Annotated in this window: 101 protein-coding genes (2 of these 101 running past the window's edge); 35 read left to right on the plus strand and 66 right to left on the minus strand. The window is 69.7% G+C overall.

Annotated features, from left to right (window positions below; translation table 11 throughout):
- The 4 genes from ABD893_RS00755 to arfA all read right to left on the minus strand — a co-directional run.
- Nucleotides 1-335, minus strand: partial view of an SRPBCC family protein gene (locus ABD893_RS00755; protein WP_345075570.1) — the 5' portion only. Its footprint begins 175 nt before the window's first position; the window shows 335 of its 510 coding nt (coding positions 1-335); the start codon lies at nt 333-335; its stop codon lies off the left edge, out of view.
- A gap of 32 nt (nt 336-367) precedes the next feature.
- Entirely contained in the window at nt 368-712 is a 345-nt protein-coding gene (locus ABD893_RS00760; protein ID WP_345075572.1) for an ArsR/SmtB family transcription factor, read from the minus strand.
- A 284-nt stretch (nt 713-996) separates the two neighbouring features.
- Nucleotides 997-2,631: an alpha-N-arabinofuranosidase gene (locus ABD893_RS00765; protein WP_345075574.1), complete on the minus strand. Its 1,635-nt coding sequence runs from the start codon at nt 2,629-2,631 to the stop codon at nt 997-999.
- A 129-nt stretch (nt 2,632-2,760) separates the two neighbouring features.
- Nucleotides 2,761-4,281 carry an arabinosylfuranosidase ArfA gene (gene arfA / locus ABD893_RS00770; RefSeq protein ID WP_345075575.1) on the minus strand — a complete coding sequence of 507 codons (1,521 nt, stop codon included), beginning with the start codon at nt 4,279-4,281 and terminating at the stop codon, nt 2,761-2,763.
- Nucleotides 4,282-4,491: 210 nt separating this feature from the next.
- Here arfA and ABD893_RS00775 point away from each other — a divergent pair, with 210 nt between their 5' ends.
- Genes ABD893_RS00775 through ABD893_RS00785 form a run of 3 tightly spaced genes read left to right on the plus strand, consistent with a single transcriptional unit; the run spans nt 4,492 to nt 7,089 of the window.
- On the plus strand, nt 4,492-5,655 hold the full coding sequence (locus ABD893_RS00775; RefSeq protein WP_345075576.1) for a LacI family DNA-binding transcriptional regulator: 1,164 nt from the start codon (nt 4,492-4,494) through the stop codon (nt 5,653-5,655).
- A gap of 4 nt (nt 5,656-5,659) precedes the next feature.
- Entirely contained in the window at nt 5,660-6,463 is an 804-nt protein-coding gene (locus ABD893_RS00780; protein ID WP_345075577.1) for a thymidylate synthase, read from the plus strand.
- Nucleotides 6,460-7,089 (plus strand): dihydrofolate reductase, encoded by a 630-nt coding sequence (locus ABD893_RS00785; RefSeq protein WP_345075578.1) that lies wholly within the window; start codon nt 6,460-6,462, stop codon nt 7,087-7,089. Before ABD893_RS00780 ends, ABD893_RS00785 begins: the two co-directional genes overlap by 4 nt.
- 70 nt (nt 7,090-7,159) lie before the next feature.
- Here the strand turns inward: ABD893_RS00785 and ABD893_RS00790 are convergent, their stop codons facing one another.
- The 6 genes from ABD893_RS00790 to chvE all read right to left on the minus strand — a co-directional run bounded on the left by ABD893_RS00790 (nt 7,160) and on the right by chvE (nt 14,835).
- Nucleotides 7,160-8,077 carry a carbohydrate ABC transporter permease gene (locus ABD893_RS00790; RefSeq protein ID WP_345075579.1) on the minus strand — a complete coding sequence of 306 codons (918 nt, stop codon included), beginning with the start codon at nt 8,075-8,077 and terminating at the stop codon, nt 7,160-7,162.
- Nucleotide 8,078: 1 nt separating this feature from the next.
- Entirely contained in the window at nt 8,079-9,032 is a 954-nt protein-coding gene (locus tag ABD893_RS00795) for a carbohydrate ABC transporter permease (protein WP_345075580.1), read from the minus strand.
- A gap of 17 nt (nt 9,033-9,049) precedes the next feature.
- A complete protein-coding gene (locus tag ABD893_RS00800) occupies nt 9,050-10,420 on the minus strand; it encodes an extracellular solute-binding protein (protein WP_345075581.1) in 1,371 nt (456 codons plus the stop codon).
- A 442-nt stretch (nt 10,421-10,862) separates the two neighbouring features.
- The gene (gene mmsB, locus ABD893_RS00805; protein WP_345075582.1) at nt 10,863-12,044 is read right to left on the minus strand and encodes a multiple monosaccharide ABC transporter permease; all 1,182 of its coding nucleotides are present in this window, start codon (nt 12,042-12,044) and stop codon (nt 10,863-10,865) included.
- Between the two features lie 9 nt (nt 12,045-12,053).
- Nucleotides 12,054-13,640 carry a multiple monosaccharide ABC transporter ATP-binding protein gene (gene mmsA / locus ABD893_RS00810; RefSeq protein ID WP_425548324.1) on the minus strand — a complete coding sequence of 529 codons (1,587 nt, stop codon included), beginning with the start codon at nt 13,638-13,640 and terminating at the stop codon, nt 12,054-12,056.
- 37 nt (nt 13,641-13,677) lie between these two features.
- Nucleotides 13,678-14,835 carry a multiple monosaccharide ABC transporter substrate-binding protein gene (chvE, locus tag ABD893_RS00815; protein WP_345075584.1) on the minus strand — a complete coding sequence of 386 codons (1,158 nt, stop codon included), beginning with the start codon at nt 14,833-14,835 and terminating at the stop codon, nt 13,678-13,680.
- A 281-nt stretch (nt 14,836-15,116) separates the two neighbouring features.
- On the opposite strand from chvE, the gene ABD893_RS00820 reads away from it, so the two are divergent.
- From ABD893_RS00820 to ABD893_RS00845, 6 genes are all read left to right on the plus strand, one after another.
- Nucleotides 15,117-16,139 carry a LacI family DNA-binding transcriptional regulator gene (locus tag ABD893_RS00820; protein WP_345075585.1) on the plus strand — a complete coding sequence of 341 codons (1,023 nt, stop codon included), beginning with the start codon at nt 15,117-15,119 and terminating at the stop codon, nt 16,137-16,139.
- Between the two features lie 72 nt (nt 16,140-16,211).
- Nucleotides 16,212-17,855: a xylulokinase gene (locus ABD893_RS00825; protein WP_345075586.1), complete on the plus strand. Its 1,644-nt coding sequence runs from the start codon at nt 16,212-16,214 to the stop codon at nt 17,853-17,855.
- A 132-nt stretch (nt 17,856-17,987) separates the two neighbouring features.
- A complete protein-coding gene (locus ABD893_RS00830; protein ID WP_345075587.1) occupies nt 17,988-18,707 on the plus strand; it encodes an L-ribulose-5-phosphate 4-epimerase in 720 nt (239 codons plus the stop codon).
- Between the two features lie 79 nt (nt 18,708-18,786).
- Complete coding sequence (araA, locus tag ABD893_RS00835; protein WP_345075588.1) at nt 18,787-20,295, plus strand: L-arabinose isomerase; 1,509 nt, start codon at nt 18,787-18,789, stop codon at nt 20,293-20,295.
- Nucleotides 20,296-20,434: 139 nt separating this feature from the next.
- Entirely contained in the window at nt 20,435-21,739 is a 1,305-nt protein-coding gene (locus tag ABD893_RS00840) for a D-arabinono-1,4-lactone oxidase (RefSeq protein ID WP_345075590.1), read from the plus strand.
- 4 nt (nt 21,740-21,743) lie between these two features.
- Complete coding sequence (locus ABD893_RS00845; protein WP_345075591.1) at nt 21,744-23,096, plus strand: glycoside hydrolase family 27 protein; 1,353 nt, start codon at nt 21,744-21,746, stop codon at nt 23,094-23,096.
- A 48-nt stretch (nt 23,097-23,144) separates the two neighbouring features.
- Here the strand turns inward: ABD893_RS00845 and ABD893_RS00850 are convergent, their stop codons facing one another.
- Both ABD893_RS00850 and ABD893_RS00855 read right to left on the minus strand, forming a co-directional pair.
- The gene (locus ABD893_RS00850; RefSeq protein ID WP_345075592.1) at nt 23,145-23,825 is read right to left on the minus strand and encodes a response regulator; all 681 of its coding nucleotides are present in this window, start codon (nt 23,823-23,825) and stop codon (nt 23,145-23,147) included.
- 433 nt (nt 23,826-24,258) lie between these two features.
- Nucleotides 24,259-24,492 (minus strand): hypothetical protein, encoded by a 234-nt coding sequence (locus tag ABD893_RS00855; RefSeq protein WP_345075594.1) that lies wholly within the window; start codon nt 24,490-24,492, stop codon nt 24,259-24,261.
- 479 nt (nt 24,493-24,971) lie between these two features.
- Between ABD893_RS00855 and ABD893_RS00860 the strand changes: the two genes are divergently transcribed.
- Nucleotides 24,972-26,156 carry a sensor histidine kinase gene (locus ABD893_RS00860; RefSeq protein ID WP_345075596.1) on the plus strand — a complete coding sequence of 395 codons (1,185 nt, stop codon included), beginning with the start codon at nt 24,972-24,974 and terminating at the stop codon, nt 26,154-26,156.
- A 155-nt stretch (nt 26,157-26,311) separates the two neighbouring features.
- On the opposite strand, the gene ABD893_RS00865 is transcribed toward ABD893_RS00860, so the two are convergent.
- The 7 genes from ABD893_RS00865 to ABD893_RS00895 all read right to left on the minus strand — a co-directional run bounded on the left by ABD893_RS00865 (nt 26,312) and on the right by ABD893_RS00895 (nt 32,984).
- Nucleotides 26,312-26,539 (minus strand): hypothetical protein, encoded by a 228-nt coding sequence (locus ABD893_RS00865; RefSeq protein ID WP_345075597.1) that lies wholly within the window; start codon nt 26,537-26,539, stop codon nt 26,312-26,314.
- Between the two features lie 43 nt (nt 26,540-26,582).
- Nucleotides 26,583-27,146, minus strand: a complete 564-nt coding sequence (locus ABD893_RS00870; RefSeq protein ID WP_345075598.1) for a hypothetical protein — start codon at nt 27,144-27,146, stop codon at nt 26,583-26,585.
- Between the two features lie 197 nt (nt 27,147-27,343).
- Nucleotides 27,344-28,186: a DUF1206 domain-containing protein gene (locus tag ABD893_RS00875; protein WP_345075599.1), complete on the minus strand. Its 843-nt coding sequence runs from the start codon at nt 28,184-28,186 to the stop codon at nt 27,344-27,346.
- A 50-nt stretch (nt 28,187-28,236) separates the two neighbouring features.
- Nucleotides 28,237-29,958 (minus strand): ROK family protein, encoded by a 1,722-nt coding sequence (locus tag ABD893_RS00880; RefSeq protein WP_345075600.1) that lies wholly within the window; start codon nt 29,956-29,958, stop codon nt 28,237-28,239.
- Between the two features lie 79 nt (nt 29,959-30,037).
- The gene (locus tag ABD893_RS00885; protein ID WP_345075601.1) at nt 30,038-31,090 is read right to left on the minus strand and encodes an alpha/beta hydrolase; all 1,053 of its coding nucleotides are present in this window, start codon (nt 31,088-31,090) and stop codon (nt 30,038-30,040) included.
- A 51-nt stretch (nt 31,091-31,141) separates the two neighbouring features.
- Nucleotides 31,142-32,476 carry a BNR-4 repeat-containing protein gene (locus tag ABD893_RS00890; protein WP_345075602.1) on the minus strand — a complete coding sequence of 445 codons (1,335 nt, stop codon included), beginning with the start codon at nt 32,474-32,476 and terminating at the stop codon, nt 31,142-31,144.
- 148 nt (nt 32,477-32,624) lie between these two features.
- Nucleotides 32,625-32,984, minus strand: coding sequence for an L-rhamnose mutarotase (locus ABD893_RS00895; RefSeq protein ID WP_345075604.1), 360 nt, complete (start codon nt 32,982-32,984; stop codon nt 32,625-32,627).
- A gap of 283 nt (nt 32,985-33,267) precedes the next feature.
- Between ABD893_RS00895 and rhaI the strand changes: the two genes are divergently transcribed.
- The 4 genes from rhaI to ABD893_RS00915 all read left to right on the plus strand — a co-directional run bounded on the left by rhaI (nt 33,268) and on the right by ABD893_RS00915 (nt 38,716).
- Nucleotides 33,268-34,446: an L-rhamnose isomerase gene (gene rhaI, locus ABD893_RS00900; protein ID WP_345075605.1), complete on the plus strand. Its 1,179-nt coding sequence runs from the start codon at nt 33,268-33,270 to the stop codon at nt 34,444-34,446.
- Between the two features lie 2 nt (nt 34,447-34,448).
- A complete protein-coding gene (locus ABD893_RS00905; RefSeq protein ID WP_345075607.1) occupies nt 34,449-36,488 on the plus strand; it encodes a bifunctional aldolase/short-chain dehydrogenase in 2,040 nt (679 codons plus the stop codon).
- Complete coding sequence (locus ABD893_RS00910) at nt 36,485-38,056, plus strand: rhamnulokinase (RefSeq protein ID WP_345075608.1); 1,572 nt, start codon at nt 36,485-36,487, stop codon at nt 38,054-38,056. Before ABD893_RS00905 ends, ABD893_RS00910 begins: the two co-directional genes overlap by 4 nt.
- 216 nt (nt 38,057-38,272) lie before the next feature.
- Complete coding sequence (locus ABD893_RS00915) at nt 38,273-38,716, plus strand: amidohydrolase family protein (RefSeq protein ID WP_345075609.1); 444 nt, start codon at nt 38,273-38,275, stop codon at nt 38,714-38,716.
- A 19-nt stretch (nt 38,717-38,735) separates the two neighbouring features.
- Here the strand turns inward: ABD893_RS00915 and ABD893_RS00920 are convergent, their stop codons facing one another.
- Nucleotides 38,736-39,752 (minus strand): LacI family DNA-binding transcriptional regulator, encoded by a 1,017-nt coding sequence (locus ABD893_RS00920; RefSeq protein WP_345075611.1) that lies wholly within the window; start codon nt 39,750-39,752, stop codon nt 38,736-38,738.
- 253 nt (nt 39,753-40,005) lie between these two features.
- Here ABD893_RS00920 and ABD893_RS00925 point away from each other — a divergent pair, with 253 nt between their 5' ends.
- Nucleotides 40,006-41,001, plus strand: a complete 996-nt coding sequence (locus tag ABD893_RS00925; protein ID WP_345075612.1) for a hypothetical protein — start codon at nt 40,006-40,008, stop codon at nt 40,999-41,001.
- Nucleotides 41,002-41,027: 26 nt separating this feature from the next.
- Here ABD893_RS00925 and ABD893_RS00930 read toward each other — a convergent pair whose 3' ends face one another.
- From ABD893_RS00930 to ABD893_RS00950, 5 genes are all read right to left on the minus strand, one after another.
- On the minus strand, nt 41,028-42,341 hold the full coding sequence (locus ABD893_RS00930) for a Gfo/Idh/MocA family protein (RefSeq protein ID WP_345075613.1): 1,314 nt from the start codon (nt 42,339-42,341) through the stop codon (nt 41,028-41,030).
- The gene (locus tag ABD893_RS00935) at nt 42,338-43,693 is read right to left on the minus strand and encodes a Gfo/Idh/MocA family protein (RefSeq protein ID WP_345075614.1); all 1,356 of its coding nucleotides are present in this window, start codon (nt 43,691-43,693) and stop codon (nt 42,338-42,340) included. The genes ABD893_RS00930 and ABD893_RS00935 overlap by 4 nt, the downstream gene beginning before the upstream one ends.
- A 293-nt stretch (nt 43,694-43,986) precedes the next feature.
- Nucleotides 43,987-44,892 carry a carbohydrate ABC transporter permease gene (locus tag ABD893_RS00940; protein WP_345075615.1) on the minus strand — a complete coding sequence of 302 codons (906 nt, stop codon included), beginning with the start codon at nt 44,890-44,892 and terminating at the stop codon, nt 43,987-43,989.
- On the minus strand, nt 44,885-45,823 hold the full coding sequence (locus ABD893_RS00945; protein ID WP_345075616.1) for a carbohydrate ABC transporter permease: 939 nt from the start codon (nt 45,821-45,823) through the stop codon (nt 44,885-44,887). The genes ABD893_RS00940 and ABD893_RS00945 overlap by 8 nt, the downstream gene beginning before the upstream one ends.
- 81 nt (nt 45,824-45,904) lie before the next feature.
- Nucleotides 45,905-47,215: an ABC transporter substrate-binding protein gene (locus ABD893_RS00950; RefSeq protein ID WP_345075617.1), complete on the minus strand. Its 1,311-nt coding sequence runs from the start codon at nt 47,213-47,215 to the stop codon at nt 45,905-45,907.
- Between the two features lie 461 nt (nt 47,216-47,676).
- Here ABD893_RS00950 and ABD893_RS00955 point away from each other — a divergent pair, with 461 nt between their 5' ends.
- The 3 genes from ABD893_RS00955 to ABD893_RS00965 all read left to right on the plus strand — a co-directional run bounded on the left by ABD893_RS00955 (nt 47,677) and on the right by ABD893_RS00965 (nt 50,805).
- Nucleotides 47,677-48,999 (plus strand): ABC transporter substrate-binding protein, encoded by a 1,323-nt coding sequence (locus tag ABD893_RS00955; protein ID WP_345075618.1) that lies wholly within the window; start codon nt 47,677-47,679, stop codon nt 48,997-48,999.
- A 142-nt stretch (nt 49,000-49,141) separates the two neighbouring features.
- A complete protein-coding gene (locus ABD893_RS00960; protein WP_345075619.1) occupies nt 49,142-49,774 on the plus strand; it encodes a DedA family protein in 633 nt (210 codons plus the stop codon).
- On the plus strand, nt 49,771-50,805 hold the full coding sequence (locus ABD893_RS00965; protein ID WP_345075621.1) for an NAD-dependent protein deacetylase: 1,035 nt from the start codon (nt 49,771-49,773) through the stop codon (nt 50,803-50,805). The genes ABD893_RS00960 and ABD893_RS00965 overlap by 4 nt, the downstream gene beginning before the upstream one ends.
- 117 nt (nt 50,806-50,922) lie before the next feature.
- Here ABD893_RS00965 and ABD893_RS00970 read toward each other — a convergent pair whose 3' ends face one another.
- The gene (locus ABD893_RS00970; RefSeq protein ID WP_345075623.1) at nt 50,923-51,837 is read right to left on the minus strand and encodes a hypothetical protein; all 915 of its coding nucleotides are present in this window, start codon (nt 51,835-51,837) and stop codon (nt 50,923-50,925) included.
- Nucleotides 51,838-52,218: 381 nt separating this feature from the next.
- Between ABD893_RS00970 and ABD893_RS00975 the strand changes: the two genes are divergently transcribed.
- The 4 genes from ABD893_RS00975 (at nt 52,219) to ABD893_RS00990 (ending at nt 56,992) form a co-directional block, all read left to right on the plus strand.
- Nucleotides 52,219-52,989, plus strand: a complete 771-nt coding sequence (locus ABD893_RS00975) for a LamB/YcsF family protein (RefSeq protein WP_345075624.1) — start codon at nt 52,219-52,221, stop codon at nt 52,987-52,989.
- The gene (locus ABD893_RS00980) at nt 52,986-54,815 is read left to right on the plus strand and encodes a 5-oxoprolinase subunit B/C family protein (protein WP_345075625.1); all 1,830 of its coding nucleotides are present in this window, start codon (nt 52,986-52,988) and stop codon (nt 54,813-54,815) included. The genes ABD893_RS00975 and ABD893_RS00980 overlap by 4 nt, the downstream gene beginning before the upstream one ends.
- 12 nt (nt 54,816-54,827) lie before the next feature.
- A complete protein-coding gene (locus tag ABD893_RS00985; RefSeq protein WP_345075626.1) occupies nt 54,828-55,319 on the plus strand; it encodes an NUDIX domain-containing protein in 492 nt (163 codons plus the stop codon).
- Nucleotides 55,320-55,516: 197 nt separating this feature from the next.
- A complete protein-coding gene (locus tag ABD893_RS00990) occupies nt 55,517-56,992 on the plus strand; it encodes an MFS transporter (RefSeq protein WP_345075627.1) in 1,476 nt (491 codons plus the stop codon).
- Between the two features lie 144 nt (nt 56,993-57,136).
- Here ABD893_RS00990 and ABD893_RS00995 read toward each other — a convergent pair whose 3' ends face one another.
- The 6 genes from ABD893_RS00995 to ABD893_RS01020 form a co-directional block, all read right to left on the minus strand.
- Complete coding sequence (locus tag ABD893_RS00995) at nt 57,137-57,607, minus strand: ribose-5-phosphate isomerase (RefSeq protein ID WP_345075628.1); 471 nt, start codon at nt 57,605-57,607, stop codon at nt 57,137-57,139.
- Between the two features lie 143 nt (nt 57,608-57,750).
- A complete protein-coding gene (locus ABD893_RS01000) occupies nt 57,751-59,487 on the minus strand; it encodes a dihydroxyacetone kinase family protein (RefSeq protein ID WP_345075629.1) in 1,737 nt (578 codons plus the stop codon).
- A 150-nt stretch (nt 59,488-59,637) separates the two neighbouring features.
- Nucleotides 59,638-60,423, minus strand: a complete 786-nt coding sequence (locus ABD893_RS01005; RefSeq protein ID WP_345075630.1) for a glucose 1-dehydrogenase — start codon at nt 60,421-60,423, stop codon at nt 59,638-59,640.
- Between the two features lie 90 nt (nt 60,424-60,513).
- Complete coding sequence (locus tag ABD893_RS01010) at nt 60,514-61,869, minus strand: RbtT/DalT/CsbX family MFS transporter (RefSeq protein ID WP_345075631.1); 1,356 nt, start codon at nt 61,867-61,869, stop codon at nt 60,514-60,516.
- Nucleotides 61,870-62,014: 145 nt separating this feature from the next.
- The gene (locus ABD893_RS01015) at nt 62,015-63,103 is read right to left on the minus strand and encodes a zinc-binding dehydrogenase (RefSeq protein WP_345075632.1); all 1,089 of its coding nucleotides are present in this window, start codon (nt 63,101-63,103) and stop codon (nt 62,015-62,017) included.
- Nucleotides 63,104-63,517: 414 nt separating this feature from the next.
- Entirely contained in the window at nt 63,518-64,471 is a 954-nt protein-coding gene (locus ABD893_RS01020; RefSeq protein ID WP_345075633.1) for a sugar-binding transcriptional regulator, read from the minus strand.
- Between the two features lie 280 nt (nt 64,472-64,751).
- Here ABD893_RS01020 and ABD893_RS01025 point away from each other — a divergent pair, with 280 nt between their 5' ends.
- Nucleotides 64,752-66,383 carry an FGGY-family carbohydrate kinase gene (locus ABD893_RS01025; RefSeq protein WP_345075635.1) on the plus strand — a complete coding sequence of 544 codons (1,632 nt, stop codon included), beginning with the start codon at nt 64,752-64,754 and terminating at the stop codon, nt 66,381-66,383.
- Between the two features lie 55 nt (nt 66,384-66,438).
- Here ABD893_RS01025 and ABD893_RS01030 read toward each other — a convergent pair whose 3' ends face one another.
- Genes ABD893_RS01030 through ABD893_RS01040 form a run of 3 tightly spaced genes read right to left on the minus strand, consistent with a single transcriptional unit; the run spans nt 66,439 to nt 69,749 of the window.
- Nucleotides 66,439-67,800: an ABC transporter substrate-binding protein gene (locus ABD893_RS01030; protein ID WP_345075636.1), complete on the minus strand. Its 1,362-nt coding sequence runs from the start codon at nt 67,798-67,800 to the stop codon at nt 66,439-66,441.
- 42 nt (nt 67,801-67,842) lie between these two features.
- The gene (locus ABD893_RS01035; protein ID WP_345075637.1) at nt 67,843-68,760 is read right to left on the minus strand and encodes a carbohydrate ABC transporter permease; all 918 of its coding nucleotides are present in this window, start codon (nt 68,758-68,760) and stop codon (nt 67,843-67,845) included.
- Complete coding sequence (locus ABD893_RS01040) at nt 68,757-69,749, minus strand: carbohydrate ABC transporter permease (protein ID WP_345075638.1); 993 nt, start codon at nt 69,747-69,749, stop codon at nt 68,757-68,759. Before ABD893_RS01040 ends, ABD893_RS01035 begins: the two co-directional genes overlap by 4 nt.
- A gap of 242 nt (nt 69,750-69,991) precedes the next feature.
- Here ABD893_RS01040 and ABD893_RS01045 point away from each other — a divergent pair, with 242 nt between their 5' ends.
- Nucleotides 69,992-70,891 carry an SMP-30/gluconolactonase/LRE family protein gene (locus tag ABD893_RS01045; RefSeq protein WP_345075639.1) on the plus strand — a complete coding sequence of 300 codons (900 nt, stop codon included), beginning with the start codon at nt 69,992-69,994 and terminating at the stop codon, nt 70,889-70,891.
- Between the two features lie 151 nt (nt 70,892-71,042).
- Here the strand turns inward: ABD893_RS01045 and putP are convergent, their stop codons facing one another.
- The 4 genes from putP to ABD893_RS01065 all read right to left on the minus strand — a co-directional run bounded on the left by putP (nt 71,043) and on the right by ABD893_RS01065 (nt 77,561).
- Nucleotides 71,043-72,590 carry a sodium/proline symporter PutP gene (gene putP / locus ABD893_RS01050; RefSeq protein ID WP_345075640.1) on the minus strand — a complete coding sequence of 516 codons (1,548 nt, stop codon included), beginning with the start codon at nt 72,588-72,590 and terminating at the stop codon, nt 71,043-71,045.
- Nucleotides 72,591-73,183: 593 nt separating this feature from the next.
- Entirely contained in the window at nt 73,184-74,728 is a 1,545-nt protein-coding gene (gene glpK / locus ABD893_RS01055) for a glycerol kinase GlpK (RefSeq protein WP_345075642.1), read from the minus strand.
- 110 nt (nt 74,729-74,838) lie between these two features.
- Complete coding sequence (locus ABD893_RS01060) at nt 74,839-75,570, minus strand: MIP/aquaporin family protein (protein WP_345075643.1); 732 nt, start codon at nt 75,568-75,570, stop codon at nt 74,839-74,841.
- A gap of 248 nt (nt 75,571-75,818) precedes the next feature.
- The gene (locus ABD893_RS01065) at nt 75,819-77,561 is read right to left on the minus strand and encodes a glycerol-3-phosphate dehydrogenase/oxidase (protein WP_345075644.1); all 1,743 of its coding nucleotides are present in this window, start codon (nt 77,559-77,561) and stop codon (nt 75,819-75,821) included.
- A 161-nt stretch (nt 77,562-77,722) separates the two neighbouring features.
- On the opposite strand from ABD893_RS01065, the gene ABD893_RS01070 reads away from it, so the two are divergent.
- Complete coding sequence (locus ABD893_RS01070; RefSeq protein ID WP_345075645.1) at nt 77,723-78,682, plus strand: sugar-binding transcriptional regulator; 960 nt, start codon at nt 77,723-77,725, stop codon at nt 78,680-78,682.
- A 233-nt stretch (nt 78,683-78,915) separates the two neighbouring features.
- On the opposite strand, the gene ABD893_RS01075 is transcribed toward ABD893_RS01070, so the two are convergent.
- The 3 genes from ABD893_RS01075 to ABD893_RS01085 all read right to left on the minus strand — a co-directional run bounded on the left by ABD893_RS01075 (nt 78,916) and on the right by ABD893_RS01085 (nt 81,848).
- Entirely contained in the window at nt 78,916-79,998 is a 1,083-nt protein-coding gene (locus ABD893_RS01075; protein WP_345075646.1) for a hypothetical protein, read from the minus strand.
- 355 nt (nt 79,999-80,353) lie between these two features.
- Nucleotides 80,354-81,226, minus strand: a complete 873-nt coding sequence (gene fdhD / locus ABD893_RS01080) for a formate dehydrogenase accessory sulfurtransferase FdhD (RefSeq protein ID WP_345075647.1) — start codon at nt 81,224-81,226, stop codon at nt 80,354-80,356.
- A 118-nt stretch (nt 81,227-81,344) separates the two neighbouring features.
- Complete coding sequence (locus ABD893_RS01085; RefSeq protein ID WP_345075648.1) at nt 81,345-81,848, minus strand: SRPBCC family protein; 504 nt, start codon at nt 81,846-81,848, stop codon at nt 81,345-81,347.
- 113 nt (nt 81,849-81,961) lie between these two features.
- Between ABD893_RS01085 and ABD893_RS01090 the strand changes: the two genes are divergently transcribed.
- A complete protein-coding gene (locus ABD893_RS01090; RefSeq protein ID WP_345075649.1) occupies nt 81,962-82,567 on the plus strand; it encodes a dihydrofolate reductase family protein in 606 nt (201 codons plus the stop codon).
- Between the two features lie 103 nt (nt 82,568-82,670).
- Here ABD893_RS01090 and ABD893_RS01095 read toward each other — a convergent pair whose 3' ends face one another.
- The 12 genes from ABD893_RS01095 to ABD893_RS01150 all read right to left on the minus strand — a co-directional run bounded on the left by ABD893_RS01095 (nt 82,671) and on the right by ABD893_RS01150 (nt 93,279).
- Entirely contained in the window at nt 82,671-83,159 is a 489-nt protein-coding gene (locus ABD893_RS01095) for an SRPBCC family protein (RefSeq protein ID WP_345075650.1), read from the minus strand.
- Nucleotides 83,160-83,259: 100 nt separating this feature from the next.
- Nucleotides 83,260-84,099 (minus strand): SDR family oxidoreductase, encoded by an 840-nt coding sequence (locus tag ABD893_RS01100; RefSeq protein ID WP_345075651.1) that lies wholly within the window; start codon nt 84,097-84,099, stop codon nt 83,260-83,262.
- Entirely contained in the window at nt 84,099-85,067 is a 969-nt protein-coding gene (locus ABD893_RS01105) for an ABC transporter substrate-binding protein (RefSeq protein WP_345075652.1), read from the minus strand. Before ABD893_RS01105 ends, ABD893_RS01100 begins: the two co-directional genes overlap by 1 nt.
- Nucleotides 85,068-85,155: 88 nt before the next feature.
- Entirely contained in the window at nt 85,156-85,827 is a 672-nt protein-coding gene (locus tag ABD893_RS01110; RefSeq protein ID WP_345075653.1) for an ABC transporter permease, read from the minus strand.
- Nucleotides 85,824-86,474, minus strand: coding sequence for an ABC transporter permease (locus ABD893_RS01115; RefSeq protein ID WP_345075654.1), 651 nt, complete (start codon nt 86,472-86,474; stop codon nt 85,824-85,826). Before ABD893_RS01115 ends, ABD893_RS01110 begins: the two co-directional genes overlap by 4 nt.
- Nucleotides 86,471-87,316 (minus strand): ABC transporter ATP-binding protein, encoded by an 846-nt coding sequence (locus ABD893_RS01120; RefSeq protein ID WP_345075655.1) that lies wholly within the window; start codon nt 87,314-87,316, stop codon nt 86,471-86,473. The genes ABD893_RS01115 and ABD893_RS01120 overlap by 4 nt, the downstream gene beginning before the upstream one ends.
- 236 nt (nt 87,317-87,552) lie before the next feature.
- Nucleotides 87,553-88,464 (minus strand): class II glutamine amidotransferase, encoded by a 912-nt coding sequence (locus ABD893_RS01125; protein ID WP_345075656.1) that lies wholly within the window; start codon nt 88,462-88,464, stop codon nt 87,553-87,555.
- A gap of 68 nt (nt 88,465-88,532) precedes the next feature.
- Entirely contained in the window at nt 88,533-89,363 is an 831-nt protein-coding gene (locus ABD893_RS01130; RefSeq protein ID WP_345075657.1) for an amino acid ABC transporter permease, read from the minus strand.
- Between the two features lie 46 nt (nt 89,364-89,409).
- Complete coding sequence (locus tag ABD893_RS01135) at nt 89,410-90,153, minus strand: amino acid ABC transporter permease (RefSeq protein WP_345075658.1); 744 nt, start codon at nt 90,151-90,153, stop codon at nt 89,410-89,412.
- Nucleotides 90,154-90,265: 112 nt separating this feature from the next.
- Nucleotides 90,266-91,255: a glutamate ABC transporter substrate-binding protein gene (locus ABD893_RS01140; protein ID WP_345075659.1), complete on the minus strand. Its 990-nt coding sequence runs from the start codon at nt 91,253-91,255 to the stop codon at nt 90,266-90,268.
- A gap of 175 nt (nt 91,256-91,430) precedes the next feature.
- Nucleotides 91,431-92,234, minus strand: coding sequence for an amino acid ABC transporter ATP-binding protein (locus ABD893_RS01145; RefSeq protein WP_345075660.1), 804 nt, complete (start codon nt 92,232-92,234; stop codon nt 91,431-91,433).
- 244 nt (nt 92,235-92,478) lie between these two features.
- Nucleotides 92,479-93,279 (minus strand): hydroxymethylpyrimidine/phosphomethylpyrimidine kinase, encoded by an 801-nt coding sequence (locus ABD893_RS01150; protein WP_345075661.1) that lies wholly within the window; start codon nt 93,277-93,279, stop codon nt 92,479-92,481.
- A 240-nt stretch (nt 93,280-93,519) separates the two neighbouring features.
- On the opposite strand from ABD893_RS01150, the gene ABD893_RS01155 reads away from it, so the two are divergent.
- From ABD893_RS01155 to ABD893_RS01165, 3 genes are all read left to right on the plus strand, one after another.
- Nucleotides 93,520-94,056 carry a GtrA family protein gene (locus tag ABD893_RS01155; protein ID WP_345075662.1) on the plus strand — a complete coding sequence of 179 codons (537 nt, stop codon included), beginning with the start codon at nt 93,520-93,522 and terminating at the stop codon, nt 94,054-94,056.
- A gap of 33 nt (nt 94,057-94,089) precedes the next feature.
- Complete coding sequence (locus ABD893_RS01160) at nt 94,090-94,791, plus strand: hypothetical protein (protein ID WP_345075664.1); 702 nt, start codon at nt 94,090-94,092, stop codon at nt 94,789-94,791.
- Nucleotides 94,792-94,908: 117 nt separating this feature from the next.
- Nucleotides 94,909-96,207 carry an aminotransferase class I/II-fold pyridoxal phosphate-dependent enzyme gene (locus ABD893_RS01165; RefSeq protein WP_345075666.1) on the plus strand — a complete coding sequence of 433 codons (1,299 nt, stop codon included), beginning with the start codon at nt 94,909-94,911 and terminating at the stop codon, nt 96,205-96,207.
- A gap of 170 nt (nt 96,208-96,377) precedes the next feature.
- On the opposite strand, the gene ABD893_RS01170 is transcribed toward ABD893_RS01165, so the two are convergent.
- From ABD893_RS01170 to ABD893_RS01190, 5 genes are all read right to left on the minus strand, one after another.
- Nucleotides 96,378-97,406 carry a flagellar basal body-associated FliL family protein gene (locus ABD893_RS01170; protein ID WP_345075667.1) on the minus strand — a complete coding sequence of 343 codons (1,029 nt, stop codon included), beginning with the start codon at nt 97,404-97,406 and terminating at the stop codon, nt 96,378-96,380.
- Nucleotides 97,407-97,586: 180 nt separating this feature from the next.
- Nucleotides 97,587-98,186 (minus strand): hypothetical protein, encoded by a 600-nt coding sequence (locus tag ABD893_RS01175; protein ID WP_345075668.1) that lies wholly within the window; start codon nt 98,184-98,186, stop codon nt 97,587-97,589.
- Nucleotides 98,187-98,363: 177 nt separating this feature from the next.
- Nucleotides 98,364-100,610, minus strand: coding sequence for a 3-hydroxyacyl-CoA dehydrogenase NAD-binding domain-containing protein (locus ABD893_RS01180; protein ID WP_345075669.1), 2,247 nt, complete (start codon nt 100,608-100,610; stop codon nt 98,364-98,366).
- Between the two features lie 141 nt (nt 100,611-100,751).
- Nucleotides 100,752-101,435, minus strand: coding sequence for a hypothetical protein (locus tag ABD893_RS01185; protein WP_345075670.1), 684 nt, complete (start codon nt 101,433-101,435; stop codon nt 100,752-100,754).
- Between the two features lie 218 nt (nt 101,436-101,653).
- Nucleotides 101,654-102,613 (minus strand): hypothetical protein, encoded by a 960-nt coding sequence (locus ABD893_RS01190; RefSeq protein WP_345075671.1) that lies wholly within the window; start codon nt 102,611-102,613, stop codon nt 101,654-101,656.
- Nucleotides 102,614-102,756: 143 nt separating this feature from the next.
- On the opposite strand from ABD893_RS01190, the gene ABD893_RS01195 reads away from it, so the two are divergent.
- Entirely contained in the window at nt 102,757-103,125 is a 369-nt protein-coding gene (locus tag ABD893_RS01195) for an ArsR/SmtB family transcription factor (RefSeq protein ID WP_345075672.1), read from the plus strand.
- An 8-nt stretch (nt 103,126-103,133) separates the two neighbouring features.
- A complete protein-coding gene (locus ABD893_RS01200) occupies nt 103,134-103,616 on the plus strand; it encodes an SRPBCC family protein (protein WP_345075673.1) in 483 nt (160 codons plus the stop codon).
- 116 nt (nt 103,617-103,732) lie between these two features.
- Here the strand turns inward: ABD893_RS01200 and ABD893_RS01205 are convergent, their stop codons facing one another.
- Nucleotides 103,733-103,888, minus strand: a complete 156-nt coding sequence (locus ABD893_RS01205; protein ID WP_345075675.1) for a hypothetical protein — start codon at nt 103,886-103,888, stop codon at nt 103,733-103,735.
- Between the two features lie 91 nt (nt 103,889-103,979).
- A complete protein-coding gene (locus ABD893_RS01210; protein ID WP_345075676.1) occupies nt 103,980-104,396 on the minus strand; it encodes a hypothetical protein in 417 nt (138 codons plus the stop codon).
- A gap of 284 nt (nt 104,397-104,680) precedes the next feature.
- On the opposite strand from ABD893_RS01210, the gene ABD893_RS01215 reads away from it, so the two are divergent.
- The 3 genes from ABD893_RS01215 (at nt 104,681) to ABD893_RS01225 (ending at nt 107,104) form a co-directional block, all read left to right on the plus strand.
- Complete coding sequence (locus ABD893_RS01215) at nt 104,681-105,457, plus strand: GNAT family N-acetyltransferase (protein ID WP_345075677.1); 777 nt, start codon at nt 104,681-104,683, stop codon at nt 105,455-105,457.
- A 115-nt stretch (nt 105,458-105,572) separates the two neighbouring features.
- Nucleotides 105,573-105,962, plus strand: coding sequence for a hypothetical protein (locus ABD893_RS01220; protein ID WP_345075678.1), 390 nt, complete (start codon nt 105,573-105,575; stop codon nt 105,960-105,962).
- 26 nt (nt 105,963-105,988) lie between these two features.
- Entirely contained in the window at nt 105,989-107,104 is a 1,116-nt protein-coding gene (locus ABD893_RS01225; protein WP_345075679.1) for a PLP-dependent cysteine synthase family protein, read from the plus strand.
- Between the two features lie 36 nt (nt 107,105-107,140).
- Here the strand turns inward: ABD893_RS01225 and ABD893_RS01230 are convergent, their stop codons facing one another.
- From ABD893_RS01230 to ABD893_RS01240, 3 genes are all read right to left on the minus strand, one after another.
- Nucleotides 107,141-108,262 carry a hypothetical protein gene (locus ABD893_RS01230; protein WP_345075682.1) on the minus strand — a complete coding sequence of 374 codons (1,122 nt, stop codon included), beginning with the start codon at nt 108,260-108,262 and terminating at the stop codon, nt 107,141-107,143.
- Entirely contained in the window at nt 108,262-109,413 is a 1,152-nt protein-coding gene (locus ABD893_RS01235; RefSeq protein ID WP_345075683.1) for a hypothetical protein, read from the minus strand. The genes ABD893_RS01230 and ABD893_RS01235 overlap by 1 nt, the downstream gene beginning before the upstream one ends.
- A 224-nt stretch (nt 109,414-109,637) precedes the next feature.
- Entirely contained in the window at nt 109,638-110,549 is a 912-nt protein-coding gene (locus ABD893_RS01240) for a hypothetical protein (protein ID WP_345075685.1), read from the minus strand.
- Nucleotides 110,550-110,829: 280 nt separating this feature from the next.
- Here ABD893_RS01240 and ABD893_RS01245 point away from each other — a divergent pair, with 280 nt between their 5' ends.
- On the plus strand, nt 110,830-111,810 hold the full coding sequence (locus ABD893_RS01245) for a hypothetical protein (RefSeq protein ID WP_345075686.1): 981 nt from the start codon (nt 110,830-110,832) through the stop codon (nt 111,808-111,810).
- An 82-nt stretch (nt 111,811-111,892) separates the two neighbouring features.
- Here ABD893_RS01245 and ABD893_RS01250 read toward each other — a convergent pair whose 3' ends face one another.
- Together ABD893_RS01250 and ABD893_RS01255 are read right to left on the minus strand one after the other, a co-directional pair.
- Nucleotides 111,893-112,363, minus strand: a complete 471-nt coding sequence (locus ABD893_RS01250; RefSeq protein ID WP_345075687.1) for a hypothetical protein — start codon at nt 112,361-112,363, stop codon at nt 111,893-111,895.
- A protein-coding gene (locus ABD893_RS01255; RefSeq protein WP_345075688.1) for a DUF6973 domain-containing protein crosses the window boundary here: on the minus strand, nt 112,363-113,171 show its 3' portion. It continues 325 nt past the right edge of the window; 809 of the gene's 1,134 nt are visible here — the last part of the coding sequence; its start codon lies beyond the right edge, outside the window; it ends in the stop codon at nt 112,363-112,365. The genes ABD893_RS01250 and ABD893_RS01255 overlap by 1 nt, the downstream gene beginning before the upstream one ends.

A 113,171-nucleotide genomic window follows, 5' to 3' on the forward strand; every position in this document is an offset into this window, starting at 1 on the left:
ATGGTCTCCAGGGAGACCCCCTCGGGCCAGCCATCGAAGGTGAAGGTCTGGACGATGCGGTCCTCGGTGACGTCGTGGAAGCTGCCATGGAAGGCGTACTCCTCGCCGTCCGGACCGATGTTGACGAAGGCCCAGGCGCCGCCGGTACGGGCATCCCAGTGCTCGATGCGGGTCGAGAGCTCCTTAGGGCCCACCCACTGCGCATAGAGCTCAGGATCGGTATGCGCGCCCAGGACCCGCGCGGGAGAGGCGTGGAAGTCCCGGACGATGTGGATCACGGGGACCTCGGGGTCAGCCGCGATGGTGGCAGTGGCGAGACGGTCGGAGGTGGTCATGGCTGGTGCTCCTGATGCTCTGTGCTGACGGGTCATTCGATGGTGTCGGCGCGCTCCGCGTCGGCGGCATGCAGGACGACATCGAGGCGGGACAGCCGGGCCTCGGCGGCACGGCGGTGGCGGTCGATCCAGTGGGTCAGCTCCCCCAGCACCTCAGCATCGAGGTGCACGGGGCGCCGCTGTGCGTCGCGCCGGCGGGTGACGAGCCCGGCCGATTCGAGGACCGCGATGTGCTTGCTCACGGCCTGCAGGGACATCTCGTACGGAGCGGCCAGCTCACCGACGGTGGCGTCGCCGAGGGTGAGGCGGGAGACGAGGTCTCGCCGGGTGGGGTCCGCGAGAGCGGCGAACGCCCTGGACAGGAGGTCGTCGTCCATTCCTCCCTTTCACTCACCTGTGTTCAACCTGTTGGTTGATGACCAGACTCTACGCCGTGGAGCAGCCTTATTCAACCCTTTGATTGATAACGGTCCGACGGAACCTGGCGCCCGCACCCCGCACCCCGCACCCCGCACCCCGCACCCCGCACCAGAACGCAGCATCCCCTCTGAACTGTCGGCACGCGAGGTGCTGGGCGACAGTTCAGAGGGGATACCGGTCAGTCACTTCTCTCGCAGCGGCTCAGCGGTCCACGAGCCCACGAGCCCACGAGCCCCCACCCTCACTCCCCCAGCTGCAGCTCCACGGTCGCGAAGGAGTGCGGCGGCAGGGTGATCTCGAGGCCGCGCTCGTGCTCGCGCACGTCGGTGAGCGGGGCGGGCGCGACCGCGTCGGGCTGCTCGGGGGTGTTGTGCGCGGCGGAGCTCGCCCCGGTCAGCACCTTCGCGGTGTGCCCGGTGACAGAGCGTCCCCGCAGGTCGAGCACGAGGGTGCGCTCCTCTGCGTGGTCCAGGTTGGACAGCGAGAGGAGCGCGGTGCTTCCCGTGGTCGAGGCGGAGGCGGAGATCATCGGCAGCTTGCGTCCGTCGACCTCGGCGGTCTCCTCCGGCAGCAGCACGTGGGCGGCGAGCGCGGAGGCGTCCTGATGCCCGGCATTCATCGCGAACACGTGGTAGGTCGGGGTGAGCACGAGCGCGCCGGTGTCCGGATCGGTGAGGATCATCGCCTGCAGCACGTTCACGGTCTGGGCGATGTTGGCCATGATCAGTCGATCCGCGTGGCGGTGGAAGCCGTCGAAGTGGATCGAGGCCACGAGCGCGTCGCGCACGGTGTTCTGCTGGTACAGGAAGCCGGGGTTGGTGCCGGGCTCGACGTTCCACCAGGTGCCCCACTCGTCGAACACCAGGCCCACCTTCTTGTGCGGGTCGTAGTGGTCCATGACGGTGGCGTGGCGGGCCACCAGCTCCTCGGCGTGGGCGGCGCGGGAGAGGGTCAGGTACCACTCCTCCTCGGTGAACTCGGTGGCCGAGCCCTTGTCGGACCAGGGGCCGGACATCGTGTAGTAGTGCATCGAGATGGCCTGGTAGGGACCGGCATTGCCCTCGCGCTTGTCGAGGTTGGTGGCCGCGCGCATGAGCGCCTCGGTCCAGGCGTAGTCGTGGTCGCTGGCGCCGGCGGCGATGCGGGTGACCTCGTTGCCGGCGTGGTCGCGCACGTAGGTGGAGTACTGGCGGGCGAGCGCCGCATAGTCCTCAGCGCGCATGTTGCCGCCGCAGCCCCAGGCCTCGTTGCCGATGCCGAAGTAGGGCACCTTCCAGGGCTCCTCGCGGCCGTTCTCACGGCGCAGGGCCGCCATCGGCGAGTCGTCGGCGCGGGTGAGGTACTCGATCCACTCGCTCATCTCGCGCACGGTGCCGGAGCCGACGTTGCCGTTGACGTACGCCTCGGTGCCGAGCAGCTCGACGAGGTCCATGAACTCGTGGGTGCCGAAGGAGTTGTCCTCGACGATGTCGCCCCAGTGGGAGTTCACCATCTGGGGGCGGTCCTCGCGCGGGCCGATGCCGTCCTTCCAGTGGTAGTCGTCGGCGAAGCAGCCGCCGGGCCAGCGGAGGTTCGGGATCTGCAGGGCGCGGAGCGCGGCGACCACGTCGTCGCGGATGCCGCGGGTGTTGGGGAGCTCGGAGTCCTCGCCCACGTAGAAGCCCTCGTAGATGCAGCGGCCGAGGTGCTCGGCGAAGTGGCCGTAGAGGTGGCGGCTGATGGTCGCGCCGGGCAGGTCGAGGTCGACGACCACGCGGGCGGGGCCGTCGGTGGGGGCGGCCGACGGGCCGGTGGAGCCGCTCGCGCGGGAGCCGGGGGTGGTCGCGGTGAGCGCGGAGGTGAGGTCGGAGGCGAGAGTGGGGACCGAGTCGGTCATGGGTGCTCCTGGGGCAGTGGGGCTGACATGGAAGGGCTGGCAGAGGGTGAGAAGGCGGCCGACGGGCCGGCCGGTCCGTGAGGATCCGGCAGGCCCGTCGGCCCTGGTCAGATCGGGCCGAGGGCCGGGTCAGGCCGTCCGGCGGGCGAGACGCACGAGCGACCAGGAGATCGCGGGCAGCGCGCCGACCAGGCGGCCGTCCTCGAGGCGCACGGAGTCGTTGGCCTGCGGGGCGACGGTGTCCGGGGCGTCCTTGGTGTTGGCCGCGTAGGGGTCCTCGTGGTGGAGGGTGACGGCTTCGACGACCTCGAGGTCACCGAAGGCGGAGAGGTCCGCATCCAGCGCGAGTTCGTCGGTGGTGCCGCGGTTGACGACGAACACGCAGAGCGCGCCGTCCTCCTCGTCCCAGGTCGCCACGGCATCGGCCGCGGAGCTGGTGCCGAAGCGGGCGTTCTCGAAGGTCGGCGCGGCAAGGCGCACATCGAGCACTTCGCCGCGGGCGTGCTGGGAGGTGAGCGCGAAGGGGTGGAAGGTGGTCTGCTTCCAGGCCGCGCCGCCGGGCTCGGTCATGATCGGGGCGATCACGTTGACCAGCTGGGCCAGGGAGGCGGAGGCGACGCGGTCGCTGTGGCGCAGCAGGGAGATCAGCAGGTTGCCGAAGACCACCGCGTCCATCGCGTTGTAGGTGTCCTCGAGCAGCACCGGCGCGACCGGCCAGTCGTCACCGCTCGGCGGGCGGGACTCGGCGCGGTGCTGGTACCAGACGTTCCACTCGTCGAAGCTGACCATGATGTGCTTCTCGCGCTTGAGCTTCGCGCGCACGTGGTCCGCGGTCGCGACGACGGCGTCGATGAAGTGGTCCATGTCGTCCGCCGAGGCGAGGAAGGAGGCCTGGTCCCCGTCCTTCTCCGCGTAGTAGGCGTGGGCGGAGATCATGTCGACGTGGTCGTAAGCCTCGGTGAGGACCGTGTTCTCCCAGGCCGCGAAGGTCTCCATCGACGAGCTCGAGGAGCCGCAGGCGATGAGCTCGAGGTTCGGGTCCTCCTGGCGCATGGCGCGGGCGGCCTCGGTGGCGAGGCGCGCATACTCCTCGGCGGTCTTATGGCCCGTCTGCCAGGGGCCGTCCATCTCGTTGCCCAGGCACCACATGCGGATGCCGTGGGACTCGGGGTGGCCGTTCGCGGCGCGCTGGTCCGAGAGGGCGATGCCCTGGGGGGCGTTCGCGTACTGGAGCACGTCGAGCGCCTCCTCGACGCCGCGGGTGCCGAGGTTGATCGCGTACATCGGCTCGACCTCCGCCTTCTTCGCCCAGGCCATGAACTCGTCCAGGCCCACGGTGTTGGGGTCGGTGGAGTGCCAGGCGAGGTCGTGACGGGAGGGGCGGTCCTCGACCGGTCCCACGCCGTCCTCCCAGCGGTAGCCGGAGACGAAGTTGCCGCCGGGATAGCGCACGGAGCTCACGCCGAGCTCGCGGGTGAGGGCGAGGACGTCGGTGCGGAAGCCGTCTTCGTCGGCCTCGGGGTGGTCCGGCTCGAAGATGCCGGTGTAGACGCAGCGGCCGAGGTGCTCGACGAAGGCGCCGAAGGTGCGGCGGCGCACGGGAGCGACCCGGAAGGCGGGGTCGATGGTGAGGGTGACCTGCGATGACATCAGTGTCTGCGTCCTTCATGAGGGAGGGGCACGGGTGCGCGCTCGGGGCGCGGCGGCCAGATCTACAACGTTGGAAGTAGCTTTCCACAGCAGGGTCGCGGCGTCAACGCGTATCCGTGCGGGGCGAGTCGGACGCAGACGAGCGACGCCCCATGTGCCGTCTCTCCCAGGAGGCTCCGCAGACGACCAGCTGAATGCGAGAATCAGTGCATGCCTCCCCGCTCGCCCTCCGGTCAGCGGCGTCCGCCTGCGCTGCGCGACGTCGCCGAGCTCGCGGGCGTCTCGATCAAGACCGTCTCCAACGTGGTCAACGACTACCCTCACGTGCGGGAATCCACCCGCGAGAAGGTGCGCGAGGCGATCCTGCAGGTCGGCTACCGGCCCCAACTGGCCGCCCGGCAGCTGCGCACCGGCGCCTCCCAGATGATCACCCTCGCGGTGCCCTCCCTGGCCTTCTCCTACTTCTCGGACCTCGCCCAGCACTTCATCGATGAGGCGCAGGACCGCGGGCAGACCGTCGTGCTGCACTCGACCTCCGCAGGTCGCGAGGCGGAACGCACCGTGCTCGAAGGGTTCAAGCAGGTGTTCGGCGATGGGGTGATCTTCAATCCGCTGCTGCTGGAGGAGGAGCACTTCGCGCAGATGGAGCGCACCACCCAGCCCACCGTGTTCATCGGGGAGCATCTGCCCGAGCAGCTCCCCGAGGGCTGCGACTATGTGCGCATCGACAATCAGAGCGCCGCCTTCGACGCGACCTCGCACCTGATCGAGGCCGGACGCCGGCACCTCGCCTTCATCGGCAAGATCAACACCGCCCAGGGCCTGCAGCCCCACAGCTCCGGCTCCCTGCGCCGCGACGGCTTCCTCGCCGCCCTGCGCGAGCACGGTCTGCCGGCCGACAGCTCCGTGGTGCAGGCCGTGGACGCCTGGCACCGGCCCGACGGGTTCGCCGGCGCGAGCGCGCTGCTGGAGCGGATGCCGGAGGTGGACGGGATCGTCTGCGGCAATGACGAGCTGGCGATCGGGGCGCTCGCCGCCCTGCGCCGCCAGGGGCGCCGCGTGCCCGAAGATGTCGCCGTGACCGGCTACGACGACACCCCCGACGCGCCATTCGCGTCCCCGCCGCTCACCACGATCTCGCCGGACAAAGCCGCCCTGGTCCGCACCGTCCTGGACCTGCTCGGGGAGCGGATCCAGGGCTACGACGGCCCGCCGCGCGTGGTCGACACCCCGTACTCGCTGGTGGTGCGCGGCTCCACGCTCGCCGCCGCCGAGCCCACCGCCGCTGAGCTGTCCCCCGCTGCCGCCGCCCCGGCAGGCGCCGAACTGCCCCTCGCCGCGGCTGTGGCCACCGACCATTCTGAGAAGGAGTGACGCGATGACCGTCCCCACCCCGTACGAGGACCTGCTGCGCGAGGTCATGGAGACCGGCCACGCCAAGAGCGACCGCACCGGCACCGGCACCCGCAGCCTGTTCGGCAAGCAGATCCGCTTCGACCTCTCCGAGGGCTTCCCGCTGATCACCACCAAGCGGGTGCACACCCGCTCGATCATCCTCGAGCTGCTGTGGTTCCTGCGCGGCGACACCAATGTGCGCTGGCTGCAGGAGCGCGGGGTGACCATCTGGGATGAATGGGCCGACGAGAACGGCGACCTCGGCCCGGTCTACGGCGCGCAGTGGCGCTCCTGGCCCAGCCCGGACGGCGGGGTGATCGACCAGATCAGCGACGTCATCGAACAGATCCGCACCAATCCCGACTCGCGGCGGCTGATCGTCTCGGCCTGGAACCCGGCGGAGATCCCGAAGATGGCGCTCGCCCCCTGCCACGCGCTGTTCCAGTTCGAGGTGCACGACGGGAAGCTGTCCTGCCAGCTGTACCAGCGCAGCGCCGACCTGTTCCTCGGGGTGCCCTTCAACATCGCGAGCTATGCGCTGCTGACGCACATGATCGCCCAGCAGACCGACCTCGAGGTCGGGGACTTCATCTGGACCGGCGGGGACTGCCACATCTACGACAACCACCACGAGCAGGTCACCCGGCAGCTCGGGCGCGATGCGTTCCCGTCCCCGACGCTGCGGATCGCGCGCCGGCCGGAGTCGATCTTCGACTACGAGCTCGAGGACTTCGAGATCCTCGACTACCAGCACCACAAGGGCATCAAGGCCCCGGTGGCGGTGTGAGCACAGCGGGCGAGAGCACGAAGGCCGACGGTGCGGCGCCGCCGCGAGTCGTCGCTCCGCAGATCGGTCTGATCTGGGCGCAGGCTCGGGACGGCGTGATCGGCGCCGGCGGCACCATGCCCTGGCACCTGCCGGAAGACCTGAAGCACTTCTCCCGCACCACGAAGGGCTCCCCGGTGGTGATGGGCCGGCGCACCTGGCAGTCGTTCCCTGAGAAGTTCCGGCCGCTGCCGGGCCGCACCAATGTCGTCATCACCCGTGATGATGCCTTCGCGGAGGCCGGTGCGGTGCGGGCACGTAGCCTGCCCGATGCCCTCCGGATCGCGCGCGAGGTGCTCGCCGACGAGGCGGGCACGCCTCCCGCCCCGCACGCTGCCCGCCCGGACGCCGCCAGCCCGATGATCTGGGTGATCGGCGGCGGCGCGGTCTACCGGGAGGCGATCGCGGAGGCCGACCTGCTGGTGGTCACCGAGATCGACCTCGAGGTCGACGGGGACACCACTGCCCCGGAGATCCCGTCGGCCTTCCACCTTGCCGCCACCGATGCTGCAGTGTCCGATCCCGCCGGCGGCTGGCACGAGGCGGCCAGCGGCACCCGCTACCGGGTCCTCAGCTACCGGCGCTGAGGGCTCCGCCGCACAGGTCCGCTGAGCCCCACCGGCCGGAGAGCCAGCGAGCCCTCCACCCCGTCGACCCTCACCCCTTCAGGCCGGACCCCGTCACGCCCTCGACGATCTGGCGCTGGAAGAACATGTACAGCACCACCAGCGGGAGGGCGGCCAGGATCGCGCCGGCCTGGATGTCCGCATAGCGGAGGCCGAAGCTGCCCTGCACGGTCGCCAGGCCCACCGGGATCGTCATCAGGCTGGGGTTGGACATCACGAACAGCGGCAGCAGCAGGTTGTTCCAGGTCCACACGAAGGTGAGGATGGCGACCGCGGCGACCACCGGACGCGACAGCGGCATCACGACGGACCAGTAGATGCGCCAGGATCCGGCACCATCCACCCGTGCCGCCTCCTCGAGCTCCCGAGGGATCGCATCGAAGAACTGCTTGAAGATGAACACCGCGATCACCGAGGGCACCTGCGGCAGGATCACCGCCCAGTAGGTGTTCAGCAGCTGCAGGATCCGCAGCTCCTCGAAGATCGGCACGATCAGCACCTGACTGGGGATCATCAGTCCGATGATGATCGCCATATAGATGATCGCCCGGCCGCGGAACTCCAGGCGCGAGAGGGCGAACGCCGCCATCGAGGCGAACAGCAGGGTCAGCACCGCGGTGACCACGGAGGTCACGGCGCTCGCGAGGTACCAGTTCCAGATGTCTCCCTGCCTCATGAGGCCGAGATAGGAGTCCAGCGTGGGGCTCCAGCTGCTCAGGATCTCCTGAGCGCCGAGGGCTGCGGTTCCGTTGGGGGTCAGGGAGGTCTTGATCGCGAACAGGCTCGGGATCAGCCAGATGATCGCGAAGCCCACGAGGATGACGGTGGAGACCACGGCGAAGGTGCGGCCGCTGCCACCGGCGTGCGCAGTGGCGCGGGCGGGAGCCGCGCCGGAGACGACGGAGCGGCGCTTGCGAGCCCGGGTGGGGCGAGAGTCGGTGAGTGTCATGTCAGGAGGCCTCCTCGCGCTTCGCCCCGGCGCGGCTGATGAGCTGCTGGACGATGGCGATCACGATGATGATGAGGAACAGCAGGACCGATGCGGCGGACGCCGCCCCGATGCGGTTGTCGGTGAATGCCGTATCGGTGATGAGCCCGAGCGCGACCTGGGTCGAGTTGCCCGGCCCTCCCGAGGTCATCAGATAAACCTGGTCGAAGATCTTCAGGCTCGCGATGATCTGCAACAGGATCACCAGCGCCGTCGTGCGCGCCAGCAGCGGGATCGTCACCGAGCGGATCTGCTGCCAGGCGCTCGCGCCGTCGACGGCCGCCGCCTCGTACAGCTGGCGGGGGATCTCCTGCAGTCCCGCCAGGTAGAGCACGAAGTTGAACCCGATGGTCCACCAGATGGTGGCGATGGCGATGCCGATCATCGCGGTGCGCGGATCCGAGAGGACTCCATTGCCGGGTTCGAGCCCGAGCAGTCTGCCAGGCAGCGACCAGAGTCCGTTCAAGGGGGTGAACACGAAGACCCAGATCAGGGAGATCGTGGCCGAGGGCAGGATGAACGGCAGGAAGAATGCCAGGCGGAAGAACCACTGCCCGCGGGCAGCCCGGTTCGTCAGCACCGCGAGCACGAAGGAGAGCACCACCAGCGGCGGCACCGTGTACAGGGTGAACTGGAGGGTGTGCCAGAGGGAGGACCAGAAGTCATCCCGGGAGAACATCTCGAGGTAGTTGTCCAGCCCGGCGAAGGAGCCCAGACCCGAGCGGACCGTCGAGGTGTTGAAGAAGCTCGCGATCACCATCCAGATCGTGGGGCCGATCATGAAGGCTGCGTAGAAGAGGACGAAGGGGGCCAGGAAGAGCCAGGCCTGCGGCGTTCGGCGGCGCATCGAGGTGGTGCGGCGCGGAGGTGCGGCCGGAGGGGCGGACCGGCGGGCGGTCGGGGACGTCGTCGTCATGTCTGAGGCCTTCCGGATCAGAGGGGGCTCGGAGTGGAGGTGTAGATCTCGAGCTGGCTCCGGATCGCAGCGAGCGCCCGCTCTGGTGTGAGCACCCCCTGCTGGACCAGTCCGAGCTGGGCGCCGACGGTGTCCTCGAAGGTCGATCCCGAGCCCCCGTACCAGGCGGGATCGTCATAGACCGCGTGGTCCGCGGACTCGGCGTAATAGCGCTGCGGCTCGAGCGCCTGGAACTCGGAACTCTCGAAGGTGGGCATGTACGCGGGGATGTGCCCACCCTCCGCCCAGACCATGCTCTGCTCGAGCATGGCCTTGATGAACTGCATCGCGAGCTTCCGCTGCTCGGGCGAACGATCCTTGCGCGGCAGGATGAAGGTGTGGGAGTCCGCCTGCACGGCCGGCTTGTCGAAGAGCTGCGGGATCGGCGCCATGCCGAAGTCCAGCCCCTCGATCGACTGGGCGGTCGCGATCTCCCACTCGCCCTGCAGGTAGAAGCCGGCCTTTCCGGTGAACATCTCCGTCTGCGAGGTGGCGTAGTCGAGGTTCGAGTTCAGCCATCCCTTCTCGACCCACTCCTGAATCGTGGTCATCACCGTCAGGAAGGAGTCATCGTCCACGCTCAGCACGGCGCCGTCCTCCGAGAGGAACGGAGTGGCACCCTCCAGCTGGTTGTAGAGGGTCCAGAAGAAGCGCCACGGGGTCGAGGTCTCCGAGACGTTGGCGACCGTCATCGCGATCCCACCGGTGACGGCACTGATCTCGGTGAGGGCCGCCTCGAAGGCCTCCTTGCCGGTGAGGTCGACGAGGAGTCCATCACCGTCGAGCAGTCCGGCCTGCTCGCAGACCTCCTTGTTGTAGAAGAGGGTGAAGGGGTGCGTATCCAGCGGGATCGCGATGTTCTGCCCGTCGGTCTGCTGCGTCGTCCAGGCCTGCTGGTTGAAGTCCGCCGAGGAGAGGCCGACGCTGGCCAGGTCCTCCTCGGTGATCGGGTCCAGGAGCCCGCCGGCCCAGAGGGGCTTGGCGCGGGTGAGGTGGGCGACGGCGACATCCGGCGGCTGGTTGCCGACCGTGGACAGCGTCAGCTTCGAGTAGTACGGGTTGCCCCAGGCCAGCGTGGTCGCCTGCAGCGAATCCCTGCCGTACTGCTCCTGATAGCCCGCCTGCATGTCCTGCATGCGCACGCCGTCGCCGCCGCCGAACAGATTCCAGTAGATCACCGTCTCGGGATCGAGCTGCGAGCCCAGCAGTCCCGCCGCGAGCGGTGTCGAGCAGCCGCTGAGCGAGAGCGCGGAGGCCGCCAGCGCGCCGGCGCCGAGGAGCCCTCGACGGCTGAGGGCTGGGATCGCAGGAGGCCCTGCGGCACGGGTGCGGGGTGGACGGTTCCTCATCTGAACACTCCATCGGGGTCGAAGGACCGCCGGGCCGGATGGCCGGGCGGCGTCGCTGCTGAGGTTCGAGTGGGCCGGGGCCCGGGTCGGAGGGGAAGCACTCCACGGGGTTCTCGCCGCGCATCATCGCGCTGAACCGGCACCCTCATGAGGAGGCCGCGGAGTCCTGGGTCATGGAGGTGATGCAGCGCCTCCGCATCGGGTGCCCTGCGTCACATATCCGTCTGAGCCGGACTTTACATCGTTGCACAGGTGGGCGCAATGGGTCCGCGACGATCGCGGCTCGGCTCCTGCCGGAGCAGAATCCTCCCAGTTCAGGAGCCAGACAGCACGAGACCCCGGGCCCTCCTGGGAGGGCCCGGGTGGCCGGGCGGACACGGCGCTCACCGTGCACAGCCCGCGAGCCGCGGACCGCATGCGGCGACCGCGCCCCGTGGTGCGCTCAGGCCCCGCTCTGGGACCGCTTCTTGTTCCAGACGTCGAAGGCCACGGCCACCAGCAGCACCACGCCGCGGACGACCGACTGGGTGGACTGGTCGATGCCCATGATCGACATGCCGTTGGACATCACCGCCATGATCAGGCCGCCGATGATCGCGCCGTGGACCTTGCCCACGCCACCGGTCACCGCCGCGCCTCCGATGAACGCGGCGGCGATCGCGTCGAGCTCGAACATATTGCCGGCACCCGGCTGGGCGCTGTTGGAGCGGGCCGAATAGACGATGCCGGCGACCGCGGAGAGCAGGCCCATGTTCACGAACAGGAGCATGTTGACGCGGCGGGTCTTCACGCCGGAGAGCTGGGCGGCCTGGAGATTGCCGCCCATCGCGTAGATATGCCTGCCGAAGATCGTGCGCTGGCTGATGAAGCCGTAGATCAGCACGAGCGCGGCCAGCAGGATCAGCACCACCGGGAGGCCGCGCGAGTGCGCGAGCTGCCAGGCGAAGGCCATCACGACCGCGGCGATGGCCGCGTTCTTCAGCCAGAACAGGAACTGCGCCTCGACCTGCTGCTTGTACTTCAGCTTCGCCAGGCGTCCGCGGTACTGCTGGATCGCGAACACGACCACCAGCGCTCCTGCGAGGATCAGCGTGAAGGCGTCATAGCCGTTGCCGCCGAGGAGTCCGTTGAGGAACCCACCGGAGATGTACTGGTACTCCTGAGGGAAGGGCGAGAGCGAGACGTTGTTCAGCACCTGCATGGTCAACCCGCGGAAGATGAGCATCCCCGCGAGGGTGACGATGAAGGCGGGGATGCCCACATAGGCGACCCAGAAGCCCTGCCAGAGCCCCACCAGCGCGCCGGTGCCGAGCGCGGCGAGCACGCCGACCCACCAGGGCATGCCGTTGCCGATGATCACCACAGCCGCGACAGCGCCGGTGAGCGCGACCACCGACCCCACCGAGAGGTCGATATGCCCGGCCACGATGATCAGCACCATGCCGATCGCGAGGATCAGGATGTAGGAGTACTGCAGCACGAGGTTGGTGAGGTTGCCGGGGCTCAGCAGCTGGCCTCCGGTGAGGATCGTGAACAGCACGATGATGAACACGAAGGCGATGTAGATGCCGCTGGAGCGCATGTTCCGCGTCAGCAGCTCTTTGATGTCAGAAGTTCCCGCCATGAGGCGCACTCACTCCCTTTCCATGGTCATGAGCTCCATGAGGTGCTCCTGCGTGGCGTCCTGGGCGGCGACCTCGCCGGTGATGCGGCCGGTGGACAGTGTGTAGATGCGATCGGACAGGCCCATGACCTCGGGCAGCTCCGAGGAGATGACGATGATCGCCTTGCCGGCCTCGGCGAGCTCGTTGATGATCGTGTAGATCTCGAACTTCGCGCCGACGTCAACGCCGCGGGTGGGCTCGTCCAGGATCAGCAGCTCGGGTTCGGTGTACAGCCACTTGCTGAGCACCACCTTCTGCTGGTTGCCGCCCGAGAGCTTCCCGACCTGCGCCATCACCGTCGGGGTCTTGATGTTGAGCGAGGAGCGGTAGCGCTCGGCCACCGCGATCTCCTCATTGCCGTTGATCCATCCGCCGTGGGTGACCTTTTTGAGCGATGCCGCCGTGATGTTGGTGCGGATGTCCTGGATCAGGTTCAGGCCGTACTGCTTGCGGTCCTCGGAGACGTAGGCGATGCCGGCCTTGATCGCCTGGGAGACCGTGCGCAGCTGCACCGGGCGGCCGTGCATGTAGGCGGTCCCGGAGATGTCCCGTCCGTACGAGCGGCCGAACAGGCTCATCGCGAGCTCGGTGCGCCCGGCGCCCATCAGGCCCGCGATGCCGACCACCTCGCCGGCGCGGACGTTCAGCGCCGCACCGTCGACGACGGTGCGACCTGCCTGGGTGGGGTGGCCGACGTGCCAGTCCTCGAGGCGGAAGATCTCCTCGCCGATCTCGGCGCGCCGCTCCGGGTAGAGGCTGTCGATGTCGCGCCCCACCATGCCCTTGATGATGCGGGGCACCAGCGTGTGCCGCTGCTCGGCGGGCACCTGCATGTCGATGGTCTCGATGGTCGAACCGTCACGGATGACGGTGGTGGCATCGGCGACCGCCGCGATCTCTCCGAGCTTGTGAGAGATGATGATGCTGGTGACGCCCTCCTCGCGCAGCCCGCGGATGAGCCCGAGCAGGTGCTCGGAGTCATCATCGTTCAGCGCTGCGGTGGGTTCGTCCAGGATCAGCAGGGTCACGTTCTTCGTGAGCGCCTTGGCGATCTCGACCAGCTGCTGCTTGCCCACGCCCAGCTGGCCGACGGGCGTGACCGGCTTCTCCTTCAGGCCCACGCGCTCGAGCAGCTCGGCGGCGCGGGCGTTGGTCTCGTGCCAGCTGATCACTCCGCCGCGGGTCTGCTCGTTGCCGAGAAAGATGTTCTCGGCGATCGACAGGTGGGGCACCAGGGCGAGCTCCTGGTGGATGATCACGATGCCTTCCGCCTCGGAGTCGTTGATGCTCGCGAAGCTGACCGGGCGACCGCGGAAGTGGATCTCGCCCTCATAGGTCCCGGCCGGCTCGACGCCGGAGAGCACCTTCATGAGCGTGGACTTGCCGGCGCCGTTCTCGCCGCAGATCGCGTGGATCTCGCCCTCGCCGACCGTCAGGGACACGTCCTTGAGGGCGACGACTCCGGGATATCTCTTGGTGATGGACCGCATCTCGAGGATGTTCTCGGTCAAAGAGCCCTCCTTCGGGCAGGGGGCCCCGGCGCTGCGTCGATGCATGCCGAGGCCCCACCGGGTGTTCTGCGAAGCCCTGCGCTCAGAGCTGGCCGGCCTCGACCTGCTCCGGCGTGTAGTAACCCGAGTCGACCATGATCTCCTCGTAGTTGCTCTGCAGCACCATCTGCACCTCGAGCAGGTACGAGGGCACGACCTTCACGCCGTTGTTGTAGGTCTCGGTGTCGTTGGCCTCCGGCTCCTCGCCGTTCAGGATCGATTCCGCGGAGAGGATCGCCTGGTCGGCGAGGTCCCGCGTGTCCTTGAAGATCGTCGAGGACTGCACGCCGTCGGCGATGAGCTTGATCGAGGCGATCTCGGCGTCCTGCCCGGTGACCACCGGCAGGCCCTCCTCGATGGTGGGCCCCAGGCCCGAGTTCTGCAGCGCGTTGATGATGCCGCGGGACAGCGGATCGGCGGGTGCCAGCACTCCGGCGAGCTCTTCGCCGCTGCCGTAGTGGGTGGTCAGCAGGGTCTCCATGCGCTTCTGCGCCGTCTCCTGCTCCCAGCGCTGGGTGGCGGCCTGCTCGATGTCCATCTGCTCCGAGAGCACCACGAGCGTGCCATCGTCGAAGTAGGGCTGCAGCGTGTCGATGGCGCCCTGCCAGAAGAGGTGGGCGTTGTTGTCATCGAGCGAACCGGCGAAGAGCTCGACGTTCAGCGGCCCCTCGGGGGCATCGCCGGCCGGCTCGAAGCTCTCATCCAGCAGGCCCAGGCCGAACATCAGGGCATTGGCCTGGTTCACGCCCACCTTGTAGTTGTCGAAGGTGACGTAGAAGTCGACGTTCTCGCTGTCGGTGAGCAGGCGGTCGTAGGCGATGACCGGGATCCCTGCGGCGGCCGCCGCTTCGAGCTGCGCCGAGAGGGAGGCGCCGTCGATCGAGGCGATCAGCAGGGCGTTCACCCCGGAGTTGACCATCTGATCGATCTGCTGCTGCTGGGTGGGGATGTCATCGTCGGCGTACTGCATGTCGACGGTGAACCCCTTCTCCTCGAGGCCCGCCTTGATGTTGTCGCCGTCCGCGACCCAGCGCTCGTAGGTCTGGGTCGGCATCGCGACGCCGACGGTCAGCTCGCTCGGCTCCGCATCGGGATCGGGGCCGCCGGAGCCAGCTCCCTCACCGCCGCAGGCGGCCAGTCCGAGCGCCGCCGCTGTGGCCGATGCGCCGAGCAGGAAGTTTCTGCGATTGTGCTTGTGCATGGGTATTTCCTCCTTGAAATCTCCGTCTGCGCCCTGCAGCAGGGGTCCTCCAGGCTGGCTGGGGTCCGCGGTTCGCACGCCGACGATGGTGTGGAACGCCTCGAATGCTAACGTTCACATGCCCGTGTGTCACCCCTCCGAGGCCGCCGCGGGTCACGAATCAGCAACGGACATATCGCCGGACCGGGGCGCGACGGCACGTTGCTCTGATGTGAATCGATCTTGCAGGCCACCGCCTCACCTGCAGCCCATATACCCCGTCCTGGAAAGGAGATATCCCCGTGGCTCCCACCCTGCGCCGCCCCTCCATGGCGGATGTCGCCGGCCGCGCCGGGGTCTCCTACCAGACCGTCTCGCGAGTGCTCAACGAACCGCAGATCGTGCGCCCGGACACCCGTGCCCGCGTGCTCGCAGCGATCACCGAGCTGGGCTACACCCGCAACCGCGCGGCCAGAGCGCTGAAGACCACGCGCTCCTCCCTGATCGGGCTGCTCAACGACGGCTCCTCCCTGTTCGGGCCGACGGAGACGACCACCGCCATCGAGGCCGCTGCACGTCGAGCCGGCTACTCGATGCTGCTGACCACCGTCGGTCCCGACGCAGACAGCAGCCCCCAGATCGGAGCCGAGCTGCTGGGCACCGGTGTGGACGGCATCCTGGTGGTCGCCGCCCATGAGGGCATGGTTCCGGCGGTCGCCTCGCTGTCACGCTCGACCCCCGTCGTCGCCGTCACCGCGGTGCCGGCCCGGAACCCGGAGGTCCAGGTCGTGGGGGTGGACCAGCACCTTGGAGCACACCAGGTCATCGAGCACCTGGCTCGCACCGGAGTGCGCTCAGTGGCGCATATCGCGGGCCCCCAGGACTGGTTCGACGCCTGCGCCCGGCGCGAGGGGTTCGAGCAGGCCCTCGCCCTGCATGGCCTGGACGGAACGGTCGTGGGCCCCGGGGATTGGACCCCGCGCTCCGGCTACGAGCTCGCCAGCGAGCTGGTGCGCAGCGGACTGCCGGACGCGATCTTCGCGGCGAACGACATGATGGCGATCGGCGTGCTCCACGCCCTGCACGAGCACGGCCTGCGAGTGCCGGAGGAGGTCGCGGTGGTGGGCTTCGACAACACGATGGGAGCGGAGTTCCAGATCCCCTCGCTGACCACCGTCGCCCAACCCTTCGCCGAGCTGGGACGCCTCGCCCTCGAGCGCCTGCTGTGCATGCTCGAGGACCGAGAGCCGCCGCCAGGGACGCCCAGCACGCTGCCGCCGCGCCTGGTGGTGCGCCGCTCGACCCTCCCTGAACGCACCCACTGACCTGGTCGGGAGCCGTCGCCTGGTGCCAATGTGAACGTTGACATCGCGTGATTTCCCTGGTGGGATAGGCGCATGACGCACGCCGCCGTGACCCCCTCAGAGCATTCCGACCCCGCCTCCCTGATCGGGGCCGGCCGCGCCCATCTGGGCCTCGAGCTGGGCTCGACCCGCATCAAAGCCGCTCTGATCGACGATGCCGGCACGGTGCTCGCCACCGGTTCCCACGCCTGGGAGAACCAGCTCGTGGACGAGAGCTGGACCTACTCCCTGGACAGCGTCTGGGCCGGTATCCAGGACTGCTACGCGGATCTGGTGCGCGAGGTGCGTGAGCAGCACGGGGTGGAGCTCACGCAGCTGGCGAGCCTCGGCATCTCCGCGATGATGCACGGCTATCTCCCCCTCGACGCCGACGGCGAGCTGCTCACCCCCTTCCGCACCTGGCGCAACACCTTCACCACCGAGGCCGCCGGCGAGCTCAGCGAGGCCCTCGGTGTGAACATCCCGCTGCGCTGGAGCGTCGCGCATCTGCTGCATGCGATCCGCGGCGGCGAGGAGCACGTGCAGCAGCTGGCGCAGCTCACCACGCTGGCCGGATACGTGCACCGCGAGCTCACGGGGCGGTCCGTGCTCGGCGTCGGCGATGCCAGCGGCATGTTCCCGATCTCCGCCGCCGGCGACGCCTTCGACCCCGCACTCCTGGAGCGGTTCTCCGCCCTGGACGGAGTCGCGGAGCTGCCCTGGGCCCTGCCCGAGGTGCTCCCCGAGGTGCTGACCGCCGGGCAGGATGCCGGCTCCCTGACCACCGAGGGGGCGGCGCTGCTGGATCCCACCGGCGCGCTGCAGTCCGGCGCGGTCGCCGCGCCTCCCGAGGGGGACGCCGGCACCGGCATGGTCGCCACCCACGCCATCGCCCCGCGCACCGGCAACGTCTCCGCCGGCACCAGCGCCTTCGCCATGGTGGTCCTCGAGGGGCAGCTCTCCGGCCCGCGCGAGGAGATCGACATGGTCACCACCCCGGCCGGGGATCCGGTCGCGATGATCCACACCAACAACTGCACCACCGACCTCGACGCCTGGCTGGGCCTGTTCAGCCGTTTCGCCGAGCTGCTGGGCCACCCCGTCGGCCCCGAGGAGCTGTACGGCGCACTGTTCGGCGCGGGAGCCCAGGGCGACGCCGACGCCGGCGGAGTGCTGAGCTACAACTACGTCTCCGGCGAGCACCAGACCGGCGTCCCCTCCGGCCGCCCCCTGCTGGTGCGCGAGCAGGAAGCCCGCTTCACCCTCGAGAACTTCATGCGCTCCCAGCTCTACGGCGCCTTCGGGGCGCTCGCCGTGGGCATGGAGGCCCTGCTGAAGGACGAAGGCGTGCAGCTGGACGTGATGTACGCCCACGGTGGCATCTTCGCCACCGCAGGCGTCGCCCAGCAGGTGCTGGCCGACGCGCTCGCCACCCCGGTCGCCGTCGGCGACTCCGCGGCCGAGGGCGGCGCCTGGGGCATGGCCCTGCTCGCCGCCTTCACCGCTCGCGCCCGCGGCCAGGGGCAGGAGCAGGGGCAGGCCTCCCTCGGCGACTTCCTGGGCACCGAGATCTTCGCCTCCCAGCAGCTCAGCACCCTCGAGCCCGACGAGGCCGGGATGGCCGGGCACGCCCAGTGGCTGGCCAGCTATCGCACCGGGCTCCCGGTCGAACGGCTCGCCGGCGACCTGCTCAGCTGACCCGGCTGACCCAGCTGACCCGGCTGGCCTCGCTGACCCGGCTGACCCGGCTGACCCAGCTGACCCGGCTGGCCTCGCTGACCCGGCTGGGCTCGCCTCTTCACTCTTCCCCACGACCTCCCAGGAGCCCTGATGACTCTCGCCCTCGCCACCCTCCCCGTCGATACCCAGGAGGCGGTGGCCGCCACCCGCGAGCGGGTCGCCGCCCTCCACGCCGAGCTGCCCCGCAACGGGCTGGTGGTGTGGACGGCCGGGAACGTCTCCGAACGGGTCCCCGCCACCGCGCCCGAGGTCCCGGGGCTGATGGTCATCAAGCCCTCCGGCGTCTCCTATGACGAGCTCACCGCCGAGACGATGGTGGTCTGCACGCTCGACGGCGTGAAGATCGACGACGGCACCCCCGACACGCTGACCCCCTCCTCGGACACCGCCGCCCACGCCTACGTCTACTCCTACCTGCCCGAGGTGGGCGGGGTCGTGCACACACACTCGACCTACGCCACCGCCTGGGCCGCTCGCGCCGAAGAGATCCCCTGCGTGCTGACGATGATGGCCGACGAGTTCGGCGGCCCCGTGCCCGTCGGCCCCTTCGCCGTGATCGGCGACGACTCGATCGGCCGCGGCATCGTCGAGACGCTCGAAGGCCACCGCAGCCCCGCCGTGCTGATGCAGAACCACGGCCCGTTCACCCTCGGCAAGGACGGCCGCGCCGCGGTGAAGGCCGCCGTGATGGTCGAGGAGGTCGCCCGCACGGTGCACATCTCCCGCCAGCTCGGTGAGCCCCTGCCCATCGAGCCGAGCCTGATCGACTCGCTCTACGACCGCTACCAGAACGTCTACGGCCAGCGCTGACGCAGGCCCCCGGCACCCCCGACCCACCGACCCCGTCGGCGCCGTCGACCCACTACCCCTGAAGGATGAGGACACCCCCATGCAGAACCCCTTCGAAGCCCGCGAGATCTGGTTCCTGACCGGCAGCCAGGGCCTGTACGGCCCCGAGACGCTCGACCAGGTCGCCGAGCAGTCGCGTGTGATCGCCGAGACCCTCGACGCCGCAGGCGGCATCCCCGTGAAGATCGTCTGGAAGCCGGTGCTCACCGACCGTGACGCGATCCGCGAGACCGCCCTGGCCGCGAACGCCGACCCTGCCTGCGTGGGCGTCATCGCCTGGATGCACACCTTCTCCCCCGCGAAGATGTGGATCCAGGGCCTGGATGCCCTGCGCACCCCGCTGCTGCACCTGCACACCCAGGCGAACGTCGAGCTGCCCTGGTCCAGCATCGACATGGACTTCATGAACCTCAACCAGGCCGCGCACGGCGACCGCGAGTTCGGCTACATCGCCACCCGCCTCGGCGTGAACCGCAAGACCGTCGTGGGCCACTCCTCGGATGAGGGCGTGCAGGACAAGATCGGCCGCTGGGCCCGCGCCGCGACCGGCTGGGCCGAGATGCACTCGCTGAAGCTCGCCCGCTTCGGCGACAACATGCGCGGCGTCGCCGTCACCGAGGGGGACAAGACCGAGGCCGAGCTGCGACTCGGCGTCTCCGTGAACACCTGGGGCGTGAACGACCTGGTCGCCGTGGTCGACGCGGTCGAGGAGAGCGCGATCGACGCACTGGTCGCCGAGTACGAAGAGCTGTACGAGATCGTCCCCGAGCTGAAGCAGGGCGGGGAGCGCCACGACTCGCTGCGCTACGGCGCCCGCCAGGAACTCGGCCTGCGCACCTTCCTCGAGGAGGGCGGCTTCGGCGCCTTCACCACGAACTTCGAGGACCTCGGCGGGCTGCGCCAGCTGCCGGGCCTCGCAGTGCAGCGCCTCATGGCCGACGGCTACGGCTTCGGCGCCGAGGGCGACTGGAAGACCGCGATCCTGGTGCGGGTCGCCGCGGTGATGGGCCACGGCCTGCCCGGCGGCGCCTCCCTGATGGAGGACTACACCTACGAGCTCACCCCCGGCCGCGAGCAGATCCTCGGCGCCCACATGCTCGAGGTCTCCCCCTCGCTGACCACCGCGAAGCCGTCGCTCGAGATCCACCCGCTGGGCATCGGCGACCGCGAGGACCCGGTGCGCCTGAAGTTCACGGCCGACGCCGGCCCCGCCATCGTGGTCGCGCTCTCCGACATGCGCGAGCGGTTCCGCCTGGTCGCCAACGTGGTGAAGGTGGTCGAGCCCGCGCAGGAGCTGCCGAAGCTGCCGGTGGCCTGCGCCGTCTGGGAGCCCGCTCCCGACTTCGCGACCTCCGCCGAGTGCTGGCTGACCGCCGGCGCCGCCCACCACACGGTGATGACCACTGCCGTGGGCCTCGAGGTCTGGGAGGACCTCGCGACGATCGGTGATCTCGAGCTCGCGGTCATCGACGAGAACACCACGGTGCGCTCCTTCGCCCAGGAGCTGCGCACCAACCAGGTGTTCTACCGCCTCGGCCAGGGCTTCTGAGCCCCACCTCGTCCCGCCCGCGGGAGAAGCCCGGCCAGCGGGACAAAGTGGGGCGATAGCGCGATCTATCGCCCTACTTTGCCCCGCTGGCCGGCACATTTCGGCAGGATGACGTGACCACCCTCGAAGAGCTGGAGCAATGATGCCCGCTGGGACCCCTTCCGCGCACGCCCCCGATTCCGCGCACACCCGCCCCGGGCGCAGCTGGTCCGGGACCGTGGACTACGGGCCCGGACCGCTGCATGCACCGACCTCGGTCGCGGAGCTGCGCGCGCTGGTGGGCCGCAGCCCAAGGATCCGGGCGCTCGGCACGCGGCACTCCTTCTCCGAGATCGCCGCGAGCGACGCGGACCTGGTCACCCTCGCGCACCTGCCCGCCGATCTCGAGTTCGACGCCGCAGCGCGCACCGTCCGGGTCGCCGCGGCGGTGCGCTACGGGGAGCTCGCGCTCGCGGCGGCCGAGCACGGACTGGCGCTCGCGAACATGGGGTCCCTCCCCCACATCTCGGTGGGCGGGGCGAGTGCGACGGGCACCCATGGCTCGGGGGATGGCAGCCCTTCGCTGGCCTCCTCGGTGCGGGCGATCGAGCTGGTCACCGCAGGCGGGGACCAGCTCACCCTGTCCCGTGACGCGGATCCCGAGGTCTTCGCCGGGGCGGTGCTCTCCCTCGGGATGCTCGGCATCGTCACCTACCTGACCCTGGACCTGGTGCCCGCCGCCCCGATGCGCCAGACCGTCCACCTGGACTTTCCTCCCGAGAGCACGACGGGCGAGGGCATGCTGGCGATGCTCGCGGGCGGGACCAGCGTGAGCCTCTTCCACCACTGGGACGGCCGCATCGACCAGGCCTGGGTGAAGCAGGTGGCGGGGGTCGATGAGGAGCTGCCGGAGCAGTGGCTGGGCGGCCGCCGGGCCCGTCGGCCGGTGCATCCACTGGCGGGGATGCCCGCCGATTTCTGCACCGACCAGACCGGGGAACCCGGCCCCTCCCATGAGCGGCTGCCCCATTTCCGGCTCGAGTTCACTCCGAGCAACGGCGAGGAGATCCAGTCGGAGTACTTCGTGGCGCGCGAGGATCTGGCCGCAGCGGTGGCGGCGGTGAGCGAGCTCGGCGAGCGGATCCGGCCGTTGCTGCATGCCTCCGAGATCCGCACCGTCGCGGCCGACGAGCTGTGGCTCTCCCCCGCCTACCAGCGCGACAGCGCCTGCGTGCACTTCACCTGGAAGCAGCTTCCCGAGCAGGTCACAGCATTGTTGCCCGAGATCGAGGAGCGCCTGGCCCCGTTCGCGCCGCGCCCGCACTGGGGAAAGGTCTTCACCCTCGACCCCGCGCAGGTGCGTGCCCCGTACCCGCGGCTGGAGGACTTCCTCGCGCTGCGCGAGCGGCTGGATCCGGGCCGCGTGTTCACCAATGCCTACGTCGACCGTCTGCTCGGAGAGTGACCCGATGACACCCACGCTCGCAACCACACCCGCCACTGCGCCCAGCACCTCGTCGGCCCGCCCGCCGATGGGCTGGAACTCGTGGGACAGCTTCGGCACCACCGTCACCGAGGAGGAGGTGCTCGCGAACGCCCGCTTCCTCGCGGAGCACCTGGCCCCCTACGGCTGGGACACCGTGGTGATCGACATCGACTGGTCGGACCCGTCGGCCCGTTCCCACGGCTATAACGTCGGCGCCCCGCTCACGATGGACGAGCACGGGCGGCTGCTGCCGGACCCGGTGCGATTCCCGAGCGCCGCGGGCGGCGCCGGCTTCGGACCGCTCGCGGAGCAGATCCACGGCCTCGGGCTGCGGCTGGGCATCCACGTGATGCGCGGGATCCCGCGCCGCGCCGTCGCAGCGAACAGCCCCGTGCTCGGCTCAGAGCTGCGCGCCGGAGACATCGCCGACCCCACGAACTCCTGCGAGTGGAACCCACACATGGTGGGCATCGACCACACGGCGCCCGGTGCGAGCGCCTATTACGACTCGGTGCTCGCGCTGTATGCGGGCTGGGGCGTGGACTTCCTCAAGGTCGATGACATGCTCTGGCCGTACCAGGCCGCCGACATCGAGGCCTTCGCCGGGGCGATCGAGCGCTCCGGGCGGCCGATGCAGCTGTCCCTCTCCCCCGGCCGCGACCTGTCGCTGACCCGCCTGGACCATCTGCGCGAGCACGCGACCATGTGGCGGATCTGCGATGACTTGTGGGATCGGTGGGAGGACGTCGAGGCGAACTTCGCCCGTTTCGCCCGCTGGGCCCCGCACTCGAGCCCGGACGGCTGGGCCGACGGGGACATGCTGCCGCTGGGCCGGATCGGGATCCGGGCCGAGCGCGGCGAGCCCCGCGATGACCTGCTCACGCCCGACGAACGCCGCACCCTCATGACGCTGTGGGTGATCGCCCGCTCCCCGCTCATGGTGGGAGGGGACCTGCCCAGCTCGGATCCCGCGACGATCGCGCTGCTGCAGAACGCCGACGTGCTCGCCGTGCACGCCGGCTCCACCGGCAATCGCGAGGTGTTCCGCGAGGGCGCGCTGATCCTGTGGACGGCCGACGGGCTGGAGGGCGAGCAGTACGTCGGCGCGTTCAATGTGGGTGAGGAGGAGCTCGCGGTGTCGCTGGACAGCCAGGACGTGGGCCTGCCCGCTGCGCTCGTCGGCGAGGTCACCGAGCTGTGGAGCGGGGAGCTCGTGCCGGTGCGTGCGGTCTCCGTGCAGTCCGACGCGGCGCGCGGCGTCGCCCCGGGGTCCAGCGCGATCGACGTGGTGATCCCGCGTCATGGAGCGGTGCTGCTCCGTGGTGACAGGCAGTAGACAGAGCTTTCAGCCCATTCCCCACGTTCTCTCGCACCCGCACGACACCTATTCGCCGTCTCCGACCTCGAGCATATCGACATCGATGACATCATGCGTGATCGCATAAATAAGAACTTGGACGCGATCCCGAACCCGCCACCTCCTCATCAATCGCGTGAGATTCGATTTGATCGTCGGCTCCGACAGATGCAGGGTCGCCGATATCTCCGCATTCGACATCCCGCGCGCGATGAGCCGTACGATAGAGATTTCGCGCGCTGTCAGTTGTTCCGCCATCCTGCGGCCATCATTGCGCAGGGCATCACCACGGATCGTGCTGATCAGTTCGAACGTGATCTCCGGGGAGATCATCGAGCGCCCAGAATGCACCTCTCGGATGGCGGCTACGAGTTCATCCGGCTCCGTGTCCTTCACGAGGTACCCCGACGCCCCGGCACGCAGCGCGGGGACGACGTGCCTCTCGGTGCTCAGCGTGGTCACCGCAAGAACATGCATCTCAGGAAACAGCTCGACAACCTGTCGAGTCGCCTCGACGCCCCCCATCCTCGGCATATGCAGGTCCATCAATATGACATCCGGCCCCAGCTCCCGCGCCAGCGACACCGCCGCCTCCCCGTCGCCGGCCTCGCCGACGACACAGAGATCCACGGCCCCATCGACGAAGAACCTCAAGGCGTGACGGACGAGGGGATCATCGTCGACAAGCAGCACCTGAATTCGCTCCATCCCATCGAGCTTAGCCTCGATCTTTCGTGGGGTCTGCAGGTCAGCCCGGTCGGCGTGGTGACCGATGGTTGCGAGCTGATTCCGACATTGGGGTGTGACGGTCCGCCGCGTGTCGGTCGCGGTGGTCGGGCGTCCAGTGCCAGTGATCCTTGGAGAGGCGGTCAGCGAGGAGTCTGAACCGGCTGTCAGTGTTGGTGGTGGCCGGCCCGGGGCTACCGCAACCACGACCACTATTAGACCTGTATCCCGCTACGCAGCCACCGACGAACACGCCGGCGACGCACCTTGACTCAGCAGGGCACCACACTCAAATGCGAATATCCCCGGAAGTATGGCAGCACCGTGGCCCTCTGGGGGCCGCTGACTTTGTCAGCTTTTCGCCCCTCAGAGGGCCACGTTCTTGCGTAGACAGCGCTGGCGTGACCGCCAGGTCTCACCGGCCCCGATTTCGCCGTTCCTTGACCTGCTCCCATACGAATCCGATAGCGAGCAGAACCGCAATGAAGCCGAGCGTACCGAAGAAAGAGATCACGCCTTCTTTGGGGCCGTCGAAGATCAGGTCGCCGAGACCGAAGAGCAGCGCAGTCGGAAGACCGACAAACGCCACGATGCCAATCGCCACCAACCAGGCGAACACCTTGCCGTGTTTGCGTTTCGAATCTGCCATACTTCCGCCTCCTCGACGTCAAAGTTCCCCAATAGTACATTGCCGGCTCATCGCATTTGAGGGTGCAGCAGGGGTCTGAAGCCTCCTGATCAGAGGAGGCTGCGGGCGATGTAGTTGGTGAGGTTGCGGAGGCCGCGGGCGGAGCCGCGGAGCGCCTTCACTCATGACGACCCACCCCTCGGACACCTCAACGAGGAAAGCCCGCGGGTAGATCCTCCCGCGGCTGATCACCGGAACTGCATCACCGACACGCGAGGCCATACATAAGTCGCAAGGGTTGATCCAAAAGTGCCCGTCCGACCACACCGATCAGCTGGGACGATCAGGGATCACCGCGCCACCACGAGAGGCTTCAATGAACAACATCCTGTTCCACCTCGCACAAGCATCGCCGGCCGGACAAGTGATGAAATCACTGTGCCGCCTGCTCGGCATCTGCAAGTAGTGACAGACTCCCGCAACTCGCGCATCCTGAGCACATGACGACGGACCGAGCCTGCGGCAGCACGCATCCCCACGGGCCCACATCCGCCGCCATCGAGCAACCGGTCTTCACGGATCTTTCGCGTCGCGGAAGAATTGCCTTGGTCACGATCGTCTCCATCACCGGTGGCGTCGATCTGGTGTTGCACGTCACCGGTACCCCGAACACTTGGCAGAACGCCCTGTCGAGTGCCGTCATGCTTTTCGCCACCGCGCTATTCGGTTGGCAGCCCTTGACCGCGGCGATCCTCCTCCTGATGGGTGCGCTCACCCACATGGCAACGGGCCCCCCAGGCGACGAGCTGCTGCACTTGGCCATCGGCAGCGGGCTGGTTGCGTACACATCCCCGTCCAGATTCACCGCGATCTACGTTTCCGCGGTGATCGGCCTCTCGGCATTTGCTGTGGCAACTTCCAGCTTCTCCGACATCGGAGGCGTGGTCGCGCTCGGACTCGTACTGATCACATGCTCTGGAATCGGCATCGCACTGAGCGCAGCGCATCGCCGCCAACAGCATTTCGCGGCCGACCTCGCCCGTCTCGAGCGTGCGAGGGAAGCTGCGGTCACCACAGAGCGGTTTCGAATCACTGACGAACTCCATGACACCATCGCCCGAAATATCACGCTGATAGCAATGCATGTTCGTGTTCTCGAGCGCGTCCGTGATCAAGAGGGTCGAGACGCCTCCCAGGAGGTCATCCGAAACAGTGCAGATCAAGCCCTCGCCGATATCCGGCGACTTCTACGCGTGGCCAACGACTCGCAAGCCGGCGGCGAACATATGCCTGAGACCGTCGCCGTGGGCCACGCACTCAAGGAGGCGGAGCGCGAGCTGACAGCCCTCGGCGCGACCGTGGAGATAGTCCAGCGCGGCCCCCTCAACGCATCATCCTCCGTGGAGCACGCGACCGTGCGCATCGTCAGGGAAGCCGTCACGAACATCATCAAACACGGTCCGACCAGGCCCCATGTCTCCATCGACCTGCGCGCGGACGACCACGGGATTCGACTTGGCATCAGCAATTCCCTATCGGGCACCACCAGCCCTGAAGATTTCCCGCGAACATCCGGCTACGGTCTCGCGCGGCTTCGCGAAAGAGCATCGTTGCTCGGGGGAACACTTGAGACCCAGCAGAGCGGAGAGAGTTTCACACTCATGGCGAGACTTCCCGAAAAGTAGTTCTCCACACAGCCGGCTGCCGACAGCCTGAACTGGGGAGCGTGGCCCCCCTGATGCACGTCGGACTCGCCAGCATCCTCAGATGCTGGCGAGTCCGGCTCCTCTCCTCCGGGCCGCTCATCGCAAAGCTGATCCTCCACCCCCGGAGTCAGGCTTCACCTGCTGCGGGACCGGAAGAGACCCATGCCGCCTCCGACGAGACTCAACGCAGCGGCAATGAGCGCCACAATGCCGAAGAACAGGTTGCGCTCGATGACCAGCGCCCCCAGCCTCACGTCCCCGACAAGCAACCAGATTCCCACCACTGCCATCACTACCCCGAGCAGGATCGCGCTCGACGAACTGCGTGCAGTGCTGCTCCTTCGATCAGATCGGGCAGCCATGGGTCCTCCTTCTTGCCGTCTGGGTCAGGTCGTCTCGGGCCGGTCAGAGTCCGCACGCCGCGAGTGCGGCAACACCCGTCAGCGACTTAGCGAGGTCGATCAGTTCCTTCTCCACGGTACGACCAGCGATGCCGCGGGCACCACGGAAGATCCTCGCAACCAGCGTCGGACCGTACTTCACCGTGAGCTTCCCCAGACGCCAGGCCAGCTTCGCGACGCGCGCGGCCGGGAACACGGTGAGTGCTACGAAGCCGGCGATAGCGGCCGCGCATGCCGCCACGCTCGTCACTCCACTCGGAGTCACGACCCGGATCTGAAGACTTCCGTCGAGGGTATCCTCCTGAGCCAGCGCCATGCTCGCGGTCGACATCTGCCGAAGCTTGTCATCGTCAAGCGTGTAGCCGACCACGTTCCCCTCGCGATCCAGCACCTCATAGATCTTGGTGCCGTCCTCGACCGTTTCGACGACCGTTCCGCGCTTCTGTCCTGCAGGGAGGGCGATCTTCACCGGTGCCGCCGTCGCGACACCTCCGGTCACCGCCACTGCAGGCACCGCAACACATGCGGCGATCAGCGCTCGGCGCCCCACCAGCATCTTCTCCGACATAACTGCCCCTCTTCCCTCTCCGGTTCGTCGAGGCCACTGGACCGTTGCCCACAAGCAACGTATCGGCCAGCCGGTGAACGGCACCACGTACTTCAGGACCCTTCTCATGCTTCATCAGGAGGACCGCGGCGCGACAAATGGATCGCGTCGTGCGACGTCCGGTGCGGCATCGGGCATGAGCAGCGGACTCAGCCCCCTCACATGGGCGCGTAGCGCGAGCGCAGCACCGCGTAGACGCCGTAGAGCATCAGGCCCACGCCGATCATTGCGAGCACGATCGTGCCGGCGGGCAGCTGTGCCATGGCCTTCAGCGCCCCGTCCAGGCCGCTGGCCTTCTCCGGGTCCGCGCCGAAGGCGGCCCAGCCGAACATCAGGCCGACGCCGAGCAGCGCGATGCCCTTGGCGATATACCCCAGGATGCCGGTCACGACGATCGCCCCGGCGACCCTCTGCCCCGGCGGGATCCGCAGGTCGTCCTCGAAGCTGCGGCTCGCACCCTTGTACACGTGGAAGCAGCCGATGCCGATCACCACCAGCGCCACGACCACGATGAGGACCCGCCCCGCGGCACTGCCCATCATCCCCGCGGTGAGCTCGGTGGTCTGCTGTCCGGAGTCACTGCCTCCCCCGGCGGCGAAGCGCAACGCGGTCACGGCCAGCGCCGCGTACACCGCGGCCTTGCCGAGGGTCTTGATGATGTGGGCGGCGCGGTCCTTCGCGTCCTGCTTCCCCTTGGCTCCGAACCAGGTCTCGACCAGATGCCAGATCACCAGCGCGGCCATCGCCAGGCCGCCGATCCAGAGCAGGATGTTCCCGCCCGGCGCCGCGGCGAGTGTGCGCAGCGCCCCGGACTGGTCGGCATCCTCGGAGGATCCGCCGAGCGCCATCTGCAGCGTGATCACCCCGATCAGCACATGGACCAGCCCGCTCATCACGAACCCGCCGCGGGCGATGGCCTCGAACGCAGGGTTCTCGGCGACGTCCTCGGCGGCGTTCTCGACAGATTCGGCGCCTTCACGGGCGCTGCGCGCGGGATTCATGGGCCCACTGTAGGAGACCGGGGATCTCGCGCGGACCGGAGATCTCGAAATCAGCGGCGGGAGGCGCTCGATGCTGAATGCGGCACCGCCCAGCCAGGCCGCCGAGCCCCGTCCTCGGCCGGGGACGTCGCAGCCGGCGCGCTCGATGGGCTCGGCAGGCCCACCCGCTCCAGGAACCCTTCGAGTGCGAGCACCGCCATCCCCAGGCTCACGCCCTCACCGTCGGCCTCCGTGAACTCCATGCTGAACATGCTCGAAGGGCCCGGAAGGCACTCCTGCGCGATACGTTCCCGTACGCGGTCGTGGAGCTCAGCACCGGCATAGCGGGTGATCCATCCCAAGACGGAGACATGCTCCGGATTCAGGAGGTTCACCAGATTGCCGATACCTGCCGAGAGGTAGTCACCCGTGCGCAGCAGCGCCTCCTGCGCGGAAGAGTCACCAGCGGCGTCCGCCCGCATGAGGCGCTCGATGAAGGTGCGATGGTGGGTGACCTCCAGCAGCTCGTGCTCCGGGGCGATCTCGCAGAGTGTGGCGCGGATCCCCTCGACCCCGACGTACGCCTCGACGCAGCCTTTCCGGCCGCAGCCGCAGGCACGTCCGTTCCAGATCAGGGTGGTGTGCCCCCATTCGCCGGCGGAGTTCCCCGGCCCGCGCAGCAGCTGCCCGTCGATGATGATTCCTGCCCCGACCCCGGTGCCCAGGTTCACCGCGACGAAATTGCGGAAGCGACGGCCTGCGCCGAACCACAGTTCCCCGGTCGCCAGGGCCATCAGCGGGTTGTCGATCCGCACCGGGACGGGGACAGCCCGTTCGAGGGCGTCGAGCAGCGGCACCTCGTGCCATCCCCAGTTCGGGGCGAAGACGGTCACCCCGCGGGCGGGGTCGACCTGGCCCGGCAGGGAGATCCCGGCCCCGAGCACCTTCCCATCGAGCTCCGGATGGCGCTCCAGCATCAGATCTGTGCAGTCACCGATGTGCTCGGCGATCGAGTCGATGTTCTGGGTGCCCGGTGCCAGCTCGACGCGTTCCTGGTCGAGGCGGGCCAAGGAGAGGTCGTAGAGATCCACCCGCACGTAGGTCTCGGCGACATCCACCGCGAGCAGTGCTCCTCGGCCCGGGTTCGGCCAGTCGCCCTGACCGGGTGGGAGACGGCCGGTGTCGGCGATGTGGGCGTGCGCGACGCGGCCCGCGTGGGCACGAACCACTGCGAGCGGCTCCTGTTCGAGCATGACGTGGAAGAGGTCCGCGACGACCCTGACCTCGCCCATCCCGAATTCGTCGAGGAACTCGATCGCCTCGGCCAGGGTGTTGATCAGGTCGGTCTCCCCGCGATGCAGCGGCTCGAGGATCACCTCGAGTCCGTGATCGGCGGCGACGTCACGGGCCACCTGCACGGCGCGTGCGAACTGCTGGCGCCCCGCACGCGGATCCACTCCTTCGGGGAGACGCCGCGCGCCGCCGCTGCCGGGCACCACCATGGCGCCGGGCCGGGCCAGGGCGGAGACTGCGGCGAAGGCGATCTGCAGGTAATCGCGGACCTGGTCGAGGGGGAATGCCGGGTCGGAGAGCCTCAGCTCGCCGGGGCAGAGGATCGCGAAGGACGGGGAGGGCGCCCGGTCTCGCAGCGCCGGGTCGGCCTGCCAGCGGCCATCCTGGTCCTGCACGATCACGTTCCCGACGATCGTCGGCTCGACGTAGTCGGCGCCGGCGGCGAGGATCGCGAGGACATCCCGGTCCGGGGCGATGATCCCGTGCTGCGGAGGCTGCATGGCGTCCCTCATCCTTCCGTCGTTCCCGTGCTCCCGGCGTCGGTTCACAGCTCAGAGCTCAGAGCTCAGAACTCGCAGTTCACAGCCCGCGGACGATCTCTCCCATCCGGTCCATCGATTCGCGTGCCTCCACGAGGCCCACTCGGTTGAGGTGCCCGTGGCACACGCCGCGGCGCACGACGTACTCGACGTCGACCCCGGCCTCGTCGAGCTGCTGCGCGTAGCGGCGGCCGCTGACGCGCAGGTCGTCGTACTCATCGGTCTCGACATAGGTGCGCGGCAGCACTGCCAGCTGCTCACGGGTGGCGAGCCCCGGGAAGTCGTAGGGCGTCGCCTCCTCGAGGGGCCGGCCGATGTAGTTGCCGGACATCGCGCGCATCGTGTCCAGGGAGAAGCGCAGCATCGGCGGGGTCGCGTCGAGCGCCTGGGCCTCCTCGGCGTCAGGCTCGGAGCGCAGCGGATGGGCGACCAGGTACAGCAGCAGGGAGGCGGCGAGCGGGGTGCCCTCATCGGCCAGGCGCAGGGAGGCCGTCGCCGCGAGGTTGCCACCCGCGCTCGCCCCGCCGAGCGCGACCCGTCCAGGGTCGATGCCCAGTGCGTCGGCGCTCTGCCGGGCCCAGGCGACTGCCGCGCAGACGTCATCCAGCGGGATCGGCGCGAGGACGTGCTCGGGGCCGCCGGGGAAAGCCCGAGCTGGCGTTCCGTCGATCTCGTCGCAGAGGCGGTAGTCAACGGAGATCACGACGGCGTCCGCACGGCCCGCGACGCCGCGCGCCACGTGGTCACCTTCGGGCATGTCGAGGTCGCCGTGCATGAAGCCGCCGCCGTGGCACCAGATCAGGCAGGGGCGTGGTCCGGCTGCCGCAGTCTGCGGGGTGTAGATGCGCACGGGCACGGGCCCGTGGGGGCCGGGGATCTCGCGGTCCTCGATCTGCAGTTCCCAGTCCTCGGCGGGGCCGTACGGCTCGTCCCAGAGGCGGTGCACCTCCGGGTCGAGATCGTCCCAGGCGGCGACGCCGCCGAGGGTGCGCAGCCGTCGCTCCATCTCACCCAGGGCGGTGGGGGCGGCGGTCACCTCCGCTGCGGGATCACGGAGGGCGGGACGGAGATCCGGAGAGGTCTGCTCGGTCATCGAGGGGTCCTTTCGGAGGGGGTGCGAGGGGCGCTGGGGCGTGGGTGACCGTCAGCGCGGGCTGTTGCGGAGCACGACCTCGCAGTCGTAGTCCTGGGAGGAGCGCATGTCGCCGCGGAACCAGAGCAGATGGGTGGTGCTCGGATCGCCCGGGGCGACGATCGGACGCAGGTTGTCGACCGTGGAGTGCTCGGTCACCGGTGACCAGTCCCAGCCTCGCCCGCCATCGGCGCTGCGTCCACGGTAGATCTCATGGTGGTCATGGCGGGTGCCGTCGCGCGGATCGACCGGGGTGGACACGTAGACGGTGGAGACGTCATAGGGGTCGATCGCCGCCAGGCCCGAGTAGTCCTGCTCATGGGGCAGCAGGCCCGGTCCCGCGTGGGCGAGCGGTGAGAGCGTCCACTGCCCGTCGGCTCCGAGCCGTGCGTAGACGAGGCGCAGATCGTCGACGGGAACGTTGCGGCCCAGGTCCGCACCATCGGGCTCGGCGCGGTGGTTCGCGCGCGCCGTCATCACTGCGGCGAGCTGGCCATCGGCCTCACGGATATCGGTGGTCCAGGCATGGCTGAGCTGCGCCCCGCCGAGTTCGATGCCGGTCGCGAGCACGGTGGTGAGCTGGGCCTGGTCCGGGACGGGCTCGGCGAACAGTGCGGACTCCGCCGGCCGGCCCGTGCTGTCGTGGAGGCGGCCGCGAGAGAGGGTGCCGTGGTAGATCGAGTTGTCGACGTCGCGCGGGTGATGGTCGGTGACCAGCACATGCAGTCCGGCAGCACCGTCGGCGTAGCGGGCGTAGCCGTTGACGTAGCCGATCTTCGGGCGGTCGAAGAGCTTGCCGGCGTAGCTCCAGGTGTCTCCGTGATCGTCGGAGACCAGGGCGCAGGGGTCGTCATTGACGGCGCGTGCGAAGCAGTAGAGGCGGCCGTCGATCTCGTGGAGGTTCGAGTAGGTGACGCCGCGCCCGCCGGTGTGCTCGCTCCAGTCGTAGATGCGCTCCTCGCCCCAGCGGGTGGGGTCTCCGGGCTCGCTGATCCGCCAGTGGGTGAGGTTGTCGGTCTTGTGCCGGGCGTAGACCGCGAGCCAGCGGCCGTCCGGCCGGCGCCACAGTGCCGGCACGTCATGATCATCAGCTTCGAACCCCGGGTGGAGGGTGACCACCTGTGCGGTGCCGGCGGCGAGGTCGACGACGGTGAGGTCGAGGTCGCCGCGCCGGGCCGGATCCTGGTCCGCACCACCGGAGGCGATGGAGCCGACGACGAGCAGCCCGGCCTCGGGATCCACCAGCGCGCGTTCGTCCTGGAACCAGCACCAGGCGCCGTCCGGGTTGATGACCTGGACGGACTCTGACAGCGCAGGCTGGGTGGGGTGCGGGGCGGGCGAGCTCATCGGGCTCCTCATGTTCGGTGGTGGTGGTGCCGGCGGTGGCGGTGGTGCACGTGGTGCCCGCGGTCGCGGGCGACGCGGGATGGGGTGGGGCGGGTGCGGTGGCGTGGGGCGGGGCGGGGCGGGCAGTGCGCCCGAGGAGGTCGGGCGGTCAGGGAAGGTGGAAGTACTGCGGCAGCACCTGCTTCTCGTCGCCGCCCGGGGTGAAGTACTCCCCCATCGCCGCCTCCCAGCGAGGGGAGATCGCCGCGCGGGCCATGGCGCCCTGGGCGGCATCGACGTCGTCGGCCTCGAAGTAGCCGACCACCATGCCATCCTCGGGCCGCAGGAACAGCGAGTAGTTGCGCCAGCCGGCGGCGCTCAGCGCCTCGCGCATCTCCTCCCAGACGTCCTGGTGGGCGGCGACGTACTCGGTGAGCTTCTCCGGGCGCACGTGCAGCAGGAAGCAGCAGCGGTGGGGGCTGCGGGCTTCGCTGGTGGCGAGGAGGGTGTCCAGGTCGGGGGTGACCATCGTGATCCTCCTCTGGCAGCAAAAATACTCAGGCCGCAACAGAGTGGACTGCGAGCACGCAAGTGTCAAACGCTTTCCCAGTCGGTGGGACGATGGCCGACTGTGCGCGAACTGCGCACCGACCTCAGTGCACGTGGCACACAAGGATCCTCTGGTGCATCTCTGGGGCTCGTGATAGCGTCAATGTTGAGTCGTTTCAATATAGCGTCCTCCCGTCTTCGCACCAGGAAGCAGTCGCATCGCTGCCGTCGACCGGAGCCCGACGCATCGCGAAGGAGCCCCCATGCCCACCCCCTCCACCCTTCCCGCCGAGATCGCCCGTGACCTCGCCGAGTTCTCGATCGAGGTCCCCAGCTGGGGTTACGGCAACTCCGGTACCCGCTTCAAGGTGTTCGGCACCCCCGGCACCCCGCGTGACCCCTTCGAGAAGATCGCCGACGCCGCCCAGACCCACGCCTTCACCGGCTCCGCCCCGCGAGTCTCGCTGCACTACCCCTGGGACAAGGTCGAGGACTTCGGTGTGCTGCGCGAGTACGCCGCGGAGCAGGGCATGACGCTGGGGATGATCAACTCCAACACCTTCCAGGATGACGAGTACAAGTTCGGCTCCCTCACCGCGGGCGATAAGTCCGTGCGCCGTCGGGCGATCGACCATCACCTCGAGTGCATCGACGTCATGCGGGCCACCGGCTCCAAGGAGATGAAGATCTGGTTGGCCGACGGCACCAACTACGCCGGCCAGGACTCGATCCGCGCCCGCCAGGACCGCCTGGCGGAGTCGCTGCAGGAGATCTACCTGGGCCTCGGCGATGATGAGCGCCTGGTGCTCGAGTACAAGTTCTACGAGCCGGCGTTCTATCACACCGATGTTCCGGACTGGGGCACGAGCCTCCTGCACTGCCTCGCACTCGGCGAGAAGGCGCAGGTGGTGCTCGACACCGGACACCACGCCCCGGGCACGAACATCGAGTTCATCGTCGCCCAGCTGCTGCGCCAGAACCGGCTCGGCGCCTTCGACTTCAACTCCCGCAACTACGGGGACGACGACCTGATCGTCGGCGCCGCGGATCCGTTCCAGCTGTTCCGGATCCTCTTCGAGATCGTGCAGCAGGATGCGCACCGGCCCGCCTCGGGCGTGAACTTCATGCTCGATCAGTGCCACAACCTGGAGTCGAAGATCCAGGGACAGATCCGCTCCGTGCTGAACGTGCAGGAGACTCTGGTCAAGGCGCTGCTGGTGGACCGCGAGGCGCTCACCGCCGCCCAGGAGAGCAACGACGTCCTCGAGGCGAACGCGATCCTCATGGACGCCTTCTGGACCGATGTGCGCCCGGCCCTCGCGGCCTTCCGGGAGGAGCAGGGGCTGCCGGTAGATCCCTTCGCGGCATTCCGCGCGAGCGGCTACGAGGAGAAGGTCGCCGCGGAGCGCGTGGGCGGGAACCAGATGGGATGGGGAGCCTGAGCATGAGCACCCCCGAGACCGTCACCGCCCTGCTGGAGCGCTCCAACGCGCTGGGCGCCGACCCGAAGAACACCAACTACGCCGGCGGGAACACCTCCGCCAAGGGCACCGCCACCGATCCGGTCACCGGTGAGGAGACTGAGCTGCTGTGGGTCAAGGGCTCCGGCGGTGACCTGGGCACTCTGGAGGAGAAGGGCCTGGCGGTGCTGCGCCTGGACCGGGTGCGCGCCCTGCAGGACGTCTACCCCGGGGTGGAGCGCGAGGACGAGATGGTGGCGGCCTTCGACTACTGCCTGCACGGCAAGGGTGGCGCGGCACCGAGCATCGACACTGCGATGCACGCCCTGGTGGACGCCGCGCATGTGGATCATCTGCATCCTGATGCGGGGATCGCGCTCGCGACTGCGGCCGACGGCGAGCGCCTGACCCGTGAGTGCTTCGGCGACGCGGTGGTGTGGGTGCCCTGGCGCCGGCCCGGCTTCCAGCTGGGGCTCGACATCGCCGCGATCAAGGAGCAGAACCCCTCCGCGATCGGCTGCATCCTCGGCGGCCACGGCATCACCGCCTGGGGTGAGACCTCCGAGGAGGCGCGCGAGAAGTCGCTGCGGATCATCCGAGAGGCCACCGAGTTCATCGAGCGCACCGGTGATTCGGAGCCGTTCGGCGCCCACGATTCCTCGCGCGGGGCGCTGGCGGAGGCGGAGCGCCGTGCGAAGGCGTCGGCCCTGTTCCCGGTGGTCCGCGGGCTCGCCTCGACCGATGTCCCGATGGTCGGGCACTGGACCGATACGGACGCGGTCCACGAGTTCCTGTCCTCGGAGAAGCTCGCGCCGCTCGCCGAGCTCGGCACCTCCTGTCCGGATCACTTCTTGCGCACCAAGGTGAAGCCGCTCGTGCTGGACCTCCCGGCGGATGCTTCCGTCGAGGACTCGATCGCGCGGCTGAGGGAGCTGCACGAGGCCTATCGCGCGGACTACTCCGCCTACTACGACCGCCACGCAGGCTCCGACTCCCCCGCCATGCGCGGTGCGGATCCGGCGATCGTGCTGGTCCCGGGCGTGGGCATGTTCAGCTTCGGCGCCGATAAGCAGACGGCGCGCGTCGCCGGCGAGTTCTATGTCAACGCGATCAACGTGATGCGCGGGGCCGAGGCGATCTCCACCTACTCCCCCATCGAGGAGTCCGAGAAGTTCCGCATCGAGTACTGGGCGCTCGAGGAGGCGAAGCTGCAGCGCAGGCCCGCACCGAAGCCGCTCGCGACCCGGGTGGCGCTGGTGACCGGCGGAGGCTCCGGGATCGGCAAGGCCACCGCCGAGCGGCTGGTCGCCGAGGGCGCCTGCGTGGTCATCGCGGATCTGAATCTCGAGAACGCCCAGGCCACCGCCGAGGAGCTGGGCGGGCCCGACCGCGCCGTCGCGCTGCGCGCAGACGTCGCCGACGAAGCTGCCGTGGTCCAGGCCGTGGCGGAGGCGGTGCTCGCCTTCGGCGGGCTGGACCTCATCGTCAACAATGCCGGGCTCTCGCTGTCCAAGCCGCTGCTGGAGACCACGGCGAAGGACTGGGACCTCCAGCACGACGTGATGGCACGGGGCTCGTTCCTGGTCTCCCGGGAGACCGCACGGGTGATGATCGACCAGGCCATGGGCGGGGACATCATCTACATCTCCTCGAAGAACTCCGTCTTCGCCGGGCCCAACAACATCGCCTACTCGGCGACGAAGGCCGACCAGGCGCACCAGGTGCGGCTGCTCGCGGCGGAGCTCGGCGGGCACCAGATCCGGGTCAACGGCATCAACCCCGACGGGGTGGTGCGCGGCTCCGGCATCTTCGCCGGCGGCTGGGGCGCGTCCCGCGCGAAGGTCTATGGCGTGGAGGAAGAGGACCTCGGCGAGTTCTACGCCCAGCGCACGCTGCTGAAGCGCGAGGTGCTGCCGGCGAACGTCGCCAATGCCGTGTTCGCGCTGACCGCCGGCGACCTCTCGCACACCACCGGCCTGCACGTCCCGGTGGATGCCGGGGTCGCGGCCGCGTTCCTGCGATGAGTGCGACGCAACCGGCCGACGACGCGGGAGTGGACGACGGGGCGGGCACGGCCGACGGGGCGCAGAGCGCCGGCGCGCCGCTGGCCGTCGCCGCGATCGACCTGGGGGCCACCTCAGGCCGGGTGATGCTCGGAGTGGCCGATCACGGCCGGATCGAACTGATCCAAGCGCACCGCTTCGAGAACCGGCTGGTCAAGCGGAACGGCCATCTGTGCTGGGACGCGGGCGCCCTCTGGGCGGAGATTCGGCAGGGTCTGGCCGACGCCCACGACCTCGCCCTGGTACGCGGTCTCGAAGGTCTCTCCTCGATCGGAGTGGACTCCTGGGCGGTGGATTATGCGCTGGTAGGACCCGACGCCGTCGGAGCCGACGGTGCAGCAGTGACCGGCAGCGGTGAGCTCCTCGGCGAGGTGATCGCCTATCGCGATCGCCGCACCGACGGGGTCGCGGAGTCCTTCGCGCAGCAGGTCCCACGAGAGCGGCAGTACGCACTGACCGGCATCGCGCAGCAGCCCTTCAACACGCTCTACCAGCTGATTGCCGACGACCGGCTCACGGATCTCGCGCCAGGCAGCACCCTGCTGATGGTCCCGGATCTGGTGGGCTACCTGCTCACCGGGCAGCGACGCACCGAGCGCACCAACGCCTCCACCACCGGGATGCTCGCGGTGGACGGGACGGGATGGTCCGAGGAGCTCCTGGCCGCAGCCGGAGTCGGCCCGGGCCTGCTCGCCCCGTTGATCTCCCCCGGCGAGCGCCTGGGCACAGTGCAGCCGCTCCTCGCAGGCGAGCTCGGGATCGGCGAGGTGCCGGTGATCGCCGTCGGCTCCCACGACACCGCCTCTGCGGTGCTCGCGGTGCCCGCCGCAGAGGACGCCCACCCGGTCGCATACATCTCCTCGGGGACGTGGTCGCTGATCGGGCTCGAGCTCGGCGCGCCTGTCGCAACCCCCGCCGCACTCGAGGCGGGGTTCACCAACGAGGGCGGGATCGACGACACCACCCGCTTCCTCAAGAACGTGGCCGGGATGTGGCTGGTCAGCGAGTCGATCCGGCAATGGGAGGACGAGGGCGCGCGAGTGGACCTCGAGGATCTGCTCGCGGCCGCGGCCCTGATGCCCGCGAATCGCTTCCGCATCGATCCCACGGATCCGTCGTTCCTCGCTCCGGGACGGATGGCCGATCGGGTGACCCTCGCGGCGCGTCCCCTCGACGGGGAGGACGAGCGCCCCCGCACTCCGGCCCAGCTGGTGCGCTGCATCCTCGAGTCGCTCGCCGAGACCTACCGGGACGAGCTGCACACCGCCTGCCGGCTGGCGCGGATGCCGCTGCCGGAGCGTCTGCACGTGGTGGGCGGCGGGAGCCGCAATGCGCTGCTGAACCAGCTCACCGCCGACGCCCTGAGCATCGAGGTGGTGGCGGGGCCGATGGAGGCGACGGCACTGGGAAACGTGGCACTGCAGGTCCGCTCCCTGGGTGGCGTGCCTTCCGATGACGGCACCCTGCGCGATCTGATCAGGCAGAGCGTTCCGCTGGAGCGATACCGGCCGACGTCGTCGCGGGCCTGATCTGACCGCGGTCCTGGACACCGCCCCGAATCGGGTCTTGACTCCGCTCCCATACCCGTCAGAGCATCCGTCGCGGCGCGGCGGCGATCAAGATCTCGGCCACCGGCGGGGTCACGGATGCGATCGAGATCGGCTACGCCGGAAAGCCCGAGATGCCGGAGGACTCCATGCGCACGATCTGCGAGGAGGCGCACTCGGCCGGCGTGCTGGTCGCTGGTGAACCTCGACCCGGCCGTCACCGGCGTGGACCCCGTGGTGCGGGCCAATGCCGAACTGGTCCTCGAGGAGATGCTCGACGGGATCCGAGCAGCGCTCGAGAACGGGATCGCCCTCGGCGTGGGCACCGATTCGGGGGTCAGCTACTCGACGCACTCGAACTACTGGCGGGAGCTCGATCTCCTGCAGCGGGTCGGAGGGATGGAGCCCGCCGCCGTCCTCCACGCCGCTACCCAGGGCAACGCGAGGATCCTGGGGCTCGACTCCGTCACCGGCTCGATCGCTGCCGGCAAGAGCGCTGACCTCGTCGTCGTGGACGCCGATCCGCTGGAGTCGTTCCGGCACCTCGCAGCACCCCGGATGGTGATCGCGCGCGGCGAGCGGATCATCCGCCCGCAGATCACTCGCATCGAGGAGGTCGATCGCCTGCTCGACGGACTGTGAGGACCTCCCCGGGAATGGATCAGGGCTGCCCCACCGTCGACTCCCGCTCCACCAGCATCGGCGTGAAGCTCACGTGCCGCGGGTCGGAGTCGCCGTCGGCGATCTCCTCCTCGAGCAGGGCCAGGGCCGTGCGGCCCATCAGGTCGGCGGGCTGGGCCACGGAGGTCAGCGGCACCACGGTGGAGCGGGCGAAGGCAATGTCGTCGTAGCCCACCAGGGCGATCTCCTCGGGAACCGCGACCTGGTGACGGAAGGCGAAGGCCTGCAGCACGCCGACGGCGAGCAGGTCGTTGACGCAGAACATCGCATCGGGCCGCTCCGCAGCAGAGCGGGCGACGACTTCTTCGCCGACGGTGCGGCCGGCGAGCACGGTGAGGTCCTCTGCCTCGAGCACCTCGATCTCGATGCCCGCTGCCGCGGCGGCGCGCCGCGCTCCGCGCAGACGGTCGGCGACCTGGCGCAGGTCCTGCCGGGCGGCGACCACCCCGATGCGGCGTCGCCCCATCCCTGCCAGATGCTGCACCGCGATCTCGCCCCCGGCGATGTCATCCACGCTCACGGAGGAGCCAGCGGAATCAGGCTCGCCCTCGAGCAGCACCACGGGGGTGCCGCGACCGCGGATCGCTGCGACCACCTCGGCGCTGCCACCGGTAGAGGCGAGCAGGATCCCCCGCACCCGCTGCTCCTCGAACAGGGACAGATACAGCCGCTCACGGCGCTCCCGATTGCCGGTGCTGCCGGCGATGACCATCAGCTGCGAGTCCTCGGCCGCGGCCTCGATCCCGCCCACCAGCTGGGCGTAGAACGGGTTCGCGGAGTCCAGGACGATCGCGCCGACGGTGCTCGAGCGTCCCAGCTTCAGCTGACGGGCGGCGTCGTTACGGACATAGCCGAGCTGGGTGATCACTGCTTCGACGCGCTCCCGACGGTCCGGGGAGACGATGTCGGGGCGGTTCAGCACATTGGAGACGGTGCCGACGGAGACGCCGGCCTCTCGCGCGACGTCCTTCATGCCCACGGTGCGGGCTGTGGCCATCACGCATGCTCCTCAGCTGGTCCGCCCGGCCCGGGCAGATCGCCGCGAGCCGTTGCCTCGATTTTATCCTGACGTGCGCGAAGAGGCGGCGGATTGCCGCACCTGGACCTGCTGTCGGCCCAGATCACGAATACGGCTCACTCCGTGTCGGACGCCGTCTCGCGTCCTATGCTCTGGCTCAGAGGACCAGCGCAGGGTGGCAGGGCGCGTCTCGGGACCTCCTCTGAGCAGACGACGGCCCCTGGAGGTCACGATGAGCATCGATCCACGAGACGGCGGAGGTCCGGAGCGGGCCGAGGTTCGCCATGACACTCCCCCGGAGCGCTCCCCCGCCGCCGTGCTTCCGCGTCACGGCTCTGGCCTGGTCGCGCGGATCCTCACCGTCGTCTATGCCCTGGTGGTCACTCCGATCGCCACCGGGCTGCTGGCCTACGGCGGCAGCGCGCTGGGGAATTACGCCATGTCGCGCGGGTACATCGATGCGTCGCTGGCACAGCTGCTGACCGGGACCGCGGGGGCTCGGGTCATCATCGGGGTGGGGCTGGGGATCCTGCTGCTGGCCAGCGTCGTGGCGACCGGGGTCGTCAGCTCCGCCGGCCTGCTCGCCGTCGGCGGGCTGGGACTGATCAGCGCCGTCATCTCGGCAGTCCCGGGCTTGGCGTTGCAGATCTATCAGCAGCTCTCACCGACAGTGCCCACCGAAGTCCTCCAGGGGATCTCCTATGGCCTCCCGCTGGTGCTCCATCCGCTGCTCGGCGGGCTCGGACTGGCGCTGGTGATCGCGCGTCGCCGTCCGGCTCCGCACCTGGTCTCCTCCCTCCTCGGCCTGCTTCTCGTCCCCGCCGGGCTGCTGATCGCAGCCCTGATGCTCTTCCAGGGCCACGCCGCCGGGCTGAACGTCGCCTTGATGACGTTCAGCACCCATATCCACCCGCTGAACGCGGTCCTCGTCGTGCTCGGGGCATTGCTGCTGTATCTCGCCGCAGCCGCCTCCCGCTGGTCACCGTATGCGCTGGTGATCCCGGCGATCGTGCTGCTGCTGGCGTCTGTCGGGTCCCTCCTGTTCACCATCGACCTGATCCCGCCGGCGGTGTGGAACAGCCAGGCGGGCCAGGCGGCGATGACATTGCTGTTCGTCGGCGGCGGGTTCGCGGCAGCGGCGGTGATGCTGGTCCACACCGCAGTGCTGGCAATCGTGCGGGCCCGCTCCCGACGACGGCTGCGCGTCTCCGCAGGGACGGCCGCCTGAGCGACCGCCCCTGACGGCCTGATCGCTCAGACCGTCGGCGCCTGCACCAGCTCGGCCGGCGGGGTCCAGGTGTGCACCGCGTCCTCCCGTGCCCAGCTCACGCCGAGCTCGCTGAAGGGCCGGCCCGCATCGAGGGCCGCCAGCAGCGTCGCCTCGACGTCCTCGACGACGGGGTGCGCCTGCTCCCCCTCCCCCTGCCAGTCGATCGCCGAGGCATCGATCGGGAGCGGATCGGGGACCGACTGGATCGCCTCGAGCACGGCGGAGAACGCAGAGGCGCTCTCCAGCGGGGAGAGCAGCGCCACCGCACGGTCACGTACGTGCGCGGCGAGGTTCTCCATCAAGTCGGTGCGGGCATGGACGAGCTCCTCGACTTCACCTTCCACGCCGGAGACGGCGGAGCTGGAGACCGAGCCGGAGGCGGCGGAGTTGGAGGCCGAGCCGGCGACCGGCGTGGTGCGGGCGGAGCGGTCATCGGTGTACCAGAGCCGGTGCCGGCCGCCGGTGCCGATGATCTCGATCCAGGGCGCATGCTGCGCGGAGGCGGTCGTGGTCAGGGCGCACACCACCGCGGGGCCGTCCCCGGTGGGGTCGATCCGCAGGAAGGTGGTGTCGTCGGCCTCGATGTCCTCATGGGCGCGGCGCAGCTCGGTGGTGATCGAGGCGATGTCCGCGGCCTGCTGGATCCCGGCGATGACCAGGCCCGCGTGGACGGCGTGGGCGAGCGGGTTGGTGGCTACGCCGTCGGCCACCCGGCGGCCGTTCAGGCGCCGACGGCCCGCCCAGGCGGAGCGGTGGTAGTAGGCGCGGTCCCGGAGCCAGGCCCCGTGGACCCGCACCGCGGTGATCTCACCGAGGCTCCCGTCGGCGACCTCGCCGGCGAGCAGATCGACCCCGGCCCCGCCGCGGGCCTGGAAGCCGACCTGGACGCTCCGGCCCGCGGCCTGGGCGGCCTCGAGCAGCCGCCAGTGGTCGGCGAGCGCCGGCACCGGGGGCTTCTCGAGGTAGACGTCGAGTCCGGCGGCGAGCACCTCGGTGGCCAGCGGCACGTGGGTGTCGATCGGAGTGGCGATGGCGACGATCTCGGGCCGGTCCTCGGCGGGGGTGGCCTCCAGCAGCGCCGCGAGCGAGCGGTGATGGATGCCGCGCAGCTCCTCGGGCGGCTCGGCCACGTCGACCACGCCGACCAGGCGCGCGATCCCTGCCTCTTCCAGACGGGCGAGGTTCCGCAGGTGAGAGGCGCCATAGCCGCGGGTGCCGATCAGCGCGACGCGCACAGGAGTGTCGGGGGTCGGCGTGCCGGGGTTCGGGGTCTCAGCGCCCGAGGCGGAAGCGCTCATGCCTGCACCGCCGCAGCGGCAGGAGTGTCTCGGCTCAGGTCGATGCCGAGCGCGGCGTCCACCTCGACCGGCGCACCGGTCTCGAGGGAGAGGTTGCCGCAGATGCCGACCGCGATCGCACGGATCCCATCGCGATGGTCGGAGGGGCGCCCCAGCTCATCCGCGACCGGGCCGACGAAGACATCGCTCAGCAGCAGCGCGTCGCCGCCGCCGTGGCCGCCGACGCCCTCCGGGATCTCCACCTCCCTGGCCGGCTCGAAGTGCTTCTGGACCACGAGGCGCTCGCCTCGCTCTCGCACCCCGGCCTCCGCCGTGGTGACGGCGACGGCGCTGGGGTCGACGTGGGCGCGTCCGTCGGCGCCCTGCGGCACCACCTCGGCCCGCTCGATGACCTCGAGCTCCGCCCGGCCGGCGGTCCCGTTGATCGCGACCCGGTATCCTTCCCACGGGCTGTGGGCGTTCAGGGCGTAGGTCAGCACGGCGCCGCGGGAGTAGTCCACGATCGCCGTGAGGTTGTCCTCCGCGGTGATCCCGCCGGCGAACACGGACTGGTCGCGCCGGTACCCGTCGTGCTCCTCCGCGTCGAGGTAGAGCGCCTCGAGGCGCTCGTCGGAGCGGAGGTCCAGCTCGAAGGGGTCATGCGGGCCGTCGTGGGTGCCGCGTTCAGGCAGCGGATCGCGGCCGCGTGCGGCCGCGGCGTCGGCGCCGTAGAAGCGCAGTCCACCGCGGGCATAGACCCGTGCGGGTGTGTCCGCGAGCCACCAGTTGACCAGGTCGAAGTGGTGGGCGGCCTTGTGCACGAACAGGCCGCCGCTGTTGGCCTTGTCGCGGTGCCAGCGCCGGAAATAGTCCGCGCCGTGCTGGGTGTCCAGCACCCACTCGAAGACCACGGAGACCACCTCGCCGATCTCGCCCGAGGCGATGATCTGCTTCAGTGCGGTGTTGCGCGGGCTGTAGCGGTAGTTGAACGTCACGACCACGGAGCGGCCGGTGCGGTCGATCGCGTCCTGGATGGCGCGGGCCGAGGGTGCGTCGATCGTCAGCGGCTTCTCGACCACCACGTCGGCCCCCGCCTCCAGCGCGCGGACCACATGCTCGGCGTGCAACCGGTCCACGCTGGTGACGATCACCCGGTCCACCGACTCCTCGGCGATGATCTGCTCGAGCTCGTCCGGCCCGCCGAGCCGCACCTGCGCGAAGGCCTCGAGCCGGTCGCGGTGGTATTCGCGGCGGCTGGAGTTCACGTCGATCAGCGCGGCCAGCTCGGCGACATCGGCATGAGGGCCGGCGATCGCATCGAGGTACATCTGGGCACGATGGCCGGAACCGATCAGGGCATAGCGGGTGCGCATGGAGCTTCTTCCGTGGAGAGGTGGTGGTGGGGCAGGACGTGCAACGAACGCAGGAGCGAGGCCGGGCGGGAGCGAAGCCGGGCCGGGGCGGGGCGGGAGCGAGGCCGGCGGGTCGGGGCCGGGGCGGGTCGGGTCGGGGCCGGGGCGGGTCGGGGCCGGGGCGGGTCGGGCTGGGGCGGGCTGGGACTCGCACCAGGATTGTCCGATTCTGAGCCACTTCCGCCCCGGATATGGCTCAGAACCGCACAATCGCGTTCCCTCCCGCCCGACGCCGCGCTCGCGAGCGGCCGGGACTACTTGATGCCGGTGGTCGCGAAGCCCTTGACCAGGAAGCGTTGGCCGAAGAGGAACACCAGGAACAGCGGGATCAGGGAGACCACCGACATGGCGAACATCGCGCCCCAGTCGGAGGAGCCCTGGGTGTCCAGGAACGACTTCAGTGCCAGCGGCACGGTGAAGTTGTCCGGGGTGGTGAGGTAGATGAGGGAGCCGAAGAAGTCGTTCCACATCCACATGAAGGTGAAGATCGTGGTGGTCGCCAGGGCTGGCAGCATCAGCGGCAGGATCACCTGGAAGAAGATCCGGAAGTGGCCGGCGCCGTCGATCCGCGCGGCCTCGTCCAGCTCCTTGGGGATGCCACGGATGAACTGCACCATCAAGAAGATGAAGAACGCGTCAGTGGCCAGGAACTTCGGCAGGATCAGCGGGAGCATCGTGTTCACCCAGCCGGTCTGGGAGAACATGATGTACTGCGGCACGATCACCACGTGGATCGGCAGCATCAGGGTCATCAGCATGATCGCGAACGCGATGTTGCGTCCCCAGAACTTCAGCCGTGCGAAGGCGTAGGCCGTCAGCGAGCAGGCGACCAGGTTGCCGATCACGCAGCCCAGCACCAGCAGGGTGGAGTTCATCAGGTAGTGCGAGAACGGCTGTGCGAGCGCATCCCAGCCCCGCGCGTAGTTCGACAGGTCGAAGCTCAGCGGGAACAGGCTGGGATTGCGGAAGATCTCCTCATTGGGCCTCAGGGAGGAGACCACCATCCACAGCAGCGGATAGATCATCGCGATGCTGGCCGCGATCATGATGGCGTGGCGGAGGACGCGACGTCCCAGCCGTCGAGGACGGGGCCTCGGGACCACTCGGGAGGGGGCCTCGGCCGCGGGGCCCGCGGCCGGTCGGCTCTGCAGATCAGTCATCGTAGAACACCCAGAACTTGGAGACGAAGAAGTTGATGGCGGTGAAGACCGCGACGATGATCAGCAGCAGCCAGGCCATCGCGGAGGCGTACCCCATGTCGAACTGGGTGAAGCCCTTGATGTACAGGTACAGCGTGTAGAACATCGTCGAATCCGAGGGGCCACCGGTGCCGCCGGAGACCACGAACGCCTGCGTGAACGACTGGAAGGCGTTGATGACCTGCAGCACCACGTTGAAGAAGATGATCGGCGTGAGCAGCGGGATGGTGATGCGGAAGAACTGCGCGACCTTCGAGGCACCGTCCACGGACGCGGCCTCGTAGTACATCTCGGGGATCTGCCGCAGCCCCGCCAGGAAGATGATCATCGGGGACCCGAAGGTCCACACGTGCAGCAGGATGATCGTGCCCAGCGCCGTGTCCGGGTTCGAGACCCAGCCGGGGAGGTTCTCGAAGCCGAGCATCCCGCCGACCTGGTTGATCAGCCCGTTGGCCCCGAACATCTGGCGCCAGAGGATCGCGATCGCGACTGAGCCGCCCAGCAGCGAGGGCAGGTAGAAGATCGATCGGTAGAAGGCCAGGCCCTTGATGCCCTGGTTCAGCACCACCGCCAGCAGCAGCGCAGCGATCAGCTGCAGCGGCGTGCCCACGAACACGTAGATGAAGGTGACGATCAAGGAGTTGTGCAGGCGGGTGTCGCCGATCATCTCCTTGATGTTGTCCAGCCCCACGAACTCGGGCGGCGCGAGCAGACTGTAATCGGTGAACGCGAGCACGAACGACGCGATCATCGGGATCAGCGTGATCCCGAGGAACCCCAGCAGCCACGGCAGCATGAACACGATCGCCGGTTTGTTGTCGGGGTGCTTCTCCTTCGGCCCGCCCTTCTTGCGTGAGGAGGCGATGGAGACGAGTTCTCCCACGGCGCTCATAGGCGTCTTCCCTTCGTGGTCGGGGCGCCGACGCGGCCGACGGGGTGATCCCCGTCGGCCACGTCGGTGCGATGGAGGTGATCAGGCCAGTGCGGCGTCGAGCTCGTCGAGCAGTCGCTGGCCGGCTTCTTCGGGAGTGATGGTGCCGAAGAGCATGTCCTCGCCGGCGCGGGTCAGGATGTCCTCGAACTGGCCGCCGCCCTGCGGGGTGATCTCGGGGGCGCTGCCCAGCTCGCTCTCGATCAGATCGAGGAAGTCGACGGCCTTGGTGTTGGCCTCGTCGAGGTCGGGAACGATCGCCTCGCGCACGGTGAGGTTGCCGGGCACGCCGCGCTCGACCGAGAGGATCTTGCCGGCGTCCGGCGAGTTGACCAGGTAGTCGACGAAGGCGACGGCCGCCTCGGGGTTCGAGGCGTTCGCGGAGACCGCCCAGTACATCGACGCCTTGTACCAGAGCTGCGCATCGGCGGAGGAGCCGGACATCGACGGCGGGCGCAGCACGACGATGCCTTCGGGCACGAGGCCGTCATGGGCGACAACCTGGTTCGACCAGGCCACGGTCATGGCGACCTTCCCGGTCGCGAAGAACGACTGATCCATGGACTTCGCAGAGTCCTCGACCGAAAGGCTCGCCTCGGGGCAGGCGCCCGAGTCCTGGAGCTGCTTGACCCACTCGAACCAGGCGGTGCCGGTCGCTGCGTCGAACCCTGCGCCGCCGTCCTTGTACTGGTCCTGGCCGGCCTGGCGCACGTAGACCTGGAACAGGCCCTGCACGGTGCCCATCTGGGTCATGCCCCAGGTGCCGTCCGGGGTGTTCTCGGAGATCTTCACCGCGGTGTCGACCAGGTCGTCCCAGGTCCAGGTGGAGTCGTCGGGGATCTCGACGCCTGCCTCTTTGAAGACGACGGGGTTCAGGAGGAAGGCGAAGGCGTTCAGGCCGGAGTTGATCGCGGCGAGGCCGACCTCGGGCAGCTCCCCCACCTCGACCGAGCCCGGTGCGAAGTCCGAGGTGTCCAGGCCTGCGCCGGCGAGGTCGAGCAGGGCGCCGCGCTGGCCGTACTCGGCGAGGTACTTCTCGTCCATCTGCACGACGTCGGGGAAATCGCCGCCGGCGGTCTGAGTGGCGAGCTTGTCCCAGTAGCCGCTCCACTCGCCCGGCTCGAGGCTGAGGGTGACGTCCGGGTTCGCCTCTGTATAGGCATCCGCAACGTTCTGGGTGTTCTCGTCACGGGTGGGGTTTCCCCACCAGGCGACCCGGAGGCTGGCGCTGCCATCCTCCGCGCCGCCCCCTCCGCCACCGCCGCCGCTGGAGGCATTGGGGCCGCAGGCGGCGAGGCCTGCCAGACCGGGAACGGCGAGACCAAGGGCAAGGGCTTTACGTCGGGTGAACATCGGTTCTCCTGTCATCGTCGCCTGCTGCGGCGGACGGCGGGCCGGCGGACCATCGTGGTCCTCCGAGAGGGTCGTGCCTGGGCGGGAACGTCATCGTCCTGCCCGGTGCGCTGCGAGTCGGGCTCTCGTCCGTCCAGCGCCGCATCAGAGCGAAAGGGCTATCCCTGCACACCGACCGGGGACCTGCTCCGGAAGGTGACCTTAGGAAAGCGCTTGACAGGCGGGTTTGTCAAGCCCTCCTCGTCACACTCGGGTCACGGTGCCGCCCGCCGACCTCACTGCACGTCGGCTCTGTGCTCCGGGACGACTTCTCGCCGTGGACCAGCGCCGTCACCGCCCTTGCGCCGTATCGCGCACCGGGCTTAGTGTTCCACCACGACGTGCTCTGAAACGACTCAGTAAGGGCTCTTCGCGGGGACGATGCATCCTCGTCCCAGCCCGGCCCCCGACCCGAAGGATCGATGATGATCTCGCGCCGCCGCACCCTGTCCTTGCTCGCCGCCGCCGGGTCCGTCCCAGCCCTGTCCGTCCTGGCCGGCTGCGGCCCCAACGCCACCCGCGGCGGGTCCGAGGAGGGTGGCGGGACGCAGCGCATCTACTGGTGGGGCGGAGATCTGCGCAACGGCATGACCCGGGAGGCGCTGGACCTGTTCGCCACCGAGCACGCGGACATCACCGTCTCCCCCGAGTACAGCGAGTGGACCGGCTACTGGGACAAGCTCGCCACGCAGGTCGCCGGCGGCGATGCCCCCGACGTGCTCCAGATGGACGAGGCGTACATCGACTCCTATGGCACCCGCTCCTCGCTGCTGGACCTCGAGACGGTCTCCGATGTGCTGGACCTCAGCGCGATGGACGATGCCGTGCTGGACACCGGCCGTCTGGCCGATGGCACCCTCGTGGGCGCGCCGCTGGGGGTCGGCATCTTCTCCGTCGGGGTGAACCCGACGATCCTCGAGCAGGCCGGCCTCGCGATGCCGGACGACACCGCCTGGACCTGGGAGGACTTCGCCGAGCTCTGCACCGCAGTGAGCGACTGGGCCTCGGGCGCCGGCGAGGACGTGGTGGGCTTCGACTTCTTCGGCACCAGCGCCGCTGAGCTCGGTGCCTGGGCGCGGCAGAGCGGCGAGCAGCTGTTCCCGCGGGAGGACGAGACGCTGATCAGCAGGGACACGATCCTCGCCTACCTCGAGTACGCCCTCGCCCTGGTGGAGAGCGGCGCGGTGGTGGGGCCGTCCGAACAGATCGAGGACTTCGCCGCCGGCGTCGAGCAGGGCCGGTTCGGCAACAACCGCTCCGCCTTCCACTTCCAGTTCCACACCCAGGTGCAGACCTTCCAGGCGGCCTCCGGCTCCCCGCTGCAGCTGCTGCGCCTGCCCGCCCGCACCAGCGGCGACCCGCAGATGGTCAACAAGGCCTCGATGTACTGGTCGATCTCTAGCACCGCGGCCGATCCCCAGTCCGCCGCGACGCTGGTGAACTTCCTGCTGCGCGATCCCGAGGCGGCGAAGATCCTCAAGATCGAGCGAGGTGTGACCGCCTTCCCCGAGCTGCAGGACGAGATCGCGAAGGTGCTGGACGAGAACGAGATGGTCTCCCTCGACTTCGCCCGCCAGATGCAGTCCGAGGTGGTGCGCCCACCGCTGGTCACCCCTGCCTCAGGCGTCGGCTTCGGCGACGAGATCTCCCGCCTCGGTGAGGAGTCGCTGTTCGGTTCCCGCCCGCCGGCCGAGGTGGCCGACGAGCTCCTCTCGATCCTCGAGGGCATGCAGCCCGAGCAGTGACCGGGGCAGGACCCGCCCCACCACCCCTTCGGACCTGTCACCCGTCAGGGAGCAGCCACCGCGTGATGCACGCTGTTCAACTGCTCGCCACCGTCGCTCGCTACGGTGCGGGGAACAGCACCGCACGAGCGAGGAGATGGCCGTGGACTTCACCTCGTGGGCCATCGCCCTGATGGAGCTGCTCGGAGGCCCCGGCACAGCCCTGGTGATCGCCGCCGAGGCGCTGTTCCCGCCGATCCCCGGCGAGATCCTGCTGCCCTTCGCGGGGGTCGCTGCGGCCGACCAGGGCCAGCACGTGCTGGTCCCGCTGGCCTGGACCACGGCCGGGTCGGTGGTGGGAGGGCTCGGGGTCTACGCCGTCGGCCGCACCCTGGGCCTGCGCCGCACAAAGGCGGTGGTGCGCCGCCTGCCGGTGCTCGAGGAGCGTGACGTCGACGCGGCGATGCGCTTCTTCGACCGCTGGGGCTTCCCGGCGGTGGCGATCGCTCGCTTCGTGCCGATGGTGCGCACCGTCATCTCGATCCCGGCGGGGATCGAACGGATGCCGGTGTGGTTGTTCGCCCTGGCCACAGGGTTGGGCTCCGGAGTGTGGAATGCACTGTTCGTGGTCGCGGGATACGCCTTCGGCCAGGCTGGGGGCGAGGCGCTCGAGGGGTTCGTGCGCCTCTACTCCGGGATCGTCGGGGCACTCGGGGTGCTCGCCGTGATCGTCTTCGTCGTGCGTCGGGTACGGGGCCGACGGAAGCGCCCCGTACCGCCTACGCTCGAGGAATGACCAGCCAGCCCTCCTCCGGATTCGAGCACGGCACCTCCGGTGCCGGCCGGGCCGGGCCAGCGGCGGACGTCGGCCGCTGGTTCACCACCGCCACCCGCCGCCCCCTGGACGGCCCCGGCCCCACCCGCGGGGGTCCCCGGCTGCCCGCCTGGGGGCCGATGGACGGGGCGCGGTACGGTCTCCGCAGCCCCGACGCGGAGATCGATTCCGCCCTCGCGCTGCTCGCGAGGGGACCGGTCGCGGTGCTCACCGGCGCGGGGATGTCGACCGGCTCCGGCCTGCCGGACTACCGCGGTCGCGACGCGGTGCCCCGCTCTCCCATGACTTACCAGGAGTTCATGGGCCATGACCTGGCCCGTCGGCGTTATTGGGCGCGCTCCACGGTGGGCTGGGAGCAGTTCCGCACCGCCCGCCCCGGGGCCGCGCACCAGAGGCTGGCAGCGCTGGACCCCACCGCCTTCCCGATCACCGCGGTGATCACCCAGAACGTGGATGGACTGCACGCGGCCGCCGGCTCCGATCCGGTGATCGACCTGCACGGACGCCTCGACCAGGTGCGCTGCCAGCAGTGCGATGCGCTCTCCTCCCGCACCGCGCTGCATCAGCGGCTGCTGATGATGAATCCCGAGCTCGCCGCACGTCTGGGTCAGCTCGCGGCCGACGCCGCCCAGGCCCCCGACGGGGACGCCGAGGTGGACCGCACCAGCAGCTTCCGCTATCCGCCATGCCCGCTGTGCGGTGGGGTCCTCAAACCCGATGTCGTGTTCTTCGGGGAATCCGCGCGCCGAGAGGTGGTGGCCGCGGCCTTCGCCGCGCTCGAGGCGGCCCAGGCGCTGCTGGTGCTCGGCTCGAGCCTCACGGTGCAGTCCGGACTGCGGTTCGTGCGGGCAGCCGGCCGACAGGGCAAGCCGGTGGTGATCCTCAACGACGGCCCCACCCGCGCCGATCCGGACGCGACGCTGCGCCTGCACGGACGGCTCGAGGAGGTCCTTCTGCGGTGGGAGTCGCGGGCCCGGGCCGACCCCCGCTGAGACGTTGCAGTTGGCGGGGTCTCTGTCCTGCAGGGTGTCCGACGTGCGGGCTATCAGCCGTGCAGAGTTCGAGCCCTGCGGGGTGACCGCCGCGCGGGCTGTCAGACGTGCAGGGTGTCAGCCGTGCGCGCCCACCAGCACCGTCGCCAGCGCATGCAGCTCCGCGGAGTCGACGCTGCGGAACTCGAGCCGGGGATCTTCGGCGCCGGGATCCAGGGCCTCCATCACGAGCACCTCGTCCCCGGTGGCGTACACGCTGGTCTGCCGCACGCCGCCATCAGTCGTGGTGACGAGGGTGAACACGGTCAGCGCGCGGGTCGCGGCGAGGCGCTGCGCGAGCTGGCTCGCAGCCAGCTCGGAGGCGCGGACCTGCACCGGCTCCCCACGGCCCACTGCCACCCCAGCCGGGTCCACGAAGGCCAGCAGGCGGGCATTGACCTGCGCGGAGACCAGCGGCGTGAAGCGGTGGATGCCGAGCGCGGTGACCTCCTCCTCGAGCACCCCACCCTCATGGACGTAGTAGTGCAGGCGGTGCACCTCGGGGCCCTGCGGGCTCTGGACCGTGCGCTCAGCAGTGGTGAACAGCGAGGCGGTGCGGCGCAGCACCAGGCATCCGGCGAGCTTCGGATCGGCCGTCCACTGCTGGTCGCCGCCTGGTGCGGCCACTGCACCCACCAAGCCGGCGGCGATCAGCGCCCGAAGCCCCACGCCGGCCGCGAAGCGTCGCTGATCAGGATGTTCATCCAGCCAAGGGGTCGCGACGAACTGCCGTCTCGCGTAGCCGTCGAGCGCCGCGAGCTGCTCATCGGTGAGGGCGACCAGCAGCTCCGGCTCACCCTCGGCGGCGCGGGCCAGCACCTCAGCGGCCGCGGTGACGTCCGACGCGGTGTATGGCACCGGTGCCTCCGGATCGCTCGAGCCGAGACCGGCCGGGAGATCCGGGACCGCCCCGGGTGCTGAGGGGTCCGCTGCCTCAGTGCGCGAGGGGTGCGTGCGCGAGGGGTGGTGCGGATCTGCAGAGGACTGACTCATCCCTCGACACTATCGGCCAGCGCTGCTCCCTTGCCGGCCGTCATCCCGCGCCTCTGCCCCCTAGCTCACCCCGTCTCCCCTCCACCACTCCCCTCCGCTCTGCCACCCCCTCCCCTCCTGCCGGCCATCCCCTCCCAGCTGTCGCCTGCCCAGCCTCCAAGCGACAGCACAGAAGGGATGGGCGAGGGATTCCCGCAGTCCTCACGCCCATCCCCTCCCAGCTGTCGCTTCAGCACCCACCTCACGACAGCTCAGAGGGGCTGGCCAGCAGACGTGGGATGAGAGGACAACGCAGGGGGACGGCCAGTTGCCGGGGATGCTCAGCAGAAGGGAGAGACAATGGACGGGCACCGCCAGCCCGCGCGAAGGAGACGATCACCGATGACCGCCCAGCCGCCCCTGCTCGACCTCAACGCCGATCTCGGGGAGGGCTTCGGTGACTGGTCGATGGGTGATGACGAGGCGATGCTCGACGTCGTGACCACAGCCAATGTTGCGTGCGGAGGGCATGCCGGAGATCCCCGCACGATGCGCGCGGCCGTGCGGGCATGCCGGGCGCGGGGCGTCGCGCTCACCGCGCACGTCGCCTATCCGGATCTGCAGGGCTTCGGCCGACGGTTCCTCGACATCTCCCCCGCCGACCTCACCGATCAGGTGATCGTGCAGGTCGGCGCACTGCAGGCGATGGCCCGCGCAGAGGGGACCACGGTGCGGGGGATCAAGCCGCACGGCGCTCTGTACTCCGCGATCGCCTCTCACGAGGGGCAGGCGGGGGCCGTGGTGCGGGCGCTGGTCGAGCTCGGCGGCGAGCTTCCGCTGGTCGCCGCACCGGGTGCCCTGGTGTGGCAGTTCGCGCAGGAAGCCGGGATCGAGGTGGTGCTCGAGGGGTTCGCCGATCGCGTCTATCTGGCCGACGGGACCCTCACTCCCCGCAGCCGCCCCGGCGCGGTGCTCACCGACCCGGAGGCGGTGGCCGCGCAGGCGCTCTCGATCGCTGCCGAGCGCGGGGCGCGCACGGCCGAGGGGCGCTGGGTGGAGCTGCCTGTCCGCACGCTCTGCCTGCATGGGGATACCCCTGGCGCGGTCGCTCTTGCGCACGCGGTGCGCTCCCGCCTAGAAGCGGCGGGCGTGCGCTTCGAGGCGGCGCTATGAGCGCGGGTACCGACCACCTCGCGAGATACCTGGACTCACCCTTGGCGACATATCGCAGCGGGGAGACCGCGCTGCTGGCCGAGTACCCGAATACCGCCGCCGTGCTCGCCGCCGCCGCCGCGATCGAGCTGCTCTCCCCGCCGCACCTGGTGGAGGTGGTCCCCGCCGAGCGCACCCTGCTGCTGGTCGGCACCGCAGCCCGAGATCTCCCCGCCCTCACCGCCCTGCTCGATGAGCTCCCGGTGCCCGAGGCACGGGAGGGGACCGCCGCGGAGGTCCAGCTCGGGATCATCTACGACGGCGAGGACCTCGAGGAGGTCGCCGCGCTGCTGGGGATGAGCAGCCTGGCGCTGGTCGCCGCGCATTCCGCGACCCGCTGGACCGCAGCCTTCGGCGGGTTCGCACCCGGCTTCGCCTACCTGCTCCCCGACTCCGACGTTCCCTCCGAGGACGGTGGCCACCGGAAGACATCCCGCGGAGAGCTGCCCCGTGGGGAGGTCTCCCGCGGAAAGCTGCCCCGAGAGGAGGCCCCCCGCTGGGAGGTTCCTCGCCGGGCCGAGCCGCGCACCGTGGTGCCGGCGGGCTCCGTCGGCCTCGCCTCCCACTACTGCGGGGTCTATCCGCGGCCCTCCCCTGGGGGCTGGCAGCTGATCGGGCGCAGCGACGCCACCTTGTTCGATGTGGACCGCGACCCGCCAGCGCTGCTGGCCCCCGGCTCCCGGGTCCGCTTCGTCCCCCAGCGGGCGACGGCACGAGCCTCGGCCACCGCGCTGACCCGCGCTTTCCGGACGAGAGCCACCGCGCCGCCGCCGCGCTCCGTGTCCCGCACGGCGCTCGAGGTCATCTCCCCCGGCCCGCTGACTCTGCTCCAGGACGCGGGACGAGCCGGTCTCGCAGCGATCGGGGTGAGCAGCTCGGGCGCCTTCGACCAGGGGGCCAGGATCCGCGTGAACCTCGCCGTCGGCAATCCGGGGCGGGCTGCGGTGCTCGAGACGCTGATCGGGCCCCTGGTGCTGCGGGCCGCGGCTCCCACCGTCGTCGCCCTCTCCGGGGCATCAGCGCCCTGGGAGGTGCGCCGCGCCGATGAGCCGGGGCGCGCGCCGAGAGCAGCGACCACCGCCGCGGGCGTCCAGCCGATCGCCCTGGACCCGGGGGACCTGCTCACGGTGGGGCCCGCGACCGAGGGGCTGCGCCTCGTGCTGGCCGTGCGCGGTGGGATCCGCGCCGACGGCGCCGACGACGGTGCAGTGCTCGGCTCGATGTCCCGCGACACCCTCTCCGGCCTCGGCCCGGCACCGCTGGTGGCAGGAGACCGAGTGCAGGTCGGGGACGAGCACGGGCTCGAGGCGATTCCGGCCGCGATCCCACCCAATGCTCTGCCCGGCGCTCCGCCCAGTGATCTGCACACTGATCTGCACACCGACCTGCCCGACGAGCCATCCGGCGAGCCGTCCCAGGATGCCCCCGCGCCGAGGCGGACGCTCGAGATCCCGGTGCATCCCGGCCCTCGGGAGGGGCTGCTCGGCCCGTCGGCCCTCTCCCAGCTGTTCTCCACCACCTGGAGGGTCCGGCCGGATTCGGACCGGGTGGGGGTGAGGCTGGAGGGGCCGGCTCTGCCCGTCCCCGCCGGCATCGGCTCTCTGCCGAGCGAGCCGATGGTGCCCGGCGCGATCCAGGTGCCGCCCTCGGGACTGCCGGTCGTGTTCGGGCCGGATCACCCCACCACCGGCGGGTATCCGGTGATCGCGGTGGTCACGCGCGCGGGGCTGGACCGCCTGGCCCAGGCTGCGCCGGGGACAGCAGTGCGGTTCCACCCACCGCGATGACACGATAGGGCCATGCCTCGCCTCCTCCCCGACCCCGCATACTTCGCCTCGCTGCCCAAGGTGATCAGCTCCGGGGCGGTGATCCTGCGCGATGAGCACGGGCATCTGGTGGTGGAGAAGCCGAACTATCGCGACCATTGGCTGCTGCCCGGCGGCGGGGTCGACGCCGGTGAGGATGCCCGGCAATGCGCCCAGCGGGAAGTGCTCGAGGAGCTCGGCATCGAGGTCGAGGTGGGGCGGATGCTCACGGCCGACTGGCTGCCCTCGAGCGCGGTGCGCAGCTCACCGATGGGGGTGCACTTCCTCTTCGACGCCGGGGTGGTCCCCCGTGCCGACCTCGAGGCGAATGTGGTGCCGCAGGCCTCCGAGCTCGACGACTGGGCGCTGATCGACGAGTCCGAGATCGACCTGCTCGGGCCCTGGGGTGCCGAGCGTGCCCGCCGGGCCCTGGCGGTGCTGCGGGGCGAGGTCGACGTCGATCTGGTGTCGCACCGCCTCACCTGACGGTCACGCCGCCCGCTCCGACGATGGCTACCGCAGAAACGCAACACATCTGAGACCTCGGACTTTTTCTCACAGTGACCAGGAGTGTCGTCCGATTCCCCGCGCGTCCGCCGACCGGGGTGTGATCCAGGCCTCATGACGTGGGTGACATCTGGTGCATGCTGTGGCCACCCCATCCCCTGTCGTCGGAGCTGAGCATGAGCAACTCGACCACCTCCTCGCCGCTGTCGGCCCCCGCTGCCGACCGCAGCCTGACCAGGTCACAGCGCCTGGACCGCCTCCCCTTCACCCGCAAGCACGGCAAGCTGCTGGGCGCCTCCGGCATCGGCTGGGCGCTGGATGCGATGGACGTCGGCCTGATCTCCTTCGTGATCGCCGCGCTCAGCGTGCACTGGGAGCTGAGCAAGGCCGATGGCTCCCTCATCGCCTCCGCCGGCTTCGCGGGGATGGCGATCGGGGCGAGCGTGGGCGGTCTGCTGGCCGACAAGATCGGCCGCCGCTCCGTGTTCGCACTGACCCTGCTGGTCTACGGCCTCGCCACCGGCGCCTCGGCGCTCGCGATGGGCGTGGGCGCCCTGATCGTGCTGCGCTTCATCGTGGGCCTCGGCCTCGGCGCCGAGCTGCCCGTCGCCTCCACCCTGATGAGCGAGTTCGCGCCAGCCCGGATCCGCGGCCGCGTGATCGTCTGGCTCGAGGCGTTCTGGGCGCTGGGCTGGATCCTCGCCGCCGTGATCGGCACCTTCGTGGCCGCCGCGAGTCCGACCGGATGGCGCTGGGCGCTCGCGATCGGACTGGTGCCCGCGGTCTATTCGCTGGTGGTGCGCCTGGGCATGCCCGAGTCGGTGCGTTTCCTGGAGCAGAAGGGCCGCCACCAGGAAGCCGAGCAGGTGGTGCGCAGCTTCGAGAGCGCCGCCGGGATCGAGGCCCCGGGCGCTGCCACCGACGGGGTGAGCGCCAACGCCGCAGCCGCCGGGGTCGCTGCCACCGGGGTGGGCGCCCCGCATGATGCCGCCGACGTTACTGTCGAGGCCCGCGTCGCCGCCGACGAGGTGGGCGCCATCCCGGCTGCCGATACGGTCGATCCGACGGCCGGCATCTGGTCGAAGCCTCTGCGTGCCCGCACCGCCGGCCTGTGGGCGGTGTGGTTCTGCATCAACCTGGCCTACTACGGGGCCTTCATCTGGATCCCGACGCTGCTGGTGGACCGCGGTTTCAGCCTCACCCAGTCGTTCACCTTCACGCTCATCATCACGCTCGCCCAGATCCCAGGCTACGCCGTGGCGGCCTGGCTGATCGAAGTGCTCGGCCGACGCTGGACCCTGACGATCTTCCTCTCCGGCTCCGCGCTCGCCGCGATCAGCTACGGCCTCGCCGACACCGAGTGGACGATCATCGCCGCAGGCTGTGCGCTGAGCTTCTTCAACCTCGGCGCCTGGGGCGCGCTGTACGCGATCGGGCCGGAGCTGTACCCCACCCGCGTGCGCGGCACCGGCACCGGCGCGGCCGCCGCCTTCGGGCGCGTCGCCTCGATGCTGGCCCCGTTCCTGGTGCCCGTGCTGCTGGTGACCGGCGGGCAGGTGCTCGTCTTCGTCGCCTTCTCAATCGCGTTCGCCCTGGCCGCAGCCGCCGCGTTCACCCTCCCCGAGCAGCGCGGGAAGGCCCTCGCGGAGTAGCCCGGGAAGGCCCTCGCGGAGCAGCCGCCCCGCTCCGAGCTCGACCCTTCCCGGGTCCACCGTTGCGCAGTGGGCGCTCTGAACGTTCAGAACGCCCACTGCGCAACGGTCGATGGGGAACGGCCGACCAGGGAGGCCCGACCGTCAGGCCTGCTCGAGCGACCCGTCGTAGGCGCAGATCGCGTCGACCTTCTCCGCGGAGGAGGAGGTGGGATCGAACTCGAGGTCCAGCCACACCTTGACCAGCTCCTTCGCGAGCTCCAGGCCGATCACGCGCTCACCCATGCACAGCACCTGCGCGTTGTTGGAGAGCACGGAGCGCTGCACGGAGTAGAGGTCGTGGGCGGTCACGGCGCGGATGCCGGAGACCTTGTTGGCGGCGATCGCGACGCCGAGGCCCGTGCCGCAGATCAGCAGCGCCCGATCCGCGTCGCCGGCGGCGATCTTCTCCGCCGCCTCGACCGCGACGTTCGGGTAGAACGTGCCGTCCTCGCGGCCGGTCACGCCGACGTCGATGACCTCGTCGACCCGCGGGTCGTTCTCCAGCAGCTCCTTCAGCGCGCTCTTGTGGCCGTAACCGGCGTTGTCCGATCCGGTGATGATCTTCCAGCCCATGTCAGTGCTCCTTCGTGTCGTGGTCTCGGGGCGGGGGCCTCGAGATCCGCAGTCTCGTGCGATGGGTGCCGGGCCCCCTCCCCCGGAACAACGCGCCGCAGCGGGAGCGTGTTCCGTGAGCGGGACCGGCGGTGGCCGGTGCCTCAGGCGGAGAGCTTCTCGCCCAGCAGCGTGACGATCCGCGAGAAGGAGATCGCGCCGGGGTCGGGGGTGCCTACGGACTTGTCGCCGTGGTTCCGGGCGCGGCCCTTGCTCGCGGAGATGTCGGCGGTGGCCGCAGCGGCCTCGACCGCGCGGGCGGCCGCCGTCGTGATCGCTCGTGCCGCGGAGTCAGCCGGCGCGGAGGCGGCCTCGTCGCGGTTGGCCTGGGCGAGGGTGATCGCCTCGCGGAAGGGCACCGCGGCGTCGACCATCGTCTTGTCGCCGGGGATCGCGCCGCCGAGGCGCTCGACGGCTTCGACCGCCTGCACCAGTCCGGTGAGCAGCTGGTCGCCGCCGACCGCTGCGTCGTCGCTGAAGGCGCTGCCGAGGCTGGTCAGTGCCGCGCCCCAGAGCGCGCCGGAGGTTCCCCCGGCCTCGGCGGACCAGGCGGCACCGGCCTGGACCAGCACGGTGCGCGCGCCGGAGCCGCCCTCGACGGTGCGTCGGGCCGCAGCCTGGGCGGCGCGGATGCCGAGCACCATGCCCTGGCCGTGGTCGCCGTCGCCTGCGATCGCGTCGAGCCGGCCGAGCTCCGGCTCGAGCTCGGTCAGCAGCACTTCGACGTCGCCGAGGAGCCCGGCGATCCGCTCTGCGGAGGCGCGGGACGCGTCAGACGCGGCGGGGATCGGGTCCTCGCCGGGGGTGTAGATCTCGCCGCGCTCCTCGCCCAGGTCGCCGCCCACGGTGCCGCCGCGCCGGAAGGCCGGGGACTCGACGGGCGCCAGCCAGAGCTGCTCGAGCTCCTCGTCCAGGCGCACCACGGTGAGCGACAGCCCGGCCATGTCGAGGCTGGTCACGTGCTCGCCGACCTCGGGGCGCACGATCGTCAGGCCTGCCTCGGTGAGCAGCTGCGAGGCGTGCTTCCACACCACGAACATCTCCTCGTACTTCACGGTGCCGAGGCCGTTGAGGACCACTGCGACCCGGTCGGAGGCGAGCTCGGGGGTCTCGGCGAGCACACCGTCGACCAGGATCTTCGCGAGCTCCTTGGCCGAGGGCAGCGGCTGCTCGTCGATGCCGGGCTCACCGTGGATGCCCAGGCCGATCGCCATCTTCCCCTCGGGGACGTGGAACAGGGCATCCTCGGCGCCGGGCAGGGTGCAGCCGTCGAAGGCGACTCCGAGCGTGCGGGTGGCGTCGTTCGCCTTCCAGGCCAGGCGCTCGGCGTCGGCGAGGTCGGCGCCGGCCTGGATCGCGGCGCCGGCGATCTTGAACACGGGCAGGTCACCGGCGATGCCGCGGCGGTCGCGATGGTTGCCCTTCTGACCCGAGGCCACGTCGTCGCTGACCGCGATGATGCGCACGTCGATGCCCTCGGCGCGGAGCTTCTCGGCGGCGACCCCGAAGTGGAGCACGTCGCCGGCGTAGTGGCCGAAGCCGAGGATCACGCCGCCGCCGTTCTCGGCATTCTTGGCCACCGAGTAGACCTGATCGGAGGACGGCGAGGAGAAGATGTTCCCGCAGGGTGCGCCGTGGGCGAAGCCGGGACCCACCCAGCCGGCGAAGGCCGGGTAGTGGCCGGAGCCGCCACCGACCACCAGGGCCGGCTGTCCGGCGGGGGTGGCCTGCTTGCGCACCACTCCGCCGTGCACCCGCAGCAGCTCCTCGGGGTGGGCCGCCACCAGGCCTTCCACGGCGTCGGCGGGGAAGGTCTTGGGATCGTCGAACAGGTAGGTCACGGCGTTCTCTTCTCTGGCGGGGCAACAGCGGGCAGTGCGGCCGACGGGCCGGGTGGTGCACCCGTCGGCCGCTGCACCGTGGTCTCGGCGCAGCGGCCCGACGAATGCGGGACGGGTCAGGCGGCGGAACCGCCGCCTTCGATGGACGGGTCAGGCCGCGGTGTAGCCGCCGTCGATCGACAGTATCGAGCCGGTGACGAAGCTGCTGGCGTCGGCGGCGAGGTAGACCGCGGCGCCGGCGAGCTCCTCGGGCTCTCCCGGACGGCCCATCGGGGTCATCAGGTTCCACTGGTCGATCTGGGCGCCGCCCTCTTCATAGAAGCCGCGAGTCAGCTCGGTGCGCATGTAGCCCGGGGCGATGGCGTTCACACGCACGCCGCGGCCGGCCCACTCGAGCGCTGCGCTGCGGGTGAGGTTGTGGACGGCGGCCTTGGAGGCGTTGTAGGAGGCCTGGGTCTGGGGGATGTTGGCGATGATGCCGCTCATGGAGCCGGTGTTGATGATGCTGCCGCGGCCGCGCTCGAGCATGCGGCGGCCCACGGCGGAGAGCACGTGGTAGACGCCGTCGAGGTTCAGGCTCATCACGGCGCGCCACTTCTCGGCGTCGCCGTCCTCGAGCGGGTGGTGGATGGTGCGGCCAGCATTGTTCAGCAGGATCTCGATCCCACCGAACTCCTCATCGACCTCTGCCACGACCTGCTCGACCATCTCCTGGTCGGTGACGTCGAGGTGGCGGTAGGCAGTGCGTACACCGGTGTCGGCGGCGAGCTGCTGCGCGGCCTGCTGACCGTTCTCGTCGTCGATGTCGGCGAGCACGATGGGCGCGCCGTGCTCGGCCAGTGCGCGGGCCATCGCCAGGCCGAGGCCCTTGGCGCCGCCGGTGACCAGTGCGGTGCGGCCGGTGAGGTCGAAGAGGGGGGAGATGCTCTGTGCCATGTCGGACTCCTTCGAGGGAAAGGTGCGGTGAGTAGACGGGGAACCAGCACCCGGGGGCCGACGTGATGGCCAGCCCCCGGGTGCTGCTGCTCAGGCCTCGGCGGCGGCGATGTCCTGCTTGCCGACGCGGGGCTGATCGACCTTCAGCGCGAAGGTCATGAGGAACGCGAGGGCGTAGAGGGCGATGAAGGCCCAGACCACGCCGACATTCCCGCCCCAGGGCCGTACCACGGCGACCACTGCGGAGCCGAGGAAGGTCGCACCACCGGCAGCGGTGGTGTACATCGCCATCGCGGCACCCTTATGGTCCGGGGCCAGTGCGGGCATGATCGCGCCGAGCGGCACGAAGCCTGCCAGCAGGATACCGAAGACGGTGCCTGCGAGGACGGAGACCACGAAGCCCCAGTCGGAGCCGGCCGGGACCCAGTGCGGCACGTACCACCACAGCAGCAGGCCGATCGCGGAGCCGACGATGCCGAACCAGCGCACCGTGGTGGTCCAGCCGATCTTGTCGCCGAGAGCGCCGAAGAACGCATTGAACAGGATGTTGCCGGCGAAGACGATCGAGGTCATCAGCAGCCAGCGGGACTGGCCCCAGCCGAGGGTCTCGGCGATCACGGTGGGAAGGATGATGAACATGCCGAACTGCGGGGCGGTGTTGATCAGGCGGGTCAGGAAGCCCATCATCACGCGCTTGTTCTTCAGCGAGAGCACCACGCCCGAGAGGATCACCTGGCGGCTGCTCTCTCCGGCGGGGGCGAGGCGGCGGTCGCCGTGCTCCTCGCGCACTCCGAAGTAGGCGATCAGGAAGCCGGCGATCACGATCGCGGTCGAGGCGACCATGGCCCAGCGCTCACCGAGCAGCCCGCCGCCGAAGGCGGGGATCATGCCGATCGCGACCAAGGAGCCGATGGTGGGCATGCCGCCGGTGAACATCACGTAGAACCAGCCGACGGCGGCGCCGGCGCGCTCCTTCGGGGAGACCGCGTTGACCCACACCAGGAAGGCGAAGGCGAACAGCGGGAAGCCGAAGCCGCGGACCATGTAGGTCAGGAAGATCAGCGGCACGGACTCGGTCGAGAGGGCGCCGACGAAGGCTGCCTGGAACACGACCCACACGATGACGCCCAGCAGCATCACCTTGCGCGGGCCCCAGAGGTCCGAGAGGGCGCCGGCGAGGTACGAGCCGATCAGGGTGGCCAGGGCGTAGAACGTGATGACCGTGGCGGCGAGGTTGATCATGTCGTCACCGCCGCCGAACACGTTGGCCATGTGCGGGGAGACGAAATTGGTCTCCACGCCGTTGCCGGTCATGAAGACGAGCACGCCGAGGAAGCCCCAGCGCAGGACGTGCGGGATGCCGAGGCGGTCCAGGAAGGTCTCCTGGGCGCCGCCGACGGTGGGGGCGGCCGTGCTGACGGCCGTCGAGGGGGATGCGGAACTCATGCGGGCACTCCTGTGTGCTGAAGGGAGGGCGGCACCTGACGGCCGGCGACGCGGGGCGCGACAGCCGTCAGGTGGGACGCGATCTCGGGGTGGCGATCGTGCGGCGATCGATCTCGCGGGAGAGAAGCGAATCTCTCGGGAGGGATCAGAGGCCGGGGAGGATCGAGACCTTCACGGAGGCGCCGGCGGAGTCGGCGACCGAGTCGAGAGCCTGCTGGAAGTCCGCGAGCGCGAACTGGTGGGTGCAGATCTCGTCGAGCGGGAGGTCGCCCTTCTCGATGATCTTGATGGCGGCGGGCCAGGTGTGGGGGCCCAGGTGCGCGCCGCGCACGTCGAGCTCCTTGTCGTCGGAGATGATCGACCAGTCCACCGACACGTTCTCCTTGAACACGGAGTACTCGACGAAGGTTCCGAGCTTGCGCAGCAGGTTCAGGCCCTGCGGGACAGCGCTGGGGTGGCCGGTGCACTCGATGTAGACGTCAGCGCCGTAGCCGCCGGTGAGGGCGCGGATCTCGGCGTCCAGGTCCACCTTCGCGGGGTTCAGGGTGAGGTCCGCACCGCACTTCTTGGCGAGCTCGAGCTTGGCATCGTCGAAGTCCAGGGCGATGACGAGCTTGGGGTTCTTGTGGGAGGCGCCGATGATCGCGCCGAGGCCGATCGGGCCGGCGCCGGCGATGACCACGACGTCGTCGAACTGCAGGTCGGCGCGCTCGACGGCGTGCATCGAGCAGGACAGCGGCTCGGCATAGGCGGCATGCTGCGGGGCGATCTCCTTGGAGATCGTGTGGACGCGGGCCAGCGGGGGCACGATCATGAACTCGGCCATGCCGCCGTTGAAGCTCTTGAAGCCGAACATGTCGTGCGGGTCGCACATCCAGTACCAGCCGCGCTGGCAGTACATGCATTCGCCGCAGGGGACGATCTGCTCGACGACGATGCGGTCACCGAGGGCTGCGCCGTGCTTGGCCAGCGCCTCCTCGGAGCCGGAGACGATCTCGCCGGTGATCTCGTGGCCGGGGATGATGCCGGGCTGGACCCAGCGCTCGCGGTTCTCGTCGCCCCAGAACTTGGCGGCTCCGGCGTAGGCCTTGAGGTCGCTCGCGCAGACGCCGACGGCCTCGACCCGGATCAGCAGCTCATCGGCAGCGGGGGCGGGCACGGCTCGTTCTTCGAGGCGGTAGTCCTCGGGCGCATGCATGACGACAGCCTGCATGGTCTTCGGGATCTCGGTCATCTCGGCACATCTCCTTCGATACGTTCCGGGGCGGCCCCGGCTGAGCGGGCCGGCGCGAGGCCAGCCTCGGGGCCGAGGGTGCGTCTTCGATGCCACCACGGGGCGCCCGTCCGCATCCCACCCTAAGCACCCGTGGAACATTCGTCAAGAACAAATGTTCCACACCGTGGCGCGTGATGGTTTCGAGCGTTCGATCTCTCCATCACCGCAGGCCAGCGGCTATATGCCCGGGGGTGCGTGAAGCGCGTCTCATCCGGTTCCAGCAGGTGGACGGAGCGGCGCTCGACGTCCAGAAGTCCTGGGTCTCGCGAGGTCCGCGCGGCCCGACACCCAGCCGCACGGCCTGGCGCGCAGCCGCGCGACCGCCCGACCGCCCGACCGCCCGACCGCCCAGCCTGGCGCTCAACCTGGCGCTCAGTCGCGCAGATCGACCCCGGCCTCCGCGAGCACGGCCTCGGCCGTCGGCACATCGGTGATCAGCGCAGTGAACATCCCCGTCTTCGCCCCCGCACGGATGGACGGCGCCTTCTCCCGCCCGGCGGCGAGCGCGATCGTGGTGGGGATCGCGCGGAGCGTCTCGAGCGGGAGCCGGACCAGGAACTCGGCGCCGGGGAAGGTGAGAGTGGCACCGTCCTCATCGAAGAAGTGGAGGCAGACGTCGCCGGCCGCCTGCTCAAGCGCGGGCTCGTGGCGGGGGACGACGGAGGTGAGGCTGGCGCGGCCGTCATAGGGGGCGCCGATGCCGACCACGGCGGCGCGGGCTCCATCCCAGAGGTCCACCACCGAGCGGAATCCAGGATCCTCCTGCAGCGATGCCCAGAGGGTGGGGCTGGTCAGCGCGGGAGCGAAGATGAAGCGGGGCTCCGCCCTGGTGCGGTCGGCGAAGCGACGGACGGTCTCGTTGGTCTGGAAGGAGGGATCCGGCTCCTGCTGACCGCCGACGGTGGGCACGATGCGAGCCCCTTCCAGCCGAGGCATCCCGCCCATGCCGGAGACGGCATGGATCATCTTCCCCGAGGAGAGCAGCACGACCTCTCCCTGCTGGATCTCGAGGTTGCGCAGCTCCTCCGCCAGCAGATCGCCGATGCCGCGGAACTCGCGCTGGACCTGATCCCCCGGGGCGATCCGGACGGTGTCGATGCCCAGCAGCTCCCGCAGTCGCTCCGCGAGCTCAGCGAGGTCGACGGTGGGCACGTCCAGCACGTCGAATCGCACCATGCCGATCCGGCGCGCCTCGGCGAGCAGCTTGCTGACCGACGGGCGGGAGACCCCGACCCGCCGAGCGACCTCTTCCTGCCGCTGGCCGTCGAGGTAGTACGCAGTGGCGGCGCGATGCAGCAGATGCATGTCCATCGACGTCTCGAGCATGACTCACTCCTGTCCCATGAGGCCGAGCCATGCGCCATGGCTCGGGCGTGACAGAGGGTGCGGGTCTGCGACCGCGAGGGGTCGACAGTGCAGTGCCGTCATCGCCACGTGGGAACAATAGTTCCGCACATTTGTCGGGAGCGCAAGCGGGAAGGGCGTGCTCGGAGCCCTCCCAGCGAGGGGAGCTGTCGATGGCAGGATAGTGCGCAGGGCGAGCAACGCCGCGGCCGACGACAGAATGCGGGCCGGACTACGTTCCGGGCGGGAAGCGAGACGACGGATGGCTGCTGATGCAGGAGCTGCTGCGGATGATGGCGCGGCAGCCGTTGCTGGGGAAGCAGCCACCGCCGAGGCTGAATCCGGTGCCGGGGAGGCAGCCGTCGCGGCTGGCAGCCACGCGAGCGCAGTGCTCGGGATCGATGTCGGCACCTCGAGCACCAAGGGGGTGCTGGTCGCTCTCGACGGGACCATCCTGCGCACCGAGGTGCGCGAGCACGAGGTACGCCGTCCCGCCGCCGGCCAGGTGGAGATGGACGCGGAGACCTGGTGGGACGAGTTCGTCTCGATCGCCGGGGAGCTCACCGCCGCCGCCCGGGCCGCGAAGCTCACGGTGTCCGCGATCGGGCTCTCAGGGATGGGGCCCTGCGTGGTGCTCACCGATGAGCAGGGAATCCCGGTGCGGCCGGCGATCCTCTACGGCGTCGACACTCGGGCCGAGCAGCAGATCAGGGAGCTCACCCACGTGCTCGGCCAGGAGGAGATCGTCGCCCACTGCGGCGTGGTCCTGTCCGCACAGTCCGCCGGACCGAAGATCGCCTGGGTCGCCGAGCACGAGCCCGAGCTCTACGCCCGCGCCCGACGCCTGTTCATGCCGGCGTCATATCTCGCCTTCCGGCTGACCGGGCAGTACGTGATGGACCATGTCAGCGCGAGCCAGACAGCGCCGCTGTACTGCCTGCGCCAGCAGGAATGGCACTCCTCCGAGTCCGGGCACGGCAGCTCCGAGATCGACTGGTCCCAGCACGTCGCCCCCGGCATCGAGCTCCCGCAGCTGCGCTGGGCGGGCGAGGCCGCCGGCACCCTGGATCCGCAGGTCGCCGCACAGGTGCCCGGTCTGCCGGCAGGGATCCCGGTGCTCAGCGGGACGATCGATGCCTGGGCGGAGGCCGTGAGCGTCGGCGCCACCGAACCCGGCGACCTGATGCTGATGTACGGAACCACCACGCTCGTGCTGGCCACCACCCCCGAGCCGTTGGCCAGCCGCACGCTCTGGTCCACCCCGGGGGTCACTCCCGGGTCTTCGAGCCTGGCCGGCGGCATGGCCGCCTCCGGGGCCATCACCGGCTGGCTGCGGGACCTCACCGGCGGATCCGACTTCCCGGGGCTCCTCGCGGAGGCCGAGCGCAGCGGCCCGGGCGCCGGAGGCCTGGTGATGCTGCCGTACTTCGCCGGCGAGCGCTCCCCCATCGCCGATCCCGACGCGCGCGGAGTGATCGCTGGCCTGACCCTCTCCCACACCCGCGGCGACCTGTACCGCGCGACGCTGGAGGCGGTGGCCTATGGGGTCCGCCATCATCTTGAGACGCTCGAGGCGGCGGGCCTGACCCCGCGCCGGGTGATGGCGGTGGGCGGCGGCACCCAGCACGACCTATGGCCGCAGATCGTCTCCGACGTCACGGGGCTGACCCAGCAGATCCCCCGCAGCACAGTCGGCGCGTCCTACGGCGGCGCGATGCTGGCCGCCCGCCTCGCCCACGGCGCGGACACCAGCACCTGGAACCGCGCCGACCATCAGCTGGCGCCGGATCCGGCGCACCGCGCCCGGTACGACGAGCTGTACCGCCTCTACCGTGAGCTCTACCCGGCCACCAGGGACATCACCCACGCCCTGGCGCGGATGCAGCAGGGGTGAAGGTCGGGGCGGGCGCCGTGATCATGGCACCCGCCCCGCCGCACTGCCCCCCCGCTCAGCCCTCGAGCTTGGGCTGGATCTCCTTGGTGTAGATCCCCTCGAGGGTCTCCTTGAGTCCGTCCATCGCCGCCTGGACATCACCCTCGGTGGTGGCGATGGAGGCGATCGCCTCGGCCATCTCCTGGTCCGCGCCGGGCAGGAAGACGCGGGCGAAGTCCTGGGGCTTGGTGACGTCCAGCTGGTCGACCGCGAGCTGGATCTCCGGGGTCTCGGCGGTGAGCTCGGTGAGGTCCGCACTCTTGCGGATCGGCATATAGCCGGTGGCGGCGGAGAACGCGACGGTGCTCTCCGGGCGGCCCATGAACTCCATCAGCATGGCACCGGCGAGCTGCTCCTCCTTGGTGACCGCGGAGGGGATCCCGAGCCCTGCGCCGCCGGTGGGGCAGACCGGCCCGTCCACCGAGCCGCCGGGGAGGAAGCCCACCCCGACGTCGAAGGTCGCGGACTCGAGCACGCCCACCAGGGAGCCGGTGGAGGCGATGGTCGTGGAGCACACTCCGGCGGCGAAGGTGTCGGCCGAGTCGCTCGAGGCGACCTGGGCCCAGCCCTTGGAGAACACCGAGTCCTGGACCCATTGCAGGGCCTCGACGGCAGCGGGCTCGGCGCAGGTGATCGTCCACTCGTCGGACCATGCGGCGCCCTGGCCCCACAGCACGTTCTGCAGGGTCCAGCCCGCGTATCCGGCGAGGTCGGGGTACATATAGGCGGTCTCGGCCTCGGTGAGCTTCGGTGCCCACTCCTCGAACTCGGTCCAGGTCTCCGGGGCGCGGTCGGGCAGTCCCGCGGCGGCGAAGTGGTCCTTGTTGTAGTAGAACAGCGGCGTGGAGCGGCCGTAGGGCAGTGCCCACTGCTGGTCGTCGTACTGGTAGTCCTGGATCAGCGAGTCCCGGTAGTCGGACAGGTCGATCTCGAGCTGCTCGACGAGGGTGTCGATCGGGATGACGTTACCGTTGAGGAAGTACCGGAACCACCACACGTCCGAGAGCACCACCACGGCGGGGAGCCCCGTGTTCGCGGCCTGCGCGGTCTGGAAGCGCTGGGCGATCTCCTCATAGTTCGAGCCAGCCGTGACGTGGTTGACCTCGATGCCGGTCTCCTCGGTGAAGGCGGCGATCAGCTGCGCCTCGACCTCCTGGGAGCCGCCGGGGTGGTTGGTCCAGAAGTCGATCTTCTTGGCCGGCTCGACACCGGAGAAGTCGAGGTCGAGCTCCTCTCCGCCGCCGGCGCCGGTGCCCTCGCCGCCGACCTCAGGGCCGCCGCCGCAGGCGGCGAGGCCCAGTGCGCCGGCACCGGCGACACCGAGGCCGAGCAGGGAGCGTCGGCTGAACCCGCGGGGAAGGTGCAGTGAACTGGTCATGGGAAAGGGTCCTTTCAGGGGTGGTGGACGGACGCGGGCGCGTCAGCCGGTCACGCTGCCTTGGGTGAGGCCGGAGACGATGTGCCGTTGCAGCATCGCGAAGACGATCAGGACCGGGGCGATCACCAGGACCGTGCCGGCCATGAGGATGCCCCAGCCGGAGCCGGTGTTGCCCTCGGAGTTCTGCAGGGCGGTGAGCCCCACGGGCAGGGTCATCCGACTGGCCTCCGAGGTGATGATCAGGGGCCAGATGTAGTCGTTCCATTCGGTGACGATGGTGACCAGGGCGACCGTGGCCACCGTCGGCACCGAGATCGGCACCACCACGGACCACAGGGTGCGCAGATGCCCGGCACCATCGATCTCGGCGGCTTCGATCATCGTCGGCGGGATGGTGAGGAAGTACTGCCGCAGCAGGAACGTTCCGAAGGCGGTGCCCAGGCCCGGCAGGATGATCCCCCAGTAGGTGTTCACCCCTCCGAGACCGGCGATCAGCACGTAGTTGGGCAGGATCGAGACCTGCGGCGGGACCATCAGCGCGACCAGGATCAGCACGAAGATGACGCGCTTGAAGGGGAAGCGCACGAAGACCAGCGCGTAGGCGGTGAGGATCGCCAGCAGCACCTTGATGCTCGAGCCGATCGTGGTGACGATGACCGAATTGAGGAAGAAGCGCGGGATCGGCACCGAGTTCCAGGCGGCCTCGTAGTTCGCGAGCGAGGGGCTCTCGGGCAGCACCACCAGATCGGTGGAGAGGATCTCGTGCGGCGCCTTGAGGGAGCTGATCATCATCCACAGCAGCGGCAGCACCATCACCAGGGTCGCCAGGATCAGCGGCAGGTACCCGCCGGTGATGGTGGAGACCAGGTTGGCCCGGGTGAAGGGGCCGTTCTTCCGCGGCGTCGGCGTGGGCCGGTCCGTGGTCTCGCCGTCGGGGCGGGGAAGGGTGGGAGTGCTCATGCGTAGTGCACCTTCCGCTCGACGAACATGATCTGGGCGACGGTCATCACGATCAGGATGACGAACAGGAGCACCGAGATCGTGGCGGAATAGCCGGCTCGGGAGTAGCCGCCGAAGGCCTGCAGGTAGGACTCGAAGATCATCGTGTTGGTGCCGCGCCCGGTGGGCGTCATGATCCGCAGCAGGTCGAAGGCCTGCAGGCTGTTCAGGGTGGTGGTGATGAGCAGGAAGAACGTGGTGGGTGACAGCAGTGGGATCGAGATGCTGAAGAAGCGGCGCACCGCGCTCGCTCCGTCGAGCTGGGCGGCGTGCATGACGTCCTGCGGCAGTGACTGCAGCCCGCCGAGATAGACGATCGCGCAGTAGCCCAGGTTCTTCCATACGTAGACGATCATCACCATGACCAGCGACATGTTCGGATCCAGGAACCATTGCGGGCTGCCCAGGCCCAGCTGCCGCAGAATCCATCCCAGCACCCCGAAGTTCGGGTCGAAGATGAACAGCCACACCAGGCCGACGCCGACGCCCGAGAGCACGTAGGGGGCGAATACCGCCGACCGGGCGAGGGTGCGGCCGGGGATGTTGATGTTCAGCGCGAGGGCGATCAGCAGCCCCAGCACCATCGCCCCGCCGACGGTGACCAGCGTGAAGATCGCGGTGATCCGCAGGCTCGTCAAGCCCTCCTCAGAGGTGAAGAACTCGACGTAGTTGCCCAGCCCGATGAACGTCGCCGAGCGCGAGCCCAGCGTCCAGTCCAGCATCGAGTACTGGATGTTCAGGATCAGGGGACGGTAGGTGAACATCGCGATCAGCACCAGGTTCGGCGCGGCGAAGGCGAGGAACACGAGGGCATCGCGCCGGGCTCGACGGCTCACCCGGCGGCGTCGCCGTGGGGGCCGATCCGTCGCTGTCTGGGGGTGGCCGGGGGCCTCCGGAACCAGGGTCTGCGTGGCGTCTGTGCCCGGGACCCGATTCAGGGAATCGGTCATGAGGAGCTCATTCGGTCAGGGAGGATACCGCCCACCGGCCTCGGTGCCGGTGGTGGACCCCATTATGAACATGACGGGGAGCGCCCGGGCGCATTTGGATGGGTCCGCTTTGTATGGGTCCGCCGCCACGGGCGGAACTCTGTGAGCACCGATGCCCTGCGCGGTGATCCCCGCGTACGGTGGGCCGGACCGACGAGGCGCTCGTCGGCGCTCTGCATCACCGCGCGGAACCGGAGGCTCCCATGCACGCCGAACGCATCACCGATTCGATCTGCCACCACGCCGAGGGGCCATACTGGTCCGACACCTGGGGCGGCCTGCGCTGGGTGGACATGCTCGCCGGGGACATCATGCACCTGGGCTCGGACGGCGCGGTCCGCACCGCTGGCGCGCCCCTGCTGGAGGATGGTCCCGGCGGCGCGGTGACGCGCTTCCCGGCCCCGAGCCCGGTGGTCGCCTGCGTGCGTCCGGCCTCGAGCGGCGGTGCCGTGCTCGCGCTCGAGAAGGGCTTCGGGCTCGAGGATGCCGACGGCACGATCGAGCCGTTGCCGCAGCTGTGGGACGAGCCGGTGCGGATGAACGAGGGGGCCATCGCCCCGGACGGCTCGTTCCTGTGCGGGACGATGGGGTACGGCGCGCCCCAGGGTGCGGCGTCGATGTGGCGACTGCGGCCGGACGGCACCACCACTCGCGAGTTCGGTGACCTGACGATCTCCAACGGCCTCGCCTTCTCGGCCGACGGCACGCGCGCCTACTACGTCGACACCCCGACCGGCCGGGTGGACATCTTCGACTGGTCCGACGCGGACGGACTCGTGGAGCGGCGGCCCTTCGCCGATCTGAGCGGCGAGGATGGCCATCCCGACGGGCTCTGCCTCGACGCCGAGGGTCGGGTCTGGGTGGCGATGCATGCAGGTCACCAGGTGCTCGGGCTCGACGAGCGCGGCGCGGTGGCCGAGAAGATCTCAGTGGATGCGCGCCAGGTCACCGCCTGCACCTTCGGCGGCGCAGACCGCTCGACCCTGTTCATCACCACCAGCCGCGAGAACCTGCCCGACGGGGAAGACCCGGCGGCCGGTTCGCTGTTCGCGGTGCGGCCCGGGGTGAGCGGACCGGAGTCGGAGCTGCTCTTCGGCGGCTGACCCGGCCGCGCGAGCACCCCAGACACATGGAATCGGGCGATTCCGAGCCAGATCTACCGTAATTCTGGCTCGGAATCGCCCGATGCAGCGGGTCAGCACGCCCGCGCGGCCCAGTGGGCCGGTGGGCCGGCGTGCTGCTCGCCGGGAAGGCTCAGTTGCCGGAGGCCGCTGCCTCCGCGTTGCGATCGCGGGCCTCGCCCGAGGCGAGAGACTCGAGCATGTCGTCGAACTCCTCCATCGCCTTCGCGGGCGGCTGCGGGGTGATCAGGCTGACCACGATGGCGAGCACGAGGCAGACCAGGAAGCCTGGCACGATCTCGTAGAGGTGCTGATCGCCGAACAGGCCCCAGGCGACGTCCGGGGTGAACTGGCCCCAGATGAAGACGACTGCGGCACCGGCGACCATGCCGACGGCAGCCCCGGCCATGGTGAGCCGGCGCCAGAACAACGACAGCAGCACGATCGGTCCGAAAGCGGCGCCGAAGCCGGCCCAGGCGAAGCCGACCAGGCCCAGCACCGAGCTGTCCGGGTTCATCGCCAGGATCAGCGCGATCACCGACACGGCGAGCACGCCGATGCGGCCGCCCCACAGGGCGCCCTTGGCGCTGAGCTTGATGCCGACCCCGCCCATGAGGTCCTCGATCAGCGCGGAGCTGGAGACGATCAGCTGCGAGGAGATGGTGGACATGATCGCGGCCAGCACTGCGGCCAGCAGGAAGCCGGCGATCAGCGGGTGGAACAGGAGCTGCGAGAGGTCCAGGAACACCGACTCGCCGTTCTTGGAGTCGGTGAGGACCGCATCGGCGTTCTGCTGGAAGTAAGCCAGGCCCGCGAGCGCGGTGAACACGGCGCCGACCACGCAGATGATCATCCAGCTCATGCCGACGACGAGGCCGTACTTGGCATCGCGCGAGGAGCGCAGCGCCATGAAGCGGACGATGATATGCGGCTGGCCGAAGTAGCCCAGCCCCCAGGCTGCCGACGAGATGATGCCGATGGCGGTGCCGCCGGCGGTCAGGGAGCCGAAGGTGGCGTTGACCTCGCGCACGGACTCGAACATCGCCACCGGTCCGCCGACGACGATCATCGCGGTGATGGGGACTGCGATCAGGGAGATCATCATGATGATGCCCTGGACCACGTCGGTGTAGCTGGCGCCGAGGAACCCGCCGAACAGGGTGTACAGGATGGTGACGCCCGCGACCAGGAGCATGCCCATGAGGTAGGAGCCGCCGAAGGTCGACTCGAAGAACACGCCGCCGGCGACCATGCCGGAGGAGACGTAGAAGGTGAAGAACAGCAGGATGATCACGCCGGCGGCGACGCGCAGGATGTTCGTGCGGTCATGCAGGCGATTGCCGAAGAAGCTCGGCACGGTGATCGCGTTGCCGGCGATCTGCGTGTACTGGCGCAGCCGTGGCGCGACGAAGTACCAGTTCAGGCCGGCACCAACCGTGAGTCCGATAGCCATCCACGCCTCGACCAGACCGTTCATGTACAGAGCGCCGGGCAGGCCCATCAGCAGCCAGCCGGACATATCGGAGGCGCCGGCGGAGAGCGCAGCGGTGAACGGGTGCAGCTGCCGCCCGCCGAGCATGTAGTCCTCGCCGTCCGAGGTCTTCTTGAAGGCGTACAGGCCGATGCCGATCATGGCGGCGAAATACACCGTCAGAGCGATGATCTTGAAGGCGAGATCCATGGGAGGACTCCGATCTCAGGGGTGGGGAAGCGGGGAAAGAGGGAGGTGGGGTCGAAGGGGTGGGGAAACGGGAGCTGGGTTCGAAGGGATGTAGCCACGGCATCGCGCGGGTGACGCCGGATCTCGAAAGAGGACCCCGCGGAACGGACACGCGACAGCCCTGGTCGGACGACGGCGGCCGAGATGGTCACCGACGGGCCGCCCGAAGGCGGCCGGGGACCAGGGTGGCATCGACCTTACGCCCAGGCGTCCACGATCACACCGCCCCGGGCGATCTTGTGCCCGGACGGTGACATCCCTCGCGATCCTCAGCGCCTCATCTCGGCGCCCGAGCTGCCCGCTTGCCACACAGCGATGTGCGCGTGAGCACCACCTCCGGCTCTCACGCGCACATCACTCGCAGTTCGTCGATCAATCTCGGTCCGACTCGCTGCTCTCCTCCCGCGAGCGCTGCGCCGCCGGCTCGTTCCTCACCGACCGCTCCGCGCTAGCAGTTCGTCGATCAATCTCGGTCCGACTCGCTGCTCTCCTCCCGCGAGCGCTTCGCCGCCGGCTCGTTCCTCACCGACCGCTCCGCGCTAGCAGTTCGTCGATCAGCTGTACAGAGCCTCGGTGTCGTCGTCGACCCAGTCCAGGGTGCGCTCGACGGCCTTTTTCCACAGACGCATGTAGCGGTCGCGGGTCTCGTCGTCCATCGCGGGCTCCCAGCGCTTGTCCTCGGCCCAGTTGTCGATGACGTCCTGCTCGCCGTCCCAGAAGCCCACCGCGATGCCGGCCGCGTAGGCGGCACCGAGCGCCGTGGTCTCGATGACCTTCGGACGCACCACGGGCACGCCGAGGATGTCGGCCTGGAACTGCATGAGGGTCTCGTTCATGACCATGCCGCCGTCGACCTTGAGCTCGGAGAGCTCGACGCCCTCGCTCTCGGCGTCGGCCATCATCGCATCCAGCACCTCACGGGACTGGAAGGCCGTGGCCTCCAGAGTGGCCCGGGCGATGTGGTGCTTGTTGTGGAAGCGGGTCATGCCGACCATCGCGCCGCGGGCGTCGGAGCGCCAGTGCGGGGCGAACAGTCCCGAGAAGGCCGGGACGATGAACAGGCCGCCGTTGTCGTCGACCTTCTTGGCGAGGTCCTCGATCTCGGGGGCGTCCTTGATCAGGCCCAGGTTGTCGCGCACCCACTGCACGAGCGAGCCGGTGACCGCGATCGAGCCCTCGAGGGCGTAGATCGGCTTGTTGTCACCGATCTTGTAGGCGACGGTGGTGAGCAGCCCGTTCTCGGAGCGCACCAGGTCCTCGCCGGTGTTGATCAGCATGAAGTTGCCGGTGCCGTAGGTGTTCTTGGCCATGCCCACCTCGAAGCAGGCCTGGCCGAAGGTCGCGGCCTGCTGATCGCCGAGGATGCCGGCGATCGGGGTGTCGATGAGCAGGTCGTTCTTGCGGCCCTTGCCGTACACCTCGGAGGAGGAGCGGATCTCCGGGAGCATCGACAGCGGGATGCCCATGTCCTTGGCGATGTCCTCGTTCCAGTCGAGGGTGTCGATGTTCATGAGCATCGTGCGCGAGGCGTTGGTGACGTCGGTGACGTGCACGCCGCCATTGGTGCCGCCGGTGAGGTTCCACAGCAGCCAGGAGTCGGTGTTGCCGAACAGCAGGTCACCGGCCTCCGCCTTCTCGCGGGCGCCGTCGACGTTGTCGAGGATCCACTTCACCTTGGGGCCGGAGAAGTAGGTCGCCAGCGGCAGGCCCACCCGCTCCTTGTACTTGTCGGCACCCTCGTCGCCTGCGAGCGCGTCGCAGATCTTCTGGGTGCGGGTGTCCTGCCAGACGATCGCGTTGTAGACCGGCTCACCGGTGCTCTTGTCCCACACCACCGCGGTCTCGCGCTGGTTGGTGATGCCGACGGCCGCGAGCTGGTGGCGGTTGATGTCGGCGCCGACGAGCGCCTTGCCGACCACCGTGCGGGTGTTCTGCCAGATCTCCTTGGGGTCATGCTCGACCCACCCGGACTTCGGGAAGATCTGCTCGTGCTCCTGCTGGCCGCTCGAGACAACCTGGCCGGCGTGGTCGAAGATGATCGCGCGGGTCGAGGTGGTGCCCTGGTCGATCGACATGATGTACATGGTCTCGTCGTTCATCGGAACTCCTTCGTCGTGGATGAGTGTCGTGAAGTCGCAGCCGCCCGCGGATCGCGGGGCCGCTGGTTCGATCAGATGGTCCGATCAGATGGTCCGATCAGAAGTGCAGGTCAGAAGTAGAGGATCGAGGCGACGCCCGCGAGGACACCACCGATCATGGGGCCGACGATCGGCACCCACGAGTATCCCCAGTCCGAGCCGCCCTTGTGCTTGATCGGCAGGATCGCGTGCGCCAGGCGCGGCCCGAGGTCTCGGGCGGGGTTGATGGCGTAGCCCGTCGGCCCGCCGAGGGAGGCGCCGATCGCGAGGACCAGCAGGGCGACCGCGAGGGGGCCGAGATCGTGCGGCGTGTTGCCGAACATGATGATCACGAACACCAGCACGAAGGTCGCGATGATCTCCGTGACCACGTTCCAGCCCTTGGAGCGGATCTCCGGGCCGGTGGAGAAGGTGCCGAGGATCGTGCCGGCGTCCGTCTCCTGGTCGTAGTGGTTCTTGTAGGTCATCCAGGCCAGGATCGCGCCGAGGAAGGCACCGATCAGCTCGGCGACGAAGTAGGTGAGCGTGTTTCCGAACGTCACCGGGATGCCCGGGGCGTACTCCGCAGCTCCGCTCGAGGCGAGGCCGATGGTGACGGCCGGGTTCAGATGGGCACCGGTCTTGAAGGCGACCCAGACACCGGCGAAGACCGCGAGGCCCCAGCCGAAGTTGATCATCAGCCAGCCGCCGCCGTTGCCCTTGGTCTTGCCGAGGATGGCGTTGGCGACGACGCCACCGCCCAGCAGCGTCAGCATCGCGGTGCCCGCGATCTCCGACAGGAGGATTGTTCCGAGTGTTTCCATGGGTGGTTCTCCTTAGCGATCCGCCACGGTGCGGATCGGGCTCCAGCTGATCGAGATCCTGCCCAGGAGCGTGGCTGCGCCAAGGGCGCAGCACGTGGACGGAGGAGATCACCCTCCGCTCGTCGTAGAGCGGGGACAGATCGGGCCAGGCCCGGATCAGCCGGTCGCAGCACTCCGGGGAGCTCTGCAGGGACGCACGCGGTGCGCGCCCCACAGTGCCCGGATCTCGTCTCCGGGCACCGGTTCGGTCATCGTCGGGTCGGCACCTCCGAGGCGTCGGCGAGGCGGGCTGCTGCCTGCTCATCGCTGGTGGTGCGTTCGCCGTCCAGACGGGCGGCGATGAAGGTCCGGTAGGTCTCGACCTCGCGAGTGCGGGCGGCGTCGTCCCAGCCCAGCTCGGGGCCGACGAGTGCGGCGATCTCGTCGGCCGCATCGACGCCGCGGTCGCGGGTCTCGTAGTCCAGGCGGGTGCGCCGCTGGAGGATGTCCGCCAGGTGGCGCGCCCCTTCGGCGCGCACGGCGTAGAGGGCCTCGGCCCGCAGGTAGCGCGGAGCGTGCTCGAGGGGCGTGCCCAGCGAGGGGTCCTCGTCGATCAGGGCGAGGAGGTCGGTGAGCAGGGCGCCGTAGCGGAACAGCAGCCTGTCTACCCGGATCTCGTCGAAGCCGTGGCGTCGGCCGATCTCCTGCTTGTCGCGCACGAGAGTCGCGTAGCCCTGCGCGCCGATCACCGGCACGGAGCGGGTGAGGCTCGGGCGGCCCGGCTGGGAGTCCTTGATCGCGAAGTCGACGACGTCCTCGGCCATCACCCGGTAGGTGGTGAACTTGCCGCCGGCGATCGCGGTCAGGCCCGGCTCGACCTCCATCACGGTGTGTTCACGGGAGACCTTCGTCGAGCCGGAGCCGGACTTCTTCTTCACCGGCTGCAGCAGGGGGCGCAGGCCGGAGTAGACCCCGATGACGTCCTCGCGGGTGAGGTCGTCGGCCAGCACGGCATTGGCGTGCTCGAGCACGTACTCGATGTCGTCGCTGGTCGCGCCGACATCACGCGGGTCCTGGGTCCAGGGGGTGTCGGTGGTGCCGATGACCCAGTACTCGTCCCACGGGATGATGAACAGCACCGACTTCTCGGTCTGGGTGATGATGCCCGTGTCCGGCACCGCGGAGATCCGGTCGCGGCTCACGACGATGTGGATCCCCTTGGAGGCGAGCACCTCGAGGCCGGCATCGGCCCCGGCGAGCTCCTGCTGCTCCTGGGTCCAGACGCCGCCGGCGAGGATCGTCTCGCGGGAGTGGACGTCGAACTCCTCACCGGTCTCCTCGTCGCGCATCCGGGCGCCGATGACGCGAGTTCCCTCGTGGAGGTAGTCCACGACGGTGGTGTAGTTCGCGACCGCGGCGTCATGCTGCGCGGCGGAGCGCACCAGCATCATCACGAAGCGGGCATCGTCCATCTGCGCGTCGTAGTACTCCAGCGCGCCGACGGCCTTCTCGCCGTCCAGGCCCGGGAAGACCTCGAGCATCTTGTCGTGCAGGAGATGGCGGTGGAAGGGGACGGCGCGCTTGTGGCCGATGGACTGCATCGCGTCGTAGAGCATCACACCGGAGCCGATGAAGGCGCGGTCCACGACCTTCTTGAAGAAGGGGAAGACGAACTTGATCGGCTTCACGAGGTGGGGTGCGGTGTGCTCGATCAGCAGGTCCCGCTCGCGCAGCGCTTCGGCGACCAGCTTGAAGTCGAGCATCTGCAGGTAGCGGAGGCCGCCGTGCATGAGCTTGGAGGAGCGGGAGGAGGTACCGCTGGCCCAGTCATGGGACTCCACCAGGCCTACGGAGAGGCCGCGGGTGGCGGCGTCGAAGGCCGCACCGGCGCCGTTGACCCCGCCGCCGATGACGAGCACGTCCAGCGGGTTCTGAGGGGTCGCGGCGCGAAGGCTCGAGAGATGTTCCGCCCGGTTTCCGGGGGTGAGTTCAGACCGATGCTGATCGGACACGTGGATGCTCCTTTGCCGTGACGTCTGCGCCGCGCCAGCTGACCCTCTGGGGCCAGGACCACCGCAGTGGGCACCGCCGTTGGCTGCGGCGCCCGCCCCTATCGTGGAACCTCCGTGCATCATCACGCAAGCCCGGTGCACGAACGTGCAAGACTGGGAGGATGACCGCCGATGACCGTTTGGAAACCGCCTTCGCGGCTGCACGGATGTACTACGACGAGGGCCAGACCATGGAGGCCATCGCGAGCGCCCTGTCCGTCTCGCGCTCGACGGTCTCGCGGATGCTGCGCGATGCCCGGGAGGCCGGGCTGGTGCAGATCTCGCTGCGGCCGCCGGAGGCGCACCGGGTCGAGGAGCTCGGTCGGCGCATCTCCCGGCAGTACGGGATCCAAGCGCACGTGGTGCCGATAGGGGCCGGCGAGGATGAGCGCGAGCGCCTGCACACGGTCGTCGAGACCGGCGCGGTCCTGCTCGACGAGATGCTCGAGCCGGGCACGACCCTCGGGATCGCCTGGGGAACCACCATGGCAGCCCTGCTCGGCAAAGTCCCGACCAGACCCGTGCCGGGGCTGCAGATCGTGCAGCTCAACGGGGCGATCAATGTCGAGGGTTCGGGGCTGACCTACATCTCCACCGTGCTCGCTCGCGCGGCGACCCGCTGGGATGCGACCGTGCATCAGTTCCCGGTGCCTGCCTTCTTCGACTACTCCGCGACCCGCGAGGCGATGTGGCACGAGCGCTCCGTGCAGAGAGTCCTGGACGTGCAGCGGCAGGCGACGGTCGCCGTGTTCAGCGTGGGGGCGTTCGATGCCGAGGTGCCCAGCCACGTCTACACCCATAACTACCTCACCGCGGACGACCTGAACTCCCTGCGTGCCGACGGGGCTGTCGGGGACGTGTGCACGGTCTTCCTACGCGCCGACGGCAGCTTCCGCGACATCGCGATGAACGCTCGCGGCTCCGGCACGCCACCTGATCAGCTCGCCCGGATCCCCCGCCGCCTGCTCATGGCCTCGGGCTCCCGCAAGGCGCTCCCCCTGCGTGCGGCGCTGCGGGCCGGCGTCGCGACCGACCTGGTCGTCGACGAGATCACCGCGGCCCATCTGCTGGCCCTGCGCTGAGGGTGCCGCGGAACCCGGCGCAGCCGCGGCACCCGCGCCCCGCACCGCACCGCACCGCACCACACCACATCCGCACCCCGCACCCCGCACCGCACCCACCGCCCACCACCCACCGCCCACCGGGATCGGGCGATTCTGAGCCAGATCGAGCCCCGAACTGGCTCAGAATCGACCGATCGTCGTGCCCGAGGCGGCCCGAGGCCGCTCACAGATCACCTTGGCCGCGGTGCGATTCACCTTGGCCGCGGTGCGATGCGCAAAGAACGTCGCTTCACAGCGAGCGTCGACAGCGTGCGGCCGATGCGCTCCTCGCTCGGCACCGGCAGGCCCCGCTCCCCCAGGCTCCGACGGAGGCGGCGCAGGATCCGACCCGGATTCCAGAGGTCGTCGCCGTTGGCCCGCGCGAGCGTCCAGCCGAGGGCCGAGAGCTCATCCCGCCGGTTCTCGTCATCCCGCCACTGCTCCTTCGTCGTCCGATGGTCGTCGCCGTCGTACTCCAGTCCGATTCCCACCGATTCCCAGGCCAGGTCGATGTATCTCGCCTGCCCGGTCACCGGGTCCCGCACGGGGAGGTTCGGGACCGGAGCAGGGAACCCCGCCGACTCGAGGACCAGCCTCATCACCGACTCGCCCGGCGACTTCACCCCCGTGCGTGCCAGTCCGAGCGCCGTGCGCGCACGCGCCGTGCCTGCCGTGCCGGAAGCGGCCTCGAAAGCTGCCCCCAAGGTCTCCACCGTCGCACCGGGAATTTTGGCATCTGGCCCGATCACCGACTCGATCGCCGCGACCACGTCCCACCGCGGGAGCAGAGTCGCGAGCTCGCGGAGTGTATCCGCCGGTGATGACACCACAAGCGTGCCGAGCCGGGAAGTGGCTCCGGGTCGGGTCCGATGCATGATGGCACCCCGCCCGATCCGCCCGCTCCCGGCCGACGGAACTCGACAGTGCAGCACAGGCAGCGCCGCGTCGACACCCAGCACACTGCCGGGTCGCACCGAGGGGAGGACCGCGACCCCGTTCCGCATCGAGAGGCCGGGGCGGTGCAGGAGCCCGATGCCGCTCTCGAGCCCTGCAGGCAGCGGGATGCCCCACAGCAGTGCGGCGGTCGTATGGCTGAGGACGCTGCCGGGGCGGACCCTGTTCTGCAGCACCCACGCCATGACGTTGAGCGACGCGGGAGCGCTGGTGAGGGTCAGGTAGCCGGGGAACACCGCGGTGAAGAGGTCCGAGGCGAGTTCCCGGGTGTGCACTCCGCGGCTCAGCCACGCCGATCGATGATCCAGCGCCCCTGCGTACCTGGTGAAGTCGCTCGACATTCTCCAAACGCTAGATCCGCCCTGGGCAGTCCGTACCCCGGCCGGGCTGCCTGTGGACAACTCGTCGCTGGGGAGGATCGGTCGGCGGCCCGTCCGGAGACGTGCGCACCGCCCGGGGATGTGCGCACCGCCCGGGAATGTGCGCACCGTCCGGGGCCGCCCGCAGCACACTCCGCACTCCGCACTCCGCACTCCGCACTCCGCACCGCGCAACCGCCTCCCAGAATCAGCGCACGCGACGTAGTCACCGCGCGGAACGTACCGGATCGGCCGATCCCGAGCCGATTGCACTCCGGTTCTGGCTCAGAACTGCACAATCCGCGACCGCCCACGGGCAATGCGCTGCGGCGCTCGCTCAGCCCTCCGCGTCCGCCAGATCCACCCGCTCGGGATGGGTGTAGACGTTCATCCGTCCGTCACCGTCCTCGGCCGCGCGGGTGAAGCCCACGAGCGTCTGCCCGAACTCTTCGGAGGTCTCGACGGCGAGGGAGCTCGCGGCGGAGACGCAGGCCAGCAGTGGGATCCCGGCCATGCAGGCCTTCTGGGCGATCTCGAAGCTGGCGCGGGAGGAGACCAGCAGGAAGCAGTCCCTCAGCGGCAGCCGGTCCTGGAGCAGCGCCCAGCCGATCACCTTGTCGACCGCGTTGTGCCGGCCCACGTCCTCACGCACCACCAGGAGGTTCCCCTCGAGGTCCACGAGCGCGGCGGCGTGCACGCCGCCGGTGCGGGCGAAGACCGCCTGCTCGCCGTTCAGGGCGCGGGCGGCGGCGAGGATCGCACGGGGGTCCACCTGCCAGTCCTTCACCAGCGCGTAGCGGCTCTTCTGCCGCACCGCGTCGATGCTCTCGGAGCCGCACACCCCGCAGGCCGAGCTGGTGGTGAAGTTCTTCGTGGCCAGCGGGAGCAGCTGCGGCCGGGTGGTCGTGAAATCCATGACGTTGTAGGTGTTCTGGGCGAAGCCGCTGTCGCCGTCGACCACGGCGCCGTCGCAGTAGCGGGCCTCGGTGATGTCCTCGCGGTGGGCGATGATCCCCTCGCCGTGGAGGAAGCCATGGATCAGCTCGACGTCATGCCCCGGGGTGCGCATCGTGAGCGAGAGCTGCTGGCCGTTCAGGCGAATGTCCAGCGGCTCCTCGACAGCGACGTAGTCGCCCTTCCGGCCGGCATACAGCTTGCCCTCACGCACCCTGACGGTGCGGATCTTAGTCCTGTCGGTGACCCTGCCCATCCCTCGAGGATAGCCCGCTCACCTGCGGCGTGGCCGGGCCCGGCGAGCGCTCGTGAGCGCGCCAGCCCCGCCCCTGGTCACGCCAGCCGGGCCCCGGCCACTCCCGTCCGCCTCTCGCTCACTTCTCGAAGCTCGTGCGCCGCTGGCCCTCGGCGAGCGCGCGGGCCACGTCGAGCTGCTGCTCCCAGCCGTGGAGGTTCTCCTCGTAGTTGCGGCGGCGCACGGCCTCATCGAGTCCGAGCTTCGCGAAGCCGCGCTCGCGCACCGTGAGCCGCACCAGGTTGCGGGTCGCCGTCCCGGCGGGATCGATGACGAACTCGACGGTGTTGTTCGGCGCATCGGAGATCTCCCCGAGGCCGCCGCCGAGCCAGCGGAAGAAGATCCGGTTCGGTGGATCATGAGCTTCGATCGAGAGCTGGAACCTGCCGTGGACCGGGTCGATCACCTCGGTGAGCGGACCATGGCGGGTGATGGTGTGATCCCGGTACTCACCATCGTTGATGAACCAGCCGGGCTCGCGGATGACCGCGAACACGGTCTCGGCGCTGGCGTGGATCAGCACGCTGCGCACGATCTCATCGGGGACCGGGCCACCGGCGGGGGAAGCGGAATCGTCAGCCATGACTGTGCTCCTCGGGGTCGGACTGCGGCCTCATCGCCGCATGAGTCGAAGCCTGACAGACTTCCGGCATCCCGGCGACCCCTTGCCGCCCAGGCCCACCTCGAGGAGCTCTCATGGCCAGATCACTGATCGTCACCGAATTCCTGACCCTGGACGGGGTGATGGAAGCGCCCGGCGGCGGCGCTCACCCGCAGGCGGGGTGGACCTTCCAGGGCATCGACTTCGTGCCCGAGGCCTATGAGATCAAGGGCAGCGAGCAGGAGGAGGCGGGCGCGCTGCTGCTGGGCCGCGTCTCCTTCGAGGAGTTCGCGCCGGTCTGGCCGAGCATGGATGACCAGTTCCCCCTCTATAACCGCATGCCCAAGCATGTCGTCTCCACGACACTCTCGGCAGAGCAGGTCACCGGCACGGAGTGGGAGAACTGCCACCTGCTGCGCGATCTGGACGAGGTGCGGGCGCTCAAGGAAACCGACGGCGGGCCGCTCCTGGTGCAGGGCTCAGCCCGCCTGGTGCAGTCGCTCGTCGCCGCAGATCTGGTGGATCGCTACCACCTGCTGACCTTTCCGGTCCTGCTGGGCAGCGGCAAGCGGCTCTTCGCGGCCGACGCTCCGGCGCAGCGCCTCGCGCTGGTGCGTTCCGCGGACTTCTCCAACGGGGTGCGGATGGCGGTCTACGACGTCCGCCGGGACTCCGACGCCACCGATACCTCCGACGCCTGAAGCATCGCCCTCCGCGCACCACGACGGCGCCGCCCGATGAAGGGCGGCGCCGTCAGAATCCCGGGAGCGATCCGCTCCGCGCGCGGCGTTCAGCGCCGCGTGCTCAGCTCTTGGTGACCGCCGCGGCGAGCAGGTTCAGCGACTGCTCGAGATCCTCCTGGGGGATCGCCGGGAAGCCGACCTTCTCGAGCAGCTTCTGGTCGGTGACCTTCGACCAGTCGTAGGTCAAGGACACCTCGGTGGAGTCCGCTCCTTGGGCCTTCAGCTCGTAGAGCCACTCCCAGCCCAGCGGCTCGGTCGGCGCGCTGCCGTCCTCCCCTTCCGGGGCGGGCTGCCAGCCGATCATCTTGTTCTCGTCGTAGGCGGTGACGAAGTTGTGGGTGCGGTAGTCGCCGCCCATCGCCTCGCGGTGCATGTTCATCACGAACTTCTCGCCGGACTTGTGGATGCGCTCGGTGTTGTCCGCGCTGCGCACGGTGCCGGAGCCGTCGAACTCAGGGTGCCTCGCGGGCAGCGTGAGCAGGTCGAACAGGTCCTTCGCGGGCACGTCGACGGTACGGGTGACGGTCAGGTGGGTCTGGTTGCTGTTCATCTGCCCACCCTGCCGTCTCCGCCGCGAGATGTCATCTATGGGCCGACCGTGCGGTTGAACTGTCGGCATTCCTGGTGGCCATCTCGGGCCTGCCCACACCTCACAGCGGATCCGCGACAGCCTCGACGAGCGCCGTCGGCTCCCGGCCCAGCACCTCCCGCACCCCGTCTCCGACCACGTCGAGCGCTCCGGAGGCGATCGCGGTGTAGGTGCTGATCCAGGCGTCGATCTGCCAGCCCGGGGCGCCGTAGGGGGCACGGGAAGCGCGAGCCTCGTCGAGCGTCTCGTCGACGTATTCGTATTCCAGCCCGGTGGCGCGGGTCATGAGCAGCACGGCCTCGGCGAGGGAGACCGACACCGGGCCGGTGAGGTCCAGCGCCCGGCCGGCCCAGGGGGCGGGGTCGCGCAGGATCTTCGCGGCCACCTCGGCGACGTCCGCGCGGGCTACGTAGGCGCAGCATCCGGTGCTTCCCGGCCCCCGGATGATCCGCTCCTCGCCGGCGAAGTCGAGCAGCACGTCGGCATAGAAGCTGTCTCGGAGGAACGTCCAGGCCAGTCCGGACTCTCGCACCATCTCCTCGGTCTCTCCGTGGTCGCGGGCGAGGGTGAACTCGGCGTCGGGCCCGGCGCCGAGGAAGGACGTGTAGACCACATGCTTCACCCCGGCCGCGACCGCGGCGTCGATGGCGATGCGGTGCTGCTCGAGCCGGTCCGCCGCCTCCCCGGCGGAGACAAGCAGCAGCGCATCCGCATCGGCGAACGCGTCGCGGCAGGCGGCAGAGTCGGAGAACTCGGCCCGCACCGCTTCCACGCCCTCGAGCTGCGGGGCGCGGTGCAGGCTGCGCCCCACCATCCTCAGCTCGACCTCGGGGTCGGTGGCCAGCAAGCGCGCCACCTGGCCGCCGATCTTCCCGGTGGCACCGGTCACCACAATGCGCATCAGAGCAGTCCCTTCTCCGTCAGCCAAGCGGTGGCGATATCCGCGGAGGACGCCTGATCCACCACGCTCTGTCGGTTCAGCTCCACCAGATCGTCGGCGCTGAGCTGGGCGAGAACGCCGTCGATCGCTGCGGCGGCGGTCTCGTCGATCTTCTCGGAGACGACCGGCACCACGTTCTGCGGGAGGATCAGCGACTCGGGATCCTCGAGCACCACCAGGTCGTTCTCGGCGATGGCGGGGTCGGCGGTGTAGATATCCGCCAGCTGCACGTCGCCGTCGATCAGCGCCTGCACGGTCAGCGGGCCGCCGGAGTCCTCGACGGGCACCACGGTGAGGTCCACGCCGTAGACCTGCTTGACCCCTTCCGGGCCGTAGGGCCGCACCTCGAACTCGCTGTTCGCGGCGACCTTGAGGTCCTCCTCGACGCCGGCCAGGTCACCGATGGCGACCAGGGAGTGCGTGGAGGCGAAGTCGGAGGTGGTGGTGTACGAGTCCTGGTCGGAGGCCTCGGCGAAGGAGAGCACGCGCAGCCCCTCCGGAAGCGCCTCCGAGAGCGCACCGTGGATCTCCTCGGGGCTCGCGGAAGCGGCCTCGGGGTCATAGTGCTGAAGCAGGTTGCCGAGGTACTCGGGCAGCAGATCCAGTGAGCCCGCCTCGAGCTCGGGCATGTACACCTCGCGCTGTCCGATCTGGAACTGGCGATCCACGGTGAATCCTTCGCCCTCGAGGACCTGTGCGAACAGCTCGGCGATGATCTCGTTGGAGTAGTAGGCCTGGGAGCCGATGGCGAGGGTGCCGGCGTCCCCGCCGCCCTCTCCCCCCGCGTCGGAGCCGGCAGCGCCGCCGTCGCCCCCGGCGCCGTCCTCCTCCGCGAAGGGGTCGGAGCTGCCGCAGGCCGCAGCGCCGAGTGCGATGCCGCCGATGCCGACCGCCCCGAGCAGGTGGCGGCGGGTGGAGTGGATGGTCATGGTGTTCTCCTCATGGGTGGGACAGGCCGAGCTGATGGGGCGGGTCGAGTGGAAGGGCAGGCCGGGGATCAGTGCGGGCCGACGGGGGTCATGCGGCCCTCACCCCGCGCGGAGTGGTGAATCGCTGGGCCAGCAGCAGGACCAGATCCAGCACCAGGGCGAGGGCGATCACCAGCAGGGAGCCGGCGATCATCTGCGGATAGTTCTGGGAGCCGAGCCCCTGGAAGATGTAGCGGCCCAGCCCGCCGTTGCCGACGTAGGCGGCGAGCATCGCGGTGGCGACGACCTGGACGGTCGCGCCTCGCACCCCGCCCACCAGCAGCGGCATGCCCAGCGGGATCTCGACCCGGGTGAGGATCTGCCACTCGGTCATCCCCTGCGCGCGGGCGGCGTCGACGGTGCCGGGATCGGCGGACTCGACGGCGGAATAGGCCCCGGCCAGCAGGGACGGGATCGCGAGGATCACGAAGGACAGCAGCGGGGCGGTGAGCCCGATCCCCACCAGCAGGGCGAACAGGGTCACCAGGCCCAGGGTGGGCAGGGCGCGGGCAGCGCCGGCGGCGGCCACGGCGAGGCCCTTGAAGCGGCCGGTGTGGCCGACGTACAGGCCGAGGGGCACGGCGAGCAGCGCCGCGACGAGGACCCCGAGGGCGGTGTAGCCGAGGTGCTCGAGCGTGCGCATCGGGATGCCGCCCGGGCCGGTCCAGTGCGTCGGGTCCGTGAGCCAGGCCAGTGAGCCGATGAAGGGGTTTCCGGTCATGCTCCGGTCACCTCCCGATGCCGGGTCCAGGGCATCACCGCTCGGCCCAGCAGCACCAGCAGCGCGTCGGTGAGCAGCGCGAGCGCGGCAGTGACGACGATCCCGGCGGCGATCTCCGCGACGATCCCGCGCCGCACGCCGTCGACGAACAGCATGCCCAGGCTCGGCACTCCGAGCACCCCGCCGACGGTGACCAGCGAGATGGTGCTGACCGCGACCACGCGCACCCCGGCCAGCAGCACCGGGCCGGCCAGCGGCAGCTCGACGCGGAGGAACCGGGCGGCGGGCGCATAGCCCTGGGCGGTGGCGGAGCCGAGCACGTCCCGGCTCACGGAGCGGAAGGCATCGGAGGCGGTGGGGACCATCAGCGCGAGCCCGTACAGCGACAGCGCGACCGAGATGTTCAGGGGGCTGCGCACGCCCGTGCCGATCAGCCCCGGCAGCAGCACGAACAACGGCAGCGAGGGGATCGCGTACATCAGGGAGGAGGTGGTGGTCACCGAGGTGCGCAGCCAGCCGCGGGCGTTGGCGAGCTTCGCGAGCGGCAGCGAGAGCAGGAACGCCACGAGGATCGGCGGCAGGGCCTGCAGCAGGTGCGCGCCGGTGTAGCCGCCGATCACGTCGAGGTTCTCGAGCACCCAGCTCACGAGTGCCGCTCCCCCGCCGAGCCGTCGGCGTGCGCCGCGAGCACCCCGGCGGGCCGCCCGTCGGCGTCGACCACCACGTCGCGGCCGTCGACGCGTTCGATGTGCAGGGTGCGGGCGCCGCGGTCCGCGCCGACGAAGCTCGCGACGAATTCGTCGGCAGGTTCGGCGAGGATCTCCTGCGGGGTGCCGACCTGGGCGATGATCCCGCCGGGCTTCAGGATGACCACGCGGTCGCCGAGCAGGAAAGCCTCGTCGATGTCGTGGGTGACGAAGACGATCGTCTTGCGCAGATCTCGCTGGAGGTGCTGCAGCTCGCGCTGGAGCTCGGAGCGCACGATCGGGTCCACGGCGCCGAACGGCTCGTCCATCAGCAGGATGTTCGGATCGGCGGCGAGGCCGCGCGCCACCCCGACGCGCTGCTGCTGGCCGCCGGAGAGCTGGGAGGGGTAGCGCGCCGCAAGTGCAGCGTCCAGGCCGACGATCTCCATCAGCTCGTGGGCACGTTCGCGGGCCTCGCGCTTGGTGGTGCCGCGCAGCACGGGCACGGTGGTGATGTTGTCGAGCACCGTGCGGTGCGGGAGGAGGCCTGAGGCCTGCATGACGTAGCCGATGCTGCGACGCAGCTGGACCGGGTCCAGGCTCGCCACGTCGTCGCCGTCGATGTGGACGCGCCCGGAGGTGGGGTCGACCATGCGGTTGATCATCCGCATCAGCGTGGTCTTCCCGGAGCCGGAGGAGCCGACCAGCACCACGGATTCGTGGGAGGCGATCTCGAGGCTGAAGTCCTGCACGGCGAGCGTGCCGCCCGGATAATCCTTCCGGACGTTCTCGAATCCGATCACGGGGCCTCCCAGAGGGGGTCGGGCCGACGAGCTGTCACTGCCGGGAAGGCCACCTTACCGAGAGCGCACGACCGGTGGACGACACGACGGGAAGCGGACCGGCTGGTCGGCGGACTGGTCACCGCGCGTGCCTGCTCGCGCTCGGGGAGTGCGAGCGCTCGGGGAGGGATGCCGCCGGGCAAGGCTGATGTCGGGCGTTGTCGGGCGGGCTGCCGTCGGGCCGTGGTCCCCAGCGCTCAGGCGACGAGCTCGACGAGCCGTGGGCGCACCGAGACGCTGAGGTCGTTGCGGTGGACCACCAGCACCTGCCCCTCTCCCACCTCGAGGTATCCGGTCTGCGGGATCCCGGTGGAGGCGACGATGACGCGGTCGGCGTCGATCCGGTAGCGCAGGGAGTAGTTGTCCGCGGTGTGGTGGGGCCGGGCCTGCGCGGGATCAGACTGCTGGTAGGCGATCAGCAGCTCCGGGGTCATGTACAGGCAGTTCAGCGCCTCCGGCACCCGGGTTCCGTACTCCAGGCTCAGCGCGGTGATCTCCGCGGCCGCGCGCTGCACGGCAGTTGCGGCGTCGGTGTCCCGGGCGTGCAGCTCGATCAGCGAGAAGTAGAGCTCGGAGTCGGTGGTGCCCTCCGGCGTGCGCCCGCCGCGGGCGAGTACCGCCTCACGGAATCCTTCCGGCAGGTCGAACTGGCCGTTGTGCGCGAACACGGTCTCCCCTTCGCGGAAGGGGTGGGTGTTGTCGATCCGCAGCGCCGAGCCCGGGCTCGCCTTGCGCAGATGGATCAGCATCAGCGGGCCCATCGCCGAACTCACGGCTTCGCGGTAGGCGGCGGATTCTCGCGCCACGTCCAGGCGGCGGCGGATCTGCGGCCGACGGGGATTGCTGAGCGGGACCGGTCCGGCGCCGCCCGCTGCGCCAGCTGCTGTGTCACCGATGGCGCCGGCCGCACCGCTCCCGTCGGCCCCACCCGCCGCACCGGTGATCCCGGTGCCGTCGGGCGAGGAGGGCCCGTCGGCCGCTTCGAACCAGGCCACGCCCCAGCCGTCGCTGTGCACCTCGGACTGCGCGGTGAACGGTTCGATCTCCTCCGCGACGGCGCTGTCCAGGGAGATGGGGTCACGGGAGACGACACCGAGCAGACGGCACATGCGCAGACCAGCTTTCCGAACAGTTCAGAGTGGAGACAGACTCGCGGGAGCGACGATGAGGCGGGGGGTCAGCTCGCCGCGGCGCGGGCCTTCATCCGCGCATCGAGCATGAGCGCGATGCGGGTGAGCAGGAAGTTGATGACGATGTAGATCAGCGAGACGACCAGGTAGGTCTGCACCAGGTAGCGGGTGATGGAGACCAGCGTCTTGCCCTGGAACTGCAGCTCGTTGTAGCTGACCACGTAGCCGAGCGTGGAGTCCTTGAGCAGGGTCACCAGCGCCAGGATCAGGCTGGGCAGCACCAGGCGCACCGCCTGCGGGAGGACCACGGAGAACATGACGTCGCGCCGGCTGAGCCCGATCGCGGCCGCGGCCTCGTGCTGGCCGATGTCCACGGCCTTGATGCCGGCGCGGAACACTTCGGCGGTGGCGGCGCTGGAGACCAGGATCATCGGGATCACCAGCATCCAGAACCGCGGGAAGGTGACGCCGAAGGCGGGCAGGGCCAGCAGGAAGGCGTAGACCACCAGCAGCATCGGGATGCCGCGGAAGAATTCGATCCAGGTCACCGCGGCAGCTTTGAGCAGCGAGAAGCGCGAGAGCCGCGCGAGGGCCAGCACCAGTCCGAAGGGGAAGGCGACCACGGCCGCGATCGCCGTGACCTTGAGGGTGCCCCAGAGGCCCTGACCGAGGAAGGCGAGGTAGTCCGCCCGCAGGTAGACGATCCATTTGTTCGGATCCAGCTGGCCATTGGCGTGGAACTGCCACAGCGCCCCGGCCAGCAGCGCGACGATCACGAGGATGCTGAGGATCGACAGCAGCAGGATCCGACGGCGGCCCTTCGGGCCGGGAGCGTCGAAGAGGACCTGGGTGGCGGTGCTCGATGTCGCTGAGCTCATTTCCCCATCTCCTTCCGCTCGTTCCTCGCAGTTCGTCGACCGGGGTTCATGCCTGCGCTCCTGCCGTGACGTCCAGTGCGGTGCGGGACTTCGAGCGCGAGGCACCCTGGGATGGTGCCACGGCCCGCTCGATCACGCCGCCGAGTGCCGCACCGCCCAGCGACATCCCGAGGTAGACGGCGCCGGCGACCATGAACATGACCACGGCCCGTCCGGACTGGATGTTCAGGGTCTGGGTGACCCAGGTGATCTCGCTGACCGCGATCGCCGAGCACAGGGCCGAGCCGATCACGGTGCCGATGAAGACATTCACCAGCGGCTGCACCATGGAGCGGAACGCCTGCGGCAGCACGACGAAGCGCAGCGTGCCGAAGAAGCCCAGCCCGATCGAGCGCGCCGCCTCGGCATGCCCGACCGGCACGGTGTTGATGCCCGAGCGCACGTTCTCGCACACGAACGCGGCCGAGGAGAGGGTCAGCCCCAGCACGCCGCACCAGAAATACGGCAGCAGCAGGCCCACGTCCGGGAGCCCGAAGGCGATCAGGATCAGCAGGCTCAGCAGGGGGATGTTGCGGAAGATCTCGACATACACCGCGGATCCCCAGCGCAGCGGCGGGATCGGGCTGACCCGGAAGATCGCGAGCACCGTGCCGAGGATCAGGGCGAAGCCGTAGCCGAGCACCGTGAGTGCGACGGTGTAGCCGATCCCCTGCAGCAGCAGCGGAAGGTTCTCCGTGAGCAGGGCGACGCTGTCGCGCAGGTACTGGATGATCCCGTCTGGCTCGTCCATGGGGTGCCTCTCGGTGCGGTCGGGGGCCGGCGGGGATCGCCCGGTGCGGGCGATCCCCTCCCGCGTGGGTAGCGGTCGGCATCGGTCAGAGGCTCAGGCGGCCTCCGGCGGATCAGGCGGGGAGGTCGCCGGGGACGGGCGGCTCGGGTGCTTCGCCGTCGATGACCTCGCCGACGGTCGAGGTCCACAGCTCATTCCAGGTGCCGGAGTCGATGATCTCCTGCAGGAAGGTGTTGACGAAGTCGACGGCATCCTCGCTGTCCTTGGACAGACCGATGCCGTACGGGTCATCGACGAAGGGCTCGCCCACCACGGTGACCTCGGGATCCGCGGCGGAGTTGCCCAGCAGCACGCCCTGGTCCAGGACGTAGGCGTCCACGCGGCCCTGCTTGAGCGCGGCGACGCAGGACTCGTTGTCCGGGAGGGTCTCGACGTTCGCGGGATCCGTCACGAACTCCTCGATGGCCTGGATGCCGGTCGAGTTCGCCTGGGTGACGAGCTTGAGCCCGGTGAGGTCCCCGGGGCCGGAGATGGTCTCGGCGTCCTCGGTGCGCACCTGGATGGCGGTGCCGGAGAGGTAGTACGGGCCGGCGAAGTTGATGACCTCGAGGCGCTCGGGGGTGATCGAGTAGGTGGCGATCACGCAGTCCACGGTGCCGTTCTGGACGAGGGTCTCGCGGGTCTCGACGGTGGTGTCGATGTACTCGACCTTCTCCTCCCCGCCCTCGCCGAGGATGTACCGGGCCAGCAGCTGGGTGATGCCCGCATCGAATCCGGTGGGCAGGCCGCCGGAGACGCTGGCCAGGGAGAACACCTGGTTGGCGACGGTCCCGCCGCGCACCAGCTGGTCCTTGTCCTTGATGGCGGTGGCCCAGGGGCTCGCAGCGATCGCGTCGTCCGCGGCGACCGGACCGGAGGCGATCACGCCGGTGGCGCCACCGCCTTCGCCGCCGCCGTCGGAGGCACCTTCATCATCCCGGCTGCCGCCGAGGTCGGGGCCGGCGCCCGTGTCGGAGGAGCAGGCGGCGAGGCCGATCAGCGGCAGCGCGGCGGCGGCTGCGACGACGGCGCGGCGGCCGGGTCGGAAGGTGGTGGACGTCATGGGTCTCTCCGATTTCTCGAGCCGTTCCCGAGGGAACGGCGGGGTCAGGCCCGGCGATTGCCGGAGGTCCGCTGTCGCGGTGGTCGGTGGTGCTCTGCTGGTCGTTCAGCGCCGAGTGGTCCGTGCTGAGGGTCAGAGCCGGGGTGTCCGTGGGCGCGGGGTCAGTGGGCGAGTGTCAGTGGGCGAGGATCTTGGACAGGAACGCTTTCGCCCGCTTGCTGCGCGGGGCGGTGAAGAACTGCTCGGGCTCACCCTGCTCCACGATCTCGCCCTGGTCCATGTAGACCACGCGGTCGCACACGTGCCGGGCGAAGCCCATCTCGTGGGTGACCACGAGCATCGTCATTCCCTGCTCAGCGAGCTCGGTCATGACGTCGAGGACCTCGTTGATCACCTCGGGGTCCAGCGCGGAGGTGGGCTCGTCGAAGAGCAGCGCCTTGGGCTTCATGGCGAGCGCCCGGGCGATCGCGACGCGCTGCTGCTGGCCGCCGGAGAGCGCGGTGGGCAGGGAGTTCGCCTTGTCGGAGAGGCCCACCCGCTCGAGCAGCTCCATCGCCTGCGCATCTGCCTCGGCCTTGGATGCCCCGCGCACCTTCCGCGGGCCGAGGGTCACGTTGTCGATCGCCTTGAGGTGGGGGAAGAGGTTGAAGCTCTGGAACACCATGCCCACGTCGGCGCGCAGCCGGGTGAGGTCCTTGCCTTCTTCGGGCAGGAGCTCGCCGTCGATGGTGATCTCGCCGGCGGTGATGGTCTCCAGGCGGTTCAGGCAGCGGCACAGAGTCGATTTGCCGGAGCCGGAGGCGCCGATCAGCGCGACCACCTCGCCGCGGTGGATGTCCAGGTCGATGTTCTTCAGCGCTTGGAAGTCGCCGAAGAACTTGTCGACGCCCCGCGCGGAGATCAGGGGCTCTCCGACCGTCTTCGATCGCGAGGGCGTCCCGCTGCGGGACGTCTTCGGGGCCGTGCTGCTCTCGTTCATCCTCTGAGAATGCGGTGCCCTGCGACATCTGTCCACATCACGGGCCTTCTGCTCGCATGTCGGAACAAATTCGTGACCGGGAGCCACCCGACGTGTCGCTCCACACGGCCTTGCGCACCGCTCGTCCACACGCGCAGTGCACATGGCGGTGCGCAGTTCCGGGGCGCAAGGCCATGCTCAGCCCCGGTGCGCGAGGCGGTGCGCAGTCCTGTGCGCGAGGCCGGGCGCAGCCCCGGTCAGCAGCTCAGGCCCGGTACGCGCCCTGATACACGGCGTCGAACGGGGTCGCGCCTTCCTGGCGATGTTCGATCGAGCTGGTGACCACGGCCTTCGCGGTGCGGGCGGCCTCCAGCGGGGTGGCGCCCTTGGCGAGCTCCGCGGTGACCGCGGCGGCGAGGGTGCAGCCGGCTCCGGAGACGCGGTGCTCGCCGATCTTGGGGCTGCGCAGCTCGACGGTCTGCTCTCCGTCGTAGAACACGTCCACCGCGTCGTCACCCTCGAGCACGACGCCGCCCTTGGCCAGGACCACCACGTCATAGATGTCGTGGATGCGGTGAGCGGCTTCGGTGAGGTCCTCGACGGACTCGATGCTGTCCATCCCGGAGAGGGTCAGCGCCTCGAAGTGGTTGGGGGTGACGAAGGTGGCCAGCGGCAGGATCTTCTCCTTGAGCGCGTTGTCGGTGTCGAGCGCCGCGCCGGGCTCCTGGCCCTTGCAGATCAGCACCGGATCCAGCACCACGTTCGTGAAAGAGCGCTCGGAGAGCGAGGCGGCGACCGTGTCGATCGTGGTCGGGGTGCCGAGCATGCCGATCTTCACCGTGTCGATCTCGTGCACGGCGGTCGTGGCCTCGATCTGGTCCGCGATCACCTGCGGGTCGACCGGCACGAAGCGGTGCGCCCAGTTGTTCTTCGGGTCGAAGGAGACGATGCAGGTCAGTGCGGCGGTGCCGAAGGTGCCCAGCTGCTGGAACGTCTTGAGGTCGGTCTGCGCGCCGGCGCCTCCGGTGGTCTCGGAGCCGGCGATGGTGAGGGCGACGTGAGTCATGGGGGCCTTCCTTGGGGGTGTCGTGGCGGTGCCGTGCGCACGTGGCCTGCCCGACTTCACGGGCAGGGCCGACGCCACGGCGATGACCGCGCGCTCCCAGGGCCCGGAACCCGGTGGGTCCCGCCTGCCCGTCGCAACGGCCCGGCCACGCGCTCCCAGGGTCCGGAGCATCTGTGAGGTCGCTCCGGCCCGTCGCAGCGGCCGACCTCCGATGATATCGCCTCGGGTACAGTGCCGCTCGTGCTGACCCCGGACTCGACGACGGAGAAGAACCCTCCGTCTCCCACTTCCCCGGGCACCGCTGCGCCTCGAGAAGCGGTGCGCAGCGGAACTCCGCGGCTGGTGGCAGAGCATCTGGGTCCCACACTGAAGTTCCTGCTGGTGGGCGGGGTGGTGTTCCTGCTCGACGCCGCGATGTACAACCTGCTGGTGTTCTGGCATCCGTCCCATGGCTGGGGCGAGGGCCTGATGCACGCCAGCCCGCTGACGGCGAAGCTCATCGCCGTCGCGATCGCGTCCTGCCTGACCTACCTCGGCAATCGGCTGTGGACCTTCGGGGACCGCCCCCGCCCGAACACCACCCGCTCGATCATGATGTTCATCCTGATCAACCTCATCGCCACCGCGCTGCAGCTGTCCTGCCTGGGGTTCTCGCGCTATGTGCTGGGGCTGGACTCGGTGCTCGCGGACAACATCTCCGGGACCCTCATCGGGCAGGTCGTCTCGACCTCCTTCCGGTATGTCACCTACGGTCGCTTCGTCTTCCCCCGGCGCTGAGCCGTACCCGTCGAGATGTACGCTCCTGCCCTGATGACTGCTCCCGCCCTCACGACCGGTCCGGCCCCCCTGCTCGCCACGGGTCCCACCTGGCCGGGCGACTGGTCCACCTTCTGGCCGGACATGGTGATCGGCTGCATCACGGGCCTGATCATCGGCCTCGCGCTATGGCTGCTGGACATCTGGGCCGACCAGCGCCATTCCCGCAAGGTCGCACGCCGGGTCTCGCTGCGGATCGTGCAGCCGCTGCTGCTGGTCCTCCAGCGGCCGACATACACACAGGGTTTCAGCGAGATCGCGGTGCTCCCCCGCAAGCACCGCACGGCCCTGTCCCTCATCGAGCAGTCCGACCTCGACGACTGGCATGAGGAGCTCGCCACCGAGCTCACCGAGACGCTGCGCGACTACCGCGGCCGGCTGTGGAATCTGCAGGCCGACGCCGATGACCTCGAGCAGGCCGTCGAGCGCTGGTTCACCGTGCACCGCACCCCGCCGGTGGTGCGGGAGTGGGTCGAGGCCCGGCTGCTGGGGGCCAGCGACGACTACCTGCGCGCGATGGTCCGCGCCGAGGACGACTACGACGAGATCGCCGCCGCCGGCGGCCAGATCGTCTCCAGCCGACTGGTGCGCAAGCATGCTCGGGCCTATGGGCAGGCGCTGCGCAAGGCCGACCGCACCCGGCAGGGCCTGATGCCGATCCTGATCGAGAACGTGCGGCGGCGCTCGAACCGCTGAGACGCCTCCAGCGCACCTCGCAGCACTGCCGGCCGCAGAGTGCCGGCGGCACGCTCTGCGCTCTGCGGCCCGCTCTCCGCCTGCGCCCTGGCGGTGCTCTCTGTCAGACTCGGGGACATGGAGATCTCAGGCCCCTGGACCCGTGCCACCGCCGCTGCCGGCCTGCTGAAGGACGGCGTGGCTCGCCCCACCGTCTTCGCCCGGATGTCTGCGCGTGCCGCGGAGCACCAGGCGCTGAATCTCGGCCAGGGCTTCCCCGACGATGCCCCGCCCTCGGCAGTGGCCGAGGCAGCGGTCGCAGCGATCCGTGAGGGCCGCAACCAGTACCCGCCCGGCGCCGGGGAGGCAGTGCTGCGCGAGGCGATCGCGGAGCACCAGTCCCAGTGGTACGGCGTGAGCTGGGATCCCGCGACCGAGGTCCTGGTGACCACGGGTGCCACCGAGGCGCTCGCCGCGACGATCCTGGCGCTGGTCGAGCCGGGGGATGAGGTGATCACCCTCGAACCCTTCTACGACCAGTACGCGGCGATGATCGCCCTGGCCGGAGGGGTGCACCGCACGGTGCCGGTCACCTCCCGTCCCGCCCCAGATACGCACTCCGGATCCAGCGCAGGCTCCAGCACTGACGCCGGCTCCGGTGCTGACGCCGACTCTGGCGCTGCCACCGGCGATCTGGTCCTCGATGTCGACGAGGACGCGTTGCGCGCAGCGTTCTCGGAGCGCACCCGGCTGGTGCTGGTGAACACGCCCCACAACCCCACCGGGCTGATGCTGTGGGTCGGAGCGCTGCAGGCGATCGTCGACGAGGCGGCGCGGCACGACGCGCTGATCGTCACCGACGAGGTCTACGAGCACCTCACCTTCGGTCCCGCGCACCTGCCGATCGCGACTCTGCCCGGGGCGCAGGACCGCACCATCTCGATCTCCTCGGCCGGCAAGACGTTCTCGGTGACGGGCTGGAAGATCGGCTGGATCACTGCCCGCCCGGAGCTGATCACCGCGATCACCGGGGTGAAGCAATGGCTGACCTATTCCTCCGGGGCACCTTTCCAGCCCGCAGTGGCGATCGGCCTGGCGATGCCGCCGTCGGCCTTCCACGACCTGGCCGCCGACCTGCGGGAGCGCCGGGACCTGCTCACCGACGGGCTGCGCGAGATCGGCTTCCGGGTGAGCGTGCCCGAGGCTGGATACTTCACGGTCGCGGATGCGGGCCCACTCGGTGAGCCCGACGCCGACGCCCTCGCCGAGCGCCTGCCCGCCGAGGCTGGGGTGGTGGCGATCCCGCTGTCCGCCTTCTACCGCGACGGACAGGCCGGTGACGCGAGCGCCTACCTGCGGATGGCCTTCTGCAAGAGCCGCGAGACGATCGAGCGGGCCCTCGAGCAGCTCGACGCCTGGGCCGCGCCGCGCCGCTGAGCCGTCCTCACCCTTCTGCCGCACTGCTGAGCAGCCCTCGCCGCTGAGCAGCCCGCGCTGCTGAGCAGTCCTCACGGCGCTGCCTCGCCGCACGACTTCACGCGATCGGCCCGCCCGACTCACCGGTCCCCCGGGAGCGGACGGGCCGCGGTGCGCACGGCGCGATCACGTCAGCTGACAGCCACCCACACCGGCTCGCTGGAGAAGTTGAACAGGACGTCGACCGAAAGCGCCCCGTCCTTGGCCTGATCCGCCGGGATGATGACACCGACCTCCCAGTTCCCGGTGCCGCCGTCATGGAGCTCCCCGACGTCGAAGGAGCTGTTCGGAGTGATGGACCCGTCGTCCGAGTAGGAGTTCCCTCCGGTGGTGACGTAGTCGATCACCAGCGAGAGGAACGGTTCGGCCGTCTCGTCACCGTGATACGTCATCTCGACGGGGATGAGGATGTAGGTCTCCCCCTCGGCCGGCTCGGTGTTGAACTGGTTGGCGCCCATGACCGCTTCGGTGGCGTCCCAGTTCACCGCGCCGATCTTCACGTCGAGAGTGCCGCCGGAACCGTCCTCCAGCGTGAACATCTGGTCGACGGCATACGGACTGTCCTTGGTGCCCGCGCCCTCACCGGCCGGGGCCTCCGAGGGCTCCTCGCTGGGCTCTTCCGATGGCTCCTCAGAAGGCTCCTCGCTCGGCTCTTCCGAAGGCTCTTCGCTGGGCTCCTCGGATGGCGCCTCGCTCGGATCCTCGCTGGGCTCCTGCGTGGTCGTCTCGCCACCGTCGGTGGGTTCTCCCCCGCCACGGGTGAACAGGAAGATGCCGCCGCCCACCACGATCAGCAGCAGCGCGAGCACCGCACAGCCAGCGCAGATGATGATCGGAAGCTTGTTGGACTTCTTGGGGGCTCCGCCCTGCGGCGCGAAACCCTGCCCGTTGCCGTCTCCGAAGCTCGGGGCGAAGGGGGCGTCCTGCCCGTAGCCGGCGCTCGGGGACGCCTGGCCGAAGCCCTGCCCGGTCCCTTGCTGGTCATAGCCCGGCTGGCCGTAGCCCGGCTGGTCATAGCCCTGCTGGTCGTATCCGGCCTGGTCCTGACCGTAGCTCTGCGGTGGCTGCGCCGGCGAACCGTAGCCGCCCGGCGCGGGCTGCTGGGCATCGGGATCTCCGGACTGGGGCTGGCCCCATCCGTTCTGCGGTGGCTGCGACATGTTCTGCTCCGACGCCGATGACGGCGCCGTCCCCTCTCTGCTGACACGGCCTGCGGTGGCCGAGACCCCCTGGGTCTGTGCGCCACATCGTACGGGGCACTCAGGGTTCGTTCAGGGTCTGCACGGTCGCTATCTGGTCACGATGCCCCTCGTGCAGAGCGGGTGCCCCCCCCTGATGCGTCAGCCGGCGACCACCCAGACCGGATCGCTGGAGGGGTTGGAGAGCGTCCTGGCGCGGATCAGGCCCTCGGCGAGCTGATCCTCCGGCACGATGAGCGCGACCTCCCAGTTCACCGCCTGCCCGCTCTCGACAGAGCCCACGAAGGCGGGACTCTTCGGCGTCAGCGCGAGGTCGTTCGAGGACTCGAACCCCTCGCTGCTGACATAGTCGATGCTCAGCCCCAAGAACGGCTCGAATCCTGCGCCCTCTCTGACGGTCATCTCGACAGGCACCAGGATGTAGGTCTCGCCGGGGCCGGGCGCTGCGTTCCCCTCGGCAACGGCCGGCTCCGTGGGCGACGGACTGGTGGTGGCCGACGACGAGGACTCGTCGGCCGGATCCCCGTCGATCGGGGCGGCGCTGACCCGATGGGTACCCCGCTCCGTGGTCCCGGTGCCGCTGCTCGTGTACAGGAAGACGCCGCCAGCCCCGACGACCAGCAGCACAAGCAGTGCACAGCCGACGCAGGCAAGCTTCCTCGTGCTGCGGCGTCCCTGCAGGATGGCCTCCTGCAGTTCGGCGTCCTGCGGATCCTCGTCATCCTTCGGTTGTTCCGCCATGTCCCCCTCCGGCGCCGGGCGTGACACCGTCCCTTCCGCCCGCAGGACTCCCCTCGGACGAGCCTTCCCCCGGCTCGCGCCAGACATGGTACGCCGGGGCGGGGACCCCCTTCTCGGTGGTCCCCACCCCCACAGATCAGTCCCCGCCCCGGCGAACCAGTCCCCGCCTCTGCGGGATCAGCCGCGGCCGGTGAACAGCTCCCCGTGGAAGGTGCGGCCGGTGGCCCGCTGCGAGGTGCCCGAGGCATCGAGGTACGGAGTGATGCCGCCGCGGTGGCGGGGGAAGCCGGCGCCGAGGATCAGCGCGAGGTCCACCTGCTCGGGTCGCTCGACGACGCCGTTGTCGAGCATCAGGGCGATCTCCTCGGCCAGGCCGTCCTGGACCCTCTCGAGCAACGCGTCACCGACGGGGACGTCCGCCCCCGCATCGGTGTTCACCGCCGTTCCGCGTACCCGTACCGCGGCGAAGACCTCGGCCACGGTCGGGGAGACCGGCGGGTGCACCGCAGTCTTGCTGCGCTCGGTGAAGTGGGCCTTCTGCTCAGCCATCGAGTGCAGGCCCGGGGAGGCGTGGAAGCGATCCCCAAGCTCGTCGGCGAGCACCGTGCCCACATGGTCCGCAACCGCGAGGCCCACCAGGTCCAGCAGCTCGAAGGGTCGCATCGGCATGCCGAGCGCGTCGAGGGAGGCATCGACCTCCGCCGGATCGGCGCCCGCGTCGACGGAGGCGAGGACTGCACCGAGCACCCGGAACAGCAGCCGGTTGACGATGAAGCCGGGGGCATCCGCGCTGCGCACCGCGAACTTCCGCAGCCGTCGCACCACCTCCAGGCCGGTGGCGAGGGTGGTCTCGTCGGTCGCGCCGGTGTGGATCACCTCGACCAGCGGCATCTTGGCGACGGGGTTGAAGAAGTGCAGGCCCACCACCCGTTCGGGGTGGGCGAGGCCCTCGGCCATCTTCGTCACCGAGAGCGAGGAGGTGTTGGTGACCAGCAGTGCGTCGTCCGCCAGCACCGTCTCGAGTTCCGCGAAGACGGACTGCTTGATCTTCAGCACCTCGGGCACCGCCTCGAGCACGAGGTCGCAGCCGGCGAGCGCCTGGAGATCCGTGGTGGAGGAGAGGTTCTGCGAGATCTGGGTGGCGGTCGCCTCATCGAGCAGCCCGCGGGCTGCGGTCTGGGCGACCACCTCGCGAGCGGCGGCGAGCCCCTTCGCCGCGATCTCCGTATCCAGATCCCGCATCACGACGGGGACCTGGAGGCCGAGGGCGAGCTGGGCGGCGATCTGCGAGGCCATCAGCCCGGCGCCGGCCACGCCGACTCGGTGGATCTCGCGTGCGCCGTCGACCGGGGCGCGGCCGGGCTTGCCACGGCGCAGCAGCTCGGCGGTGTACATCGAGGCGGCCGCGCCGTCGCTGCGCACCAGCTCCTCGAGCGCGGCGGCCTCCCGGGCAAGGGCCTCGGGGAGGGTGGAGCCCGGGAGCTGCTGCAGCAGCCCGAGGGCGCGGCCGACGGCAGGGGCACCCTGCCCCTCGAGCCGGGCGGCCCAGGTGCGGCGGGTCTCGGCGCCGCCGTGAGCGGCATCGAGCGCGTCGAGCAGCTCCTCGGCCTCCGGCGTATCGGCGGCAGGCAGCGGCGGGGTGCGGCCTCCCCAGGCGCCGCCTGCTGACGCAGTGCCGTCGGCCGCGACCGCACCAGCGGAGGCGGATTCGGCGAGTGCGGGGTCGACCACGTCGGCGTCGGCCGCATCGAGATCGACGTGCGCGGCGACCAGCGCGGCGAATTCGTCGAGCGCCTCGTCGAGGTCCTCGGCGATCTCGTCGACCAGTCCGATCTCGAGGGCCTGCTCGGCGTTCAGCTGCTTGTCGCGGGCCGGGTCCTCGAGGATCATCCGCACCGCGGTCTCAGCGCCGACGACGGACTGCAGCAGGGTGGTGCCGCCCCATCCGGGCAGGATGCCGAGGCTGGTCTCGGGCAGCCCCAGGCCGCGCACCGCGGGGGCGGCGGTGCGCACATCGGCCATCAGCGCCACCTCCAGGCCGCCGCCGAGGGCGACGCCGTTGAGGTGGGCGAGCACCGGGACAGGGCTGGTGCGCACGCGGACCTGCAGGTCATGGGCGGCGCGGGTCATGCCCTGGACGTTGGATGCTGCGGTCGGATCGGCGAACATCGACAGGTCGGCGCCGGCGAGGAAGACGCGGCCGGTGCCGGTCATGGCGATCGCCTGGATCTCCCCGGCCTCGGCACGGTCCAGGGCGGCGGTGATCGCGCCGGTGACCGCGTCGATCGAGCGGGGGCCGAGGGTGGCGGGGCGACGCTCCTCCCCCTCCGGCGGGGCGAAGGTCAGCACGGCCACCGTGCCCAGGCCCGGGTGTTCGCGGTCCTCCGTCAGGACTCGGGTGACGTGCTCGGTGTAGCTGCTCATCAGTGACCTTTCGCGATCTCTTCGTCGAGGGCAGGCGGCATCCGCAGGATTGTCTGATACTGCGGGTTTCACGTAGATGATGCCTCAGGTCGACGGCAGGTGTCCACCGAGGCCGGCCGTTGCTGCCGCGAGCGCGCCCGCTCAGGGCTCGAGCCCAGTCCGCCCACTCATGACGCGGCCATCCAGGCCCCCTCTTCGGTGTCCTGCAGATCGTCGAAGAGCACGAAATGACCTCCCCCCCTCGATCCCTGCCGGGATCTCGAAGGTGAGCTCCGAGAGGAAGGAACCTCCCGCGGACACGCCGCTCTGCTCAACCACGTCGTCGTAATGCGGGGTGACGACGAAGGTGCGCCCGTACGTGGTGCCGTCCTCGGCGACATAGGCCGTCCCCATCCAAGCCTCCGGATACCCGGAATAGTCGCTCCCACCGTGATAGACGCCTTCCAGCGTGAGCATCACGTACTTGTTCCCCTCCTCCGGCTCCTGCGTCAGTGAGTTGACCGCCAGGATCTCGGCGGTCGCATCCCAGTCCACCGCGGTCGCGGTCGCGTGGACCTCGCCCTCGAGGGTGGTGGAGTAGATCGGAAAGGTGCTCCCGAAAGGCACGGCGTCATCGGGGCCTACAGGTATCTCGTCGAGGGCTGGGGGCGTCGACTCCGCACCATCCCCGCCGCCGTCGGAGTCGCCACCGGCGATCGAGGTCCCGCCACCATCCTGGAAGGCGCGCACCCCGAAGAATCCGCCGACGCCGAGCACCAGTCCGGCGATCACGGAGAGGCATCCGACAGCGAGGTAGAAGGAGTTGCGCGAGGATCGTTCAGGCAACGGCTCGGTAGGAGCGGTGCTCTGCGACAGGTGTGGGGGCGGGTTCTGATGCATAGCTCTGCGCGGCGCGGGAGCAGACAGCTGCTCCGCTGTGCCCCGGTCTCCCCTTTCCGGCTCACGGGCGTGGTCAAGCAGGCCAGGTCGACGCGTTCTCCGCGACCCGAAGTCACGCTAACGCACACCTGCGGGCGAACGAGGTCACGAGCGCCCTGTCCCGGTCATCCGGTCGTGAAGTACACGAGCTCGCCGCTGAACGTCTCCACCCCCAGACGGAAGGTGTCGACCTCCTTCTCGGAGACCAGGAAGGCGCTGCGGAACCGCGCGCTCTCGCCACCGCCGAGCGGGCTGATCGAGGTCATCGGGTCCGGGACCAGCCCCTCGGCGACGTCGGGAAGGTAGGTGCGATCCGATTCACCGGTCAGCCAGAGCTCCTCGGCGGGCGCCAGCTGGCCGGGACCGTCGTAACGCACCTCGTAGGTCACCAGGACCAGACGGTAGCCGTCCTGGACCACGTCCTTGCCGTCGGCGCCCGGGGCGGTCGCGGCGAGGTCCACCTCGAGCGGGGTGACGCTGAGGGTCCCGTCGGTCCAGGCGGTCCAGCTGACAGTGTGCTCACCGAGGGTCGCCGGCCGGTCATACCCGCCGGTCCCGTCGGTCATCTCCCGCCCTGCGGAGTCGGTGACAGTGCCGGGCTCCCGCTCCTGCGGGGTCTGCGATCCCGGCACGCTCGTGCTCTCCTCATCGCTGGCGGGGGTGGCCACGGGCGGAGCGGGCGAGGGATCGCCGAGCCGCTGCAGCCCGCCCACCACGAGGCCCACGACGGCGACCAGCGCGGCCGCCTGCACGATGACGATCGCGACGATCGCCCAGGCCGGGAGCCCGACGCGGCGCAACCCCTCCTCAGGGGGCTCCTGCGGCTCGTAGGTGAAGGAGGGCGCCCCGTAGGGCGCGTCCTCCCGGAAGATGTCGGCCGGCACCGAGTCCTCCGGCACCGAGGCGGAGTCGTCCGCAGCGGTACCGAGCTGTTCGTCGCCGAGGAACGGCAGCGCGGGGCCGACGGCAGGCACTCGGCCCGCCTGGCCGCGCCCGCGATCGGGCAGCGCGAGGGAAGCCGGCTCGGACGGGTCGGAGTGGTCCTCCCAGTCATAGCCGGTGGGAGAATCCCGCCCCTGTGCCATGCCGTCGAGCATAGGCGCGCCGGGGCCCGCGGATCGACCCCTCCCCCGCCTTCGCTCAGCCTGGTCCCGCATGCGATCCCTCCCCACCCCACCCTTCCGCCCCACCCCTTGCATCCACAACCCAATGGTTGTAGGTTTTTTACATGCAGAGGAACGACGACGACCGGGCCGATGCCTGGTTCCACGCACTCTCGGATCGCACCCGGCGGGACATCCTGCGCCGCGTGCTGGAGCGCGAGCAGTCGGTCTCCTCGCTGGCCCGGAACTACCCGATGAGCCTCACGGCGGTGCAGAAGCACGTCGTGGTGCTCGAGCGGGCCGGGCTGATCATCCGGCGCCGTCACGGCAGGGAGACCCTGACCCGCGGCGAGACCGGAGCCCTCCGCTCCGCGTCCGAGCTCCTCACCGAGCTCGAGGGCGGCTGGCGGGACCACATCGCCCGTATCGACGAGCTGCTGGAATCCGACCCCGCGCCCGTCAGCTCTCCCCGGACTTCCGAGCCCACCACGTAGGAGTGACCATGCCTGTCAGCGACATCACCCATGACCTGGAGAACCTCACCCTCACGATCACCGCGCAGTTCGCCGCGCCGGTGGAGCGGATCTGGGAGGTCTATGCGGATCCGCGTCAGCTCGAGAAGGTGTGGGGGCCCGTGGGGTACCCCGCCACCGTGGTGGACCACAGCCTCGCCCCCGGCGGCCGGGTCACCTACTACATGACCGGCCCCGAGGGTGAGCGCTTCTACGGATACTGGACGGTGCTCGAGGTCGACGAACCCCGCTCGTTCAGCTACGAGGACGGGTTCGCCCACGACGACTTCTCCCCGAACACCGACCTGCCGGTCTCCACCTGCGTCAGCACCTTCAGCGCGCAGGACGACGGCACCCGGGCGGTCTACATGACCACCTTCGCCAGCCGCGAGGGGCTGCAGACCGTGCTCGACATGGGCGTGGAGGAGGGGTCTCGCTCGGCGATCGACCAGATCGACGCGCTGGTCGCCTGAGAGCAGGCCCCGCCCCGACACACAGCACCCCCGGTCACCAAGGGTGATCGGGGGTGCTACGCGAGCACTGCCGCGCCACTGCGCGCGCGACTCAGCGCGTGGTGCAGACGCGGGGATCAGACGGCGGCGATCCACTGCCCTTCGACAAGAGCCTCATCCAAGGGAAAAGCGTCGGCGACGACGAAGTGTCCGCCCTCGGGGACATCCGCCGGCGTCATGAACACGAAGTGCAGGGTGCCGGACTGGCCGTCCGCAAGGTTCAGCTTGTCCATGGAGTCCGGGGTGACGACGCCGGCGTCCTCGTAGGGAGTGCCGTCGGCCGCGACGTAATCCAGCGGGACGAACGCGTAGGAGTTGAAGGTGTCAGGTCCGTGGTGAGTGTGCGTTGGCCTCGCCCGCAGGCGCCGCCTCCTCAGTGGCTTCCGGCGACTGCTCCGGCGCGGTGTCCTCCTCCGCCTGCGCCGTGGTCTCCTCCGGCTCTGTGGCCTCCTCAGGCTCGCTGGAGTCCACCTCCGTCGGAGACTCCTCCTGCGAGGACGCGGACTGCTCGTCACCGTCTCCCATCAGCGCACGGACACCGAAGAATCCGACGAGGGAGAGCAGCAGCACCAGCAGCAGCAGGCCGCAGCCCACGGCCGCGAGGACGGGGCCCTTGCTGCGCCCGGACTTCCCGCCGGGCTCACCCTGCTGGGGTATGACGGGACCCCCGCCCGGTGCACCGTCAGGCTGCTGACCGTGGGGGCCGGGCGGGGACTGGGGAGGCTGAGGAGGCTGAGTCATATGCGGACGGCGCGAGACGGCCGTGGTCCTTTCCATCAGAGATGGTTCGCCGCGCAGACGGCGAACGAGATCACGCTATCGGAGCGTGAAGGCCCCGGCACCAGATACCACCGGGCCCGAGGCTCGGCGCCGAGCCGGAAGGGCGACTGCACGCCCATGCCCAGGCACCGCGCACACTGCCCCGGGCCGACGGGAGTAGCGTGTTCGTGTCAACGCGCCGCTCCAGCTCCGCACCGTTCGGCACCACCGTTCCAGCCCCCTTCCCAGCACGAGGACCCTTCACGATGCTCCAGGACCCACCGCCCACCGAGCCGCTGCACATCGATGCTCGCGGGTCGGCAGAAGCGGGCACCGCCGCACCCACCCTGAGCACTCCTGCTGTGGACGCCGGCGTGCTGGACAACCCCGCCTGGTCCTCGCTGACCGGCCGCCACCGTCATCTCGCGGAGGGGAACGAGCATGTGCTGCGCTATCCCGCGGACGTCTCGCCGTTCGTCGGCGTCAAGGACTGGGAGCATCCGGACGTGTGGGAGGCGATCCTCGAACTGTTCGGGCACGGCGCGACCGTCAGCGTCTCCCATGCCGATCCGCTGCTGCCCGCGGGCTGGGCGCCGGTGTTCTCGGTGCCCGGGGTGCAGCTGGTCCAGACCGACCGCCTCGCGCCCCTGCCTGACGAGGAGGCGATCGAGCTGGGCGCGGCGGACAGCGCCGACATGCTCGCCCTGGTCGAGCGCACCCGCCCCGGTCCGTTCGAGCCCCGCACCCATGAACTGGGCCGCTACGTGGGCATCCGACGCGAGGGCCGCCTGATCGCGATGGCCGGCGAGCGCCTGCATCCAGAGGGCTGGACCGAGATCAGCGCCGTCGCCGTCGACGCGGAGCATCGCCGGCAGGGACTCGCCTCCCGCCTCGTGCTCGACGTCGCCTTCAACATCCAGCAGCGGGGTGACCGGGCGCTGCTGCATGCCTCCGCGACCAACACCTCCGCGATCACCGGGTACGAGAAGCTCGGCTTCGCGCTGCGGCGCCGGCTCACCTTCGGAGCCGTCCGCACTCCGTGACAGTGCGCCGTCGGGAACGTACGGTGGTGGGAGCCACGAGGAGGATTTGATGCACCCCGAAGCCCCCGCTACGACGAGCACGCAGACGTCCCCGCCGTCCCACCCGGCTCATCGCGTGTCCTGGAAGACCCACCTGCTCGGTGCCGCGTTCTACACCGCCGGGACCTGCGGGATGCTCGGCGCCGCCGCGCCGCCCCTGAGCAACGTAGGGCTGGGGCTGGGCCTCGGGGCCCTGCTCCTCGCGATCGGCACGATCATCGTCTCCCGTGCCCAGCTCCGGCACCACGGACGCGCCTCCTCCCTCCCCGCCGTCGTCGGCCCTCGTTCACTGCTCAGCGGATGGGTCGCCGGTGGCCCGCTCCTGTTCCACCTGCTGCTCCCGGACACCACACCGGTGAGCGTGTCCGTGCTCCTCTCGCTGCTGCTGGGCACCGTCTTCTACACCGTGTTCCGGCTCGAGGATGCGGAGCGCACCGCACAGGCAGCCTCGAAGCCTGCGGCTTAGCCCCCGTCCCCAGGTACGGTCATCGCATGAACGACACCGCGACATGGCCGCAGCAGCTCGAAGATACGGACCGCAGCGATATCGCCCTGCGGGACTGGGTCGCGGAGCGGATCCGCCGGCTCGAGGCCGACGGACGCCGCAGCGCCGACACCCATCTGGTGAGCGTGGACCTGCCCGCCGACTGGGACATCCAGCTCTACCTCAAGGATGAGTCGACCCACGCTTCGGGCAGTCTGAAGCATCGCCTGGCGCGCTCGCTGTTCCTGTTCGCGCTGGTCAATGGTCAGCTACGGCCGGGGATGCCGGTGATCGAGGCGTCTTCGGGGTCGACGGCGGTGAGCGAGGCGCATGTGGCGCGGATGCTGGGCATCCCCTTCGTCGCGGTCATCCCGCGCGGCACCAGCACCCGCAAGATCGCGCTGATCGAAGCCGCGGGTGGGCAGTGCCATGTGGTGCAGAGCGCGGAGCTGATGAGCCGGGAGGCGCAGCGGCTGGCCGATGAGCAGGGCGGTCTGTTCATGGACCAGTTCACCCATGCCGAGCGGGCCACCGACTGGCGCGGGAACAACTCGATCGCCGTCAGCGCGCTCGAGCAGCTGGAGCTCGAACCGCATCCGGTGCCACGCTGGATCGTCGTCGGCGCCGGCACCGGCGGGACCAGCGCGACCTTCGGGCGGCTGCTGCGCTATCGCAGCCTGCCCACCTCGCTGTGCGTCGCAGACGTGGAGAACTCCGCGTTCTTCGAGGGCTGGGTGCAGCAGGATCCGACAGTCACCACCACACAGGGCTCCCGCATCGAGGGGATCGGCCGGCCGCAGGTCGAGCCGAGCTTCGTGCCCGGAGTGGTGGACCGGATGATCCGGGTTCCCGATGCGGCCTCCGTCGCCGCAGCCCGGTACCTCTCCGAGCACCTGGGCCGACGGGTCGGCGCCTCGACCGGCACGAATCTGGTCGCCGCCGCGCAGCTGATCGGGCAGATGCGCGAGCGGGGCGAGACCGGTTCGGTGCTCACCCTGCTGTGCGACCCCGGGGACCGCTACTCCGACACCTACTTCGACGATGACTGGGTCGCGGCGCAGGGCTGGGAGCTGGGCCCGTGGCAGGAGGCCCTTGCCCAGAGCCTGCCGCTGGGGAGCCGCTGAGCACGCCCGGGGCTTCGACCGTTCCTGAGTGCGCGGCTACTCCCGCGTGAACGAGACCGCGATCTCCTCGGTCCCCAGAGCGGTCCCGTCAACGCCGAGCTCGATGCGGGCGGTTGCGCTCGCGATGTCGGCGGGCACCTCGAACCAGGCCGTTCCCCCGCCGTCGGCCACCTCGAACGCCTGGCCGTGGGGCCCTCGCGGGGTGGTCGCCGACCCGTCGGGCAGCAGCAGGGCCAGCGTGCTGACTCCGGGTCCACTCCCGGGGTACGTGCATACGTGCAGGCTGACCATCAGGGTCTCCGGGGTCGCCCAGAGACCCTCGGGGGTGACCGCGGTGACGTCGCCGGCGACCACGAACCCGGCGAGCAGGGTCCACGGGTCCTCGCTGGTCCTCTGCCACCAGTTGGCGGCCACCTCGAGGCTCGGCCGCGGCGCGTAGACCTGCTCGATGTCGCTGCTGACCCGGCTCCCGTCGAGCAGGCTCAGCCGCTGCGTGATCCCCTCGAGGGAGGTTTCCAGGACGATCCGCTCCGGAGTGATGCCCTCGGGTACCGAGACCAGGATCTGCAGGGACCGGAACCCCTCCACCTCGGGGGCGCTGTGCGCGGGCCGGGCAACCTCCACGTCATCGAGCAGCACCCGTTCGATATAGGTCTCCGGGAGCGCCTCGTGCGGGAGATGGGACGGGGGCCGACGGTCCAGATCGGCCACGAGGAACCGTTCGCCGCGTGCGGGCAGGACCTCCTCGAGTTCATCGTCCACCGGGATGTCGAGTCCTGCCTCCCTGGCCAGGTCCGGTGGCAGGGACTCCACCAGGCTCATGCCGCGGACCCGGTACTGGACTCCCGGGAGCTCGATGAGGCGGTCCTCCTGTGGCGCGAGAAGGGTGGTTGACAGCGGCCCCCCGCCAGCCTCGCTGACCAGGGCGGTCCCGGACGGGAGCCTCGCGGCGCTGCCGCACCCCGCCAGCAGGAGGGCGAGGGCACCTGCCCCTCCGATGCCGAACGCCGCCCGTCGGCCGATCCGGGAGCTGGTCCCACCCGCGCCCGGCGTCGTGCCCGCGGTGCGGGAGGCTGCCGTGCTCGATGCTGCGATGCACCGTGCCGAGAAGCTCAATGCTGCGGGGCTCAGCGCTGCGGGGCTCGAGGCGTTGGCCATCACAGCTCCTGGTCCTCGGTGGGGGTCAGGCCTGCCTCAGCGCCCGCATCCGCTCCGAGGAGCTCGGCGAGGCCCTCGCGGCGCGGGCACAGGGCCAGCCGCAGCTGCACCGTGGCCGACTCGAACCTGACGGGCACCTCGAACCAGACCAGGTGCGAACCGCCGTCGAAGACGCCATCGACGACCTGGTCGGGGGCGACCGCCTCCCTGCCGGACTGCGGGACCACCGTGCCGTCCGACAGGGTCAGCGTGCATCCCTCGGGCCGGGACGGGAGCTGCATCGGATCGGGCCATCGCTCCCCCACCCGCTCCTCCGAAGGGGTGAAGTCCTGACGGTGGTACACCGTGACGCCTGCGAACAGGGTGCCCTCCGAGGGCCATCCCTGCGACGTGGACACCGGCACCAGCACGCCGCGGCCAGCGCTGAGACCGACCGCGTCGGTCGCGCCGTGCTCGTCGACCGCTTCCGCCTCGAACAGCCGCTCGTGCTCGGGAACTCCGGTCTGCACCGAGAGGCCGCGAGGGCGGTCCTGCAGGTAGGCGAGGTCGTCGCGCACGAGGGAGCCGTCGACCAGGCTGAGCTGTCGGATCTTCCCGGCGATCTCGACCTCGAGCACCGCATCCTCCGGGGCGGGATCTGCGGGCACCTGCAGCAGCCAGTCCTCGTGCCGTTCCTCGGGGTCGAGCTCGAGCGCGGGACGGTCTCCCGCGCTGTCCGTGAACCGAATCCGGAGATCAGATCCGACATGGGCTTCAGCGGGCCAGCGCCTGTCCTCCAGGTACTCCTCACGGAAGGTCGCCACCAGGAAGACGGTCCCCTCCGCGGCGGTGAGGCCGTCGTGGGGTGCTGAGACGCCGACGAACAGGTTCTCCAGCTCGTCCTGCGTGAACACGGGGAACAGCGCCGCACGGGTGACCACGTACGAGGAGTCCAGAGTCTCGATCGCGGGCTCGGCACGCAGCGCCGCGAGCTCGATTCGGGAGGCACGGGCCGGCTGCGGGGTCGTACCGAGCTTCGCCCACGGCGCCTCGTCCCCGGACTCGGACGTGCATCCGGCGAGGCCCGCTGCGCCGACCGCCCCGATCATGCCGAGCGCCGCGGACGACATCACGGTGCGCCGCGGCAGAACCTTCTCGGTGACCCGCCCCATCAGCTGCCCCTCGGTGCCGTCGCGGCGGACCCGCTGCCCACCCGTGATCTCGACAGTAGCGACCCACGATGCGGTGGTCGATGGGGACGACTCCCCATCGCCTGTGCGCCCCAGAACATCCTGCCCCTTCTTCTCACTGTGGGAATGAGGACAGAGGGTGCAGCAACCATGGGCAGGACTCCCCGGGAGTCCTGCCCATGCATCCCTGTCCTGTCCTGCCCAGCTCAGCCCTGCGGGAGCCGGGTGAACAGGTAGGCGGCGCGGTCGCCGTCGTAGCCGTTCTGCGCGGTGGCGTACCAGATGCCATCGCCGCCGCCGTCCGGGGTGCCGGTCACCTCGCACAGTCCGTGCTCACCGCCGTCGGTCACCTCGCAGGTGATCGCGAGCTCCGGCGGCACGTCACCGTCGTTGCGATCCCCCATCATGACGGCGCTCATCGCGGCGCCGGCGAGATCCTCGTCGGTGACACCGGCGATGTCACCCTCGATGGCCTGCAGGCCCAGCTGGGCTCCGGGGGCCACGGTGTAGTCCGGCATGCTCTGGTCGGTGACCTCGTAGAGCAGCGCGGTGTTCCCGAAGCCGGTGGGCACCATGTGCACCAGTGCATACACCGTGGCGCCGTCAGCGGCGGTGAAGGTGCAGCTCGCGACCTCCCCGTCGAGCACTGCATCACCTTCGCACTGCGGGTCGCTCCCCGCGAGGAACTCGCCGTTCTCCATCTGCTCGGCGCTGCGCGTCGTGACCGCCGGACCCGTGTTGAAGTGCTGCATCGCCAGATAGCTGACGGCGCCGGTGGTGGTCAGCGTCTCCGTGGAGAGGGTGCCGGCCCAGCCTGAAGGGAGCTCCACCGGGGACGACGCTGGGCTCGCCTCGTCGGAGCCGTCGCTCTGGTCATTCTGATCCCCCTGGTCGTTCTGGTCGCCGGAGTCCGCGACAGCGTGCACATCGGCCGGCGCGTCGGCGGGCGCTTCCGCCGGCGCATCGGGGGCCTGGGCGGCGGTTCCCGCTCCGTCCTGGTCAGCGGCGCTGCTGGCCGGGGCTGGGCCCCCGCTGCACCCGGCAGCCAGAGCTGCGACAGCACCGATCGCGAAGAGTGCCGCCCCGTGGCGTCTGATCCTGGTGGTAGTGGTGCTCATGAGTCGTTCCTTCCCCTGATTCCCCTGGAGTACGGCCGACGACAGTGCCGAAGATCCGTGCTCCGCGACCATCACCCGATGACCACAAACATGACTTTACGATCTCTTGACCATACTACGCATCGGTCATTACGGAATCTCCTCATTTATCTTCGATTCCCGGATCCTGCGGCAGGCACGACGAGACCGGTCAGCAGAGGACTCGGCGGGCCTCCGCTGACGCCATCGCACTACTCTGTGTTCTCGAGCCCGCGAGGGCGTCCACTGTGAAGGGACCACGATGCGGAGCACTCCCTGGATGCGGCGCGCGGCCACAGTCTTCGCGATCTCGCTGGTCCTGGGCGCCTGCACCCTGCCGCCCCCGGAGACGGAAACCTCCGGGACCCCGAGCAGCTCGAGCAGCCCCGGGTCGTCGGACGGCGGGGGCAGCTCGGATGACGGCGGCGCAGACGATGGCGGCTCGGACGGGGAGGGCACCACAGACAGTTCCGGCGTCGCGCTGTCGCCGAGCGACGTGCTCACCATCGCGAGCCCGAGCATGTCGCCCAAGGGGACCTACGGCACGGCACGGGTCGAGGCCACCGAGGACACCATCACCAGCAGCTTCACCCTCAAGGATGGCACCCAGATCTATTCCGTCCCCCGGATGCTGCGGGGATCGGAGCGCGTACAGATCGAGCGGGCCGTGCAGGACTACGTGAACTGGATCGAGGAGGGCGGCACCTCGAGCTGCCCCCATTCCGTCCCGTCCACGGTCACGATCTCCGGCTCCCTGACCCATGAGTCCTCCGCGGTGGGCTGCGAGACCGGGACCCCTCTCTGGTCGCTCGAGGAGCTGACTCGCGACATCCGGGATACGGCCGTCGGCGAGCTGGCCCATCCCTTCGACACGTGGACGATCGAGATCATGCCTTGGGGAGCTGACGGCCCCGACCGGTCCGTGCCCGCGGAGCGCTATACCCTGCTCGACTCCGGGCACGAGGATGAGATGTCCCTCCGGGCGGAGAACGCGACGACAGGGTGGGGGAAGCACCTCGCACCCGGGACGGAGCCCGGCGCGATGACTTTCACCCCCGGCGGGACCGGCGAGGCGCTGACCGCGCTCAACACCGCGCTCCTGGCCGACGATCTGGGCGGCTGCCAGGAGCCGACAGCGCAGGTCACGATCATCAAGTCCGGGTCACCGGGCCTGATCTGGACTCCTCGTCTCTGCCCGGGCCAGGACCTGGTGACCGTGACGGAGATGCTGCGCGGGCTGTGACCGAAGGCGTTCTCGGAGCGCGCGACGCGGAGCGCTGCCCTTCCCCAGATACTCGGCCCAGCCCCCTCTCCCCCGGACCCCGCTAGTCCTCGAGGGTGACAAGCTGCCGATCACCGAGCGCGACGATCCGTACCTCAGGCCCGAAGGCAGCGTTCTGGACCTCGTGCTCGAACACGTCGGAGGAGATCATCGCAGCCAGCGTGGCACGGCCTCCGGTCCGGAACAGGAACAGCTGTGCGGAGGACTGGTAGTACTTCCCGCCCAGCAGCTCTCCCCCGGCCGCTTCGTTGACTCGGCCCGCCGGGGTGCCCTCGGGGAACACCAGGAGGTCATCGAACTCGATGCCGACGATGTCGGACAGCACGCGCTCGCCCCCGTCCTTCCACAGTGTGACGATCACGTCGTCGATCTCTCGTCCTGACGTCAGCTCCATCGGACCTGCCTCCTCGTCGTCGTGCTCAGGCGTCCTGGTCCCGCACGCCGCCATGCCCAGCACCGCGAGGGTGAGGAAAGTGCGACGCACGAGGGAACGCGCCGCGGTCGGCGGGCGCATCAACTCGTCTGCCTCTCCTGCGGATGACCGGGCATCGGCGCCGCGCCCGGGTCGGGGTGACCCGCCTCATCCGGCGTGATCGAGTTCGAGGGCACCAGGCGCCCCGACTTATCGATCACCACCATTTCGCCGTTCGCTACGGACTGCTCGACGAGGTCTGTGAGCTGCCCGTTCGTCGCGAAGGGATGCTCGCGCGCAATCCGGCGCCCGACCTCATTGTTATGCAGATCCATCGCCTCACGCGCCGGATCGTTGCCCTCGATCCGCTCGTGGCCGGTCCAGAAGTCCGTGGCCCAGTCGTCGCCGAAGAGGCGGGCGTTCCTCGCGTTGATGTACGCGTGCCGGAAGGCGTCGGCCTGGTCGTCGTTGAATGGAGCATCACCAGGATGGGGATCGTTGCCGTTCTCATCGCCGTAGCGCGCGGCGACCTCCTCGAACGCCTGGTCCTTCACATCGTTGAAGATCTTCATCTCCAGCGGGTCGAGGTCGTCGAGCAGCTCGGCCTCCGTCTCCGTGACCTCCATGGGATCCGGGATGCTCACGCCCGCCTTCTCGGCGAGCCAGCGCTTGTACCCGGTGAGCTCCCACATCGTGGTCTCGTCGTCCTCGACCTGGTACTCCTTGTAGATCCTGTCCGCATCCTCCTGGGTGAGGCTGTGGTCGGTCTGCTTTCCTGTCGGCGAGGACCCGTCGTCACCGTTGTCGTTCCCGAGGCCGTCATCGCCATCAGGGTCCTCGGAGACGAAGCCCGCTGCGAGGCCCGGAGCGAACCCGGCGCCGAGGCCACCGAAGCCGAGGGCGCCGAGGC

Origin of the sequence: Brachybacterium paraconglomeratum, assembly GCF_039541415.1 — a bacterium.
In the GTDB taxonomy this organism is placed as follows: Bacteria; Actinomycetota; Actinomycetes; order Actinomycetales; family Dermabacteraceae; genus Brachybacterium; species Brachybacterium paraconglomeratum_A.

Excerpts from the sequence above, each read along its gene's own strand:
- ABD893_RS00830 (WP_345075587.1), top strand. The coding sequence starts at position 17,988 with ATGACTCTCGCCCTCGCCACCCTCCCCGTCGATACCCAGGAGGCGGTG.
- ABD893_RS01005 (WP_345075630.1), bottom strand. The coding sequence starts at position 60,423 with ATGGCACAGAGCATCTCCCCCCTCTTCGACCTCACCGGCCGCACCGCA.
- ABD893_RS01090 (WP_345075649.1), top strand. The coding sequence starts at position 81,962 with ATGGCCAGATCACTGATCGTCACCGAATTCCTGACCCTGGACGGGGTG.
- ABD893_RS00925 (WP_345075612.1), top strand. The coding sequence starts at position 40,006 with ATGAGCATCGATCCACGAGACGGCGGAGGTCCGGAGCGGGCCGAGGTT.
- ABD893_RS01195 (WP_345075672.1), top strand. The coding sequence starts at position 102,757 with ATGCAGAGGAACGACGACGACCGGGCCGATGCCTGGTTCCACGCACTC.
- ABD893_RS01015 (WP_345075632.1), bottom strand. The coding sequence starts at position 63,103 with ATGACCGAGATCCCGAAGACCATGCAGGCTGTCGTCATGCATGCGCCC.
- putP (WP_345075640.1), bottom strand. The coding sequence starts at position 72,590 with ATGGATCTCGCCTTCAAGATCATCGCTCTGACGGTGTATTTCGCCGCC.
- ABD893_RS01240 (WP_345075685.1), bottom strand. The coding sequence starts at position 110,549 with ATGAGCACCACTACCACCAGGATCAGACGCCACGGGGCGGCACTCTTC.
- ABD893_RS01025 (WP_345075635.1), top strand. The coding sequence starts at position 64,752 with ATGGCTGCTGATGCAGGAGCTGCTGCGGATGATGGCGCGGCAGCCGTT.
- fdhD (WP_345075647.1), bottom strand. The coding sequence starts at position 81,226 with ATGGGCAGGGTCACCGACAGGACTAAGATCCGCACCGTCAGGGTGCGT.
- ABD893_RS01160 (WP_345075664.1), top strand. The coding sequence starts at position 94,090 with ATGACTGCTCCCGCCCTCACGACCGGTCCGGCCCCCCTGCTCGCCACG.
- ABD893_RS01215 (WP_345075677.1), top strand. The coding sequence starts at position 104,681 with ATGCTCCAGGACCCACCGCCCACCGAGCCGCTGCACATCGATGCTCGC.
- ABD893_RS01130 (WP_345075657.1), bottom strand. The coding sequence starts at position 89,363 with ATGAGCTCAGCGACATCGAGCACCGCCACCCAGGTCCTCTTCGACGCT.
- ABD893_RS00975 (WP_345075624.1), top strand. The coding sequence starts at position 52,219 with ATGACCGCCCAGCCGCCCCTGCTCGACCTCAACGCCGATCTCGGGGAG.
- ABD893_RS01135 (WP_345075658.1), bottom strand. The coding sequence starts at position 90,153 with ATGGACGAGCCAGACGGGATCATCCAGTACCTGCGCGACAGCGTCGCC.
- ABD893_RS01100 (WP_345075651.1), bottom strand. The coding sequence starts at position 84,099 with ATGCGCATTGTGGTGACCGGTGCCACCGGGAAGATCGGCGGCCAGGTG.
- ABD893_RS00865 (WP_345075597.1), bottom strand. The coding sequence starts at position 26,539 with ATGGCTGCCCGATCTGATCGAAGGAGCAGCACTGCACGCAGTTCGTCG.
- ABD893_RS00875 (WP_345075599.1), bottom strand. The coding sequence starts at position 28,186 with ATGAATCCCGCGCGCAGCGCCCGTGAAGGCGCCGAATCTGTCGAGAAC.
- ABD893_RS00945 (WP_345075616.1), bottom strand. The coding sequence starts at position 45,823 with ATGAGCGCCGTGGGAGAACTCGTCTCCATCGCCTCCTCACGCAAGAAG.
- mmsB (WP_345075582.1), bottom strand. The coding sequence starts at position 12,044 with ATGGCGGGAACTTCTGACATCAAAGAGCTGCTGACGCGGAACATGCGC.
- ABD893_RS01125 (WP_345075656.1), bottom strand. The coding sequence starts at position 88,464 with ATGTGCCGTCTGCTCGGTGTCGTCTCCCGTGACCCCATCTCCCTGGAC.
- ABD893_RS01045 (WP_345075639.1), top strand. The coding sequence starts at position 69,992 with ATGCACGCCGAACGCATCACCGATTCGATCTGCCACCACGCCGAGGGG.
- chvE (WP_345075584.1), bottom strand. The coding sequence starts at position 14,835 with ATGCACAAGCACAATCGCAGAAACTTCCTGCTCGGCGCATCGGCCACA.
- ABD893_RS00845 (WP_345075591.1), top strand. The coding sequence starts at position 21,744 with ATGACACCCACGCTCGCAACCACACCCGCCACTGCGCCCAGCACCTCG.
- ABD893_RS01250 (WP_345075687.1), bottom strand. The coding sequence starts at position 112,363 with ATGCGCCCGCCGACCGCGGCGCGTTCCCTCGTGCGTCGCACTTTCCTC.
- ABD893_RS00850 (WP_345075592.1), bottom strand. The coding sequence starts at position 23,825 with ATGGAGCGAATTCAGGTGCTGCTTGTCGACGATGATCCCCTCGTCCGT.
- ABD893_RS00980 (WP_345075625.1), top strand. The coding sequence starts at position 52,986 with ATGAGCGCGGGTACCGACCACCTCGCGAGATACCTGGACTCACCCTTG.
- ABD893_RS00800 (WP_345075581.1), bottom strand. The coding sequence starts at position 10,420 with ATGAGGAACCGTCCACCCCGCACCCGTGCCGCAGGGCCTCCTGCGATC.
- ABD893_RS01040 (WP_345075638.1), bottom strand. The coding sequence starts at position 69,749 with ATGACCGATTCCCTGAATCGGGTCCCGGGCACAGACGCCACGCAGACC.
- ABD893_RS01085 (WP_345075648.1), bottom strand. The coding sequence starts at position 81,848 with ATGGCTGACGATTCCGCTTCCCCCGCCGGTGGCCCGGTCCCCGATGAG.
- ABD893_RS00970 (WP_345075623.1), bottom strand. The coding sequence starts at position 51,837 with ATGAGTCAGTCCTCTGCAGATCCGCACCACCCCTCGCGCACGCACCCC.
- ABD893_RS01140 (WP_345075659.1), bottom strand. The coding sequence starts at position 91,255 with ATGACGTCCACCACCTTCCGACCCGGCCGCCGCGCCGTCGTCGCAGCC.
- ABD893_RS00920 (WP_345075611.1), bottom strand. The coding sequence starts at position 39,752 with ATGGCCACAGCCCGCACCGTGGGCATGAAGGACGTCGCGCGAGAGGCC.
- ABD893_RS00790 (WP_345075579.1), bottom strand. The coding sequence starts at position 8,077 with ATGACACTCACCGACTCTCGCCCCACCCGGGCTCGCAAGCGCCGCTCC.
- ABD893_RS00950 (WP_345075617.1), bottom strand. The coding sequence starts at position 47,215 with ATGTTCACCCGACGTAAAGCCCTTGCCCTTGGTCTCGCCGTTCCCGGT.
- ABD893_RS00795 (WP_345075580.1), bottom strand. The coding sequence starts at position 9,032 with ATGACGACGACGTCCCCGACCGCCCGCCGGTCCGCCCCTCCGGCCGCA.
- rhaI (WP_345075605.1), top strand. The coding sequence starts at position 33,268 with ATGCCCACCCCCTCCACCCTTCCCGCCGAGATCGCCCGTGACCTCGCC.
- ABD893_RS01210 (WP_345075676.1), bottom strand. The coding sequence starts at position 104,396 with ATGACTCAGCCTCCTCAGCCTCCCCAGTCCCCGCCCGGCCCCCACGGT.
- ABD893_RS01175 (WP_345075668.1), bottom strand. The coding sequence starts at position 98,186 with ATGGCGGAACAACCGAAGGATGACGAGGATCCGCAGGACGCCGAACTG.
- ABD893_RS00895 (WP_345075604.1), bottom strand. The coding sequence starts at position 32,984 with ATGGTCACCCCCGACCTGGACACCCTCCTCGCCACCAGCGAAGCCCGC.
- ABD893_RS01095 (WP_345075650.1), bottom strand. The coding sequence starts at position 83,159 with ATGAACAGCAACCAGACCCACCTGACCGTCACCCGTACCGTCGACGTG.
- ABD893_RS01170 (WP_345075667.1), bottom strand. The coding sequence starts at position 97,406 with ATGTCGCAGCCACCGCAGAACGGATGGGGCCAGCCCCAGTCCGGAGAT.
- ABD893_RS01230 (WP_345075682.1), bottom strand. The coding sequence starts at position 108,262 with ATGGCCAACGCCTCGAGCCCCGCAGCGCTGAGCCCCGCAGCATTGAGC.
- ABD893_RS00995 (WP_345075628.1), bottom strand. The coding sequence starts at position 57,607 with ATGGGCTGGAAGATCATCACCGGATCGGACAACGCCGGTTACGGCCAC.
- ABD893_RS00930 (WP_345075613.1), bottom strand. The coding sequence starts at position 42,341 with ATGAGCGCTTCCGCCTCGGGCGCTGAGACCCCGAACCCCGGCACGCCG.
- ABD893_RS01150 (WP_345075661.1), bottom strand. The coding sequence starts at position 93,279 with ATGACTCACGTCGCCCTCACCATCGCCGGCTCCGAGACCACCGGAGGC.
- glpK (WP_345075642.1), bottom strand. The coding sequence starts at position 74,728 with ATGAACGACGAGACCATGTACATCATGTCGATCGACCAGGGCACCACC.
- ABD893_RS01200 (WP_345075673.1), top strand. The coding sequence starts at position 103,134 with ATGCCTGTCAGCGACATCACCCATGACCTGGAGAACCTCACCCTCACG.
- ABD893_RS00855 (WP_345075594.1), bottom strand. The coding sequence starts at position 24,492 with ATGGCAGATTCGAAACGCAAACACGGCAAGGTGTTCGCCTGGTTGGTG.
- ABD893_RS00940 (WP_345075615.1), bottom strand. The coding sequence starts at position 44,892 with ATGACTGATCTGCAGAGCCGACCGGCCGCGGGCCCCGCGGCCGAGGCC.
- ABD893_RS01165 (WP_345075666.1), top strand. The coding sequence starts at position 94,909 with ATGGAGATCTCAGGCCCCTGGACCCGTGCCACCGCCGCTGCCGGCCTG.
- ABD893_RS01245 (WP_345075686.1), top strand. The coding sequence starts at position 110,830 with ATGCGGAGCACTCCCTGGATGCGGCGCGCGGCCACAGTCTTCGCGATC.
- ABD893_RS00840 (WP_345075590.1), top strand. The coding sequence starts at position 20,435 with ATGATGCCCGCTGGGACCCCTTCCGCGCACGCCCCCGATTCCGCGCAC.
- ABD893_RS00780 (WP_345075577.1), top strand. The coding sequence starts at position 5,660 with ATGACCGTCCCCACCCCGTACGAGGACCTGCTGCGCGAGGTCATGGAG.
- ABD893_RS01190 (WP_345075671.1), bottom strand. The coding sequence starts at position 102,613 with ATGGCACAGGGGCGGGATTCTCCCACCGGCTATGACTGGGAGGACCAC.
- ABD893_RS01105 (WP_345075652.1), bottom strand. The coding sequence starts at position 85,067 with ATGACCATCCACTCCACCCGCCGCCACCTGCTCGGGGCGGTCGGCATC.
- ABD893_RS01110 (WP_345075653.1), bottom strand. The coding sequence starts at position 85,827 with ATGACCGGAAACCCCTTCATCGGCTCACTGGCCTGGCTCACGGACCCG.
- ABD893_RS00905 (WP_345075607.1), top strand. The coding sequence starts at position 34,449 with ATGAGCACCCCCGAGACCGTCACCGCCCTGCTGGAGCGCTCCAACGCG.
- ABD893_RS00990 (WP_345075627.1), top strand. The coding sequence starts at position 55,517 with ATGAGCAACTCGACCACCTCCTCGCCGCTGTCGGCCCCCGCTGCCGAC.
- ABD893_RS00890 (WP_345075602.1), bottom strand. The coding sequence starts at position 32,476 with ATGAGCTCGCCCGCCCCGCACCCCACCCAGCCTGCGCTGTCAGAGTCC.
- ABD893_RS00985 (WP_345075626.1), top strand. The coding sequence starts at position 54,828 with ATGCCTCGCCTCCTCCCCGACCCCGCATACTTCGCCTCGCTGCCCAAG.
- ABD893_RS01235 (WP_345075683.1), bottom strand. The coding sequence starts at position 109,413 with ATGGGGCGGGTCACCGAGAAGGTTCTGCCGCGGCGCACCGTGATGTCG.
- ABD893_RS01060 (WP_345075643.1), bottom strand. The coding sequence starts at position 75,570 with ATGGAAACACTCGGAACAATCCTCCTGTCGGAGATCGCGGGCACCGCG.
- ABD893_RS01180 (WP_345075669.1), bottom strand. The coding sequence starts at position 100,610 with ATGAGCAGCTACACCGAGCACGTCACCCGAGTCCTGACGGAGGACCGC.
- ABD893_RS00860 (WP_345075596.1), top strand. The coding sequence starts at position 24,972 with ATGACGACGGACCGAGCCTGCGGCAGCACGCATCCCCACGGGCCCACA.
- ABD893_RS01020 (WP_345075633.1), bottom strand. The coding sequence starts at position 64,471 with ATGCTCGAGACGTCGATGGACATGCATCTGCTGCATCGCGCCGCCACT.
- ABD893_RS01030 (WP_345075636.1), bottom strand. The coding sequence starts at position 67,800 with ATGACCAGTTCACTGCACCTTCCCCGCGGGTTCAGCCGACGCTCCCTG.
- araA (WP_345075588.1), top strand. The coding sequence starts at position 18,787 with ATGCAGAACCCCTTCGAAGCCCGCGAGATCTGGTTCCTGACCGGCAGC.
- ABD893_RS01010 (WP_345075631.1), bottom strand. The coding sequence starts at position 61,869 with ATGAGTTCCGCATCCCCCTCGACGGCCGTCAGCACGGCCGCCCCCACC.
- ABD893_RS00935 (WP_345075614.1), bottom strand. The coding sequence starts at position 43,693 with ATGCGCACCCGCTATGCCCTGATCGGTTCCGGCCATCGTGCCCAGATG.
- ABD893_RS01035 (WP_345075637.1), bottom strand. The coding sequence starts at position 68,760 with ATGAGCACTCCCACCCTTCCCCGCCCCGACGGCGAGACCACGGACCGG.
- ABD893_RS00775 (WP_345075576.1), top strand. The coding sequence starts at position 4,492 with ATGCCTCCCCGCTCGCCCTCCGGTCAGCGGCGTCCGCCTGCGCTGCGC.
- ABD893_RS01205 (WP_345075675.1), bottom strand. The coding sequence starts at position 103,888 with ATGGACAAGCTGAACCTTGCGGACGGCCAGTCCGGCACCCTGCACTTC.
- ABD893_RS00825 (WP_345075586.1), top strand. The coding sequence starts at position 16,212 with ATGACGCACGCCGCCGTGACCCCCTCAGAGCATTCCGACCCCGCCTCC.
- ABD893_RS01070 (WP_345075645.1), top strand. The coding sequence starts at position 77,723 with ATGACCGCCGATGACCGTTTGGAAACCGCCTTCGCGGCTGCACGGATG.
- ABD893_RS01145 (WP_345075660.1), bottom strand. The coding sequence starts at position 92,234 with ATGAACGAGAGCAGCACGGCCCCGAAGACGTCCCGCAGCGGGACGCCC.
- ABD893_RS00880 (WP_345075600.1), bottom strand. The coding sequence starts at position 29,958 with ATGCAGCCTCCGCAGCACGGGATCATCGCCCCGGACCGGGATGTCCTC.
- ABD893_RS01075 (WP_345075646.1), bottom strand. The coding sequence starts at position 79,998 with ATGTCGAGCGACTTCACCAGGTACGCAGGGGCGCTGGATCATCGATCG.
- ABD893_RS00965 (WP_345075621.1), top strand. The coding sequence starts at position 49,771 with ATGACCAGCCAGCCCTCCTCCGGATTCGAGCACGGCACCTCCGGTGCC.
- ABD893_RS00885 (WP_345075601.1), bottom strand. The coding sequence starts at position 31,090 with ATGACCGAGCAGACCTCTCCGGATCTCCGTCCCGCCCTCCGTGATCCC.
- ABD893_RS01225 (WP_345075679.1), top strand. The coding sequence starts at position 105,989 with ATGAACGACACCGCGACATGGCCGCAGCAGCTCGAAGATACGGACCGC.
- ABD893_RS00955 (WP_345075618.1), top strand. The coding sequence starts at position 47,677 with ATGATGATCTCGCGCCGCCGCACCCTGTCCTTGCTCGCCGCCGCCGGG.
- ABD893_RS00765 (WP_345075574.1), bottom strand. The coding sequence starts at position 2,631 with ATGACCGACTCGGTCCCCACTCTCGCCTCCGACCTCACCTCCGCGCTC.
- arfA (WP_345075575.1), bottom strand. The coding sequence starts at position 4,281 with ATGTCATCGCAGGTCACCCTCACCATCGACCCCGCCTTCCGGGTCGCT.
- ABD893_RS00870 (WP_345075598.1), bottom strand. The coding sequence starts at position 27,146 with ATGTCGGAGAAGATGCTGGTGGGGCGCCGAGCGCTGATCGCCGCATGT.
- ABD893_RS00760 (WP_345075572.1), bottom strand. The coding sequence starts at position 712 with ATGGACGACGACCTCCTGTCCAGGGCGTTCGCCGCTCTCGCGGACCCC.
- ABD893_RS00910 (WP_345075608.1), top strand. The coding sequence starts at position 36,485 with ATGAGTGCGACGCAACCGGCCGACGACGCGGGAGTGGACGACGGGGCG.
- mmsA (WP_425548324.1), bottom strand. The coding sequence starts at position 13,640 with ATGCATCGACGCAGCGCCGGGGCCCCCTGCCCGAAGGAGGGCTCTTTG.